Annotated in this window: 92 protein-coding genes and 4 pseudogenes (2 of these 96 cut by a window edge); 43 read left to right on the forward strand and 53 right to left on the reverse strand. The window is 67.6% G+C overall.

Annotation, left to right across the window (positions count from 1 at the left end; all coding sequences use genetic code 11):
- The 5 genes from ACZYVJ_RS03235 to ACZYVJ_RS03255 form a co-directional block, all read right to left on the reverse strand.
- A protein-coding gene (locus tag ACZYVJ_RS03235; RefSeq protein WP_463829703.1) for an AAA family ATPase crosses the window boundary here: on the reverse strand, positions 1-535 show its 5' portion. Its footprint begins 44 nt before the window's first position; only the first 535 of its 579 coding nucleotides appear in the window; its start codon is at positions 533-535; its stop codon lies beyond the left edge, outside the window.
- A gap of 30 nt (positions 536-565) precedes the next feature.
- Positions 566-955 carry a TA system antitoxin ParD family protein gene (locus tag ACZYVJ_RS03240; RefSeq protein WP_463829704.1) on the reverse strand — a complete coding sequence of 130 codons (390 nt, stop codon included), beginning with the start codon at positions 953-955 and terminating at the stop codon, positions 566-568.
- A 67-nt stretch (positions 956-1,022) separates the two neighbouring features.
- Positions 1,023-1,517: a gluconokinase gene (locus tag ACZYVJ_RS03245; RefSeq protein ID WP_463829705.1), complete on the reverse strand. Its 495-nt coding sequence runs from the start codon at positions 1,515-1,517 to the stop codon at positions 1,023-1,025.
- Positions 1,518-3,530: a DUF7064 domain-containing protein gene (locus ACZYVJ_RS03250; RefSeq protein ID WP_463829706.1), complete on the reverse strand. Its 2,013-nt coding sequence runs from the start codon at positions 3,528-3,530 to the stop codon at positions 1,518-1,520.
- A gap of 18 nt (positions 3,531-3,548) precedes the next feature.
- Positions 3,549-5,066, reverse strand: a complete 1,518-nt coding sequence (locus tag ACZYVJ_RS03255; protein WP_463829707.1) for a carboxylesterase/lipase family protein — start codon at positions 5,064-5,066, stop codon at positions 3,549-3,551.
- Between the two features lie 78 nt (positions 5,067-5,144).
- Between ACZYVJ_RS03255 and ACZYVJ_RS03260 the strand changes: the two genes are divergently transcribed.
- Complete coding sequence (locus tag ACZYVJ_RS03260) at positions 5,145-5,819, forward strand: hypothetical protein (RefSeq protein WP_463829708.1); 675 nt, start codon at positions 5,145-5,147, stop codon at positions 5,817-5,819.
- Here ACZYVJ_RS03260 and ACZYVJ_RS03265 read toward each other — a convergent pair.
- Together ACZYVJ_RS03265 and ACZYVJ_RS03270 are read right to left on the reverse strand one after the other, a co-directional pair.
- Positions 5,809-6,777, reverse strand: coding sequence for an SDR family NAD(P)-dependent oxidoreductase (locus ACZYVJ_RS03265; RefSeq protein ID WP_463829709.1), 969 nt, complete (start codon positions 6,775-6,777; stop codon positions 5,809-5,811). The genes ACZYVJ_RS03260 and ACZYVJ_RS03265 overlap by 11 nt on opposite strands.
- Positions 6,774-8,006 carry a cytochrome P450 gene (locus tag ACZYVJ_RS03270; protein WP_463829710.1) on the reverse strand — a complete coding sequence of 411 codons (1,233 nt, stop codon included), beginning with the start codon at positions 8,004-8,006 and terminating at the stop codon, positions 6,774-6,776. Before ACZYVJ_RS03270 ends, ACZYVJ_RS03265 begins: the two co-directional genes overlap by 4 nt.
- Positions 8,007-8,098: 92 nt before the next feature.
- Here ACZYVJ_RS03270 and ACZYVJ_RS03275 point away from each other — a divergent pair, with 92 nt between their 5' ends.
- The gene (locus tag ACZYVJ_RS03275; protein ID WP_463829711.1) at positions 8,099-8,728 is read left to right on the forward strand and encodes a TetR/AcrR family transcriptional regulator; all 630 of its coding nucleotides are present in this window, start codon (positions 8,099-8,101) and stop codon (positions 8,726-8,728) included.
- A gap of 12 nt (positions 8,729-8,740) precedes the next feature.
- On the opposite strand, the gene ACZYVJ_RS03280 is transcribed toward ACZYVJ_RS03275, so the two are convergent.
- From ACZYVJ_RS03280 to ACZYVJ_RS03295, 4 genes are all read right to left on the reverse strand, one after another.
- The gene (locus ACZYVJ_RS03280) at positions 8,741-9,367 is read right to left on the reverse strand and encodes a hypothetical protein (RefSeq protein WP_463829712.1); all 627 of its coding nucleotides are present in this window, start codon (positions 9,365-9,367) and stop codon (positions 8,741-8,743) included.
- 208 nt (positions 9,368-9,575) lie between these two features.
- Entirely contained in the window at positions 9,576-10,394 is an 819-nt protein-coding gene (locus tag ACZYVJ_RS03285) for a mycofactocin-coupled SDR family oxidoreductase (protein WP_463829713.1), read from the reverse strand.
- A gap of 13 nt (positions 10,395-10,407) precedes the next feature.
- Positions 10,408-11,490, reverse strand: a complete 1,083-nt coding sequence (locus ACZYVJ_RS03290; RefSeq protein ID WP_463829715.1) for an NAD(P)H-dependent amine dehydrogenase family protein — start codon at positions 11,488-11,490, stop codon at positions 10,408-10,410.
- A 64-nt stretch (positions 11,491-11,554) separates the two neighbouring features.
- A complete protein-coding gene (locus tag ACZYVJ_RS03295) occupies positions 11,555-12,343 on the reverse strand; it encodes an SDR family NAD(P)-dependent oxidoreductase (RefSeq protein ID WP_463829716.1) in 789 nt (262 codons plus the stop codon).
- 203 nt (positions 12,344-12,546) lie between these two features.
- Here ACZYVJ_RS03295 and ACZYVJ_RS03300 point away from each other — a divergent pair, with 203 nt between their 5' ends.
- Complete coding sequence (locus ACZYVJ_RS03300; RefSeq protein WP_463829717.1) at positions 12,547-13,146, forward strand: TetR family transcriptional regulator; 600 nt, start codon at positions 12,547-12,549, stop codon at positions 13,144-13,146.
- 20 nt (positions 13,147-13,166) lie between these two features.
- Here the strand turns inward: ACZYVJ_RS03300 and ACZYVJ_RS03305 are convergent, their stop codons facing one another.
- Positions 13,167-14,267, reverse strand: a complete 1,101-nt coding sequence (locus tag ACZYVJ_RS03305) for an NAD(P)H-dependent amine dehydrogenase family protein (RefSeq protein ID WP_463829718.1) — start codon at positions 14,265-14,267, stop codon at positions 13,167-13,169.
- Between the two features lie 326 nt (positions 14,268-14,593).
- On the opposite strand from ACZYVJ_RS03305, the gene ACZYVJ_RS03310 reads away from it, so the two are divergent.
- From ACZYVJ_RS03310 to ACZYVJ_RS03360, 11 genes are all read left to right on the forward strand, one after another.
- Entirely contained in the window at positions 14,594-15,241 is a 648-nt protein-coding gene (locus ACZYVJ_RS03310; protein WP_463832813.1) for a hypothetical protein, read from the forward strand.
- A gap of 188 nt (positions 15,242-15,429) precedes the next feature.
- Complete coding sequence (locus ACZYVJ_RS03315) at positions 15,430-16,959, forward strand: nitric oxide reductase activation protein NorD (RefSeq protein WP_463829719.1); 1,530 nt, start codon at positions 15,430-15,432, stop codon at positions 16,957-16,959.
- Entirely contained in the window at positions 16,956-17,759 is an 804-nt protein-coding gene (locus ACZYVJ_RS03320; protein WP_463829720.1) for an AAA family ATPase, read from the forward strand. The genes ACZYVJ_RS03315 and ACZYVJ_RS03320 overlap by 4 nt, the downstream gene beginning before the upstream one ends.
- 16 nt (positions 17,760-17,775) lie before the next feature.
- On the forward strand, positions 17,776-17,904 hold the full coding sequence (locus tag ACZYVJ_RS03325; RefSeq protein ID WP_011724800.1) for a hypothetical protein: 129 nt from the start codon (positions 17,776-17,778) through the stop codon (positions 17,902-17,904).
- Between the two features lie 89 nt (positions 17,905-17,993).
- Positions 17,994-18,599: a hypothetical protein gene (locus ACZYVJ_RS03330; protein ID WP_282574983.1), complete on the forward strand. Its 606-nt coding sequence runs from the start codon at positions 17,994-17,996 to the stop codon at positions 18,597-18,599.
- A gap of 14 nt (positions 18,600-18,613) precedes the next feature.
- On the forward strand, positions 18,614-19,054 hold the full coding sequence (locus ACZYVJ_RS03335) for a hypothetical protein (RefSeq protein ID WP_463829721.1): 441 nt from the start codon (positions 18,614-18,616) through the stop codon (positions 19,052-19,054).
- A 13-nt stretch (positions 19,055-19,067) separates the two neighbouring features.
- Positions 19,068-20,120, forward strand: a complete 1,053-nt coding sequence (locus ACZYVJ_RS03340) for an NAD(P)H-dependent amine dehydrogenase family protein (RefSeq protein WP_463829722.1) — start codon at positions 19,068-19,070, stop codon at positions 20,118-20,120.
- A 15-nt stretch (positions 20,121-20,135) separates the two neighbouring features.
- Entirely contained in the window at positions 20,136-21,368 is a 1,233-nt protein-coding gene (locus ACZYVJ_RS03345) for a cytochrome P450 (protein WP_463829723.1), read from the forward strand.
- Between the two features lie 50 nt (positions 21,369-21,418).
- Complete coding sequence (locus ACZYVJ_RS03350) at positions 21,419-21,841, forward strand: hypothetical protein (RefSeq protein WP_463829724.1); 423 nt, start codon at positions 21,419-21,421, stop codon at positions 21,839-21,841.
- A gap of 58 nt (positions 21,842-21,899) precedes the next feature.
- Positions 21,900-22,850 (forward strand): SDR family NAD(P)-dependent oxidoreductase, encoded by a 951-nt coding sequence (locus tag ACZYVJ_RS03355; RefSeq protein WP_463829726.1) that lies wholly within the window; start codon positions 21,900-21,902, stop codon positions 22,848-22,850.
- Between the two features lie 30 nt (positions 22,851-22,880).
- On the forward strand, positions 22,881-24,107 hold the full coding sequence (locus ACZYVJ_RS03360; RefSeq protein WP_463829727.1) for a cytochrome P450: 1,227 nt from the start codon (positions 22,881-22,883) through the stop codon (positions 24,105-24,107).
- A 165-nt stretch (positions 24,108-24,272) separates the two neighbouring features.
- Here the strand turns inward: ACZYVJ_RS03360 and ACZYVJ_RS03365 are convergent, their stop codons facing one another.
- The 3 genes from ACZYVJ_RS03365 to ACZYVJ_RS03375 form a co-directional block, all read right to left on the reverse strand.
- Entirely contained in the window at positions 24,273-26,879 is a 2,607-nt protein-coding gene (locus ACZYVJ_RS03365) for a sugar epimerase family protein (RefSeq protein ID WP_463829728.1), read from the reverse strand.
- Between the two features lie 7 nt (positions 26,880-26,886).
- Positions 26,887-39,423 (reverse strand): type I polyketide synthase, encoded by a 12,537-nt coding sequence (locus tag ACZYVJ_RS03370; RefSeq protein WP_463829729.1) that lies wholly within the window; start codon positions 39,421-39,423, stop codon positions 26,887-26,889.
- 422 nt (positions 39,424-39,845) lie between these two features.
- Positions 39,846-40,196 (reverse strand): hypothetical protein, encoded by a 351-nt coding sequence (locus ACZYVJ_RS03375; protein ID WP_463829730.1) that lies wholly within the window; start codon positions 40,194-40,196, stop codon positions 39,846-39,848.
- Positions 40,197-40,374: 178 nt separating this feature from the next.
- Between ACZYVJ_RS03375 and ACZYVJ_RS03380 the strand changes: the two genes are divergently transcribed.
- Complete coding sequence (locus tag ACZYVJ_RS03380) at positions 40,375-40,710, forward strand: RNA polymerase-binding protein RbpA (RefSeq protein WP_007770897.1); 336 nt, start codon at positions 40,375-40,377, stop codon at positions 40,708-40,710.
- A 25-nt stretch (positions 40,711-40,735) separates the two neighbouring features.
- On the opposite strand, the pseudogene lnt reads toward ACZYVJ_RS03380, so the two are convergent.
- The 3 genes and pseudogenes from lnt to ACZYVJ_RS03395 all read right to left on the reverse strand — a co-directional run bounded on the left by lnt (position 40,736) and on the right by ACZYVJ_RS03395 (position 45,878).
- Positions 40,736-43,319: pseudogene (gene lnt, locus ACZYVJ_RS03385) on the reverse strand (apolipoprotein N-acyltransferase).
- A 328-nt stretch (positions 43,320-43,647) separates the two neighbouring features.
- Entirely contained in the window at positions 43,648-45,237 is a 1,590-nt protein-coding gene (locus ACZYVJ_RS03390; RefSeq protein ID WP_463832814.1) for an amidohydrolase, read from the reverse strand.
- A 95-nt stretch (positions 45,238-45,332) separates the two neighbouring features.
- Positions 45,333-45,878, reverse strand: a complete 546-nt coding sequence (locus tag ACZYVJ_RS03395) for an FxsA family protein (RefSeq protein ID WP_463832815.1) — start codon at positions 45,876-45,878, stop codon at positions 45,333-45,335.
- Between the two features lie 73 nt (positions 45,879-45,951).
- Here ACZYVJ_RS03395 and ACZYVJ_RS03400 point away from each other — a divergent pair, with 73 nt between their 5' ends.
- Positions 45,952-46,659, forward strand: coding sequence for a dienelactone hydrolase family protein (locus tag ACZYVJ_RS03400; protein ID WP_463829731.1), 708 nt, complete (start codon positions 45,952-45,954; stop codon positions 46,657-46,659).
- A 4-nt stretch (positions 46,660-46,663) separates the two neighbouring features.
- Here ACZYVJ_RS03400 and ACZYVJ_RS03405 read toward each other — a convergent pair whose 3' ends face one another.
- Both ACZYVJ_RS03405 and ACZYVJ_RS03410 read right to left on the reverse strand, forming a co-directional pair.
- A complete protein-coding gene (locus tag ACZYVJ_RS03405; protein WP_463829732.1) occupies positions 46,664-47,527 on the reverse strand; it encodes a type 1 glutamine amidotransferase domain-containing protein in 864 nt (287 codons plus the stop codon).
- 13 nt (positions 47,528-47,540) lie between these two features.
- Positions 47,541-47,930 carry a PPOX class F420-dependent oxidoreductase gene (locus tag ACZYVJ_RS03410; RefSeq protein ID WP_463829733.1) on the reverse strand — a complete coding sequence of 130 codons (390 nt, stop codon included), beginning with the start codon at positions 47,928-47,930 and terminating at the stop codon, positions 47,541-47,543.
- Positions 47,931-48,056: 126 nt separating this feature from the next.
- Between ACZYVJ_RS03410 and ACZYVJ_RS03415 the strand changes: the two genes are divergently transcribed.
- From ACZYVJ_RS03415 to ACZYVJ_RS03430, 4 genes are read left to right on the forward strand one after another with little or no spacing between them, the layout of a single operon-like run.
- Positions 48,057-49,295 (forward strand): DUF1214 domain-containing protein, encoded by a 1,239-nt coding sequence (locus ACZYVJ_RS03415; RefSeq protein WP_463829734.1) that lies wholly within the window; start codon positions 48,057-48,059, stop codon positions 49,293-49,295.
- Positions 49,292-50,437 carry a sulfotransferase family protein gene (locus tag ACZYVJ_RS03420; protein ID WP_463829735.1) on the forward strand — a complete coding sequence of 382 codons (1,146 nt, stop codon included), beginning with the start codon at positions 49,292-49,294 and terminating at the stop codon, positions 50,435-50,437. The genes ACZYVJ_RS03415 and ACZYVJ_RS03420 overlap by 4 nt, the downstream gene beginning before the upstream one ends.
- 4 nt (positions 50,438-50,441) lie before the next feature.
- Positions 50,442-51,074 (forward strand): TetR/AcrR family transcriptional regulator, encoded by a 633-nt coding sequence (locus tag ACZYVJ_RS03425; RefSeq protein ID WP_463829736.1) that lies wholly within the window; start codon positions 50,442-50,444, stop codon positions 51,072-51,074.
- 2 nt (positions 51,075-51,076) lie between these two features.
- Positions 51,077-51,880: an SDR family NAD(P)-dependent oxidoreductase gene (locus tag ACZYVJ_RS03430; RefSeq protein WP_463829737.1), complete on the forward strand. Its 804-nt coding sequence runs from the start codon at positions 51,077-51,079 to the stop codon at positions 51,878-51,880.
- A 7-nt stretch (positions 51,881-51,887) separates the two neighbouring features.
- On the opposite strand, the gene cobN is transcribed toward ACZYVJ_RS03430, so the two are convergent.
- From cobN to ACZYVJ_RS03460, 6 genes are read right to left on the reverse strand one after another with little or no spacing between them, the layout of a single operon-like run.
- Complete coding sequence (cobN, locus tag ACZYVJ_RS03435; protein WP_463829738.1) at positions 51,888-55,487, reverse strand: cobaltochelatase subunit CobN; 3,600 nt, start codon at positions 55,485-55,487, stop codon at positions 51,888-51,890.
- A 47-nt stretch (positions 55,488-55,534) separates the two neighbouring features.
- Positions 55,535-56,209: an alpha/beta hydrolase gene (locus ACZYVJ_RS03440; RefSeq protein ID WP_463829739.1), complete on the reverse strand. Its 675-nt coding sequence runs from the start codon at positions 56,207-56,209 to the stop codon at positions 55,535-55,537.
- Between the two features lie 41 nt (positions 56,210-56,250).
- Positions 56,251-57,342: an LLM class flavin-dependent oxidoreductase gene (locus tag ACZYVJ_RS03445; RefSeq protein ID WP_463829740.1), complete on the reverse strand. Its 1,092-nt coding sequence runs from the start codon at positions 57,340-57,342 to the stop codon at positions 56,251-56,253.
- A gap of 10 nt (positions 57,343-57,352) precedes the next feature.
- Positions 57,353-58,363, reverse strand: coding sequence for an ABC transporter substrate-binding protein (locus ACZYVJ_RS03450; RefSeq protein WP_463829741.1), 1,011 nt, complete (start codon positions 58,361-58,363; stop codon positions 57,353-57,355).
- Positions 58,360-59,115, reverse strand: coding sequence for an ABC transporter ATP-binding protein (locus ACZYVJ_RS03455; protein WP_463829742.1), 756 nt, complete (start codon positions 59,113-59,115; stop codon positions 58,360-58,362). Before ACZYVJ_RS03455 ends, ACZYVJ_RS03450 begins: the two co-directional genes overlap by 4 nt.
- Before the next feature lie 11 nt (positions 59,116-59,126).
- Positions 59,127-59,954, reverse strand: a complete 828-nt coding sequence (locus ACZYVJ_RS03460; protein WP_463829743.1) for an ABC transporter permease — start codon at positions 59,952-59,954, stop codon at positions 59,127-59,129.
- 100 nt (positions 59,955-60,054) lie between these two features.
- Here ACZYVJ_RS03460 and cobG point away from each other — a divergent pair, with 100 nt between their 5' ends.
- From cobG to ACZYVJ_RS03475, 3 genes are read left to right on the forward strand one after another with little or no spacing between them, the layout of a single operon-like run.
- Positions 60,055-61,149, forward strand: a complete 1,095-nt coding sequence (cobG, locus tag ACZYVJ_RS03465; protein ID WP_463829744.1) for a precorrin-3B synthase — start codon at positions 60,055-60,057, stop codon at positions 61,147-61,149.
- A 45-nt stretch (positions 61,150-61,194) separates the two neighbouring features.
- A complete protein-coding gene (locus ACZYVJ_RS03470) occupies positions 61,195-61,821 on the forward strand; it encodes a precorrin-8X methylmutase (RefSeq protein WP_463829745.1) in 627 nt (208 codons plus the stop codon).
- Entirely contained in the window at positions 61,818-63,320 is a 1,503-nt protein-coding gene (locus ACZYVJ_RS03475) for a precorrin-2 C(20)-methyltransferase (protein ID WP_463829746.1), read from the forward strand. The genes ACZYVJ_RS03470 and ACZYVJ_RS03475 overlap by 4 nt, the downstream gene beginning before the upstream one ends.
- Here the strand turns inward: ACZYVJ_RS03475 and ACZYVJ_RS03480 are convergent.
- Positions 63,317-64,966 carry a PPE domain-containing protein gene (locus ACZYVJ_RS03480; protein WP_463829747.1) on the reverse strand — a complete coding sequence of 550 codons (1,650 nt, stop codon included), beginning with the start codon at positions 64,964-64,966 and terminating at the stop codon, positions 63,317-63,319. The genes ACZYVJ_RS03475 and ACZYVJ_RS03480 overlap by 4 nt on opposite strands.
- 176 nt (positions 64,967-65,142) lie before the next feature.
- On the opposite strand from ACZYVJ_RS03480, the pseudogene ACZYVJ_RS03485 reads away from it, so the two are divergent.
- Both ACZYVJ_RS03485 and sigC read left to right on the forward strand, forming a co-directional pair.
- Positions 65,143-65,835: pseudogene (locus tag ACZYVJ_RS03485) on the forward strand (DUF2275 domain-containing protein); the annotation flags it as partial.
- 114 nt (positions 65,836-65,949) lie between these two features.
- Positions 65,950-66,504 carry an RNA polymerase sigma factor SigC gene (sigC, locus tag ACZYVJ_RS03490; protein ID WP_463832816.1) on the forward strand — a complete coding sequence of 185 codons (555 nt, stop codon included), beginning with the start codon at positions 65,950-65,952 and terminating at the stop codon, positions 66,502-66,504.
- On the opposite strand, the gene ACZYVJ_RS03495 is transcribed toward sigC, so the two are convergent.
- The 4 genes from ACZYVJ_RS03495 to ACZYVJ_RS03510 are packed head-to-tail and all read right to left on the reverse strand — an operon-like array spanning position 66,493 to position 69,885.
- A complete protein-coding gene (locus tag ACZYVJ_RS03495; protein ID WP_463829748.1) occupies positions 66,493-67,221 on the reverse strand; it encodes a cobalt-precorrin-6A reductase in 729 nt (242 codons plus the stop codon). The genes sigC and ACZYVJ_RS03495 overlap by 12 nt on opposite strands.
- The gene (cobM, locus tag ACZYVJ_RS03500; RefSeq protein ID WP_463829749.1) at positions 67,221-67,976 is read right to left on the reverse strand and encodes a precorrin-4 C(11)-methyltransferase; all 756 of its coding nucleotides are present in this window, start codon (positions 67,974-67,976) and stop codon (positions 67,221-67,223) included. The genes ACZYVJ_RS03495 and cobM overlap by 1 nt, the downstream gene beginning before the upstream one ends.
- Positions 67,973-69,139, reverse strand: a complete 1,167-nt coding sequence (gene cbiE / locus ACZYVJ_RS03505) for a precorrin-6y C5,15-methyltransferase (decarboxylating) subunit CbiE (protein ID WP_463829750.1) — start codon at positions 69,137-69,139, stop codon at positions 67,973-67,975. The genes cobM and cbiE overlap by 4 nt, the downstream gene beginning before the upstream one ends.
- Positions 69,136-69,885 (reverse strand): SDR family NAD(P)-dependent oxidoreductase, encoded by a 750-nt coding sequence (locus ACZYVJ_RS03510; protein ID WP_463829751.1) that lies wholly within the window; start codon positions 69,883-69,885, stop codon positions 69,136-69,138. The genes cbiE and ACZYVJ_RS03510 overlap by 4 nt, the downstream gene beginning before the upstream one ends.
- Positions 69,886-69,914: 29 nt before the next feature.
- On the opposite strand from ACZYVJ_RS03510, the gene ACZYVJ_RS03515 reads away from it, so the two are divergent.
- A complete protein-coding gene (locus tag ACZYVJ_RS03515; protein ID WP_463829752.1) occupies positions 69,915-70,331 on the forward strand; it encodes a F420-dependent biliverdin reductase in 417 nt (138 codons plus the stop codon).
- Positions 70,332-70,637: 306 nt separating this feature from the next.
- Here ACZYVJ_RS03515 and ACZYVJ_RS03520 read toward each other — a convergent pair whose 3' ends face one another.
- The 3 genes from ACZYVJ_RS03520 to ACZYVJ_RS03530 all read right to left on the reverse strand — a co-directional run bounded on the left by ACZYVJ_RS03520 (position 70,638) and on the right by ACZYVJ_RS03530 (position 77,121).
- Positions 70,638-73,592 carry an ADP-ribosyltransferase gene (locus ACZYVJ_RS03520; protein ID WP_463829753.1) on the reverse strand — a complete coding sequence of 985 codons (2,955 nt, stop codon included), beginning with the start codon at positions 73,590-73,592 and terminating at the stop codon, positions 70,638-70,640.
- Positions 73,593-73,681: 89 nt separating this feature from the next.
- A complete protein-coding gene (locus tag ACZYVJ_RS03525) occupies positions 73,682-75,958 on the reverse strand; it encodes an alpha/beta hydrolase-fold protein (RefSeq protein WP_463829754.1) in 2,277 nt (758 codons plus the stop codon).
- 35 nt (positions 75,959-75,993) lie between these two features.
- Positions 75,994-77,121 (reverse strand): M24 family metallopeptidase, encoded by a 1,128-nt coding sequence (locus ACZYVJ_RS03530; protein ID WP_463829755.1) that lies wholly within the window; start codon positions 77,119-77,121, stop codon positions 75,994-75,996.
- 60 nt (positions 77,122-77,181) lie between these two features.
- On the opposite strand from ACZYVJ_RS03530, the gene ACZYVJ_RS03535 reads away from it, so the two are divergent.
- Complete coding sequence (locus tag ACZYVJ_RS03535) at positions 77,182-78,147, forward strand: 5'-3' exonuclease (RefSeq protein ID WP_463829756.1); 966 nt, start codon at positions 77,182-77,184, stop codon at positions 78,145-78,147.
- Between the two features lie 12 nt (positions 78,148-78,159).
- Here the strand turns inward: ACZYVJ_RS03535 and ACZYVJ_RS03540 are convergent, their stop codons facing one another.
- From ACZYVJ_RS03540 to dop, 11 genes are all read right to left on the reverse strand, one after another.
- Positions 78,160-78,915: a DUF4333 domain-containing protein gene (locus ACZYVJ_RS03540; protein ID WP_463829757.1), complete on the reverse strand. Its 756-nt coding sequence runs from the start codon at positions 78,913-78,915 to the stop codon at positions 78,160-78,162.
- 65 nt (positions 78,916-78,980) lie between these two features.
- Entirely contained in the window at positions 78,981-81,749 is a 2,769-nt protein-coding gene (locus ACZYVJ_RS03545; RefSeq protein ID WP_463832817.1) for a DEAD/DEAH box helicase, read from the reverse strand.
- Between the two features lie 19 nt (positions 81,750-81,768).
- Positions 81,769-82,725 carry a twin-arginine translocase subunit TatC gene (tatC, locus tag ACZYVJ_RS03550; RefSeq protein WP_463829758.1) on the reverse strand — a complete coding sequence of 319 codons (957 nt, stop codon included), beginning with the start codon at positions 82,723-82,725 and terminating at the stop codon, positions 81,769-81,771.
- Between the two features lie 44 nt (positions 82,726-82,769).
- Positions 82,770-83,048, reverse strand: coding sequence for a Sec-independent protein translocase subunit TatA (gene tatA / locus ACZYVJ_RS03555; protein WP_463829759.1), 279 nt, complete (start codon positions 83,046-83,048; stop codon positions 82,770-82,772).
- Positions 83,049-83,144: 96 nt separating this feature from the next.
- On the reverse strand, positions 83,145-84,116 hold the full coding sequence (locus ACZYVJ_RS03560; RefSeq protein ID WP_463829760.1) for a helix-turn-helix transcriptional regulator: 972 nt from the start codon (positions 84,114-84,116) through the stop codon (positions 83,145-83,147).
- Entirely contained in the window at positions 84,113-85,150 is a 1,038-nt protein-coding gene (locus ACZYVJ_RS03565; RefSeq protein WP_463829761.1) for a helix-turn-helix transcriptional regulator, read from the reverse strand. Before ACZYVJ_RS03565 ends, ACZYVJ_RS03560 begins: the two co-directional genes overlap by 4 nt.
- 117 nt (positions 85,151-85,267) lie before the next feature.
- Positions 85,268-86,626, reverse strand: coding sequence for a Pup--protein ligase (pafA, locus tag ACZYVJ_RS03570; RefSeq protein ID WP_463829762.1), 1,359 nt, complete (start codon positions 86,624-86,626; stop codon positions 85,268-85,270).
- 210 nt (positions 86,627-86,836) lie between these two features.
- Entirely contained in the window at positions 86,837-87,607 is a 771-nt protein-coding gene (prcA, locus tag ACZYVJ_RS03575; protein WP_463829764.1) for a proteasome subunit alpha, read from the reverse strand.
- Positions 87,604-88,491 (reverse strand): proteasome subunit beta, encoded by an 888-nt coding sequence (gene prcB, locus ACZYVJ_RS03580; RefSeq protein WP_463829765.1) that lies wholly within the window; start codon positions 88,489-88,491, stop codon positions 87,604-87,606. The genes prcA and prcB overlap by 4 nt, the downstream gene beginning before the upstream one ends.
- A complete protein-coding gene (locus ACZYVJ_RS03585) occupies positions 88,488-88,682 on the reverse strand; it encodes a ubiquitin-like protein Pup (protein WP_044488417.1) in 195 nt (64 codons plus the stop codon). The genes prcB and ACZYVJ_RS03585 overlap by 4 nt, the downstream gene beginning before the upstream one ends.
- 119 nt (positions 88,683-88,801) lie before the next feature.
- Positions 88,802-90,310: a pup deamidase/depupylase gene (gene dop / locus ACZYVJ_RS03590; RefSeq protein ID WP_463829766.1), complete on the reverse strand. Its 1,509-nt coding sequence runs from the start codon at positions 90,308-90,310 to the stop codon at positions 88,802-88,804.
- A 151-nt stretch (positions 90,311-90,461) separates the two neighbouring features.
- Between dop and ACZYVJ_RS03595 the strand changes: the two genes are divergently transcribed.
- Positions 90,462-91,643 (forward strand): hypothetical protein, encoded by a 1,182-nt coding sequence (locus ACZYVJ_RS03595; protein ID WP_463829767.1) that lies wholly within the window; start codon positions 90,462-90,464, stop codon positions 91,641-91,643.
- 9 nt (positions 91,644-91,652) lie between these two features.
- Positions 91,653-92,295: pseudogene (locus tag ACZYVJ_RS03600) on the forward strand (hypothetical protein).
- 22 nt (positions 92,296-92,317) lie between these two features.
- Here ACZYVJ_RS03600 and arc read toward each other — a convergent pair.
- The gene (gene arc / locus ACZYVJ_RS03605) at positions 92,318-94,147 is read right to left on the reverse strand and encodes a proteasome ATPase (protein WP_463829768.1); all 1,830 of its coding nucleotides are present in this window, start codon (positions 94,145-94,147) and stop codon (positions 92,318-92,320) included.
- 300 nt (positions 94,148-94,447) lie between these two features.
- Here arc and lppK point away from each other — a divergent pair.
- Together lppK and ACZYVJ_RS03615 are read left to right on the forward strand one after the other, a co-directional pair.
- Positions 94,448-95,050: pseudogene (lppK, locus tag ACZYVJ_RS03610) on the forward strand (lipoprotein LppK); the annotation flags it as partial.
- A gap of 173 nt (positions 95,051-95,223) precedes the next feature.
- Entirely contained in the window at positions 95,224-95,523 is a 300-nt protein-coding gene (locus ACZYVJ_RS03615; protein ID WP_463829769.1) for a DUF503 domain-containing protein, read from the forward strand.
- A 19-nt stretch (positions 95,524-95,542) separates the two neighbouring features.
- On the opposite strand, the gene trmI is transcribed toward ACZYVJ_RS03615, so the two are convergent.
- Entirely contained in the window at positions 95,543-96,388 is an 846-nt protein-coding gene (gene trmI / locus ACZYVJ_RS03620) for a tRNA (adenine(58)-N(1))-methyltransferase TrmI (RefSeq protein WP_463829771.1), read from the reverse strand.
- A 74-nt stretch (positions 96,389-96,462) separates the two neighbouring features.
- Between trmI and ACZYVJ_RS03625 the strand changes: the two genes are divergently transcribed.
- The gene (locus tag ACZYVJ_RS03625; RefSeq protein WP_463829773.1) at positions 96,463-97,359 is read left to right on the forward strand and encodes a RecB family exonuclease; all 897 of its coding nucleotides are present in this window, start codon (positions 96,463-96,465) and stop codon (positions 97,357-97,359) included.
- 65 nt (positions 97,360-97,424) lie between these two features.
- Here the strand turns inward: ACZYVJ_RS03625 and ACZYVJ_RS03630 are convergent, their stop codons facing one another.
- The 5 genes from ACZYVJ_RS03630 to ACZYVJ_RS03650 form a co-directional block, all read right to left on the reverse strand.
- Positions 97,425-98,795 (reverse strand): FAD-containing oxidoreductase, encoded by a 1,371-nt coding sequence (locus ACZYVJ_RS03630; RefSeq protein ID WP_463829774.1) that lies wholly within the window; start codon positions 98,793-98,795, stop codon positions 97,425-97,427.
- On the reverse strand, positions 98,792-99,304 hold the full coding sequence (locus ACZYVJ_RS03635; protein ID WP_463829775.1) for a DUF4126 domain-containing protein: 513 nt from the start codon (positions 99,302-99,304) through the stop codon (positions 98,792-98,794). The genes ACZYVJ_RS03630 and ACZYVJ_RS03635 overlap by 4 nt, the downstream gene beginning before the upstream one ends.
- A gap of 119 nt (positions 99,305-99,423) precedes the next feature.
- A complete protein-coding gene (gene hisG / locus ACZYVJ_RS03640; RefSeq protein ID WP_463829776.1) occupies positions 99,424-100,278 on the reverse strand; it encodes an ATP phosphoribosyltransferase in 855 nt (284 codons plus the stop codon).
- 2 nt (positions 100,279-100,280) lie between these two features.
- The gene (locus tag ACZYVJ_RS03645; RefSeq protein WP_463829778.1) at positions 100,281-100,562 is read right to left on the reverse strand and encodes a phosphoribosyl-ATP diphosphatase; all 282 of its coding nucleotides are present in this window, start codon (positions 100,560-100,562) and stop codon (positions 100,281-100,283) included.
- A 26-nt stretch (positions 100,563-100,588) separates the two neighbouring features.
- Positions 100,589-101,221, reverse strand: coding sequence for a TetR family transcriptional regulator (locus ACZYVJ_RS03650; protein WP_463829779.1), 633 nt, complete (start codon positions 101,219-101,221; stop codon positions 100,589-100,591).
- A 304-nt stretch (positions 101,222-101,525) separates the two neighbouring features.
- Here ACZYVJ_RS03650 and ACZYVJ_RS03655 point away from each other — a divergent pair, with 304 nt between their 5' ends.
- The 11 genes from ACZYVJ_RS03655 to malQ all read left to right on the forward strand — a co-directional run bounded on the left by ACZYVJ_RS03655 (position 101,526) and on the right by malQ (position 114,160).
- Positions 101,526-102,368 (forward strand): MlaE family ABC transporter permease, encoded by an 843-nt coding sequence (locus ACZYVJ_RS03655; protein WP_064885360.1) that lies wholly within the window; start codon positions 101,526-101,528, stop codon positions 102,366-102,368.
- A 1-nt stretch (position 102,369) separates the two neighbouring features.
- The gene (locus ACZYVJ_RS03660; RefSeq protein WP_463829780.1) at positions 102,370-103,233 is read left to right on the forward strand and encodes an ABC transporter permease; all 864 of its coding nucleotides are present in this window, start codon (positions 102,370-102,372) and stop codon (positions 103,231-103,233) included.
- Between the two features lie 11 nt (positions 103,234-103,244).
- Complete coding sequence (locus tag ACZYVJ_RS03665) at positions 103,245-104,801, forward strand: MlaD family protein (RefSeq protein ID WP_463829781.1); 1,557 nt, start codon at positions 103,245-103,247, stop codon at positions 104,799-104,801.
- Positions 104,798-105,853 carry an MlaD family protein gene (locus tag ACZYVJ_RS03670; protein WP_463829782.1) on the forward strand — a complete coding sequence of 352 codons (1,056 nt, stop codon included), beginning with the start codon at positions 104,798-104,800 and terminating at the stop codon, positions 105,851-105,853. The genes ACZYVJ_RS03665 and ACZYVJ_RS03670 overlap by 4 nt, the downstream gene beginning before the upstream one ends.
- Positions 105,846-106,901 (forward strand): MCE family protein, encoded by a 1,056-nt coding sequence (locus ACZYVJ_RS03675; RefSeq protein ID WP_463829783.1) that lies wholly within the window; start codon positions 105,846-105,848, stop codon positions 106,899-106,901. Before ACZYVJ_RS03670 ends, ACZYVJ_RS03675 begins: the two co-directional genes overlap by 8 nt.
- Positions 106,892-108,013: an MCE family protein gene (locus ACZYVJ_RS03680; RefSeq protein WP_463832818.1), complete on the forward strand. Its 1,122-nt coding sequence runs from the start codon at positions 106,892-106,894 to the stop codon at positions 108,011-108,013. Before ACZYVJ_RS03675 ends, ACZYVJ_RS03680 begins: the two co-directional genes overlap by 10 nt.
- Complete coding sequence (locus ACZYVJ_RS03685) at positions 108,010-109,245, forward strand: MlaD family protein (RefSeq protein WP_463829784.1); 1,236 nt, start codon at positions 108,010-108,012, stop codon at positions 109,243-109,245. Before ACZYVJ_RS03680 ends, ACZYVJ_RS03685 begins: the two co-directional genes overlap by 4 nt.
- The gene (locus ACZYVJ_RS03690; RefSeq protein ID WP_463829785.1) at positions 109,242-110,501 is read left to right on the forward strand and encodes an MlaD family protein; all 1,260 of its coding nucleotides are present in this window, start codon (positions 109,242-109,244) and stop codon (positions 110,499-110,501) included. The genes ACZYVJ_RS03685 and ACZYVJ_RS03690 overlap by 4 nt, the downstream gene beginning before the upstream one ends.
- Positions 110,502-110,527: 26 nt before the next feature.
- Complete coding sequence (locus ACZYVJ_RS03695) at positions 110,528-111,271, forward strand: tetratricopeptide repeat protein (protein WP_463829786.1); 744 nt, start codon at positions 110,528-110,530, stop codon at positions 111,269-111,271.
- A gap of 18 nt (positions 111,272-111,289) precedes the next feature.
- Entirely contained in the window at positions 111,290-112,057 is a 768-nt protein-coding gene (locus ACZYVJ_RS03700) for a mannan-binding family protein (RefSeq protein WP_463829787.1), read from the forward strand.
- 114 nt (positions 112,058-112,171) lie between these two features.
- Positions 112,172-114,160, forward strand: a complete 1,989-nt coding sequence (gene malQ, locus ACZYVJ_RS03705; RefSeq protein ID WP_463829788.1) for a 4-alpha-glucanotransferase — start codon at positions 112,172-112,174, stop codon at positions 114,158-114,160.
- Position 114,161: 1 nt separating this feature from the next.
- Here the strand turns inward: malQ and metH are convergent, their stop codons facing one another.
- A protein-coding gene (gene metH / locus ACZYVJ_RS03710; RefSeq protein WP_463829789.1) for a methionine synthase crosses the window boundary here: on the reverse strand, positions 114,162-115,343 show its final stretch. It continues 2,592 nt past the right edge of the window; 1,182 of the gene's 3,774 nt are visible here — the last part of the coding sequence; its start codon lies off the right edge, out of view; its stop codon occupies positions 114,162-114,164.

The raw sequence follows: 115,343 nt of genomic DNA on the forward strand, positions 1-115,343 counted from the left end.
GCCACTCGGGTGCGCCGATCGTCAGGCCGCCGCTGAGTCGCGCGACGATGCGCGGGCCGCGCAGCCGGCTGTTGTCGTACACCGTCGCGATGTCGGACAAGGCGATCGCCTCGGCGACCGGCGTCCACAACCGGCGGTGGCGCTGCCGGATCTTGGCTTCCGGCACGTCGTGACCGCCGGCCCGCACGCGGTGTCGGACGCGTTCCACCGCAAGGTCTTCCGGGATGAGCAGCACATGCAGCACGACGGTGAAGGCCGCGCGGCGCGCGGTGTGGATGAGGTCCAGCTTGGAGGGATGGGAGAACACCGTCTCGGCGATGAAGGATCGACCCAGTTCGATCAGCTTGGCGCGGGTGTCGGCGGCGATGCGCGCGGCGTCGTAGGAGTGCGAGGCCGGATCCTCCGGCCAGCGTTGCCTCGCGATCTCGTCGGCGTTGACCACGAGGCTTCCCGGCAACAGCGGCGCCAGGGTGAACGCGATGAACGTGGACTTGCCGGCACCGTTCGGCCCGACCACCAGGTCAAGTCGATCCATCGGGCCGCCGAACCACCGACGATCGCGGGGTCAGCGCCGGCCCGCGAGCACCACCGCGGCGCCGTCGGGGCGATGCTCGACGATCTCGCCGTCGTCGTTGAGGGCCACCGTGGTGACCCCCTGCCCGGCCAGTGTCGCCCCGTAGTTGCTGCGCGCCAGGCTTTCTTCGATGGCCGCGGAGATCTCGGCGTTGAACACCACGCCCTCCTCGACGGTGAGCTCGCTGGTTGCGAGCTGGCCGGCGAGGGCGGCTTCGACCCGTCGCCGCGAGGCGGTGTGCTGGCTGGACACCGCGCGCCCGACCCGCGCCCAGTGGTCGAGTTGCTGCTTGGCCGAGCGGCTCTGCCGGGCACCCTCAGCCGCCGCGCTGTCCATCAGGTCGGATGCGACCCGCGTGACACGATCGAGAGCCTCGGCCATGGCTTCCTCCAATGCAGCACTCCGTTACAAGCTGTAGCATAATGCTACACGGTCGGACGCGCCCCGGCTACCTGCGAGCCTGCACGACGGCATCCACGATCGCGTCGACGCCGGGACCCACGTCGAGGGTCATGCCGGCCTCGTCGGGACCGAGGGGCTCCAGCGTGTCCAGTTGCGAGCGCAGCAACGCAGCCGGCATGAAGTGATCCGTCCGGGTCGCCAGCCTGCCGCCGATCAGCTCCGCCGAGCCCGACAGGTGCAGGAACTCCACGCCGGGGCAGTGCGCGCGCAGCTGGTCGCGATATTTCCGCTTCAGCGCCGAACAACTCACGACGGCGCCGTCGCGGTGGGCCGCCAACCAGCCGCCTACCCGCTCCAACCAGGGATAGCGGTCGTCGTCGTCGAGCGGTTCCCCGGCGGCCATCTTGGCGATGTTGGCCGCCGGGTGCAGGGTGTCGGCGTCGACGAATGGGACCTGCCAGCGCTGCGCGAGCGCCGCCCCCACCGTCGACTTGCCCGATCCGGAGACGCCCATCACCACGACGGGGGCCGATCCGCTCACCTACGTGTGGTCGCCGAGGTTGCGGTTCCATTCCAGCCAACCCACGCCGCTGCGCCCGTCGGCCGTGCTGATCGTGGCCCAGACGCGGGGGAACTGGCTGACCCGCCCGTCCGTCGCGACGAGCCGGACCGGCGCCTGACCGCGCACGTTCACGTCCGCGGTGATCTCCGCCGGCATGAGCCGCAAGGTTGCGTCGAGCGGTAACCCGTTGTCCGCGAACGATTCTCGCGAGTCGACCGCCTGCAGCTCGGTCACCTTGCCGTCGGCGCCCTGTTCGTAGCCGATGCTGAACGCGGGGGCCCCTGGAATCCGGATGTTCACGCCGTGCAGGTGGGTCCCGTCGTCGAGGTGCAGCGCGCTCCAGATCCAGTCCATGCCCCACCAATCGCGCACGCCCCACGAGTGATCACGCTGCCCGGGAACGGATTCCAGACGGTAGCCGGTGTCGTCGATCGTGACGTTGCCCGAGACGGTGCACGGAATTTCATAGCGCGTCGTCAGCCCATACTTGTAGGGCGTGCCGTCGGTGGCCCACACCAGGTTCAGGGTGATCCCGACCGGGGTTCCGGGCTCCCCGCGCAACAACGCGGACGGATCGGCGTAGGCCTGGCCCCGCGCCCGCACGTCGACGCGGTAGCTCTGCAGCGGCACCTCGGCGGAATGGCCGAGCTCGAAGTCATCGGTACGCACCGCCCACGGGTCCGACGGCAGCGGCACCTGCGCGTCGACGGCGACGGTCGGCATATCGGGGCCGCACAACAGCACGTGCACCCAGGCGGTCTGCTCGTTGGCCACCCGGCCCAGGCGGAACCAGCCGCCCAATCCCTGTGCCGCGTCGGCGAAGTCGGCATACCAGCTCTCGCTCCACAGCGGCTCGGCGGTGGGTTCATGGGCGAGTTCGTCCTCGGCCGAGGGCCGCAACGGCTCGGGTGCGACCGCTTCGGGCAGCGTCGACAGCGCGTCGGTGTCGAGCACGTGGTCGCAGTGCCGTCGCAGCATCGTCATGAACATCCGGTCGCCGCGGTCGGTGCGCTCGACCAGCATGGACGAGACGATCGCCATCATCACCCCGAAGAAGCTCTGCCGGCGCACGCCGGCAGCGACGTCGGCCAGGGTGAGTGGCGCCTGCGGGCCCAGCGCCTCGTGGTAGGCGCGCAGCAGCGCGTCGTAGTGCTGCCGACGGTCCTCGGTGGGCAATGCGCAACCGAGGAAGTAGGCCAGGTCGGTCAGGGCCGGACCCCAGGACACGGTCTGCCAATCGACCACGGTCAGCGCGCGATCGGCGCCGTCGGTGCCGAACAACATGTTGTCCAGGCGATAGTCGCCATGCACCAGTCCCTGGAGGCGGCCGCGCTCGGACGTCTCCCCCTCCTGGGCCAGGTAGCCGTCGAAGGCGGCCACCAAGCGCTCGCACACCACGCGGTGCTCCGGCGCGATCTGGTCGCCGTAGCGGTCGACGAAACCCGCGTACAGCGGGGTGATCATGGCCTGGTTCAGTGGAGGCTCGCGGTTGAGCCACGGTGCCTCGGCCAGCGAGGAGTCGCCGAGCAGCGGCCCATGCAGCCGCCCCAGTTCGACGGCGCCGAGGCGGGCCTGTTCGACTGTGGCGCCCGCGATTTCATCGCCGACGACGGCCGGCCCGGCATCGCCCAACAAGAGGTCGAACACGCCCGTCGAGGTGTCGACCGCCGCGTGGTAGCAGGGCGCGATGGGCCCGCCCAGCCGCGGCGCGATGTCACCGTAGAAGCGCACCTCGCGCTCGTAGAGCCCCAGCGCCAGCCCGGTCTGCCGGCTGACCGGGTCGGTCGCCGCGACCTTCAGCACCACCGAGTCGGGTCCGTCCGAGGGCCCCTCGGCATAGCTGAGCCGGACGCGGTAGCACTCGCTCATCTGGCCGGTACCGATGCGTTCCACCGAGAAGTCGGCGATGGGTCCGGTGCCGATGACCGCGGCCAGCCAGGAGGCGGTGAGGTCACTCGGTCGTTCGATGACTTGCTCGGTCTCGGCATGCATGAGGGTTAGCGTGCCAGGTCAACGCGCCAGTGAGAAGCCGTCCCATGCCATTCGGCGATGCGGATGCGGATCGAACTCGACGCGGGACTTGCGGTCGAAGACCATCACGGCCCGGTCGTCGGCGGTGTAGAGGGGCCAGTCGTCCCCCGGCACACCGGTGCGGCTGAAGGCCCGCCAGCGCCGCTGCACCTGATTGCTCACCCGCAACGCGGCCCGCCGGTCCGCCGCCGCAGTCAACAACGCGCCGAATCTGGTGCGGTAGACGTCGAAGACTGCGAGCAACTCCGTGGCATGGGTGGCCCCGAAACCGGACCAGCGCAGTGTGCGCGGGGCGTAGTCGTAGCGGTAGAGGTACGTCGGGGCGTGCGCGCTGTGGGCCTCCGCGATCTGCCAGGCCGCCGACGCGAACGCGAAGTCGCCGCCGAGCTGGATGCACGCCGCCCGCTCGGGATAGTCGGGATATGCGGCGGTAATGCGTTCGCGGACAGCGGGATCCGCCTCGGCGAGCAGCTCTTCGACCATCGTCTCATTGGTCGGCAACATCGCCAGGAACCTGGTGAACAACCGCCCTTCTTCGGCGTTCGTGCCCACGATCAGCGGGACCCGGTGGGCTTGGCCGCGCCGCATCGCCTCGACCGGATCCAGCGGCAGGATGTCGTCACCGAAGACGGGGCCGATCGGGAAGGCACCCAGCCGCTGCCGCATGCCCTCGTCGATCAATCGGTGCTGGGTTTTCACCAGTTGGGCGGCGGACACCTGCATCAGCGCGTTGGCGGCGTCCTGCCTGCGCACCCCGAGCAGGTTGGCGAAGCGGTTCGCGAACTCTGCGGCAACCTCTTTCGACCGCACCAGTCCCGAGGCCGGACTTTCCGAGATCGCCCGCGCGAAAAGGCCTTTGGCGGCGGGCACCGCCAGCAGAGAGGCGGTGATGCAGGCGCCGGCGCTCTCGCCGAAGATGGTGACGTTGTTCCGGTCACCACCGAATCCCGCGATGTTGTCGCGAATCCACTGCAGCGCCAGCACCAGGTCGCGTAGGTACAGGTTGCTGTCGATGGTGATCTGCGGCGTCGACAGGGACGAGAAGTCAACGCACCCCAGCGCGCCGAGCCGGTAGTTCACCGAGACGTACACGCATCCCCGGCGTGCCAGGGCAGCGCCGTCGTACAGCGGCGTCGCCGAGCTGCCCAGGAAGTAGCCGCCGCCGTGGATGAACACCATGACGGGCAATGGTCCCTCGGCCGCGTTCTCGGGCGCCACGACGTTGAGGGTGAGACAGTCCTCGCTCATCGGCTGGTAGCGGCCTCCCAAACCCGACATGCCGAGCAGGGTGTAGCGGCGCTGCTGGGGCGCGCAGTTGCCGAAGCCATGGCAGTGCCGGACACCCGACCACGGCTGGGCCGGCTGCGGCGCCCGGAAGCGCAGGTTTCCCACCGGTGGACGGGCATACGGGATCGACCGCCACCGAGTGACCCCGTCGCGGGTGAAGCCTTCGACGGTGCCGATGGCCGTGCGTGCGCGGACAGTGCGCTGATGCATATCCCGACGGTAACCGACATGACGGTCGTAACGCGCGCGCAGAGCCTTATTGCCCGGCGCGGCGGTTAGCCTGACTGAATGCGGATAGCTGCGATGATCGCCGCGTCTTTACTGGTCGCCGGGTGCTCACACACCACGGGCGGCCATTCGGAGCCGACCGGAAGCACCACCCAGGCGTCGACCGGCGCCGGGGCGCCGGGTAGCAATTCATCGGGACCGGCCACCGCGCCGGCCGCGGGAGCGGCAATCTCTGACGTCATCGCGTGGATCGAGGCCGGTCACCCCGCCGATCCGGGCCGCTTCCACACGGCCACGCGCGACGGGGCGGCCACGCCGCTGGGTGACGACATCGCACTGACAGTGATGGGGGGCAAGGTCTCCTGCATGACCGACGCCAAGCACACCGGCGGCGCGCTGGCCTGCCTGGTGAGTCTGACCAACCCGCCGCCGGCGCCCGCGACGGCCTATGGCCAGTGGCAAGGCGGCTGGATCGGTTTCGACGGGGTGAACCTGCAGGTGGGCTCGGCCCGGGCCGATCCCGGGCCGTTCATCAACGGCAACGGACCGGAACTGGCGAACGGGGATGCGCTGTCGTTCGGTGACTACCGGTGCCGCGCCGACCAGTCCGGCCTGTACTGCGTGAACTACGCGCACCAGTCGGCGGCCAGATTCAGCCCCGCCGGTATCGAGCCGTTCGGTTGCTTGAAGCCCGCGCCGCCGCCGGACGGTGTCGGCGCGGCGTTCAGCTGCTGAGGCTGCCCATGATGGTGGCGAAGAGCTCGCTCATTTCGTCACCGGGCCCGACCGGCACGGTGTAACCGGCTTCGTCGCGAATCTCGTCCAGGTGGTCCCGCACATCCTCGATGGATAGCTCTGAACTGTAGTAGCCCTTGGTCCGCCCGATGAAGAATCGCGAAACATGGCCGGCGCCAACGGTATAGATCTCGCCGGAAACCGGACAGGCGCGGTGGCTCAGGAAGGCCGCCACCGGTGCCACCAGGGCCGGGTCCAGCTTCTGCAGGTATTGGCCCACCAGCTCGTCCAGTACCGCCTGGGCAGCCGCATCGCCCGGTGGGACCGCGCCGTCGATCGAGTGGGTGAGCATCCGGGTATAGGCGATCGGGGCGATGGCGTTGACCTTGATGTCGTGGTGAGCGCCTTCGGCGGCCAGCACCCGGGTGAGCCCGATCAGCCCGGTCTTGGCCGAGCCGTAGTTACTCATACCGGTGGCGCCCAGGATCCCTGCCGCCGAACAGGTATTGAGGATGCGGCCATACTCTTGCTCGCGCATCACCTTCCAGGCCGGCCTGGTGACGTAGAACGCGCCTTTGAGATGCACGTCCAGCAGTGGCTCGAACCGCTCGGCGGTCATGTCTTCGAACGGCGCGTCCCCGACGATGCCGGCGTTGTTGATCACGATGTCGACCCGGCCCCACGCGTTCAGAGCGGCGTCGATGATCGATTGTCCGCCTTCGGGATTGGTCACACTATGGCTGTCGGCGACGGCGTCACCGCCGAGGTCGCGGATCTCGGTCGCCGCGGCATCGGCGGCCCGGGTGTCGGTGCCGGCTCCGGTCACCGAGCCGCCCACATCGTTGACCACGACGCGCGCACCACGGGAGGCCAGCAGGAGCGCGTATCGCTTACCCAAACCGCCACCGGCGCCGGTGATGACGGCGACCTGGTCGTCAAACCTCAGCTCGTCGCTCACCAGCTCACCGGAAGTTCTTTCATGCCATAGATATTGGCGTCTTTGAAGCTCAGCCGCTCCGGGGGCACCGCCAGTCTGAGCCCCGGTAGGCGGCGCGCCAGGGTGGCGAATGCGACCTGCATTTCGACGCGGGCCAGGTTCGCGCCGATGCATTGATGCACGCCGTAGCCGAAGCCCAAGTGCCCGCGGGTGTTTCGGTCGACGTCCAGGGATTCGGGATTGTCGACGAACTCGGCGTCCCAGTTCCCGGCGAGCAGGCTCATCATGACGTACTCCCCCGCGCGAATCAGCTGACCACCGATCATCAGGTCTTCGGTCGCGATGCGGTCGACCTGACTGTGCACGATGCTGAGGTAGCGCATGAGTTCTTCGACGATGTTGGCGATGAAGGCCGGATCGTCGGTTTGCCCGAGTCGCTCGAACACGTCGGGATGTTCCAGCAGCGCAACCGTTCCCAGCGAGATCATGTTGGCGGTCGTCTCGTGGCCGGCCTGCATCATGATGACAGCATTCATGGCCGTGGTGGCATGGTCGAGTTGGCCCGTCGCCACGTATTCGGTGACCAGCCGGCTGATCAAGTCGTCGCCGGGTTCGCGCGCTTTGCGCTCTACCAGTTCCTGGATGTAGGCGTACATGGCCCCGAACGCCTGTCCCTTCTCCGCGTCGGTGGATTTCTGGTCGAGCCCCTTGGTGGTGTTGAACTGGAACAGTTCGAGGTCGTCGGGGGGCACGCCCAGCAACAGCGCGATCACCATTGACGGGACCGGCAGGGCGAATTCACGCACCAGATCGGCCGGCGCACTGTTGTCGATCATCTGGCCGAGGTAATGGTCGACCATGTCCTGAATGTGCGGTCGCATCGATTCGCAACGCCGGAAGGTGAAGTTGCTCGTCATCATGCGGCGCAACCGATGATGCTCGGGATCGTCGGTCCGCGCGAACATCACCGGCACCTTGTTGTCGGCGTCGGTCGGCAGGATCGAGTCCGGAATCGTCTTCGCGGACAAGCGCGGGTCGACCAGCGCCGCCCTGATGTCCTGGTAGCGGCTGACCACCCAGACCGGGTTGCCCTGGAACATCGCCTTTCGCAGCCCGGGTTGCTCCCGCCAGTCCCCGAATTCGGTTGGGGGCGCGAGCGGGCAGCGTGCGGGCCGCGGTAGGGGCAGCACCGGCAGACCGGCGTCGGAGCGGGAGTCGGCGGTTCCGAACGATTTGGAAGCTGTTGACATAACCCACGTTTCCGATTAAGTGTCAGATGTCTGCCAGTTGTAGATCGTAGAGCTAGGCTAGTTGGCAGTCAACCGTCAGTTAGGCTGTCACGATGACCGCGGTTGAAGACCGGCCGTTGCGGGCCGACGCGGCGCGCAACGTCGAGCGCATTCTGCGCGCGGCGCGCGAGGTTTATGGCGAGGTGGGGCCCGACGCCCCTGTGGAGGCTGTCGCGCGCCGCGCGGGCGTCGGTGAGCGAACCCTCTATCGCAGGTTTCCGGCAAAGGCAGACCTGGTCCGCGCCGCCCTGGATCAAAGCATTGCCGAGGACCTCACGCCGGTGATCGACCAGGCGCGCCGCGCCGATGATCCGCTGCGCGGTCTGACCCAACTCATCGAAGCCGCGATCTCGCTGGGCGCCCGCGAACACCATCTGCTGACCGCCGCGCGCCGGGCCGGGTCGCTCACGTCCGACATCTCGACTTCACTCAACGCCGCGCTCGGCGAGCTTGCCCGCGCAGGCCAGCGAGCCGGTCGCATCCGCACCGACCTGGTCGCCGACGACCTGCCCCGTCTGGTCGCGATGCTCTTCGGCGTGCTGTCGACCATGGACGCGGACAGCGACGGCTGGCGGCGCTATGTCGCCCTCGTCGTCGATGCGATATCGGTTGACGATCGGGAGCCGTTGCCTCCGGCAACGGCGCTGCGTTATGAGGTGCAGCCGGACAGCTGGCCGCTGTGAACGAGCGGCTGCTCAGCTGGCCGGCAAGCCGGCTTTAACGGCCGCGTCTTGCTTGCGGGCGAGATCGAGCATGACGTCGGCCGGCGTGGGATTGCCGATCACACAGTCGGACTCCAGGTCGACCATGGCCCTGCCCTCGACGAACACCGCCTCGGAGATCTCCATCGGGTTGGCGGGGTCGGTTCCCTGGCCGATCACCAGGAACCCGTTGGTGCCGACGTCGATGGGCTGCTGCTGACCGTTGACCTTCTTGCCGACGACGTCGCGCATGTTCGCCGCGGTCTGGGTGGCCGTAGCGGTATCGGGAAAGACCGCGATCGTGTCGACGATGGTGCGCTTGCCGTCGGGGTTCTTGAAAACCTGTCCCACGCCGGTGATGCCGCTGGGATTCTGGCTCGGCGGCCCGTCAACGGTGGCGTTGGGGCCGACGTCGCTGGGCTTGATCAGCAGATTGCTGTAGTCCGCCGGCGCTCCCGGGGCCGCGCTGGTCGGGGCGCCCGATGAGGCGGCCGCGCTGGATGTCGAGGCCGAACCCGATGACGCCGTGGGGCTCTTGTCCCCGCCGCAGCCCACCACCGCCGCGCCGATGAGCACCGCGGTAGCCGTCAAGCCGAGCGCGGATGTCCGCACCGTATTCATAGGGTTCTCCTTCTGAAGTCAGCGCTTGCATCCCCTGCGACACCCATCCACGGCGCGTACACGCAATCTTTTGGGCCGCCGAGCACATCTCCGCTTGGCACGTCCACCCGGTGGCCTCAGCGCGATCCTAGTGGGCTCGGACGTCTGCCGGAAGCGCGCGACGTCGTCCCCGACGGCCGGTTCGAGCGCATGAATATCGCTCGAACTTCTAGTTGATGGTCACCCCTGCGTCGACTTTGAACTGGAGTCCGGTCACATATCTAGCCTCGTCGGATAAGAGATACAGCACCGCGTGGCTGACGTCGGCTGGCTCAACGGCCGGGGTGGGCATCGCATTGATGAAGATGGGGACTAGGTCGGGCCGTTCGTCGGAGAAGACGGTCCCGATCGATGGCGGGATCATACCGGTCGGGCAACCGGTGGGATGTACAGAATTGACGCGGACATTCTGGGCCGCCAATTCGTTGGCCAGCGCCAACGTAAGACCGACGACGCCGTGCTTTGCGGCCGTATAGGGAAGCTGCAGGGGAAAGCCCTTGAGGGCGCCGGCGGAACTGATGTTCACCAGACTGCCGCCCCCTTGGTCGAGCAGGTGCGGAATCGCGGCGGCGCAGGTGTTCCACACGCCGATCAGATTCACGTCGATGACCGTGCGCCAGTCATCGAGAGTCGTTGTGTTCCAAGGCCCGACCGTCAGCACCCCGGCGTTGGCCACCGCGCCGTCGAGGCCACCTAGCTCTTCGACGCCATCATCGACCGCCTTGCGCAGCTCGGCGTCGTTGCGAACGTCGACGACACGACTCACGCAACGACGGCCGGCCTCCGCGACCAGCCGTACCGTCTCATCGAGGTCGTCCTGGGACGCTAGCGGATATTCAATCTCCGGCAAGGACTGACAAATGTCGACCAGAATGAGGTCGGCGCCTTCTTCGGCAAGCCGCAGGGCATGGCTGCGTCCCATGCCCCGGCCTGCGCCCGTGATCAAAATGCGTTTACCGGCAACGCGTCCCGAGGGAGATGTTGTCATGCGTCCGTTTTACCTACCGCTCGCTCCACATCAGGCCGCGCATGGTCGCCGAGAGCGGGATGTCCTCGACACCGATGAGCCCCTGGGACGCGCGGCAGACCCAGTCGATCGCATTGACGACCCTGCCGGCCGTCGAAATGCAGCCGGCATCAGTGGAATCGAAGAGAGGATGGGAGACGTGGGTGTTGATTTCGACCCGCGGTTCGCCCTCCACGACCACACGATGCACACCGGTATGGCCCTGGGGTGGGAACTCCCAGTCGGGTGCCGCAGCCTGGGTGAGCCTGGTGACGTGCTCGAGGGTGATCACCGGCTTGCCGTCGCGCACGCCCTCGGTGGCGAACCGCACCGCGGCCATCTGTCCCGGCTGGACCGTCATCATCGTGCATTCGATTCGTTCCGGGGTATACCAAGGTTCGCAGCGCTGGCGCACGTCGTCGAGCTTGATGTCCAGGTGCTCTGCCAGGCTGCGGACCTGACCGCCCCACATCGCCACGATCACCCCGGGCAGAAACATCATCGGTGAGTCGTCGTCCTCGGTTGTCCCGAACCCCATTGCGGCGCCGGTGAATTCGGCATCGTCGTAATTTCCGTAGTCGAAGATCTCCTGCACGGTGATCGAATCCACCCGGGTGGTCAGGCTCGCCGCCGAGTGCACCAGCGTGTCGCCGGAGAAGCCGGGGTCGATGCCATTGACGTAGAGCGAGGCGTTGCCGGCCGCGCAGGCACGCTCCAAGGGCTCCCGCAGCCAATCGTCGGCGTGGCGTGGCGTGACCAGCCAAACCATCGACGTACCGACGACATTGATGCCGGCCGCCAGAAACTTCGTCATCTGTTCGATGGCTTCCATCGGGCGAGTTTCGCCCTGCGACGTATAGACCACGCAGTCAGCGCCGAGCGCCACCAGGGCGTCGATGTCGTCGGTGGCGACGATGCCGGTGGGTTCGTCCAGTCCGCACAGCTGCGCGGCGTCCTTGCCAATCTTCTCGGCGCTGGCGGCGTGCACCCCGACCAGTTCGAGGTCCGGTCTACCGATGATCGCCCGCAACGAATGGCGGCCCACATTGCCGGTGGAGAATTGAATGACTCTGCGCACGCTTACCTTCGTCCTTCCCCCGGTGGGTGATGCACCATCATGACGCGTTGCATCGCGCTCCAGGTCAGTAATCGGGGATTGGCAGCGGCGAATTGTTGCCGTCGATGCCGCCGTCGACGTGGAAGGTCGCGTTGGTCGCGTAGCAATCGCGCGTGGACAGGTACACCGCGAGCCGTCCGAGATCCTCGACATCGCCCAACCGGTGCAACGGCGTGGCCTCCTGCATCTTCTCCAGCGACCCGGGCATCAGGTCCAGGCTGCCCTTGAGGCCGTCGGTGGCGAATGACCCCAGGGCGATGGCATTGACGCGAATCTTCGGGGCCAGTTCCTGCGCCATGGCGCGGGTGAGCGCTTCGAGGCCGCCCTTCGCGACGCAATAGGCGGTGAGCGCCCGGATGCCGAACCGCGCCGAGCCCGACGAGATATTGATGATGGAACCGTGTCCGGCGCTGAGCATGTGGGGCGCCACGAGCTGGCTCATGATGAAGGCTGAGGTCACACACCAGTCGAAGGTGTGCCGGAAGTCCTCGTCGGTGATGTCCAGGAACCGGGCGTAGGTCGACCCGCCGACGTTGTTGACCAGAATATCGATGCGGCCGAGGCGCTCCATCGCCGTGTTCACGACACGTTCGCCGTCCGGACGGCTCATCGCGTCCGCCACGAGCGCCAGGCCCTTGCCGCCCGCGGCCTCGATACCTTCAATCGTGCCAACGATATCCGCCTCGGTACGTGCGGTCCCGACCACCGTGGCACCCGCCTCCGCCAACACCCGGGCGATGCCCGCCCCGACGCCCTTGCCGGCGCCCGTGACGATCGCGACCTGCCCATCAAGCTGGAATTGCTCCATCGCCATGCCGGGCTCCTTCGATCGGTGTGCGTCGTTCAATCTACGAATCATGCTGACTAAAGTCAACGACTTTGCTCTGTCGACATCCGCGGCGATCCGCGTGCTCCGACAATGATGAAGTTGTGCAAGCCTTTTTGGCCGCGACACGGCATAATGGTCTGGTTAGCCTCGCGACTCTTACATGAGTCGGGTCAACCGTAAGGACAGAAATGGCTGTGACGGACCGGGTGTCTGCGCGCGAGGCCAAGCGCTTGCAGACGCGGGAGCGACTGATGGGCGCCGCAATCGCGGAGTTCGCCCGCGCCGGGATGGCCGACGCCGACGTCAGCGCCATCGTGGCCGCGGCGGGAGTCGCCCACGGCACCTTCTTCTTTCACTTCCCCACCAAGGAACACGTGCTCCTGGAGCTCGAGCGCCGCGAGGAGGACCGGATAGCCAAGCAGTTCGCGCAGTTCCTGAAGTCCAAGCACGATCTTGCTTCGGCATTGAACGAGGCGGTCCGGCTGGTGGTCGGATTGGAACGCCGATTGGGTGATCGGCTCTTCAATGACTTTCTCGCGCTGCACTTCTCCCAGACCCGCCCCCAAACCGAAGACGGCAGGGATCACCCGTTGATCGTCTTGGTCGCCCAGCAAATCGAGCAGGCGCACGAATGCGGTGAGACGGATCCGCACGTCAATCCCATGAACAGTGCGGTGTTCTTCTTGCTGGGTCTCTACGCCCTGTTGATCACCACTAGCCACTGGCCGACCGGACACACCCTGCTCGAAGACTACGTCGCAAGGACATTGCGCAGCCTAGCGCCCTGATACCGCAAGGCCTTTCGCGGCTAACGCACCACGCCGAGCAACGGCACCAGCCCGAGCTCCTTGTGGGTCAAGAACCCCGGCGCGGCATCGCAGACAGCGGGAACGGTGTTGGCCGGGCCCATCGCGGTCCAGGTGTAACCCGGCTTGGGGTAGTTGCCCTGTGGATCGGCAGGCGCCTGCAGGATCAGCTCGGTGGGCTCGTCGCCCTGGATCACGATGCGGTAGTGATAGTGGCCGCCCCAATCCGGCTGCGGCTCAATGGCATCGTATTCGTCCATCGTATACATCTCGTGGAAGGTGATGAGCGGCTTGCCGTCGACCCACGTCGTCCACTTGTGATGCTGCGAGGCTACGGTGCCCTTCTTGATCGTGCCCTTGAAGCCCGGCATGTCGCGGGACGGCCCGCCCTCGTATGGGATGTCGCGAATCGCCGTTCCCAGTTCGACGTCCGTCGTGTATTTGTCGACCGTCTTACCTAAGCCGTCGACAACCATGGCCATCGATTGCGCGAACAGCGGCCAGGCATTGCCCAGCAGATTCGGTCCGGCTCTGAACTCTTCGGGGGTGTCCCCCATCCCCATCTCGTGCAGGTACTTCAACGTGTCCTTGCCGAAATTCACCACTTCGTAGATGTGGATCGAGTCGATTCGGCTGACGATGCGGGCGAGCGTCAGGACGAGCAGGTCCCCGGCGAAACCCGGGTTGACGCCGCCGGCATGAAACGATGTGCCACCCTCCTGGCACGCCGCATCGATCTTGTCGATGTCGGCCTGGCTGTGCTCGGTGCGAAACCACCACGCGCCGCCCGAGGCGACGACGTTCTTGCCCGAGCGCAGCAGGCGGCAGACCTCGTCGGGATCCGACCACAACGGCGCGTAGAACACGCAATCGGCGTCGAGCGCTTCGATTTCCGCCTTGTCGGTGGTGGCGAGCACCCCGATCGGCGCAACACCGACCAGCTCCCCGGCGTCCTTGCCCACTTTCTCCGGGCGGTTGCAGAGCACCCCGACCACTTCGTAGGCGGGGTTGTGCGCGAAATGGCGGAGTGCGATCGTCCCGACATTGCCTACGCCCCACTGGATGACGCGATATTTCTTCCCGGCCGGCGAATCGAGCGTCATTGCTACTCCTTTGGATGGCCCGAGGGGCTGAGCGCTCGCTGAGCGTAGGCGTCCCCTGACGGTGTGTCAACGGTCCGGTGCTGACTTCCGTCAGTCGAATCCACGTTCAGTCATGTCCTGCGGACGTTACTCTGCGCCAATTCAGCGTTTGCATTGCGTAGTAGCACGACAAATTACCCCGATCAGCACATCTTTTGCTGACTACAGTCAGCCTGTTATAGTGCAGACGCCGATCCAATCAGCGTCGATGGCGGGGAGGGTTTGTGAGCCTGACGAAGCTAGGATCAGACGGCGCCGCGCAGGCGACCCTGACCATCGACGAGCACATGGAACGCTCGCAGCTCGCGCAGCGCCAGGCCGACAAGTGGCTCATCTCCGGCAGCCTCCTGATCGGCACCGCGGCCCTCGGCGTCTTCGGCTTGCCGCTATTCCTCTGGGGGGTGCGGTTACTGCGCCGCGCGCAGCGCGATGGCCTCTCGGTGCGGCCGATGCTGGTCACGCTGCTCGGTTACCTCGTCATCATCGACGCCGCGATCAACACCGTCGGATGGGCGCTCGACCTGGTGGCAAACCACACGATCCTGGCCCGCGTGCTGCTCAACGGCTGGGGCAACATGTTCGACGCCGGCTACTTCTGGCACTACAACGAGTTGTGGGTCGGCGGCGCGGCGGGCCCCGGCGAAAAGGCCTTGGAAGTCGGCCTGATCCTGACCGTCTTCACCATGCGCATCGCCGCCGCCATCGGCTTCCTGCAGATGAAGCGCTGGGGCCATCAGTGGATGGTCGTCACCTGCTGGATGGGCGTGGTCATCTGGACCACCTACGTCTTCAACATGACGATGTTCGCCGACGTGCGCTTCGCCGGAGTGGTGCTGCCGGTCGTCGGCTGGTGGCTCTACGACATCTTCTACATCACCCCGTTCCTGGCCATCCCCTACCTGCACACCGTCAACCGCGAACTCTTCTCCGACTGAAATGCACTCTCTGAAATCCACTACGCCACCGAGGAAGTCACATCATGGGCTATCTATGGGAGATCCTTCGCTACGTCGCCGCATGGGGCGGCACCGGACTGATCATCTGGTTCTGGTACTGGCTGTTCTCCAACATCGGCACCTTCTGAACCGCGGCCTCGGTAGTCGGAACGTACGGAACTTTGCCGATGGTTGATCAGTCCGCGGGTCATGCGATGGCGCTGGAACGGGGTTGCTCCGTGACGGCGGTCGCGTTCAGCGACCAACGTCGCGAAGGAGTCCGCCTGGTCACCGGCGACCGGCGGGGCTTCGGCGTGAACGCAGCGCTCACGTTCGTTCATGTCCCCTACCCCACGCCGCCCGATTGGACACGCCGAACCCTGACATGCGGTGTGGCGCTGCAGTGTTCGCCGTCGAAAGAACGCGTCACCGAGTATCGCCTCAGCGAGCTTTCCGCCCGCGAGCTACGTGCGCTCACGCTCGTCGAGGCGGGCGTCGCCATCGGCTGGATCGCGTCGCGGTGGCCCGGCCTGCTCCCCGAGGTCCGCCGAGTGCTGCCCGACGTCCACGTCGAAGACGGCGACATGCCTGCCGTTCAGATGCTCGACCGGGCAATCGCATTGGCGACCACGCGCCAGGAATTGACCCTTCATCCGCTGCTGGGCTCGTTGCCGCTGGCATACACCGCGGCGCATGGCTTGACCGACAAGCTGCGGCGCAGCTTTGGCAGGATGCCCTGGACCACAACACAGAAGCGCCTACCGCGACCGTACTCGGTTCCGGTCGGCGGCGACGGCGGTGTCCGCAACCCCAACCTGCCGCCGCCGAGCAGGCCACAGGACAACGATCTCGACGTCACACCGCACCATCGGCCCGGGATCCCCTATCCCGAATGGAACATGTGGACACAGCGATTCATGCAAGACCACGTCGCCGTCGTCGAGGACGCCGACGGCCGGCACTTGCGCCGTCCGGTTCCGGTGGCCGTCGACGTGCGCAAGTGGTTCGAAGAACACACCCACCGCGCGATGTCGAACCGCCTCGAAGACGGCTCCGACCTTGATGTCGACCAATACGTCAACCACTACATCGATCTGGCGACCGGCGAGGCCAAGGAACCGAAGGTGTTTCGCGACCTGCTGCCCAGCAGCCGCGATGTCACCACGGCGCTGCTGCTCGACGGCAGTTCGTCGCTGGGGGTGCATGGCGGGCGCGTCTTCCAACTGGAATTGTCCTGTGCCGATGCACTTTCGCGGGCCATGACGCTGGCGCGCGAACGGCACGGTGTCTTCGTCTTCACCGGCAACACCCGCCATCGAGTCGAAGTACGCTGCCTGAAGGATTTCGAAGACCGCCGGTTCGTACCGCCGAGCGGGCTGGGCCTGTCCACCCGGGGATACACCAGACTCGGCGCGCCGCTTCGCCATTTGACCAGCCGACTGCTGGCGCAGGCCTCCGAGCGCCGCCTGCTGATCGTCATCGGCGACGGACTGATCTCCGACGAGGGATACGAGGGCCGCTATGCCTGGGCCGACGCCGCGCACGCGGTCGAGGAGGCCAACGAGGCCGGGGTGTCGATCTACTACGTGGGCGTGGGACCCACCCGCGTCGACCCCCTGCCCGAGGTGTTCGGGCCCCGCCGTTCTCAACGCATCCGACGCATAGAGGAGCTTCCGCGAGTGCTGGCTCATGTCCATCGTGAATTGGTCGCCGCATGACCACCGACACGTATTTCGCCAACGGCAACGAGGTTCAGCTGTTCGAGCAGGCCTTCCACCGGCGCATCCCGGTGATGCTCACCGGTCCGACCGGATGCGGCAAGACCCGCTTCGTCGAACACATGGGCTCATTGCTGCAGCGGCCCGTGGTCACCATCAGTTGTCACGACGACCTCACCAGCTCCGACCTCGTCGGCCGCTTCATGGTGACCGGCGGCGACGTGGTGTGGACCGACGGTCCGCTGACCCGGGCCGTAAAAGCCGGTGCGATCTGCTATCTCGACGAAGTCGTCGAGGCCCGCCACGACTCACTAGCAATCCTGCATTCGCTCACTGATCACCGGCGCGCGCTCTACCTGGACCGGGCGGGCGAGGTGGTGCAAGCACCCGAGGAGTTCATGCTGGTGTGTTCGTACAACCCGGCCTATCGCAGCTCGCTCAAGGAGCTCAAACCGTCGTTCCGCCAACGCTTCGCCACGCTGGCGATGCACTATTTGCCGCCGGACCGCGAGGCGGAGGTGATCGTCGCCGAATCGGGGATCCCGCTGGCCACGGCCCGACGGCTGGTCGCGTGCGCGGTCGCGATCCGCACCGCCGACCAAGCCTTCCACTTCGAGCCACCGTCGACCCGAGTCCTCGTCACGGCCGCTCAGTTGATCGCCGCCGGCGCAACCGAATTGGACGCGGCCGACGCATGCATACTCGCGCCGCTGAGCACCGACGGTGCGGTCACCGATGGCCTCCGCGAAGTCGCGGCCGCCAGCCTGGCCCCCTCAAATACCGCGAGCAATTCGCCTTAGAAAGGAGAAATCGGCAATGGACCGACAGGAGCAGAAGCGTAAGAGGGCGCTCATCGTCTTCCAGATCTTTATCTACGGCTACCTACTGGCGATGTTCGGCGTCCAGCTGTACATGTCGTTCGCACGGGGCTGGTGGGATCTGTGAGTCTCCTTCCCGCGCAAACGGATAACACGGCCGGCCTCGAGGATCACCACGACGAATCCCGTCAGGCTCAGCGCAGGGCCGACAGGTGGATGATCGTCGGCGCCGGCTTGATGGGCATGTGGGCGCCGGGCCTGATCGGCTTTCCCATATTCATGCGCGGGGTGTGGCTGCAGCGCCAGGCCCTGCGCGCCGGACTGTCCGTCCGGCCCATGATTGTCACCCTGATCGGCTATCTGGTGCTGATCGACGGAATGCTCAACAGCCTGGGCTGGGCCCTGGACCTGGTGGCCAACCACACGCTGATCAATCGCGTGCTGATGGTCGGTTGGGGCAACATGTTCGACGCCGGTTATTTCTGGCACTACAACGAACTTTGGGTCGGGGGCGCGGCCGGTCCGGGCGAGAAGGCCTACGTGGCCGGACTGATCCTCACGGTCTTCTCCATGCGGGTGGCCGCGGCGATCGGCTTCCTGCAGATGAAGCGGTGGGGTCATCAGTGGATGGTCGTCACGTGCTGGATGGGCGTGGTGATCTGGTCGGCCTACGTGTTCAACATGACCATGTTTGCCGACGTGCGGTACGCCGGTGTCGTCTTCCCGGTCATCGGCTGGTGGCTCTACGACATCTTCTACATCACTCCATTTCTCGCCATCCCCTATCTGCACACCGTCAATCGCGAAATCTTCTCCGACTAGCAGGGAGCCGTGCCATGACCAGCCCTTCCGTACCGTCAACCACCGAAGACAACGACCCGAGCGCCGACCTCGAGCCGGGGACGACGCCGTACTACGCGCGGATGCACAAATGGATCAAACGGGCCGTGTTGGTGTGCCTGGTGGCCCTGGTGATCGAGGGCGCCTTCACGTTGCCGTTCATGGCCGTCTACTACGGGTACCCGACGCTGAGCCTCACCCAGATTTGTAGCGAGCTACTCAAGATCCGATACTCCAACGACACGCTGGAGTGCAAATACCCTTACCCACCCTTCGGCCCGCCCGAGGGTGCCGAGGGCAAGGCCACCGCTCAGGACGTGTGGGGCATCCAGCCGATACCGAAGTATCACAGGCTGGGGTTCCGCGAACTCGTCAAGATCCACAACGACAGGCTGGCCCGCCAAGCGGCCCAACAACAGGCGGCGTCGCACCCATGAGAGGGCCGGCCCGTTGACCTACCGGGTCGTTCAGTGGACGACGGGTAACGTCGGCAAGAGTTCGGTCCGGGCGATTGCCGCGAACCCGACGCTGGAACTTGTCGGATGTTATGCCTGGTCGCCCGAGAAGGTCGGGCGCGATGTTGGCGAGTTGTGTGGGATTAAGCCGCTAAACGTGATGGCCACCAACGATATTGATGCCTTGATCGCGCTCAAGCCGGACTGCGTGGTCTACAACCCGCAGTTCCCCGACGTCGACGAGCTGGTCCGTATCCTCGGTGCGGGCATCAACGTGGTGGGTACCTCCGGCTTCGTCACCGGCCACTTCCTCGGTGCGGGCCGCGATCGCATCGCCGATGCCTGTGAACAGGGCGGATCGACCATCTTCGGCAGTGGTATCAACCCTGGCTTCATCCAACTGTTTGCGATCGTGTCGGCGGGGCTGTCGGACCGGGTCGACAAGGTGTCCATGCTGGAATCCGCTGATACGACTATCTACAACTCCCCGGAAACCGAAATTCCGATGGGCTTCGGGTATCCCATCAATCAGGCGAATCTTCCGGCCATCACCGAGCAGGGTTCAGGAGTCTTCCGGGATGCCGTGTTGCTGCTCGCCGATGCCCTGGGCGCGGAGCTCGACGACGTGCGTTGCGAAGTCCAGTACGCGCAGACCACCAAGGATCTCCATCTCGCCGGCGACTGGACGATCGCGAAAGGCTGCGTCGCCGGCGTGGACGTCCGATGGAAAGGAATTTTTGCTGGTCGGGAGATCATCGAGATCCGAGGGCGATGGCGTAAAGGCCAGACGCTGGAGCCGGATTGGCCGCTGGACATGGGCTACACCATCGAGGTTCAAGGACAGCCGACGATCAAGACCACACTGAGTTTCCTTCCGCCGCCGGACTTTGCGGGCGAGACGCTGGACGACTACATCATGTTGGGCCTCACTATCACCGCGATGCCGGCAATCACGGCGATCCCCGCCGTCGTCGCCGCACCCCCCGGCATCGCAACCTACAACGATCTGCCACTGCTGCTTCCGCGCGGAGTACTGGCACGTAGCTGAGAGGACGAGCGATTGATGACCGCCGCAACCGGTGCCCCCAGTGTTTTCGAGGCGGGACTCCCGACACTGGAATATGACATCACCGAATCGCCGCACGCGGTCTGCGCCCGCATCCGGCTAGCGCAGCAGCACGGGCCGATCGCCATCGGCCCGTTCGGCCCCGAAGTGCTTTCTTACGACTTCGCCCGCAGCATTTTGCGCGACACCCGATTTGTGATTCCCCCGGGCCTGCATCTATCCGCGCAAGGCATCACGTCAGGTCCGCTGTGGGACAGGGTCGTTGGCAGTATCATCTGTGCGGAAGGCGTCGAGCACCATCGGCTGCGGAGTTTGGTATCGAGGGCATTCACGCCGCGAGCCACCGCGCGTCTGCACGACACGATCGGCCAAGTGGTCAACGAACTCATCGATGGCGTAGCCGACGCAGGCTACTGCGACATCGTCACTGATATCGCCCGCCACTATCCGATCCCGATCATCTGCGCGCTGCTCGGTGCGCCACGTGGAAGCTGGGCACACTTTTCACAATGGGCCGAAGCCATCTTCAAAATGGTCAACTTTTCGATCAATCTCGCCGACGAGATGCCAACGATCCTTCGCGGTTGGGCCGATCTCGACGGCTACGTCGATGAAATGATTGCCGAACGTCGACACAGGCTGACCGATGACCTGCTCTCTGATCTGATCCGCGCCGAGGACGACGGCGACCGCCTCAATGCCGACGAACTTCGGATGACGGTGGCCGGATTGTTGCTTGCCGGAACGGACACCACGCGCAATCAACTGGCCGCTTCTTTGCAGGTGCTCCTCGATCACCCGGAGCAGTGGGCGATGCTGCGTGAGCACCCCGAACTCGCCATGCCTGCAGTCGAGGAGAGCATGCGCCACTCGCCGGCAGTGTGCAACACGGTCCGCACCGTGAACGAAGACGTCGAGTTGCACGGATACACATTTCCCACCGGGACCTACATCTTCGTGAATTCGTTCGCGGCCAACCGTGATCCCGACATCTATCCGGATCCCGACCGTTTCGACATCACCCGCAAAGGGGCGCCCGCGGTGCTGACATTCGGTGGCGGCGTGCACTATTGCCTAGGTGCGAACCTCGCCAGGCTGGAGCTGGCCGAAGGACTCAGGATCCTGGCGCAGCGGCTACCTTACGCCCGCCGAGTAGGACCGGCACCGTGGAAGCCGATGCTTGGCATGAGCGGACCGATCAGTCTTCCCATAGAGTTCGGCCGCCGATGACGGACGTCCAGCTCCCCGACCCTTCTCCCGATCCGGCCCGGAGGTCGCTGATGAACGATTCACCGTCACGGTTGCACCATGTCGTCTTTGCGGTAGCACGCGAGCGACATGAAGCCGTGGGACAGCTGTTTACGGAGCTGGGCTTCAGCTTCGACGAGATCAGTTTGGACGAACTCGGGCTCCGGGTGCTGCTGGACTGGAATCGAGGCATCGAGCTGATCAGTCCCAACCCGGGATCCACTGCTGAGGTGGCTGCATCGGTGAGCGAATTCCTGTCCAGGCACGGTGACGGTGGCGTCTTCACGGTGGTGGTGCAGGTTCCCGGAGCGTCAGGGGCAGAGGACATCGCCAAGCGTTACGGCTCGATCACCCGCTTCCGGCAGGGCTTCGAGGGCGAGGGCAACTACCTCGAGGAAATCGACTTATCGGTACTCGGCTTGCCCCTGACCTTTTTGTCGACCAACCTGCCGTAAGACGCCACCACAACGTGGGCGCCAATCCCGCACTCGGACAGAGCGTTTAAGGAGTTTCATGAGCGAACTTCGGTTTGACGGCCGGGTTGCCATCGTCACCGGGGCCGGCGGCCAGCACCCGAGTCTCGGCCACTCCCACGCAACTCTACTCGCTGAGCGGGGAGCCAAAGTGGTGGTCAATGACCTTGGCGTGGGCCCAGACGGGCGCGGAGTCATGCGGGCGAGCGCGGAGCAGGTCGTCGAAGAGATTCGCGCCACCGGCGGCGCGGCGGTTGCCGATCAGCACAACGTCGCCGAGGAAAAAGGCGCCCTCGCAGTCGTAGCGACGGCCTTGGACACGTGGGGGCGAGTCGACATCGTGGTCAACAATGCCGGGGTCTGCTTTATGGCGCATTTCGATGAAATTTCGAGTACCGACATACGCAACATCATCGACGTGCACCTGATGGGGACCGTATGGATGTGCCGAGCGGCGTGGCCGCACATGTGTGAGGCAGGGTATGGCCGGATTGTCAACACCACGTCAGGTGCGATGTTCGGGATCGAGAACCTTTCCATCTACGGTGCGGCCAAGAGCGGCATCTTTGGATTGACCAGAGGACTGGCCGTCGAGGGCGCGGGACCCGGAATCAAAGTCAACGCGTTGGGACCGGCCGCCAATACCACCGCCATTCGTCATTTCAACGAGCCTTCGCCTTTCACGTCATTGATGGAAACGTATTTCCCCACCACCCTGGTATCTCCGGCCGTCGCTTACCTGGCTCACGAGGACTGTGCGCTCTCGGGGGCCAATCTCGAAGCGGGCGCCGGCAACGTCGGCCTACGTGTCTTCGGCCAGACGGCGGGATACACCGACACCGATCTCACAGTCGAGAAAGTGCGAGACAACCTCTCGACAATCGTCGACAAGCGTACGGCGACAATGATCCCCGACCCCGGTGAGGTACCCGCCGGGCCCACCGGCGCGGCCCAGATCGGCGTCGTTCTGAAGCCCTATCAACCTATTTGAGCCAACCGACACTGCAGCCAGGGAGACATCATGACCGTCGGTACAGTAAAACCCAGTGTCTTTGACGCCGCTCTACCGACATTGGATTACGACGTCACGGACACACCTCAGGAGATCTATCCACAGTTTCGGGCCGCTCAGCAAGTGGCACCAATCGCGTTGGGTCCCGTCGGGCCTGAGACGCTCTCCTACGAACTTGCTCGAACCGTACTCGGAGACCCACGATTTGGGATTCCTCCGGGCATCCATCTCACTGCGCACGGCGTCACGTCAGGTGAGCTGTGGGACCGCGTTGTCCGCAGCATCCTCTGCATGGAAGGCGCCGAACATCGGCGATTGCGCAGCTTGGTGTCCAAGGCCTTTACGCCACGGGCAACCGCGCGCATGGATGAGACGATCCACGCCGTCATCAACGAACTCGTCGATACCGTTGTCGCAAAAGGGAGTTGCGAATTCGTCGAGGAGATCGCGCGGCCCTACCCAATCCCAGTCATCTGTGCCCTGCTGGGTGCGCCACGGCAAGACTGGCAGCTTTTCTCGAAATGGGCAGAGGACATATTCAAGATAGTCAGCTTCGACTGCAATCTTGCCGAGGAGGAGCCCAAGGTTCTCAAGGCCTGGGACGCTTTCGACGAATACATCGACGGAATGATCGCCGATCGGCGCAAGGCGCTGGCACACGACCTCCTCTCCGAACTGATCCGGGCGGAAGATCAAGGTGACCGGCTCGACGCCGGTGAAGTCCGGATGCTGGCGTTCAGCATCCTGGTAGCCGGAACCGATACCACACGAACGCAATTAGCAGCCTCGATGCAAGTTCTGTGTGAGCATCCAGAACAGTGGGCGCTGCTTCGCGACAACCCCGAGCTCGGAATGAAAGCAGTCGAAGAAACCATGCGTCACTCCCCGTCGATGTGCAGCACCCTTCGCAGTGCGACCGACGACGTCACGATCGGCGACTACACATTCCCCTCCGGCACATTCATCATCGTGAACACCTATGCCGCCAATCGCGATCCGGCCATCTACGACGACCCCACGCGTTTCGATATCACTCGCAACGATCCGCCGCCCATCCTCACCTTCGGCGGCGGAGCTCACTACTGCCTTGGCGCAAACCTTGCCAGGCGGGAACTCTCTGAAGCGCTCAAGATTCTTGCCCACCGCCTGCCTCATCCGCGGTGTACCGAAAACCCCCCGTGGAGACCACTTCTTGGTATGAGCGGCCCCACGCGACTCCCGCTGGAGTTCGACTGAGCGATCCAGCCCCAGGCAATCGACATCACAGACTCGATCGCGAAACGCAACGAATGCGAGGTGACGAGCACCAGGTAGATTGCGCGCCTGAGCCCATGGCCAAGGTGCAGTGGTAAATCGGATCGGAGACAGGCCTGCCCGTATCGGCCACTAGCGCAGCAGAATTCAGGTGGCGGGAAGCGCTGGGTCTTCGGCGGCCAGTTCGAGCACGTGAATCTCGCCCGTCGTGCCATCGACCTCGACGAGGGCGCCCGACGGCAGTGCCCGGGTAGCGCCCTGGACGTCCACCACACAGGGGAAGCCGAATTCGCGGGCCACCACCGCGGCGTGCGACATCGGGCCGCCGAGTTCGGTCACGACGGCGGCGGCGTAGCAGAACGCCGCGGTATAGCCGACGTCGGTGACCTCCGCGACGAGGATCTCGCCGGGTTGCAGGTCGTCGATCGTCTCGGGCCGCACGATCCGCACCCGGCCGCGCACCCGCCCCCCACACACTCCGACACCACGCATGGTGTCCCCGCTGGCCAGCGCGTGCGACGAGGTCGCGGTTGGCTGCCAGCTTCCACTGAAGACCGTCGGCGGCGCCACCGCGACCAGCCGGCGTTGTTCGGCCCGGCGCCGTGCCACCAGCGCGCCCACATCTGCCGGCAGGGCGTCGAGTTCGTCGACGAGCAGATAGAAGACGTCATCGGCGGTGCCGAAGATCCCGGTCTCGACCGACCTACGCCCATATTCGCGCAGCAGCGTGCGTAGCACCCAGTTCGCCCGCACCACCTTGTCGCGGCGGACTTCACGATCACGCAGTTGCTGGGTGGCCAGGGCCGCAACAGGCTTGGCGTGCAACGGGATCCGGGGGCGCTCCGGCTGCGGCGCGGGCGGCGCGCTCATCGCTCTGGTGACCATCCGGACCAGTAGCTCGGGATCGTCGGCGTAGCTGGTCGACAGCATCTCGAGCTCGGCCGGGCCGCGGTGTCCGATGAGCGCCAGCTCGTCCAGCAGGGCGGCGTGGAATTGCGGTGCCTCGACGGCAAGCTTGTCCAGCCGGTCCCCCGGTTCGGCCAGCAGCGCCGTTACTTTCGGATCGCGCTGCGCGGCGACCACCAACCGCTGCATCGCCTCGACCGAACGCGCGCTGACCAATTCCGGTCCACCGGGCGCGGCGATGTCTCGCCCGCACAAGCCGCGCAGCAGCACATTAAACGCCGCGCACAGCAGGAACGAGCCCGCCGCCAGCACCCAGCCGTGCACCACCTGGTCACGCGCCATCGAGATCAGGCTCAGCAGCCGGCGATCGTCGAGCCCGGCGAGGTCACCGCCGGACAAGCGTTCCAGGCGATCGACGTCGGCAACGAACTCGCGGGTGTCCAGGGGCGCGCCGGCGGACAAGCCGATCAAGTTGACGCCGAACACCCCGATGTTGCGAATGGTCCGCAGTTGCCTGCGAATACGGCTGGTGTCGGAGTGCGGACGTTCCTCACCGAAGATCGGCAGGGAGGCCATGCTCGGACCGAAGAACCCGCTGTTGCTCACCACCGTCGTGGGCTTGACGAAGGGCACCGTCTCGGCCATGAAATGTGCGGTCGTGATCGCGCCGTACAGCCGGTGGGCGAACACCGCGACCATGCGCATCGCGATTTCGCGCTGGATCGTCCCGCCCGGTCGCAACCGCTCGGCGACACACACGGCGCTGGCCCGCAGTCCGCGAACCGTCGCCGACGCCGACGCCGGCGAAAACGGGCCAGGCAGCGCCTCAGACAGATTCGTGGCCAGGAAGGTGGGAAAACGCGGGTCGATCGGTGTGTCGAATTCCCCGTTATCCCCCGCTGCGCCTGCCCAAATGGGTTTGACGCCGTCGCTGCTCGGCGCGTCGACCGAAGGTAGGTCCTGAATGTTGGCCAGCCGCCACGGCAGCGATACCACCCGATTGCCCACGGTAACCCGACCGCGCACCGCCAGCGCGAAATCCTGGACACATTCGCCGGATTCCCACGCCGGCTGAAACGCCCATTCCTCTGCCAACCGCGAGGTGTCCATCAGCCCAACCCCCCGCACCAGTCGCAGCTCCGCCGGCTCGGGGCCCAGGCGCACGATCGGGCGGCGCAGCGCCGCGGCGATTTGCCGGAAGGTCAGTTCGCCCGAAGCGGCGAGATTCACCGGGCCACCGGCGATTTCGTCCTCCACGATGGCGCGGTTGAGTAGCCGAAGCGCGTCGTCGAGGTGGACGACCTGCATGCGCCGATCTCCCGAGCGGTCTGGGAATGCCGGTAATGCCAGCAGGCGGCGCACCCAGTTATCGACGCTTCGCCCCAGGATCAGCGCGGAGCGGATCGCGACCCATTCCGCGCCCGATTCCGCAAGCATCTGTTCGACGCGGGCTTTGAACCGGCCTTCGGCACTGGCCGGGGTCGTGACCTCGTGTTCGGCCTTGGGCGCGGCTGTCCCGCCGTACACATGGGCCGACGACGCGAAAACGATTCGCCTGGAACCGGTCTCGGACATCGCGTCCAGCACGTTGCGGGTGCCGCCGATGTTGACCTGGTCGTCGTACCCGGAACCCTTTGCCCATGCGCAGTGCGCGACGACGTCCGCGCCGGCCAGGGCGCGTCGGACAGCCTCGGCGTCGCGGATGTCGGCTGCAACGAAATACGCTGCGCTCGGCCAGCTTTCGGGCCGATGGCGGGCGATCCCCGCGACGTCGTGGCCCTGGCTGAGTAGCCGCGTGGCGAGGCCGCGGCCGAGCACGCCGCTGGCACCGGTGACCGCGATTCTCACGTCGTGCCTACTCGTCGTCGTCGTCGTCGCGCAATGCCGCGTTGACCAGAGCGTCGAGGTCCATGTCAGCGATGTCTTCTTCGGTGGTCAAAGCGGAGGCCTGCGCGGCGCCCTCGGCCTCGCTTGCCAACGCGAGCAGCAGCTCCAACACGCCGGCCTGGCGAAGGCGCTTGACCGGAATCGACCCCACGACACGCTGGATCTCGGCTTCGCCCGGTGCGGCGGCCACCGCGGGCTGGTCCGACGAGCCGACCAATTCTCGATACATGTAGCCGGCCAGCGCGGCGGAGTTCGGGTAGTCGAAGATGAGCGTCGGCGACAGCGCCAGTCCGGTAGCGGCTTTGAGCCGGTTGCGCATCTCGACGGCGGTCAGCGAATCGAAGCCGAGTTCCTGGAACGCCCGGTCCGGGTGGATCGCCTCCGGGCTGGCACTGCCCAGCACCGTGGCGATGTTGGCGCGCACCAAGTCCAGCAGGATGGCCTGTTGCTCGTCCTCGGGTAACCCTTCGAGGCGTTGCAGCAGAGCGGATTTCGACTTGGCTGCGGCCAACGAGTCGTCGACCTGGCGACGCGTCGGCGCGTTGATCAGATCCACGAACATCGGCGGCAGCGTGCCCCCGTCGAACTTGACCCGCAACGCCGCGAGGTCGATGTGGGCGGGCAGCATGAATGGCTCGTCGACGATCAACGCGGTGTCCATCAGATCCAGCGCTTGGTCCGAGGACATGGCGATGATCCCGTCCCGGCCGAACCGGGCGCGGTCGGCGGCGCCCAACCCACCGGTCATGGCGCTGGCCTGATCCCACAGACCCCAGCCCAGTGAGATCGCGGGCAGCCCGTGCGCCCGGCGATGCGCGGCCAACCCGTCCAGGAACGAGTTGCCGGCCGCGTAGTTGGCCTGACCCGACGCACCCGCGAGCCCGGCGATCGACGAGAACATCACGAACGCCGACACGTCCAGCTCGCGGGTCAATTCGTGCAGGTTCCACGCCGCATCGACCTTGGACCGCAACACGGATTCGATCCGGTCGGGCGTCAGCGACGTCACCACCGCGTCGTGCAGGACCCCGGCGGCATGGATCACCCCGGTCAGCGGATGCTGCATCGGGATTTCGGCGATCACCTTGGCCAGGGCCTCGCGATCGGCGGCATCGCAGGCCACCGCCTCCACGTGCGCACCGGTCGCGCTGAGTTCGGCGACCAGCTCGGCGGCACCCGGTGCGTCCAGGCCGCGGCGGCTGACCAACACCAGATTCCGTGCGCTGTGGCGGGATACGACGTGACGCGCGACCGCCGAACCGGCCATGCCGGTGGCGCCGGTGATCAACACCGTGCCGGCCGTCCAGGCATCGGGCATGGTCATCACGACCTTGCCGACGTGGCGGGCCTGGCTCAGATATCGCAGCGCGGCGGGGGCGCGCCGCACGTCGAACCTGGTGACCGGCAACGGCCGCAGCACGTCTTCGCCGAACATGGCGGCAAGCCCGTCGAGCATCTGCGCGATCCGATCCGGTCCGGCTTCGAACAGGTCGAAGGCGCGATAGCGCACGCCGGCGTGGTCCCGGGCCACGACCTCGGGGTCGCGGATATCGGTCTTGCCCATCTCCAGGAAGACCCCGCCGGGGGCCATCAGGCGCAGGGAAGCATCGACGAAATCACCGGACAGCGAGTCGAGGACGATATCCATCCCAGCCATGCCGGTGACCGTCCGGAACTTGTCCTCGAACTCGAGACTGCGCGAGTCGGCGATGTGATCGTCGTCAAAGCCCATGTCCCGCAGGGTGTCCCACTTACCGCGGCTGGCGGTCGCGAACACTTCCAGACCGATGTGTCGGGCCAGCTGAACCGCGGCCATCCCGACCCCACCGGCCGCGGCGTGCACCAGCACCCGCTGACCGGGCTTGGCGCCGGCCAGGTCCACCAGCGCGTAGTTCGCCGTGGCGAACACCACCGACGCCGTCGCGGCGGCGGTGTGTGACCATCCGTCCGGCACCTTGACGAGCAGGCGCTGGTCGGTCTTGGCAATGGTTCCGGTGCCGTCCGGGAACAGCCCCATCACGCGGTCGCCGACCGCGAAACGCCCGTCCGGCGAGACGGTTTCGATCACCACCCCGGACGCCTCGATGCCCATGATCGCCTCGGGGTCGGGATAGAGCCCCAACGCGATCATGACGTCACGGAAGTTGGCCGCGATGGCCGACAGCGCAACCCGGACCTGACCGGGCCCCAACGGCGCGTCGGCGTCGGGAATGCGCTCTATCCGCAGATTCTCGATGGTGCCGTAGCTGCTCATGCCGAGTCGCCACGGTCCGTCGTCGGGGGGCAGCAACAGACCGCCGACGGCGCGGCTGCCGAGCACCCGCGCGGTGTAGACCGTCCCCTTGCGCAGTATCGCCTGCGGCTCGCTGAGCGCCAGGATCGCTGCGATCGCGTCGGAATCCAGGGGCGCATCCGTGTCGACGAGCACGATTCGGCCGGGGTGCTCGGTCTGCGCCGACCGCACCAACCCCCAGACCGCCGCACCGGCCAGATCGGTCACGTCCTCGCCCGGCAGCGTCATCGCGCCCCGCGTCGCTACCACCAGGGTTCCGGCGCCGTCGCGGGACAACCACGACTGCAGCACGGGCAGCACCGCTCGCGTCGCCGCGTACACCTCGGTGATCACATCGCCGGAGACCGGCTGCGATTCGAACAGCACCGCCGATCGCTCGGCCTCGGCATTGTCCAATTCCGGTGCACCCCAGGCGGACAGCGATACCGGTTGCACCGCCGCTGACGGCTGCGCGGACCAGACGAGCTCGAAGAGCCGGTCCGGTCCCGAATTCGAGACGGCGGCCAGCAGTTGCTTGTCGGTGACCGGGCGGGCGACCATCGATGCCACCGAGAGCACCGGCAGCCCCAGCCCGTCGGCCAACTCGATCGACACGGTGGAGGGGCTGACCGGCACGATCCGTGCGCGCACGGCCCCCGCCCCCGCGGCGTGCAACGACACCTGTTGCCAGGAGAATGGGACCAGCATCGAGCCTTTGGGCAGTTCGTCGCTGTCGGACGCCAACATCACCGCGTGCAATGCCGCGTCGAGCATCGCCGGGTGGACGCCGAACCCGGCGGGCGAAACCCCGGCATCGGTGGGAAGCGATACCTCGGCGAAGACTTCGTCACCGCGGCGCCACATCGACGTCAGGCCGCGGAAGGCCGGCCCGTACGCGTAGCCACGCTCGGCCAGTTGCTCGTACCCGTCGCCGACATCCACCGGGACCGCACCCACCGGCGGCCACGCCGACAGGTCTGCGCTCGGCTGCACCGACCCCGCCCGCAGCACGCCTTCGGCATGCAGCGACCAGCCCGAGCCCGCTTGGGCCCGGGAAAACACCGACACCGCACGGGCACCCGAATCATCAGGGCCGCCGACCACGACCTGAACGGCGACCGACCCACCGGCCGGCAAGACCAGCGGGGCCGCCAGATTCAGCTCGTCGACCACTCCGCAGCCCACCTCGTCGCCGGCGCGGATCGCCAGCTCGACAAAGCCCGCGCCCGGGAACAGCACCACTCCGCCGACCGCGTGGTCGGCCAACCAGCCCTGCGTGCCGGACGACAGCCGGCCGGTCAGCACCACTCCGCCCGAGGGCGGCAGTTCCACTACCGCGCCCAACAGCGCGTGCTCACTGGCGGCCAGGCCCAGGCCTGCGGCGTCGGCCGGGGCGCCGTCGGCGGCAAGCCAAAAGCGCCGCCGGTCAAAGGCATACGTGGGCAGCTCGACGAGATTGGCGTCGCCCAGGGCGCCGCGCCAGTCCACATCCATCCCGGCGACGTATCCCTGTGCGACGGCGTCAACCAGGGCGACGGGTTCCGGGCGGTCCTTGCGCAGCGCGGACATGGTGGTCACCGAGGCTGCCATCGGGTCGGAAGCCAGTGTCTCCTCGATCGATGCCGTCAGCCCGCTGCCCGGCCCGACTTCGAGGAATCGGGTTGCGCCGGCCGAGTGGACGAAACGCACGCTGTCGGCGAATCGCACCGCCTCGCGCACGTGTCGCTTCCAGTACGCCGCCGACGCGAAGTCGTCACCGGCCAGCTGTCCGGTCACGTTGGACACGATCGGAATGCTGGGCTTGCCGAGGGCCAGTCCCGCCGCGACGGTTCCGAATTCGTCGATCATCGGGTCCATCAGCGGCGAGTGGAAGGCGTGCGACACGGCGAGCCGGTGCACACGGTGGCCGTCGGTGCGGAGGCGGTCCGCGAGGGCGATCACCGCGTCTTCGGCGCCCGAAATCACCACCGAGGTGGGTCCGTTGACCGCGGCGATGCCCACGCCGGCTTGATCGGAGGACGTCAGCAGCGGCCGCACCTCGTCCTCGGTGGCCTGCACCGCGACCATCGCGCCGCCCTCAGGCAGCGCCTGCATGAATCGGCCGCGGGCCGCCACCAGCACGGCGGCGTTCTCCAGGGACAGCACGCCGGCGACGTGCGCGGCCGTCAGCTCCCCGATCGAGTGGCCCATGACGAAGTCGGGCCGCACACCCCAGGATTCGAGCAGCCGGAACAACGCGACTTCCACCGCGAACAGCGCGGGTTGTGCGAATTCGGTGCTGTTCAACAGGCTTTCGTCGTGCCCCCAGATCACCTCGCGCAGCGGGCGAAGCAGGTGCCGATCCAGTTCGGCCACGACGGTGTTGAACGCCTCGGCGAAGACCGGATAGCCGGCGTGCAATCCCATTCCCATGCCCAGTATCTGGGAGCCCTGGCCCGGGAATACGAAGACCGTCTTGCCACCGGTCGCCGTGCCGCGAATGACCGAACCGGCCAGGTCGTCGCCGGCGAGCTCGTCCAGTCCCGCCAGCAGCCGGTCGCGGTCGCTGCCGACGATGACGGCCCGGTGCTCGAAGGCCGACCGGCCCGCCAGCGACCATCCCACATCGGCGATGTCCAACTTCGGGTGGGCGCGCAGGTGGGCCGCCAGCCGCGCGGCCTGAGAGTTCAACGCCGACAGCGATTTCGCCGAGACCGGCCACGGAACCACCGGCGCCTTCGGACCGTCTACGGCGCGCGCCGGCTCGGCAGGCACCGCCTCGACGATGACGTGCGCGTTGGTGCCGCTGATGCCGAAGGACGACACACCCGCCCGGCGCGGACGGTTGCCGGGCCACGCCCGCGCCTCGGTCAGCAACGACACCGAACCGGTCGACCAGTCCACGTGTGGGCTGGGTTCGTCGACATGCAATGTCGCGGGCAACATCTCGTGGCGCATCGCCAGGACCATCTTGATCACGCCGGCCACCCCCGCGGCGGCCTGCGTGTGACCCATGTTCGACTTGATCGACCCCAACCAGAGCGGTTCGTCGCGGTCCTGGCCGTAGGTCGCCAGCAGGGCCTGCGCCTCGATCGGGTCACCCAATGTGGTTCCGGTGCCGTGCCCTTCGACGACGTCGACCTCCGCCGGCGTCAATCCGGCGCTGGCCAACGCGGCCCGCACCACTCGCTGCTGCGAGGGGCCGTTGGGCGCGGTCAGCCCGTTGGAGGCGCCGTCCTGATTGATCGCCGAGCCGCGCACCATGGCCAGCACCGGATGTCCGAGACGCTGGGCGTCGGACAGGCGCTCCACCACGAGCATGCCGCCGCCCTCGGAGAATCCGGTGCCGTCGGCCGCGCCGGCGTAGGCCTTACACCGGCCGTCCTCGGACAACCCGCGCATGCGGCTGAATTCGACGAAGATGTCCGGGGTGGCGTTGACGGTGACGCCGCCGGCCAGGGCCAGGTCGCACTCGCCCGAGCGCAGCGACTGCGCGGCCATGTGCAACGCCACCAGTGACGACGAGCATGCTGTGTCCACCGACACCGCGGGGCCTTCCAGGCCCAGCACGTAGGACACCCGGCCCGACGCCACGCTCGAGGACTGGCCGGTCAGCCGGAAGCCCTCCGCGGTCGGGGCGGCGCCCATGCCGTAGCCCTGCGTGTACACCCCGGCGAACATTCCGGTGGCGCTGCCGCGCAGCTTGCCGGGCTCGATTCCCGCTCGCTCCAACGCTTCCCAGGACAGCTCGAGGAACATGCGCTGCTGCGGGTCCATGGACAGCGCCTCGCTGGGGGCGATGCCGAAGAAGGCCGGGTCGAAGTCCGCGACCCCGTCGACGAAGCCGCCGGTGCGGGTGTAGCAGGTGCCCGGAACATCGGGGTCCGGGTTGTACACGCCGGCCAGGTCCCAGCCGCGATCGGTCGGGAATTCAGACAGCACGTCGCGGCCCTCGGTCAGCATGTCCCACAGGTCGTCCGGGGAATTCACGCCACCCGGATAGCGGCACGCCATGCCCACTATGACGATCGGATCGTCGTCGGTGGCGCGCGCGACCGGGGCATGCTTGATCTCTTGCGGGACCCCGGCGAGTTGGGTGCGGATATAGCCGGCCAGGCCGTTGGGCGTCGGGTAATCGAAGATCAGGGTGGGCGAAAGCGCCAGTCCGGTAGCGGTTTTGAGTCGGTTGCGCATTTCGACCGCGGTCAGCGAGTCGAATCCCAACTCCTGGAACGCCTTGTCGGGGTCGATCGCCTCGGCGGTGGTGTTGCCCAGCACCGTCGCGATGTGCGAGCGCACCAGATCGAGTAGAACGGCGTGCTGCTCGGCCTCGGACAGCCCGTCCAGGCGATGCGCAAGCGCCGATTTCGATTTCGCGGCGGCCAGCGAGTCGTCGACCCGGCGGCGCGTCGGGGCATTGACCAGATCGGTGAACATCGGCGGCACGGCGACCGCGTGGGCCCGCAGCGCGCCGAGATCGATGCGGGCTGGCGCCAGGAACGGCTCGTCGAGGATCAATGCGGTGTCGAAGAGTTCCATGGCCTCGTCGGAGGACAGCGCCAAGATCCCGTCGCGACCCAACCGGGCGAGGTCGGCGGCGTCCAGTCCGCCGGTCATGGCGCTGGCCTGATCCCACAGGCCCCAGGCCAGCGATATCGCCGGTAACCCGTGCGCCCGTCGGTGCGCGGCCAACCCGTCCAGGAACGAGTTGGCCGCCCCGTAGTTGCCCTGGCCCGACGAGCCGACCAGTCCGGCCATCGACGAAAACATCACGAAGGCGGACAGATTCAGGTCGCGGGTCAACTCGTGCAGATTCCAGGCCGCGTCGACCTTGGCCCGCAACACTGCGTCGACACGGTCGGGGGTCAGCGACGTGACTATCGCGTCGTCCAGCACGCCGGTCGCGTGGATCACGCCCGACAGCGGCCGCTGCGCCGAAATGTCGTCGATAACCTGCGCCAGCGCCCCCCGGTCGGCCGCGTCGCACGCGACAACCCGCGCCCGGGCACCCGCGGTGTGCAGTTCGGCGATCAACTCGGCTGCCCCGGGCGCGTCCGGACCGCGCCGGCTCAGCAGCACCAAGTCCTCGACGCCGTGGTGTGCCACCAGGTGGCGGGCCAACGTCGAGCCCGCCATGCCGGTTCCGCCGGTGATGAGCACGGTGCCGGCACCAAGCCCGGCGCCTGGCCCAGAAGGCAAAGTCATGACGACCTTGCCGATGTGGCGGGCCTGGCTCAAGTATCGCAGCGCCGTGCGGGCGCGTCGCACGTCAAAGGTCGTGACCGGCAACGGCTCCAGCACTCCGGCGTCGAACAGCCCGGCAAGCTCCTGCATCCACTGATGCATCCGGGGACGGCCGGGCTCGAACAGGTCGAAGGCGCGGTAGCGGACACCCGGGTACTCCTGGGCGACCTTGCCCGGGTCGCGGATGTCCGTCTTGCCCATCTCCAGGAACACCCCGCCGGGTGCGACGAGCCGCAGTGAGGCATCGACGAATTCGCCGGCCAGCGAGTCCAGCACCACGTCCATGCCGCGGCCGCCGGTGACCGCCCGGAACTTCTCCTCGAACTCCAGGCTGCGCGAATCCGAGATGTGATCGTCGTCAAAGCCCATGGCCCGCAACGTGTCCCACTTGCCACGACTGGCGGTCGCGAACACCTCCAGACCCAGATGCCTGCCCAGCTGAACCGCGGCCATCCCGACACCGCCGGCCGCCGCGTGCACCAGTACCCGCTGCCCCGGCTTGACGTCGGCCAGGTGGATGAACGCCATGTAGGCGGTGGTGAACACCGCCGAGATACCGGCGGCCTCGGCGTAGGACCAGTGGGCGGGCTTGTGCTGCAGCAGGCGCACGTCGCCGGGCACCAGGGTGCCGCTGCCGTCGGGGAAGAAGCCGTACACCGAATCGCCGACCGCAAAATCGGTGACCCCTGGCCCGACTTCGACCACCACGCCGGCGCCTTCGCCACCGAGCAGGGCGTCGTGGGTGAACATGCCCAGCGTGATCATGATGTCGCGGAAGTTGGTGGCGATGGCGCGCAGGGCCACCCGAACCTGGCCGGGCTCCAGCGCGGCGCCGGCGTTGGGAACCGGCTCCAATTGCAGGTTTTCGAACGTCCCCGCGCTGCTGATCCCGAGCCGCCAGGGTCCGTCCGCGGGAGGCGTCATGATCCCGTCGACCGCGCGGCTGCCGTGCACCCGCGCGATGTAGGCCGTGCCGTCGCGCAGCAACACCGCGGGCTCACCAACCGCCAGGACGGTCGCTATCGCGCTATCGTCAAGCGCCGCATCGGAATCCACCAGCACGATCCGGCCGGGATGCTCGGTCTGCGCCGACCGCACCAACCCCCATACCGCCGCACCGGCCAGATCGGGGACGTCCTCCCCCGCCAATGCCATCGCACCCCGGGTCGCGACGATCAATACCCCGGCGTCGCGATCGGTCAGCCACGACTGCACGGCGGCCAGCGCCCGATGCGTGCGCTCATACGATTCCGAGACCGGATCTTCGCCGGCCGCAACGGATTCGAACACCTCGTGTGCGGGCGGCTCGGCGCCGGCGGCCGACTTCACGGCGGGCGACCACGCCAGCTCGAACAACCGGTCCGGACCGGAGGCCGACACCGCCGCGCGCAGCTGCCGCTCGCTCACCGGGCGCGCGACCATCGCCCGCACAGACAGCACCGGCAATCCGAGCCCATCGGCCAGCTCGATCGAGACCGCCCTGGAGGCGGTAGACGCGGCCTCCGATGCCGGCGCGATGCGTGCACGTACCGCGGACGCGCCCGCGGCATGCAACGACACGCCCTGCCACGAGAACGGCAGCACCACTTCGTCGGTCTGACCGGTGATGTGGTGACTGACGACCAAGGCGTGCATCGCCGCATCAAGCAGCGCCGGGTGGACGCCGAAACCGTTGACGCCGCCGGCGGCGTCGGGCAGCCGCACCTCGGCGAACACCTCGTCGTCGCGCACCCACGTCGCGGTCAGGCCCTGGAATGCCGGGCCGTACCCGTAGCCACGCGCGGCCAACTGCTCGTAGCCGTCGGCCGCGTCCACCTTGACGGCGCCCGCCGGTGGCCATGCCGACAGATCCGCGCCCGGCTCGACGGCGCCGGTGCTCAGCGTTCCTTCGGCGTGGCACACCCAGCCGGAGCCGGTGTCGGGGCGGGAGAAGATCGACACCTCGCGCCGGCCGGATTCTTCGGCCGGGCCGACCACCACCTGCACGGCAACCGATGCCGCGCCGGAATCCTTGGCCGGCAACATCAACGGCGCCTGCAGTGTCAGCTCGTCGACCGTCGAGCAACCGACCTCGTCGCCGGCGCGAATCGCCAACTCCACGAAGCCGGACCCAGGGAACACGACCGTGCCGGACACGGCATGATCGGCCAGCCAGCCCTGCAGGCTCGGCGACAGGCGGCCCGTCAGCACCACCCCGCCCGAGGCGGGCAGCTCGACGACCGCGCTCAGCAGCGGGTGCTCGCTGTTGCCGAGGCCCAGGCCCGAGGCGTCGGCCACGATGCCCTCCCCGGACAGCCAAAACCGGCGCCGGTCGAAGGCGTACGTCGGCAGCTCGACGAAGCCGGCGCCGTCCAGCGCGCCGCGCCAGCTCAGGCTCACTCCCGCGACGAACGCGGTGGCGGCCGAGGTCAGGAACCTGTCGAGACCGCCGTCGGCGCGGCCCAGGGTGGGGATGACCGTGACTTCAGCGGCCTCGGCGCCACTGCTGACATGGTCGTTGGCGGTGTCCTCGATGCCCGCGACCAGCGCCGGATGCGGGCTGGATTCGATGAACGTCCGGTATCCGTGCTCGGAGGCGCTGCGCACCGCCTGGTCGAACTGCACGGTCTGCCGGATGTTGCGATACCAGTAGTCGGCGTCCAATCCGGCTGTGTCCAAACGGTTTCCGGTCACCGTGGAGAAGAATGCGATGCGTGAGGAGCGCGGTTCGATGCCGGAAAGCACCTCCGCGAGGTCGGCGCGGATCGCCTCGACCTCAACAGAGTGCGAGGCATAATCCACGTCGATCCGCCGGGTCCGCAGCTCGAGGTCCGCGCAGAAGCCGACGAGCTCGTCGAGCGCGGCCCCCTCACCCGACACCACGACGGCCGACCGGCCGTTGACCGCGGCGATGCTGACTCGATTGCCATAGGGCGCCAACAACTCCCGGGCCCGCTCGGTGCTGCATGCGATGGACAGCATCCCGCCGGGGCCGGCCAGTGCCGTCAGCAGCTTGCTGCGCAACGTGACCACTCGGGCCGCGTCCTGCAGCGACAGCGCCCCGGCGACGTAGGCGGCGGCGATCTCGCCCTGCGAATGCCCGATCACCGCGTCCGGGTTCACCCCGACCGATTTCCACAGTTCGGCCAGCGACACCATCACCGCGAAGAGCACCGGCTGCACGACGTCGACGCGGTCCAGTCCCGGAGCGTCGGGCGCGCCGCACAGCACGCCGGTCAGCGACCAGTCGACGAATTCTCCGAAGGCCTCTTCGCATTCCCGGATCTGTTGGGCGAATACCGGTGCGGTATCCAGCAATTCGAGTGCCATGCCCGGCCATTGGGAGCCCTGGCCGGGGAAGACGAACACGGTCTTGCCCGCCGGCGTCGCGGTGCCCCGAATGACCGATCCGGTGGGGTCATCGTCGGCCAGTTCGTCGAGCCCGGCCAGCAGCCGGTCGCGGTCACCGCCGACAACGACCGCGCGGTGCTCGAACGTGGCGCGGCCCGCCAATGACCAGCCGATGTCGGCGATGTCCAGGTCACTGTGCGCGCGCACGTATTCGGCCAGCCGCGCCGCCTGCGCCGCCAACGCCGACGGCGATTTCGCCGACACCGCCCACGGGACCACCGGCCGCACCGGTCCGGCCTCCCGTGCCGGCGCCGCCGGCACAGCCTCGACGATGACGTGCGCGTTCGTGCCGCTGATGCCGAACGACGACACGCCCGCGCGGCGCGGCCGCTCGGCGTTCCACGGTTGCGCCTCGGTCAGCAGCGACACCGAGCCCGCCGACCAGTCCACGTGCGGACTCGGCGCGTCCACGTGCAGCGTCGCCGGCAGCGTCTCGTGACGCATCGCCTGCACCATCTTGATGACGCCGGCCACGCCGGCCGCGGCCTGCGTGTGGCCCATGTTCGACTTGATCGAGCCCAACCACAGCGGCTCGCTGCGGTCCTGGCCGTAGGTGGCCAGCAGCGCCTGCGCTTCGATGGGGTCACCCAGGGTGGTTCCGGTGCCGTGGCCCTCGACGACGTCGACGTCGGCCGTGGACAACCCGGCATTGGCCAGCGCCGCACGCACCACCCGCTGCTGCGAAGGACCGTTGGGCGCGGTCAGCCCGTTGGAGGCGCCGTCCTGATTGACCGCCGAGCCGCGGACCACGGCCAGCACCGGGTGCCCCAGCCGCTGCGCATCCGACAGGCGTTCCACGACCAGGATGGCCCCACCCTCGGACCAGCCCACGCCGTCGGCCGCGCCCGCGTAGGCCTTGCAACGTCCGTCCGGCGCCAACCCGCGGTGCCGGCTGAACTCCACGAAGACCGTCGGCGTCGCGTTGACCGTCGCGCCGCCGGCCAGGGCCAGGTCGCACTCCCCGGTGCGCAGCGACTGCACGGCCATGTGCAAGGCCACCAGCGACGACGAACACGCCGTATCCACCGACACCGCGGGGCCCTCGAGGCCCAGCACGTAGGACACCCGCCCCGAGGCCACGCTCGAGGTCATGCCGGTCAGCCGGTAACCCTCGATCTCCTCGGCGAGCATGCCGTAGCCCTGAACGATCAGACCGGCGAACACGCCGGTGGCGCTGCCGCGCAACCCGCTGGGGTCAATTCCCGCCCGCTCCAACGCTTCCCACGACAGTTCGAGCAGCATCCGATGCTGGGGATCCATCGCGAGCGCCTCGCTCGGCGCGATGCCGAAGAAGGCCGGATCGAAGTCCGCGACGCCGTCGACGAAGCCACCGGTGTTCACGTAGCACTTGTGCCGCGCGTCGGGGTCGGGGTCGTAGAGGCTCGCGACGTCCCAGCCACGGTCGGCGGGAAACTCCGAGATGACGTCGCGGCCGTCGGCGACCATTTGCCAGAGGGCCTCCGGGCTGTCGACGCCACCCGGGAAGCGGCACGACATACCGACGATCGCGATCGGCTCGTTGGACCGTTCCAGCAGCGCCCGGTTGGTGCGCTTCAGGCGCTCAACCTGGACCAGCGCTTTGCGCAGCGCTTCGGTCGCATGCTGGAGTTGATCAACCATCACAAACCTCGCCTAACCCTCACCTAACGACGTTCGGCCGTCTTTCACCGCCGGATGCGATTCTCGCCGAGTGACGGACTTTGCTGCACGAGGCGACGCCGTTTCCCGTTCGACCAGCGTCGTGCCGCTCTCCGACCCAAGAATATTGCTGGTGAGTATGGCCAACTCCGACTGGATTTCAAAACGTCCGCTGCTCCCGGCTGCTACGGGAGAACCGGCATGGACCGCTGCGCAGCGCCGCGCAAAGAAGATGTGAGGCCGGATGCCCGGTGTGCCCTCTGGACAGCGGTGCGCTGTAGACATGGCCCGACGTCCATGGCGCGACTGTACCCGGCTGACCATAGCCGGTGGTCAGGCGCATGCCGCGGGGGTTCGGTGCAGCGCCGCGTCCCGCCCGGTGCGGTGCGGTGGGGACGACGCGGTCACACACCCGCTCGGCGCCAGCCGTCGGCGGCCCTGGCGGCTTGGATCAGCGCGTCGCATAACTGGCGCAGCTCGGTGGCTCCGGCGCCTTCGTCGACCGCCGTGGCGACGTCCTCGGCCGCACACCGCACCTGGTAGACGCGGTCCGACAGGTCGGCCGCTTCGTCGGCCGACAGCACCACCGCGTCCTCGGGTACCGCCGCCGCGCCGTTCCGGTTCAGCGAGGCCCGTTGCTCGTACGCGCGCTGGCGGCACGACTGCCGGCAGTACTGGCGCCGACGGCCCATTCCCGCATCGGTAACGTCTCGACCGCACCAGCGACAGGGTTGCGGGCGGGTACGGCGGCTCACGCCTGCCGACTTTAGTCGGGTTTTTCCGGCGATCCCGGTATCATTGAGGGTCGCGTCGCGTATGCCGGTCCGGGCCGGGAACTGCGCAGATCGCCGCAGCGTTTGCTAGATGAAGAGTTTGCACTGGATGCAGTAAGGGAGCCCGAGAGCTCCGAGAAGACCTGAAGGAGTAGCAGCCATGGCTGATCGCGTACTGAGAGGCAGTCGCCTCGGGGCCGTGAGCTACGAGACTGACCGCAACCACGACCTTGCGCCGCGTCAGCTCGCGAAGTACCGGACCGAGAACGGCGAGGAGTTCGAGGTTCCCTTCGCCGACGACGCCGAGATCCCCGGCACCTGGCTGTGCCGCAACGGCCTGGAAGGCACCCTGATCGAGGGCGACCTGCCCGAGCCGAAGAAGGTGAAGCCGCCGCGGACGCACTGGGACATGCTGCTGGAGCGTCGCTCGGTCGAGGAGCTCGAAGAGTTGCTCAAGGAGCGCCTCGAGATCATCAAGACCCGCCGCCGGGGCTGACCCACGCGGTAGGCCTTAGCCCTGGTCAGGTGCGGTTGTCGGCCCTGGTGGCCCGGGCACCCGACCGCCGGCCCTGAACGCCCCAGCGGGTGACTTTGACCAGCGCTTCGCGGATGTTGGATCCGCTCATCTTGGACACTCCGAGTTCGCGCTCGGTGAACGTGATCGGCACCTCGGCGATGGTGAACCCGTTACAGATCGTGCGCCAGGTCAGATCGATCTGGAAGCAGTAGCCCTTGGAGTCGACGCCGTCGAGTTCGATCGCTTCGAGCACCTCGCGGCGGTAGGCGCGGTAGCCGGCGGTGATGTCGTGCACGCCGATGCCGAGCGCCAGCCGGGCGTAGGTGTTCGCCGTCCAGGACAGCGCCCAGCGCCGCCACGGCCAGTTGCGCACCGTCCCGCCCTCGACGTAGCGCGACCCGATCGCCAGGTCGGCGCCGGCGTCGACGGCGTCCAGCAGGCGGTGCAGCTGCTCGGGCGCGTGGCTGCCGTCGGCGTCCATTTCTACCAGGACCGAGTAGTCACGGCTCAACCCCCACGCGAAACCCGCCAGGTACGCAGCGCCCAGGCCGTCCTTGGCGGTGCGGTGCATGACGTGCGTGCGGCCGGCGTCGGCCGCGGCCAGCTCGTCGGCGAGCTGGCCGGTGCCGTCGGGGCTGCTGTCGTCCACCACGAGCAGATGCACGTGCGGGCACGCCTCTTTGAGCCGCCGGTGGATGACCGGAAGGTTCTCCAGCTCGTTGTAGGTGGGGATGATCACCAAGACGCGCTGGCTGGGACGATTGCCTGGGACTTGGGGCGCCGGCTGGCCGGTGGTCATGTAGCTCCTCTGTGTCGCCCGAAATCGATGCAGTGTCGGCCGTCCTGGTCGGACGGAGGGTGGTCAGTCGCCGTCGTCTGCCGGCGTACGGTCCCGGGAGTCGGGCGCAGTGTCGTCAGTCGTGCTCGCCGGGCGGGGGTCTGCCCGGGGTTGCACCGGCCCCTTCCGACTGGCGTGTGGACCGCAGACGTACCGAACGCGGGAACCATCTATTGTGCCGTATCCCGACCAGAATCACCGCTCCGGCCGCCAGGACCATGACCCACTGCACAAGCTGCCCCCACTGCGTCGCCGGTGTCAGCCTGGTCTTGAGCCGCAACTGCATGTCCAGATAGGCGGGCTGGAAGAAGTCGGTCCGGGCCAACTCGCCGCCGTCGGGGGCCACCACGGCGCTGATCCCTGTGGTGCCGGCGACCACCACGTACCGGTCGTGCTCGACGGCCCGGACCTTGGCGAACGCCAGCTGCTGCTCACTCATCCTCTTGTTGAAGGTGGCGTTGTTGGCCGGCACGGCCAGCAGCTGGGCACCGCCGAGCACCGCCTGTCGCGGCACCCGGTCGAAGATCACTTCCCAGCAGGTGGCGACGCCGAGCGGCACCCCCGCGATGTGCACCACCCCTGAGCCCTGGCGGGGCACGAAGCTTCCGGCGCGGCCCGCGTAGCCGGACAGATGCTTGAACAGCCACGGCATCGGCAGATACTCGCCGAACGGCTGCACGATTTCCTTGTCGTGGCGGTCGGCCGGACCGGTGGCCGGATTCCACACGATCATGGTGTTGGTGTAGTTCGGATCCTGCGGCGAGCGTCCCGGCACCTCGAGCACGCTGCCGATCAGGATCGGGGCGCCGATCGCCGCCGCGGCCTGCGAGATCTCCAGGGCGGCGTCGTGGTTGATCAGCGGGTCGATGTCCGACGAGTCTTCCGGCCAGATCACGAACTGCGGTTGCGGGGCTGCCCCGGAGCGCACGTCCTCGGCCAGCCGCAGAGTTTCCTGGACGTGGTTGTCCAGCACCGCGCGCCGCTGTTCGTTGAACTCGAAGCCCAGCCGCGGCACGTTGCCCTGGACGGCCGCGACGGTGACCGCCGGCTCGCCGCCCGACCCGGCACCGGCGTGGCGCACCTGCGGCCAGACGATGAGCGACGCGAACAGCACCAGGCAGATGCAGACGCCGGGCAGCACCACCGCGGGCGGCGCCTGGTCGGGGTGCGCGGCATCCGCGGCGCCGCTGTCGCCGGCCGCCGGGTGACCCGAGTGCCACCACTTCACGATCTCCAGCGCGATGGCCGTCGCGCTGAACGCCACCAGCATGATCGCCATGGACAGCAGCGCCACGCCGCCGAGCTGGACCAGCGGCAGGAACGGACCGTGCGTCTGACCGAATGCCACCGAACCCCAGGGGAAGCCGCCGAACGGGAGGATCGACTTGAGCCACTCCTGGGCCGCCCAGATCAGCGCGAACCAGATGGGCCAGCCGGGCAGCCGGCGCACGGTGACGGCGCACAGGCCGAAGAGGGCGGGAAACAGCGCGCAGACGGTCGCCAGCGCGATCCACGGGATGGGACCGACCAGTAGCCCGACCCACGGCAGCAGCGGCAGGTAGAACGCCAGCCCGAACAGGAACGCGTAACCCATGCCGCCCGCAGGCGTGGTCGCGGGGTGCGTCAACACCCACGCCAGCAACGCCGCGGCCACCACGGCACCCCACCACCAATTGAGCGACGGGAAACTGGCGCACAGCAGCAGGCCGCCCATCACGACGCAGCTCAGCCGGGTCAGGCGGGGCAGCATCGCGGCCTGGGCGGCGGGCAGCCGCGCGATCACCGCGGCCACCAGTCCGGTTACCGCGCCGCGCGCCGCGGTCCCCAGCCGACCACCCGGACTCGCGCCGCCCGGCGCGTGCCCCCCGGTCGATCCCGGTTCCGCGACGTCCTCGTCTCGGCCGGGTTCGACGTCGCGCTCATCGCCCTGGGCTTCGGGCTCGACACGGACGTCGCCGGGCTGGTCGTCGCGATCCGACTCGGCCTCATCGCTGATGGGGTCGGTGTCAGGCCGCTGCGACAGGTCCTCGTCGGCCGCATCGGTTCGGTCCGCGGGCTCGTCGTCGCCCCGCCGGTCCCTAGCCATGGATGACAGCGCCCCGATGCACCGTGCGCCGGCACCGCGGTAGGGCGTCGTCGCGACCCAATCGGGGCAGCGCCGGCACGCGCGACCGCGGGTCCGTCGACCAGCGCTGGACGGTGTCGGCCGGGGCGTGCAGCTCGAGATCCCTGGCGTCCCAGACGACGTAGGAGGCCGGCGCTCCCGGCACCAGCGTGCCCGTCTTGCCGTCGCGGACACCGGCGGCCCGCCAGCCGCCGCGGGTGGCGGCAGCAAACGCGGCCCGCGCCGAGACCCCGCTGCCGGGGGTGTGGTGGTTGACCGCCGCCCGCACGCTCACCCACGGGTCGAAGCCCGTGACCGGAGCGTCGGAACCGAGCGCGAGGGGCACGCCTTGGGATGCTAACAGCGCAAAGGGGTTAAGCCGACTGCCTCGCTGGGCACCGAGCCGTCGCGCGTACATGCCGTCGGCGCCGCCCCAGAGCGCATCGAAATTCGGCTGCACGCTGGCGATGACGCCCCACTGACCCAGTTTGGCGGCCTGATCGGCGCTGATCATCTCGACGTGCTCGAGACGGTGCCCGCAGCGGGCGACGGCGACCAGCCCGAGGTCGGCGACGACGCGCTCGAATGCATCCACCACCGTGGTGACCGCGGCGTCCCCGATGACGTGGAATCCGGCGGTGACCTCGGCCTGGGTACACGCTCGCAGGTGCGCCTCGACGGCATCGGAATCCAGGTAGCAGGTTCCAGTGCGCTCCGAGGCGTCCGTGTAGGGCTCGTGCAGCCACGCGGTGCGCGACCCCAGGGCTCCGTCGACGAACAGGTCACCGGCCAGCCCGTGAGCTCCGGTCGCCGCAATCAGCTCGCGCGCCCGGGCGGGGCTGCTCACCGCTTCACCCCAATAGCCGATCACCTCGACGCCATGATCGAGGACCCGCAACTGCAGCCAGTCGTCGATCCCGCCGATCTCGGGTCCGGCGCATTCGTGCACCGCGACGATGCCGGCCGCCGCGGCCGCCCGCAGCGCTGCCGCGCGGGCTTCGGCGAGCTGTTCGGCAGTCAGTAGGCCCCGGGCGATGGCCCGCACCAGATGGTGGGCGTCGCCGACCAGCGGCCCCTCGGCGCTGAAGCCCGCCGCCGCCGGGAGCTCGGTGACCAGCCGTCGCAGGCCCGTCGACGCCAGCGCGGAGTGCACGTCCACCCGGGCCAGGTAGGCCGGCCGGTCGCCGATGACGGCGTCCAGGTCGGCGATGCTGGGCGGTGAGTTCTCGGGCCACGTGCTTTCGTCCCAGCCGTGGCCCCACACCGGCCGGCCGGGGTGCGCGGCGGCGTACTCGGCGACCAACTGCAGGCACTGGGCGCGCGAGGCCGCCGGGCGCAGATCCAGCCCGCTGAGCGTCAGCCCGGTGGCGGTGAGATGGATGTGGCTGTCCACGAACCCCGGCGCCACGAAGCCGCCGCGGAGATCGTCGAGTTCGGCGCCGGGAAACATGCGGCGGCCGACCTCGTCGCTGCCCAGCCACGCCACGACGCCGTCGCGGACGGCCATGGCGGTCGCGTCGGGTTGGGCCGGGCTGTGCACCCGGCCGTTGACCAGCAGGGTCACCGGTGCGGGGCTATCGGTCACGAACGGTCACAGGCCAAAACTACGTGCACCTGTTCGGATGCCGAGCAACGGTCGGAGGGCAGCCCCGCGCCGCGTCAGCGTCCGTCGAATCGTTGTGGCCGCGCCGGCGCCTCCACGTCGCGGACATCGATGACCTCGCCGTCGATGTAATCGCCGCGGCCATGCCCGGTATCCGAGCCGGCATCCGAGTAGTAGCCGCTCGGATACGACGCGGGGTGAGGCTCCGCGCGGAAGGCGCTCACGTAACTGAGTCCCGGCATCTGGCGCTGCAGCTTGCGCACCGCCATGGCCGTCAATCCGGGGCCGACGGCCGACCGCACCGGCGGGATCAGCAGCAACAAGCCCAGCGCCGTGCTGACCAGGCCGGGAACGAGGACGAGGAGCGCGGCCAGGCTGACCAGCGCACCATCGCCCGCGGCGCGTTGGTCGGTCAGGCCCGAGCGCAGTTGCCCGATGCGGCGGCGCAGGTGCGACCCGGCCACCGGGGCCACGATGCCCCAGCCGAGCAAGAAGGTCCCCACCAGCGCCAGCAGGGTCCAGCCCCACCCGATCGTCGACACCAGCGCGAAGATCACCGCGAGTTCGACGACGGCGTAGATCAGCAACAGCCGCGACACCATGCCAGACCAACGTGTGCGGACCACGGACAAGTTCCCGTGGTGCTCGCCAGTGTGGTTGCAGTTAGATGACGCTATGACGACGATTCAGATCGATACCCCGGACGGACCGATCGATGCGTTACTGAGCACGCCTTCGGGGCAGGGGCCGTGGCCGGGTGTGGTGGTGATCCACGACGCGATCGGCTACGGCCGGGACAAGCAATCGATCAACGACCGCATCGCCGCGGCGGGCTATCTGGCGCTCACCCCGAACCTGTATTCCCGCGGCGGCCGCATCCGCTGCATCTCCCGCGTCATGAAGGAGCTGCAGACCCAGCGCGGCCGCGCCCTCGATGACATCCTGGCCGCGCGCGACCACCTGAAGGCCATGCCGGAATGTTCCGGCCGGGTCGGCATCGCGGGTTTCTGCATGGGCGGCCAGTTCGCTCTTGTCATGTCGCCCAAGGGTTTCGGTGCGTCCGCTCCGTTCTATGGCACTCCCCTGCCCCGCAACCTGGACAAGACGCTGGACGGCGCGTGCCCGGTCGTGGCCAGCTTCGGCGGCCGTGACCCGCTGGGCCGCGGTGCGCCCGAGAAGCTGAACAAGACCGTCGCCGCCAAGAACATCACCGCCGATGTGAAGACCTATCCGGGCGTCGGGCACAGCTTCGCCAACGAGTTACCCGCCCAACCCCTGCTTCGCATCACGGGATTCGGCTACGACCACGAGGCCACCGAGGACGCGTGGCGGCGGGTGTTCGCGTTCTTCGGCGAGCATCTGGGCACGGGCGCCGCGACGTAGCCGCTCAGCGGGCCGCGTTCAGCTTCTGCGCCAACACCGTTGCGAACGTGTGGGTATCGCCGGGCCAGCGGGCCGACACATAGCCGCCGTCATCGACGACGAATGCGGGCCGCGAGTCGGTCGCCGTATCGCGTGCCATGCCCGAGGTTTTCCGCCGCCACTGCGGTGATCCGCGGGCGACGTCACGGAAGTCGGTCGGATCTGCAAGCGCGCGTGTGACTTCCGACTGCACCGACATGTACCCGCCGGGCTGGCCCGGCTCCTCGGTATAGGTCCGGTAATAGTCGCGATCCCAGTACCGGGTCAATCGGGTGAGGCGCCAGGCCGACCGCTCCATCGCCCACGTCAACGCGGTCGTCTTGCGTCCGTACAGGACCGAACGGCCGGTGTTGGGATCGACACTGCGCGCGGCGAGCAGCACCCCGTGACAGATGGCGGCCACCACCAGCCCGCGGGCGAAGGCTTCCACGACCAGCCGGTGCAGGATGTCGCTGTCGATGTAGCTGCACATCCCTCGCGCGCGGTGACCACCCGGCAACAGCAGCGCGTCAACGCCGTCCAGGGTTGCCCCCGCCCAGCTGCCCGGATTCTGAAACTCATTGGAATGCAGCATGTCCCGATAGGATTTGCGTCCGTCCTTGTTGGCGCGCAGCGTCAACCCGATCAGCGGAATGGCGCCCAACAGTGGCAGCGCGGACCAGATATCCAGTCCACGGCCCGTCACCATGATGTCGTCGGCCACCCCGGGAGTGCCGGTTTCGGTCGCGAACACCACCCGATGGCCGCTTCCGGTCAACACCTTCCAGCTGACCGCGACCTCGGTCGGGTCGAAGTCGCGGTCCGGGATCGGGATGAGGACGGTGGCCACGGAGCCCTGGTGTTCAGGCCACTTTGAGCTCGAGGCCGACGTTGTTGGCCATGCCGCCGCGCAGCTTGCTGAAGAAGTTGAACACCTTGCCTACGATGCCGTAACGCTTGCCGATCGCGTCGTAGACGGCGGCCGTCTGCGACTTGTCCAGGATGGCCGCGGTCCCCTCGACGGCGTCGCTGGTGGGGCGGCCGTTCATGGTGCAGGTGGCCAGCGTGACCCGCGGGGTGTTGCGGATTCGCTTGACCTTCCAGGACTTTTCCTGGGTGATGACCAGGAGTCGATCCCCGCGCTGCTTGTCCAGGGCGGCCCAGATCGGCGTCGGCTTTGGCTTGCCGTCCTTGGTGAACGTGGTCAGCAGGATGTACTGCGTCTTGGCAAGGTCGGCGAAGGTCGGCGTCACCAGAACAACGTACCGCCGCGAGGCCGGGCGTTGACATTCTCAGCGCGCGGCTGCCATAGTCGTGACAGCTTAAATGAAAACGCAATTTTCAATTAAGAACGCAGACCACCGACCGAGGCGGCAATCATGGGCGATCCGAACAAGCCGCCGGCGTGGTTGCCGTTCACGATCGCCGAGGCGGCCTTGGAATCGTCGGGCGAGGCGAGCAGTCCGGATCTGTTTGCGGCGTGGTCACAACTGTTGAGCCGGCTCAACGAAGCCGCGCGGACCGTCGAATCCGAGCCGGCAAGCCGCAACCGGACCGACGTCGCCGCCGGAATCCGGCACCTGCTGGTACTGCTCACCGCGGGAATCGACGAGGCGCTGCGGTTCGATCCGGATCCGGCACTGCGCGTCCAACGCACCAGCACCGATGACATCGTGACCTGGGGAATGGAATGCCCGGACTGCCTCTACACCCGCGCCGCGCTGCGCGGCGGGGAGAGTTATCGGCTGTTCGGTAACCGCGGCACCGCCCGCTACGTCGGGCTCCAGACGATGAACGGCATCACCGCCACCGCCAACGAGTTGGTCGACGAGCTCGAAACGGATCCCGACGGGAACTTCGAGGTGGTGCTGTCAGCCTCGAAACAGCCCGGGCTAGAAGGTAATTGGATGCGCATCGACGGTGAACATCCCACGTTGACGGTGCGGCACTTCTTCTACGACTGGGACACCGAGGTGGCGTCGTCGCTGCGCATCGAGCGACTCGGTGGCCCGATCCGGGCGACAGCCCGTCCGGTCGACCCGTACTCGGCGGTGACAAGGCAACTGACCGCCCTCGGCGTCTTCGTCGTGGACAACCTGGCGTTCTTTTTGCAGTTCGGGTCCGCCGCACCCCCCAACGGCTTCCTGCCCCCGATAGATCGCACCGACATGGGGGCCGCCGCGGAGAACCGGCCGGTGATCGGCCGGTGGGAACTGCTCCCGGGCGAGGCCCTCATCGTCGAAGTGGAGCCCCCACATGGCATCTATTGGAGCTTCTCGATCGGCAACCCGTGGTGGGAGACGATCCATTACGGGCGCCACCAGTCCAGCCTGAACGCCCATCAGGCCGCAATGGATTCCGATGGATTGGTCCGCGTGGTGCTGTGCGATCGTGACCCCGGGATCGCCAACTGGCTCGACACCGCCGGCCATAGCAACGGCCCGATAATCCTGCGCTGTGTGCGGACCGAAACGGCACCCACACCGACGACGCGAGTGGTGCCGTTCGACGATATCCACGCAGAGTTGCCGTCGGACACTTTACAAGTCACCCCCGAAGAGCGCGCATCAGTCCTCGCGGCGCGGCGCCGCGCGGTGCACGAAAGGTTCGGACGGTGACCTTCGATGCTGACGAGTTGGAGGACGGCGCTCGAACCGCAACCGGTCTCGATGATTTCGGATCGCCCTACTACCGCGAGGGACTCGAACGGATCGTCGACGCGCTGAACAGCGAGGCGGACCTCAACGACATCGGACGGGTCATCCAGCACGCCACCATCAGCAACGCCCTGATCCAACGCCTCAAGATCGAGGACGCCTACCGGCAGCATCCCGAGATCGACGACCAGGCGGTAAGCGGCCCCGTCTTCGTCATCGGCTTGCCCCGCACCGGAACCACCGCGCTGAGCCAGCTGGTGGCCGCCGATCCGCAATTCCGATCGCTGCGGATGTGGGAATCGCAGGCTCCTACCCCGCCGCCGGAGAGCGCCACGGAACACAGCGACCCGCGGATCGCGCAGGCCGAGGCCGGCCTGAAGATGCTCGACGACATGTTCCCGCTGATGAAAACCCTGTACAACTCCGAGGCCACAGCGCCGACCGAATGCCAGGACCTGATGGGAATGAGCTTCCGCACCTTCCACTTTGACGGCGCCGTGCGCGCACCCGGGTATCTCGCGTGGTTGATGAGCTGCGACATGCGCGAGACCTACGTCTTTCATCGGCGAGTGCTCCGCCTGTTGCAATGGCACTGTCCGCCGGTGCTCTGGCACCTCAAGACACCCGTGCACATGTTCGCCCTCGACGCGCTCGTCGAGGCATATCCCGAAGCCAAATTCCTGTGGAGTCATCGTGATCCGGCCAAAGTCATGGGTTCGGTCTGCAGCCTGATCCGGTATGTGCGCAGCTGGAGCAGTGATCGCGAGGACGCCGCCGAACTCGGCGCCGAGCAAGTCGACAGCTGGGTCGAAGGTGTCCGGCGGGCGATGGATTTCCGCAGCCGGATGGGCGACGACCGATTCGCCGACGTCTCGTTCGCGGACCTTCAGACGGATCCGGTTGGCACCCTGCAAACCAGCTACGACGCCCTGGGCTTGACGTTCACCGATGCCACCCTCGCCTCGGTCAAGCGTTGGGCCACGGACCACCGGCCGGGCTCCCGCGGCGCGCATGACTATGACCTGGCCGACTACGGCCTGACACCCGAAGGCGTTCGCGAGCGGTTTGCGGACTATCTCGCCGCCTACGACGCGACCGCCTGAATCCGTGAGCACTCCCCGCACCCGGCGACGCGAAAAACTCGGCCCCGACGCAGCGGTGCGCCGCGAGATCCTGGCCGCCGCTTCAACCGTTCTGCGGGAGCAGGGAATTGGGAAGCTCAGCATCGGCGCGGTGCTCGACCGGGCCGCGCTGGGCACCCGGGCGTTCTATCGGCACTTCGAATCCAAGGACGGTCTGCTGGCCGCGCTGTTTCTCGACATGGCGCGCGCGGAGGAACGGCGGCTGAGACGCCGGATGGCACCTGCCGCCACGGAGGTCGACGCGGTCTCGGCGTGGATCGATGGACGACTCGACTTGGCGTTCGATGACAGCATCAAATCCGACTTGCGTCGTCTGTCGATGGAAGCTCAGTCGCAGTCCTCCGCACTTGTTCAGCCCGCGTACGCGGAGATGCTCAAGCCGCTGATCGAGGCGCTGCAGCGCGGTCTGCGCAGCGGCGTGTTCCACCACGTCGACCCGACGACGGACGCCCAGTTCATTCACGGGGTGGTCTGGGCGGGCATCAACCAACACTGGGCGACAGGCGATTTCGACCGCGGCGTCCTCCGCGAACGAATGCTGCAGTTCTGCCTGCGTGGGCTGGGCGTGCGGGTCGCAGAACCGATCAAGGGAGACTAGCGATGGACCTGGGCTTTGCGGGATCGACAGCCGTGGTCACCGGCGGCAGTAAGGGCATGGGTCTGGCCATCGCCGAAACCCTTGCGGCCGAAGGAGCCAGCGTGGCGGTGATGGCCAGAGGCCACCAGGCGCTCGACGCTGCCGTCTCGTCGCTGCGGCGCGCGGGCGCTCCCGATGCCGTGGGCATAAGCGTGGATATGACCGACGCCGAGTCCATCTCCGCCGGCTTCGCCGCCGTCGCGCAACGTTGGGGGCAACTCAACAGCCTGGTCCACACGATCGGACCCGGCGACGGCTATTTCGAGCAGATGGACGACGCACAGTGGGACGAGGCGTTCACCCTCGGCACGATGTCGGCCGTCCGATCGATCCGCGCCGCCTTGCCGCTGCTCCGCTCCGCGGACTGGGCCCGCGTCGTGACGTTGTCCGCGCATTCGATTCAGCGCCAGAACCCCCGGATCATCGCCTACACGGCATCGAAATCGGCCTTGGCGAGTGTCACCAAGAATTTGTCGAAAAGCCTTGCCACGGACGGCATTCTGGTCAACTGCGTGTGCCCGGGAACCATCGTCACCGCGAGCTTCACCGAAGCGCTCAAGGACATCCTCGCCGCCGATGGCCTCGACGCCACCAACCCGGTCGACGTCATGACCTGGATCGACAACAACTTTCACCAGCCCTGTGACCTCGGCCGCGCCGGGCTGCCCGAAGAGGTCGCCTCCCTGACCGCCTATCTGGCGTCGCGACGCAACGGCTATGTCACCGGCGCGACGGTCAACGTGGATGGCGGGTCTGACTTTATCTAGGGGCCCGTCAGCCCTCCAGATCGCCCTCGGTTTCCAGCAGCGCCTGCCGCAGCCCGTCCAGGGTTTCCGGTTGCGGCGCCTCCCACATGCCGCGCCCGGCGGCCTCCAGCAGCCGTTCGGCCATGCCGTGCAGGGCCCAGGGATTGGATTCCGACATGAACTTGCGGTTCTCCGGGTCCAGCACGTAGCGCTCGGTGAGCTGTTCGTACATCCAGTCGGCCATCACCCCGGCCGTCGCGTCGTAGCCGAACAGGTAGTCCACCGTCGCCGCCATCTCGAACGCGCCCTTGTATCCGTGCCGGCGCATCGCCGACATCCAGCGCGGATTGACGACGCGCGCCCGGAATACGCGGGTGGTCTCCTCCGACAGGGTGCGGGTGCGGATCGCGTCGGGGCGGGTGTTGTCGCCGATGTACGCGGCGGGCGCCTGCCCGGTCAACGCGCGCACCGTGGCCACCATGCCGCCGTGGTACTGGAAATAGTCGTCGGAGTCGGCGATGTCGTGTTCGCGGGTGTCGGTGTTCTTCGCGGCCACCGCGATGCGCCGGTACTGCCGGTTCATATCGTCGACGGCCTCGCGACCATCGAGGTCGCGGCCGTAGGCGAAGCCGCCCCACGCCGTGTACACGGCGGCCAGGTCGGCGTCGTCACGCCAGTTGCGGCTGTCGATCAGCTGCAGCAATCCCGCGCCGTAGGTGCCCGGCTTGGATCCGAAAATCCTTGTGGTGGATCGGCGCTGATCGCCGTGCTGAGCCAGGTCGGCCTGGGCGTGCGCCCGCACGTAATTGTCCTCGGCGGGTTCGTCGAGCTCGGCGACCAGCCGCACCGCGTCGTCGAGCATCGTCACGACGTGCGGGAAGGCATCCCGGAAGAAACCGGAGATGCGTACCGTCACGTCGATGCGCGGGCGACTCAGCTCGGCCAGCGGAATCGCCGCCAGGTCGACGACGCGCCGCGACGCGTCATCCCACACCGGGCGAACACCGAGTAGGGCAAGGACTTCGGCGATGTCGTCGCCGGCGGTGCGCATGGCCGAGGTGCCCCACACCGACAGCCCGACCGATTGCGGCCACTGCCCGTGGTCTTCGCGGTAGCGGGTGAGCAACGAATCCGCCAGCGCCACACCGGCTTCCCAGGCCAGCCGAGACGGTACCGCCTTGGGGTCGACGGAATAGAAGTTGCGGCCGGTGGGCAGCACGTTGACCAGGCCGCGCAGCGGGGATCCGGACGGGCCGGCCGGGATGAACCGGCCGTCCAGGGCGCGCAGCACCTGCTCGATTTCGGCGGCGGTCCCGGCGAGCCTCGGCACCACTTCGGTGGCCGCGAATCGCAGCACCGCGGCGACCTCGGCGTTCTCGGCGATCCGTTCGGCCGCATCGGCATCCCAGCCGGTCGCCTGCAAGGCACCGACGAGCTGGCGGGCCACGGCCTCGGTGCGATCGACCGCGGTCCGCTCGTCGGTACCGTCCTCGGCCAAACCGAGGGCCTGTCGCAATCCGGGCAGGGTGTGCTCGCCGCCGAACAGTTGGCGGGCGCGCAGGATCGCCAGCACCAGATCCAGTTCGGCTTCCCCCGTTGGCTTTTGCCCCAGGATGTGCAGGCCGTCGCGGATCTGGACATCCTTGATCTCGCACAGCCAGCCGTCGACGTGCAGCAGCATGTCGTCGAACGAGTCTTCCTCGGGACGTTCGGTCAGGCCCAGATCGTGATCCATCTTCGCGGCCCGCATCAGCGTCCAGATCTGCTGGCGGATGGCGGGCAGCTTGCCGGGATCCAGCGCCGCGACGTTGGCGTGCTCGTCGAGCAGCTGCTCCAAACGCGCGATGTCACCGTAGGATTCGGCGCGCGCCATCGGCGGGATCAGATGGTCGACCAGAACGGCGTGCGCGCGTCGTTTGGCCTGGGTGCCCTCGCCGGGGTCGTTGACCAGGAACGGGTAGATCATCGGCAGGTCGCCCAAGGCGGCGTCGGGGCCACAGGCCGCCGACATGCCCAGCGTCTTGCCGGGCAGCCATTCCAGGTTGCCGTGCTTGCCCAGATGCACCACCGCGTGCGACCCGAAGCCGACGTCCAGCCAGTGATAAGCGGCCAGGTAGTGGTGGCTGGGCGGCAGGTCCGGGTCGTGGTAGATGGCGACCGGGTTTTCCCCGAAGCCGCGGGGCGGCTGCACCATCAACACCAGGTTGTCCGATTGCATTGCGGCGATCACGATTTCGCCGTCGGGATCGTTGCTGCGGTCCACAAAAAAGTTTCCCGGTGCGGGGCCCCAGTGCTTGGTGACGGCGTCGGTGAATGCGGTGGGCAGCGTCGCGAACCATTCGCGGTAATCCTTGGCGGACACCCGGATCGGATTGCCGGCCAGCTGGCCTTCGGTGAGCCAGTCGGGGTCCTGTCCGCCCCGCTCGATCAGCGCGTGGATCAGAGCGTCGCCGTCGTTGGCCTGCACACCCGGCAGCTCGCCCACCCGGTAGCCGTGCTCGCGCATCGCCTGCAGCAGTGCGATGGCGCTTGCCGGCGTGTCCAACCCGACCGCGTTGCCGATGCGGGCGTGCTTGGTCGGATACGCCGAGAACACCAGGGCCACCCGCTTGTCCGCCGGGGCGACATGGCGCAGCTGCGCGTGGCGCAGCGCCAGGCCCGCGACCCGAGCGCAGCGTTCCTCGTCGGCGACATAGGAGATCAGGCCGTCGTCGTCAATCTCCTTGAAGGAGAACGGCACCGTGATGATGCGGCCGTCGAACTCGGGCACCGCCACCTGACTGGCCACGTCGAGCGGGCTCAGGCCGTCGTCGTTCGCGCGCCATTGGGCGCGCGGGCTGGTCAGGCACAGTCCCTGCAGGATCGGGATATCAAGGGCGGCAAGGTGTTCGACGTTCCAACTGTCATCGGGACCACCGGCTGCAGCCTCCGCAGGTCTCAGTCCCCCGGCCGCCAAAACGGTGACCACCATGGCGTCGGCGTCGCCCAGCCGTTGCAGCAGTTCGGGCTCGGCGGTGCGCAGCGACGCACAGTAGACCGGCATCGCCCTCGCGCCGGTGTCTTCGATGGCCTGGCACAGCGCCTCGACATAGCCGGTGTTGCCGGCCAGGTGCTGCGCGCGGTAGTACAGCACGGCGATCGTCGGGCCGTCGGCATCAACGGCGTTCGGCCGCGGCAGTTCCCCCCACGTCGGGGTCACGACCGGCGGGGTGAATCCAAACCCGGTCATCAACACGGTGTCCGAGAGGAAGGCGTGCAGCTGGCGCAGGTTGTCCACGCCGCCGTGGGCCAAGTAGATGTGCGTTTGCACCGCGATGCCGGCCGCCAGCGTGGACAGACCGGTCAACTCGGCGTCGGCGGCCTGCTCGCCGCTGACCAGCACCGTCGGCACCCCACTGGCGATCACCGTGTCGATGCCGCTTTGCCACGCCCGATAGCCGCCGAGGATCCGCACCACCACGATGGCGGCGCCGGTCAGCAGGTCGGGCAGTCCCCCGCAAGCGGGAGGTGCCCCCACGTCCTCCGACAGCCGCGACGGGTTGGCCCACCGATAGTTCTTCCCGCTGGAACGGGCGCTGATCAGGTCCGTATCGGATGTCGACAGCAGCAGGATGGTCGGCTCAGCCACCCGTCATTCGTACCGCAACGAGGCGCGCCGGCGCCTACTGGGACCGGTCAACCGCCCAGCATCGCCGCGATCCGGTCGGCCACCTGTTGCGCCATGATTCGAGCCGGGCCGTCCTTCGCCGGTTCGTAGCGGTCCGCGAGCACGTCGTAGTCGGCGCCGGCGATCGACCCGTGATCGGCCGCCAGTTCCACCACCTCCACCGGCCAGCCGACACGTTCGAGGCAGGCGGCGAAATCCCTGCTGGTGCTCACCGGCACCACGTCATCGTCGAGACCGTGCAGCAACGAGAACGGCGAACCGACAATAGCGGCGCTCAGCCCGTCGGTCAGCGGCGCACCGGAGATCGGATCGGGAACCATGAAGGCTCCGGCGAGGCACACGGTGTGCGCCGGAGCGAAGCCGAATTGCGCAGCGTGCAGCGACACGCCCGCCGCGGCGGCACCGCCCATCGACCACCCGACGAGCAGGATGCGCCCGGCATCGGTGGCGAGGTTGCAGGTGAACTCCAGCGACCGCAGTAGATCTGCGCGTCCGCCGTCATCGGCCTGGGAGTTCCAGTCCGGTGCCACCACCACCGCGGCGCGCCCGGCCAGCATGCCGGCCAATGGGCCGACGGCGGCCCGGGCGTCGGTCTGCGCGCCATGCCACAGCAAGATCGTGGATGGCGCCGGCTCGCCGAAGACATCGGCCCACCGGCCCGGGGCATACTCCACCGTCCTCACGGGCACGAGGATGCCCGCACTGACGCGTGTTCAATCCTCGATCAGGCAACGCCCTTGTTGCGCAGGATCGGCAGCACGCCCTCGGCGAACCAGTAGGCCTCTTCCAGATGCGGATAGCCCGACAGGATGAATTCGTCGAAGCCCAACGCGTGGTATTCGGCGATGAGGTTCGCGACCTCCTGGTGGCTGCCCACCAACGCGGTGCCGGCGCCGCCGCGCACCAGCCCCACCCCGGCCCACAGATTCGGGTAAATCTCCAGCTTGTCGAGACGGCCGCCGTGCAGCGCGGTCATGCGACGCTGCCCTTCGGACTCTGAACGTGCATGCTGCTCAGTGGCGTTCGCGATCTGCTCGGGGCTCAGTTCACTGACCAGTTCTTCGGCCACGGCCCATGCCGCCGCGGAGGTGTCGCGGCTGATGGTGTGCAACCGGATCCCGAATCGCACGTCGCGGCCACGCTCTTGGGCCAGTGCCCGAACCTTGGTGATCTTCTCCGCCGCGGCCTGCGGCGGCTCACCCCAGGTGAGGTACACGTCCACGTATTCGGCCGCGATCGCCAGTGCCGGCGCTGAGGATCCGCCGAAATAAATCTGCGGCAACGGATCCGGCGGCTCGGACACCCGTGCGTCTTCGACGTGGTAGTACTTGCCCTCGAAGTCGACGGATTCCCGACGCCACACGGAACTGACGATGTGCAGGAATTCGCCGGTGCGCGCGTAGCGCTCGTCGTGGCCGAGCCAGTCACCGAAGCGGCGCTGCTCGCGGTCGTCGCTACCGCTGACGACGTTGAGCAGCACCCGGCCGTCCGAGAACCGCTGCAGCGTCGCGGTCTGTTGCGCGGCCAGCGTCGGCGGCACCAGGCCCGGCCGGAACGCGACCAGGAACTTCAACCGTTCGGTCTCGGCCAGCAGCGCCGACGCCGTCAACCACGCGTCCTCACACCAGGTCCCGGTGGGAGTCAGCACGCCCTCGTAGCCGAGCCGGTCCGCGGCGCGCGCCACCTCGGCCAGATAGCGACGCGTCGGCTTGCGATGACTCGCCGGAACCACGTGGTGCGACGACGCATGCGACCCACCTACGATGGATCGGCTGTCGCCGGTGGTCGGCAGGAACCAGAAAAACTTTGCCGCCATAACTCCTCAATCAGCTGGCGAGGCCTTGTCGCAACGCCTCGTTGAATCGACGGTCGACCCAGTTGGCAAACCGGGGCGACGATGCGAGCTGGCCCGCGGCCGCGAACAAGTCGGCCAGCTTCTGTTCCGACGCGACCACGTCGTCACCGAGTTCGGTCGGTAGCCGCAGGCTGCGCGTCGCCGCGACCGCCGCCACTTGAGGATCCAATCCTACTGCGGCGGAATAGTCTTGGGCCCACTCTTGGGGATGAGCCCTGGCCCACTGCACGGCCTTCTCGAAACGCACCAGCAGGTCGGACAGCGCGGTGTTGCGTTTCGGGTCCTCCAGCGCCTGGTCGGATGCCACGCCCACCCAGTCGCCATTCGTGACGCCCTGCGCCTCGGCGATGCTGCGCACCGCGATCTGCTGCTCGGCCTGGGCGGTATACGGATCCCAGATGGCCCAGGCGTCGGCCTGGCGCTGGCTGAACGCCGACAGCGCGTCGGCGGGCTGCAGGAACACGAACTTCACCTCGGCGGGTTTGAGCCCGGCCTTGTCCAGCTGGGCCAGCAGGTTGGCGTGCGACGAGCTGCCCTTGGCGACGGCGATCGCCTTGCCACGCAGGTCGGAGACCGCCGTGATGGGCGAATCAGCATGCACCAGAACGCGATTGCCCGCGCCGCCGCCACCGTATGCGGAGACCGCCTTGATCTTCGCATTGCTGGCGGCCCCGAAGATCGGCGGCGTGTTACCGGTGATCGCGAAGTCGATCTTGCCCGCGGTGGCCGCCTCGACCTGTGGCGGGCCGGAAGTGAACGTCGAGAACGCGACGCGGTAGGGCAGGTTGTCCAGCTGTCCGGCGGCGCGCAGCAGCGCTTCGGTACCACCCTTCTGATCCCCCACTTGCAGGGTGAGACCGGACAGGTCCGACAGAGGCACCGCGGCCGGCGGCGGTTTGGGCCCCAAATTCGTTGTGCGCGAGACACATCCGGCCGACAGGAATACGAGCGTCGCGGCCAGCGCGACGAAACCGCGCGTCAAAGTCGCACGCCAAGACGATTCAGCAGCTCCGCGCGATGCCGCTCGGTGTGCGCACCGGGATCACCGGGTGCGCGGCGCGGCTCGTCGATGGTCAGCGCGTGCACGACGCGGCCTTCGTCGAGCACCAGCACACGATCGGCGAGCGCCACCGCTTCGTCGACATCATGGGTGATCAGCAATACCCCGAACCCGTGCCGGCGCCACAGATCCAGCAGCAGGGTGTGCATGGTCAGCCGGGTCAGCGCGTCCAGCGCACCGAACGGCTCGTCGAGCAACAACAGTTGCGGCTCGGCTGCCAGCGCGCGCGCCAGCGAAACACGTTGCGCCTGACCGCCGGACAGCGTCAGCGGCCATGCCCCGGCGTGGTCGGCCAGCCCCACATCGGCCAGCGCCCGGTCGGCGCGATCCCGGACCTGCGCCCGCGGGAGACGGCCGCGGATGAGGCCGTAACCGACGTTGGTCCGCACATCGCGCCACGGGAACAGGCGCGGCTCCTGAAATGCCAGCGCCGGCGCACCGGCCACCACGCGCTGCCCGCTGTGGTCATCCGACAGTCCGGCGAGCACCCGCAGCACCGTCGATTTGCCCGAGCCGCTGCGCCCGACCAGCGCGACGATCTCGCCGCGTTGCACCCGCACCGAAACGTCGTTGAGCACCTGCCGGTTTCCGTACCACTTGTCGACGTGGCGCAGCTCGCCGGCGATGTCCGTCCGCCCACGGGTGGCGGCGGCCGATTCCGCGATGAGTGTCAAGCCTGGACCTTTCAGTGTCGGTACCGCAGCGTGCGGCGTTCGATGAGCCGGACGAGCGCGTCGGTGACGATGCCCAACAGCGCGTAGATGGTCAGCCCGAAGATGATGATGTCGATTCGCAGAAAATCCCGGGCGTTGTTGATCAGGAAGCCAATTCCCCTGTCGGCGTTAATCTGTTCGGCGACGATCAAGGTCAGCCACGCGATGGCCAGCGATTGCCGGAAGCCGACGAGCACCTGTGGCGCCGTGCTGGGCACGATGATGCGGGTGAACCGCTGGAAAAACGAAAAGCCCAGCACCTGAGCGGTTTCCAGCATCTTGGGCTCGACCTGCCGGATCGCCGAAAAAGTGTTGAGGTAGAGCGGGAAGACCACCCCAAGGGCGACGAGCAGCACCTTGGGCAGCTCGCCGATTCCGAACCAGAGGATGAACAGCGGGATCAGTCCCAGGTGCGGCAGGGCCCGGATCATCTGCATCGGCGGGTCCACGGTCGATTCGACCCAGCGGGACAGGCCGACCGCCGCGCCCGCCACGATCCCGATGATCCCGCCCAGCAGCAGCCCCTCCACAACGCGGACGGTGGAGATGTGCAGCGCGGCGGCGAGCTGCCCGTTGCGGGTCAACTCGACTCCGGCCTCGAGGATCAGGGAGGGCGCGGGAAGCACGTCGGCGGGAATCAGGCCGAGCGCGCTGCCCAGCTGCCACAGCGCCAGCAGCGCCAGCGGCGACACGACGCGCACGACCTCCCATTTGCGGCGCGCCCATAGTCCGCTCTTCCCGCCGGCTGGGGCGCCACCCGGCTTGCTCGGCGCAGCGTCGAGCGCGGTGGCAATGCTCACTGTGCCGACGCTATGGCGCGGCCGGGGCCGGGGTAAGGGTTTACGTCTGGCTGAAGGCAATCCCGGTCGTCGTCTCCAACGGGGGCCGTACCGTGGACGGGTGGCCAGGACGCGCGACACCGACGCATGCCCGGGTGCGCTGCAGGTGCACCAGGCGGCCGACGGCGCATTGGCCCGGATCCGGCTACCCGGCGGCATGATCACGGCCGCCCAGCTGGCCGCGTTGGCCGCCGTCAGTGACCGGTCGGGTTCGGGAACGCTCGAGCTGACCGCCCGGGGCAACGTGCAATTGCGCGGGCTGACCGACGTGACTGCGGTTGGCGAGGCGATCGCGGCCGCGGGCCTGTTGCCGTCGACCACGCACGAGCGGGTCCGCAACATCGTCGCCTCACCGCTGTCGGGGCGCTCGGGAGGACACCTCGACGTCCGGCGCTGGGTCGGCGAGCTCGATGCCGGGCTCTGCGCCGAGCCCAGGCTCGCCGAGCTGGGCGGCCGGTTCTGGTTCAGCCTGGACGACGGGCGCGGCGACGTCTCGGGGTTGCGCGCCGACGTCGGGGTGCATGCGTTCTCCGACGGCTGTGCGCTGTTGCTTGCCGGACGCGACACCGGCGTCCGGCTGGCCGCCGACGAGGTGGTCGAGACGCTGATCACTCTCGCGATGCGATTCGTCGACATCCGCGGAACGGCTTGGCGCGTCCAGGAATTGGACGACATGCGGCGGCTGCTACCCGGCATCGAACAGCGTCCCGCATCATTTCCGGCCGTCACCAAGGCTCCGGTGGGCTGGATCAACCAGGACGACGGACGGGTGACGCTGGGGGCCGCGGTGCCGCTGGGTGTGCTGCAGGCACGTGTCGCGGAGTACCTGGCCGCGATCGAGGCGCCGCTGGTGATCACGCCGTGGCGCTCGGTGCTGGTGTGCGATCTCAGTGAAGAGGTGGCCGACACCGCGCTGCGGGTGCTGGCGCCTCTGGGCCTGGTGTTCGACGAGAACTCCCCGTGGCTGACCGTCAGCGCCTGCACCGGCAGCCCCGGCTGCGCCCGCTCGGCCGCCGACGTGCGGGCCGACGCCGCGCGATCGCTGGATGCCGACGCGCCGGCGCACCGGCACTTCGTCGGCTGCGACCGGGCGTGCGGCAGTCCCCTGGCCGGTGAGGTGCTGCTGGCTACACCGGACGGATACCGGCGGCTGTAGCCGGGCGCGGCGGTTCGCGGCGTGGACGAGCCTTAAAGTGGGCGGGTGCTCGACTACATCCGCGACGCGGCGGAGATCTATCGCCAGTCGTTCGCGACGATCCGCGCCGAAGCCGACCTGGCGCGATTCCCCGCCGACGTGGCACAGGTGGTCGTCCGGTTGATCCACACCTGCGGCCAGGTCGACGTCGCCGAGCACGTCGCGTTCACCGACGACGTCGTGACGCGCGGGCGCGCCGCACTGCGCACGGGTGCTCCGGTGCTGTGCGATTCGTCCATGGTGGCCGCCGGAATAACCAGTGCACGCCTGCCCGCCGGCAACCAGGTGGTGTCGCTGGTGGCCGACCCGCGCACCCCCCAGCTGGCCGCACGCCGGGGCGTTACCCGCTCGGCGGCGGGGGTGGAGCTGGTGGCCGACGAGCTGGCCGGCGCCGTGCTGGCCATTGGCAACGCTCCCACCGCGTTGTTCCGGCTGCTTGAACTGATCGACGAGGGCGCGCCGGCACCGGCCGCGGTGCTGGGCGGTCCGGTGGGATTCGTCGGGTCGGCGCAGTCCAAGCAGGAGCTCATCGACCGACCACGCGGAATGTCGTATCTGGTGGTGCAGGGCCGCCGCGGCGGCAGCGCGATGGCCGCCGCGGCCGTCAACGCGATCGCGAGCGACCGCGAATGACCGCACAGGGCACCGCGCGAAGCGCCCAAAGGGGAACGCTGTGGGGCGTCGGGTTGGGGCCCGGTGACCCGGAATTGGTGACCGTCAAAGCCGCCCGGGTGATCGGCGAGGCCGACGTGGTGGCCTATCACAGCGCCCGGCATGGCCGCAGCATCGCCCGCGGCATCGCCGAACCCTATCTGCGGCCCGGTCAGATCGAAGAGCACCTGGTCTACCCCGTCACCACTGAGGTGACCGACCATCCCGGCGGCTATGCCGGGGCGATCGAGGACTTCTACGTCGAGGCGACCGAGCGCATCGCGGCGCACCTCGACGCCGGTCGCGATGTCGCCCTGCTGGCCGAGGGTGATCCGCTGTTCTACAGCTCCTACATGCACCTGCACACCCGGCTCACGGAGCGGTTCGATGCGGTTATCGTGCCCGGCGTGACGTCGGTGAGCGCCGCCTCGGCGGCGATCGCGACACCGTTGGTGGCCGGCGACGAGGTGCTGTCGGTGCTGCCGGGCACCTTGCCGGTCGAAGAGCTGACCCGTCGGCTCGCCGACGCCGACGCCGCCGTCGTGCTCAAGCTTGGACGCTCATATCATGCTGTGCGGGAAGCTTTTTCGGCTTCAGGTCAGCTCGACGACGCGTTCTACGTGGAGCGGGCCAGCACCGCCGCGCAACGCATACTGCCCGCCGCCGACGTCGATGAGGCCGGCGTTCCGTACTTCTCGCTGGCCATCCTGCCGGGTGGGCAGCGTGGCCGGCGCCAGCCCGCGGCCGGCAGCGTCACGGTGGTGGGACTGGGTCCCGGTGACATGGACTGGATGACGCCGCAGACCCGGCGCGAGCTGGCCGCCGCGACCGACCTGATCGGTTACGGCGGCTACCTGGACCGCGTGCCGGCTCGCGACGGCCAGCAGCGTCACCCCAGCGACAACCGCGATGAGCCCGAGCGGGCCCGGCTGGCGTGCGCGCTGGCCGAGCAGGGCCGCGCTGTGGCGGTGGTCTCGTCGGGTGACCCGGGTGTGTTCGCGATGGCGACCGCGGTGCTGGAAGAGGCCAAAGAATGGCCGGGGGTGCAGGTCCGGGTGCTTCCGGCGATGACCGCTGCCCAGGCGGTGGCCAGCCGGGTCGGCGCCCCGTTGGGGCACGACTATGCGGTGATCTCGCTGTCTGACCGCCTCAAGCCGTGGGAGGTGATCTCCGCGCGGCTGCAGGCCGCCGCGGCAGCCGACTTGGTGCTGGCGATCTACAACCCGGCCTCCAAGACGCGAACCTGGCAGGTCGGCGCGATGCGCGACATCTTGCTGGCCCACCGCGAACCCGGCACCCCGGTGGTGATCGGCCGCAACGTCTCCGGCCCCGACGAAGACGTCCGCGTCGTCGGGCTGGCCGATCTCAATCCCGGCGAAATCGACATGCGCTGCCTGCTGATCGTCGGGTCGTCGCAAACCCAGTGGTACTCACACGATTCCACCGACCGGGTCTTCACACCGCGGCGCTACCAGGCCTAGTCGCGATCCCAGGTGCTCGGCATCATCGGCAGGGTGGGGCCGTCGCTCAACCCGTCACGGGTCAGCGTCACCAACCCGGCGGCTTGCGCGGCATCGGATTTGGCTGCGGCACCGGCGAATCCGAGCGGTCCGGCACTGTCCTCGGAAGGGCTTGCGGCGTAAGCGTCTTCGGCGTCGCCGGTTGGACTCGAATCTTCGTCCAGGTCCATGAACTCGTAGCGGTACGCGCGCTCGGTCGCGGTGCCGCCGCGGCGCCGGCGAGCGCGGGCCTTCTTCTTGGCCGCGGCGGCCGCGGCCGCGGCGGCGGGTGCGTCGACGTCGTCGGACGCCGGTTCCTCCGACTTGCGACGTGACCGGCTGCTCGCGCTGCCGCGCGCCGACAGACCCGAAAGCCCGACCGCATAGAGGGCGTTGGACACGTTCGCTCCGATGCCGTCGGTCGCCGTTGGACCGAAGCCGACACCGGGTCCCCCACCGACCGGTCCGCCGCCGGCCGAGCCGGCGACCGTCGTCGCGGGGGCGGTGGTCGGTGTCGGCGCGTGGCTCACGCTGACGGGCGCGCTGGCGATCGTCGGCGCCGGGGCGACCACCGGTGCGGGCGCTGCGGCGACGGCCGGCAACGGCGCCGGCGTCGAGAGCGGGACCGCGACGCTGATCGCGGTGACCGCGGCCGCCGCCCCACCCGCCGCTGCCGCGCCGATGGCAGCGACGACGACCGGTGCGAGCACCACCGCCATCTGGATCGCGAGCTGGATGAACGGCCAGAAGATCATCAGGGTGTGGAAGATGGCCCAGCCCAGCGCGCTCGACAGGGCCGGCGACAGTCCCAGCTGCCCGAAGAACGAGGCGAGACTGTTGACCCACGGCACCGGCGGAAACGGCCACCCACCGGGGTTGAGGTCTTTGGACACCGGCCATGCGAAGTTCTGGGTGTACTGCTGCAGCCACTGGGTGAGCTGGTCCTGCCACGACGGATAGGTCTGCGTCGTTGCCTGCTGCTGGGCACTCGAGGTATCCGCATTGTTGAGGTTCGAACCGGAAGCCGCCGCCGGGGCCGCCGCGGCCGCCTGTACCGCCGCGACGCCGGCGGTGGCCGCCTCAGCACCCGGCACGACGATCGTCGGCGCCGGTGTCGTCGCCGGGACTGCCGCCAGGGCGGATGCACTGACGGCCTGGTAGGTGGTCATCGTCGTGGCGGCCTGTACCCACATGCGCGCGTAGTCGGCCTCGTTGACGGCGATGGGAATGGTGTTGATCCCGAAGAAGTTCGTGGCGACCAGCGTCCCGTGCACCGCGTGATTGGCCGCGAGTTCGCCAAGCGTCGGCATCGCGGTCAGGGCCGCGGTGTAGGCGGTGGCCGCTGTCTCGTGCAGGCTCGCCGCCGCCGTGCTCTTGGCCGCGCTCTCCAGCAGCCAGGCCTGGTAAGGGGCGTGCGCGGCCGCGTACTGATCCGCGCTGGGTCCTTCCCACGAACCCGCCTGCACGGCGCCCAACACTGCGCTGAGCTCGGCTGCCGCGGTCGCGTACTCGGTGCTCAGCGACGACCATGCCGATGCGGCGGCCAGCAGCGGCGCGGGTCCGGGCCCGCTGCTGAGCAACGTCGAGTGCACTTCGGGGGGAAACGCGATCCAGATCGGGGCGGTCATCGTCGGGGGCCTTCAGGCAAGAGCACGAATACCTCTTCGGTGAACTTGTGGATGGGCTGGGCGATGCGTTCGATCAGAGGTCGGTTGTCGGCGCGAATAAGTTCCCCGCGATTTTGTTGCGGCGCCAAATTCCGCGAGTCTTTGCGTGCGGCCGGGCCATGCGCAACGATGCAGGGATGCGGTGTGAGATTGCGCGCGAAGCGCTGTCGGCTCGACTGGACGGCGAGCGTCCCCAGGTGCTCGCGCAGCAAGTCGACGCCCACCTCGAATCCTGCCGCAGCTGCCGCTCCTGGCTGATCGGCGCGGCGGTGCAGACGCGACGGCTGGCGTCGGTGACTCCCGGTGACGGACCCGATCTGGTCGAGAAGATCATGGCCAGCATCGGCGAGCAGCCCACCGGACACCAGGCCCGGATGCGCTGGTTGCGGTCGCACTACCGCCGGTGGGGCCTGATCGCCGTCGGCCTGTTCCAGGTGGCGATCGCCGCCGCCCAAATCAGCGGCATCGATTTCGGCATGGTGTCGGCTCACATGCACGGCGCGATGTCCGGCGAACACCTGATGCACGAGTCGACGGCCTGGCTGCTGGCGCTGGGCCTGGCCATGATCGCCGCCGGCGTCTGGCCCGCATCAGCGTCGGGGGTCGCCGCGATCACCGGTGTCTATTCCGTTGCGCTGCTGGGTTATGTGATCGTCGACGCCTTCGACGGCGAAGTCACCGCGACCCGCATCGCCAGCCATATGCCCCTGTTGTTGGGCCTGGCGTTCGCATTGCTGGTGGCGCGGGAACGGGTGGGCTCGCACCGACGGCGCGGTTCCGATGCCTCGGACGACGCCGACTTCCCCGCCTGGGCGGCGGACTCACCCAGTGGTCGGCGGCGCGGCCACCTGCGGCCCATCAATCGCGCCGCCATCGACCCGACCACATCCTCTACGACGAGCCGTCGTAGAATCGGAAAACTCGCACAACAAAGGTGGTTGGGCATGACCGCGCCGAGCGACGACGAGGCCGTAACCGAGCTCGCGTTGTCAGCCGCACGCGGCAACTCGCGAGCGCTCGAGTCGTTCATCAAGGCCACCCAGCAAGACGTGTGGCGGTTCGTCGCCTATCTGTCGGATACGGGCAACGCCGACGACCTGACCCAAGAAACCTTCCTGCGCGCCATCGGCGCCATCGAGCGATTCTCCGGGCGCTCGAGCGCGCGGACCTGGCTGCTGTCGATCGCGCGCCGCGTCGTGGCCGACCACATCCGCCACCTGCAATCGCGGCCCCGCGCCGCCCTGGGCGCCGATCCCGAACACGTGGTGCGCGGGGACCGGCACGCCCGCGGATTCGAGGACCTGGTCGAGGTGACGACGATGATCGCCAACCTCAATGCCGAACAGCGCGAAGCGCTTTTGCTCACCCAGCTGCTCGGCCTGCCCTACGCGGATGCCGCCGCGGTCTGCGGCTGCCCGGTGGGCACCATCCGCTCCCGCGTTGCGCGCGCCCGCGACGCGCTGCTGGCCGATGGCGAGCGCGGCCACCTAACCGGCTAGCGCGCCAACCCATTCGGCGGCCTCGGCCACCGTGCCGACGGTCAACACCCCGGCCGGTAGCGGCGGCCGCGCCACCATCACCACCGGAACGTCCAGCGCCGCCGCGGCATCCAGCTTCGCGCGGGTCATGTCCCCGCCGCTGTTCTTGGTGACCAGGGCATCGATGCGGTGATCGCACAGCAGCGCCAACTCTGCGTCGTAGCCGTACGGTCCGCGAGACAGCAGCACGCGGTGATGACGCGGCAGCGCGGACGCGTCGGGGTCGGTGACCGCCCGGATCAGGAACCACGCGTCGCTGCCGGCGAAGGCCCGCACCCCCGAGCGCCCGGTGGTGAGAAATATCCGCGAATAGCCTTGCCGTGCAACGGTTTCAGCGGCACCGGTGTCCGAGTCGACGACGACGGCGGCGCCCGGATCCCAGGCCGGGCGGACCAGGATGAGGTGAGGGATCCGCGATTCAGTGCACGCCGCGGCGGCGTGCGCCGTCATGGTCGCCGCGAACGGGTGGGTCGCGTCGACGACGGCGTCGATGTTTTCGTCGCGCAGCCAGCGCCGTAACCCGTCGACTCCGCCGAAGCCGCCGATGCGCACCGGGCCGACCGGCAGGGCCGGATCCGGAACGCGCCCGGCCAGGGAGCTGACGACATCGACACGCGGGTGCAGGGCTTTCGCCAGTGCGCGGGCCTCCCCGGTGCCGCCGAGCAGCAGGACGCGCATCAATGCCTGCTCCCCCGGGCGCGACCGGTCGAGTACAGGTAGCTGTCGGCGAAGCCGCCGGCGGTCAGCGCGTCGCCGATGATGATCACGGCGGTCTTGGTGATGCCGGCCCGATGCATCTGCGCGGCGATGTCGGCCAGGGTGCCGCGCAGCACCGCCTCTTGCGGCCAGCTCGCGAAAGCCACGACGGCTGCCGGCGTTTCGGGTTGATAGCCGCCTTCGAGAAGCTGCGGGACGATGGAGTCGATCTGGGCGGCGGCCAGATGCAGGATGAGCGTCCCGCCGGATTGGGCCAGGGTCTTCAGGTCCTCGCCGGGCGGCATGGCCGTCGACAGGGTCGCCACCCGGCTCAACGTCACGGTCTGCGCCACCCCCGGAACGGTGAGTTCGCGCTTGAGGGCGGCGGCCGCGGCGGCGAAAGCCGGCACGCCCGGCACGATTTCGTAGTCGATGCCGAGCGAGTCGAGCCGCCTGCATTGCTCGGCCAGCGCGCTGTAGAGCGACGGATCACCGGAATGCAGGCGCGCCACGTCCAGGCCGACGGCGTGCGCCTCGCTCAGCTCGCTGATGATCTGCTCCAGCGTAAGCGGGCCGGTGTCAACCACTTTCGCGTCCGGCGGGCACCACGCCAGTAGGTCGTCGGGCATGATGGAGCCGGCATACAGGCACACCCGGCAGGTTTGCAGGAGCCGCTGGCCGCGCACGGTGATGAGGTCGGCCGCTCCCGGCCCCGCGCCGATGAAATACACCGTCACTTGGTCACCACCCACTGGGTGACGGGATACTGCGGTCGCCAGCCGGTGAAGGCGCCAAGCGGCTCGCCGTGATAGTGCTGGAAGCGTCGCAGCTGACCACCCAGGCGCTGATGTGCTTGTGTCAGAACGGCTTCAGACTCGGTGGTGACCACGTTGGCGACGAGTCGCCCGCCGCCGGGCAGGTGGGCCCAGCACGCGTCGAACAGGCCGGGTCCGGTCAGCCCGCCGCCGATGAAGATCGCCGACGGCGGCTCGGCGCCGTCGAACGCACCGGGGGCGTCGCCGCGCACATCGATGCTGACCCCGAAGGCGGCGGCATTGACCTCGAGGTTGCGCCGGCGTTTGTCGTTGCTCTCGAATGCCACTGCGCTGCAACCCCGTCCGCTCAGGCACCATTCGACGCTGATGCTGCCCGAGCCCGCGCCGACGTCCCACAATCGCTCCCCCGGGCGCGCCGCCAGGGCGGCCAGCGTCACCGCGCGGATGCCTTGTTTGGTGATCTGCCCGTCGTGGGCGAAGGCGTCGTCGGGCAGGGGTGACACGCGTTCGTCGGGCAGGTAGCGCACGGCAATCACGTTGAGGTCGTCGAGATCTCGGTGGTCGGCCCAGTCGCGGGCGGTGCCGTCGCGGCGGTGCTCGTCCGGTGCGCCGAGTCGTTCGAGAACGGTGAACTCCGAATCGCCGCGGCCATGCGCGGTGAGCAGTGCGGCGAGCTGCGTTGGCGTGGACTTGCTTTGCGCCAGCACGATCGCCTGCCCGCCGCGACGCACCGCGGTGTGCGGGGGTGCGGTTACCAGACTGATCACCTCGGTGTCGTGGACATTCCAGCCCATCCGTGCGCACGCCAGCGTCACCGACGACACGTGCGGCAGGACCCTGACGTTGTCGCGGCCGTGCAGCCGGACCAGGGTGCCCCCGATGCCGTGCAGCAGCGGATCGCCGCTGGCCACCACGTGCACATCGCCCGTGTGCTCGTCGAGCAACGTTTGCAGCGCAGGCAACATCGGCGACGGCCACTGCCGCCGGGGCGCGCGAACCGTGTCGTCGAGCAGGTCGAGTTGCCGCTGGGAGCCGTAAATGACTGCGGCCCTGTGGAGTTCGGCGCGCGACGCCTCGCCGAGCCCGGCCATCCCGTCGGCGCCGATTCCGATCACGATGATCATCGCGGCATCCTGCGCCAGACGAACTGCGGCAGCAGTCGCATCACCGCCGCCGCGGGGCCCAGCGCCCACGGGATCCACACGGTGCGGCGGCCCTTCGCGAGCGCACGCGCGGTCGCGCCGGCCACCTGCGCGGGCGTGCTGGACAACGGCGCGGGCGTGATGCCTTCCGTCATGCGCCCGATGACGAATCCCGGCCGGGCGATGAGCAGCCGGACGCCGGTGCCGTGCAGCGCGTCGGCCAGGCCGCTGGCGAAGCCGTCCAGGCCGGCCTTGGCCGAGCCGTAGACGTAGTTGGCGCGGCGCACGCGCGCGCCGGCGATCGAGGAGAACACCACCAGGCGGCCCGTGCCGGCCTTGCGCATGGCCGTGGCCAGATGGGTGAGCAGGCTGACCTGCGCGACGTAGTCGGTGTGGACGACGGCGACCGCGTGCGCGGCGTCGGTTTCGGCGCGCGCCTGGTCGCCCAGGATGCCGAACGCCAGCACCGCGGTGCCGATCCGACCGTGGTCGGCGACGATCGAGGCGACCAGCGGGCCGTGCGACGCCAGGTCGTCGGCGTCGAATTCCCTCGTGTCGACCGCCGTGGCACCGGCGGCTTTGAGCGCGCTGACCTGCTCAGCGAGCTGATCGGCGTTGCGGGCGGCCAGCACGACCGTCGTGCCGGGCGCGAGGAGTCGCGCCAGCTCGATCCCGATCTCGCTGCGGCCGCCCAGGATAAGTACTGGACCTGCGCCCGTGTCGTCCACGGCTGCGATTATCACCTGCGCTAGCGTGAGTGTTGATGGCGAATACCACTACCCGGCTCACCGACGACGCGTTGGCGTTTCTGTCGGAACGCCATCTGGCCATGCTGACCACGCTGCGAGCCGACAATTCACCGCACGTGGTGGCGGTCGGTTTCACCTTCGACCCCAAGACGCACATCGCCCGGGTCATCACCACCGGGGGTTCGCAGAAGGCGGTCAACGCCGATCGCGGCGGACTGGCCGTGCTCAGCCAGGTCGACGGCGCGCGGTGGCTGTCGCTGGAGGGCCGGTCCAGGGTCAACAACGACGTCGACGCGGTGCGCGACGCCGAGCTGCGGTACGCCCAGCGCTATCGCACGCCGCGACCCAACCCGCGACGCGTGGTCATCGAGGTTCAGATCGAGCGGGTGCTGGGGTCGTCGGATCTTCTGGACCGGGGCGAGTAGCTAAGCCGGGTTAGTCTGCAAGACCGGAACTCTGGACCCCAAATTTTCATCAATCAGCGGTCTTTCCTCCGGGGGTCATACTCGGTACCCGAAATATCGTCCCAGAATTTTGGCGAAATCTCTGTCGGTCGGTCTTCCTCGGCAACAGCATCTACCCTCTCCTGAAACTCATCGAGGAGTTGCCGCGCACGCGCAAGCTTTTCCGGACTGGGCGGAGGAACGCCTGCCTCCTCTCTGGTTAAGAAGATCTTTCCCGCAATCTCCCTCACTGTTTAAACCTCCTTGGAGCGTGGATTACATTATTCACTAGTTTTCAACCATGTCGATAATTGTTCGACCGGTTCGCGGATCAATTGTCTTTCGTAGGACTAGAAATCTCGTATTCGCGGGGAACAGGATCTCTAGCTCTGCGGGATACATTGAAAATGCAGAAACATCGCGGCCGGTAAAAGACACGATTCGAAACTCAACGTTTCCAGCGAACGCGGACGACTGCGCGACGACCGGATCTCTTGTTGTGCTGAGGAAAGCTTTTTCTACGATATATTCGCCCGGCCGATACTGGGCAAGCACCTCAGGCGGCAGGTTCGTACCACGCACGACGGAACCCTCGAACGCCGGAAGTTTGCTTAATGCAGCTTTTAATGCTTCGACTCGAGCAGCTTGAGACGCGTCCAAAGCTTCGCTCCTTAACGCCCCGTTTAGGTCTGTATAACCCATGCCAGTGTAGTCAGCGAGTGCCTTCAAATGTTCTGGGCTCAACGGGTCTTCGGGGTTCAGGGGATGTTCGCCGTTGTCGGGACCGTCATCTTGGCCGTTCCTGTCACCGGGTTTGGCGGGTGCATCGGCGTCGGGCGGCACTTTCGGCTCCAGCGGGCCGCCCTCTCCGGGCTTTGGGGAGCCATTTGGCGGTGACTTCGGCCAACCGCCAGAAGGGCCACCGTCACCGGGCAGCTGAGGGTTACGACCGAGCGCCGGCGCCGGCACTTCGGTCGGGCGACCGCTCAGCGGTGGCGAATGGGGCCCCGGTTTGGCCGCCGGGCCAGGTTGCAACGAGCGCGGAGCGGCGGGCGCCGGCTCGACGGGTAGCCCACCATGCGGTGTTGTTGTACGACCAGGAGCATATTCGGCCGAATGCGGAATCGCCGACGGAGCTCTTTCTCCTGCCGCGGCGGCTAAGGGCGGGAGGGGTGCACCCGCAGCGGGGACTCCAGCTGGCTCGTGTGGGCCGTTCCCCGGCACCTCCCTTGGCTCCCGCGTTTCCCTTTCGGGCGTCGGCTCGCGTGGGCCACCCGGTGACACCGGCTCATGCGGACCGTCCTGAGCGGGACTCGCCGGTTCGTGCGGACCCTCCGCCGGTACCGATGCAGGCTCACGCAGGACCTCCGCAGGCAGTGACGTCGGCTCATGTGGAGCAGCGGCCGGGATGCCCGACGGCGCCAGTGGCGGCGCGGATGCCGGATCATGTCGGCCGCCAAGAACTTTCGGTGCCGAAGGCACCGAATCGGGTTCGTGCGGACCACCGTTAGGAACACCCGGCGACGCAGGTGGTCCGTCCGCCCGGCGCGGCACCGGATCATGCGGGGCGCCAGGAACCGACGTCGGCGCGGGCGCCGGTTCATGCGGACCGTCGGTGGGTTCGAGCCTCGGGGCCTCAGGGGGTGTTGGGCCCGGCGCGGGCACCGATGCCTGGGGAGCGCCATCGGCCGGACGAGGTGCCGATTCAACCGGTGCCTCCGGCAACTTTCCTGACGGCAAGCCCACGGGGGTGCCACTGGGCGGAGCAGCATCGTCTTTCGGCAGATCTTGACCGAGACTCTCAAGGCCTTTGGTCAGATCGCTGCCGGTTTTGGCGATGCCAGGCAGCGCACCATCGGCGCCTTCCGCCTCGGCGGCCGCTCCTTTGGCACCCTGAAGTACCTCTTCGCCCTCCGTGAGTTCACCGGTCGCCTCAGCGCCGCCCGCTGCCTCCGCAGCTTTCCCGCCAGCCTTCGCCTCCCCACCGCCGCCGGCCATGGTTGCAAGATCGAAGCCGATCTCGCCGAGCCCCACCGCGGGCCGGTCTGAGGTCAAATCGTCCCAGTGGGTAAGGCCCTTCACGAGGCCGAGATCGGTTTTCGCGGCGCCGCCTGGGTCGAATAGCGCATACGCCGGGATGGATTGGAGCGCAGTCTTATCCAGTGCGGCCCAACTGACCGTGGCCCATTTCGGATCGAAGGCAAAGCGACTCGGATCAAGTTGACCTTCGAGTTCCACAGCTCCAACCGCGCCTTTGAAGACGCCTTCTCCGAAATCTGCCCATGCATCGAAGTAGCCCGCCGCAACACTCCCGACGTCCTCGCCGAAGAATTCGACCAACTGGCCTTCCATCAAGTTCTTCCCCTGAACCACCAGACGATCGATGATCTGCATTCCGGTTTTCAGAACTTGTTCGCGTGCACGGGCTTCACGCTTCATGTTGTGCAGTACGCCGTTGATGTCTTTGGCAATCTTTTCGAGCTCATCGAGCGCATCGCCTTCGAAGATCAATATCGCGTCGTGGACCAGATCGGTCAGAGACCCCAACCGTTTCAACAGATCCCGAATCTTGTTCTGGGCGTCGTCCACCTCGTCCGCGAACTTGTCCAGGGCATCGGCCAGCTTGTCGCATTGCGCGCCCAATCTGCCCATCGTGGCGGCGAGTGAGGCCAGATTGTGCTGGACCAACGCGCCTTCCGGTATCCGCTGCCCAGCGATCGCCGACTTCTGGCCGTTGAGCGCGGCTTGCGCCCCGCTGAGCGACGCGCCAAGCCCGCGCCAACAACCCGCGGCCGCGTGCATTCCTACCGCGTTGCCATTCGGCCACACGTCGTCAAGCAGCGATTCCACGACCCCCCACAACAGTGGTCGGGCCACGCCCGGACCCATGACGCCCGGCGCATTAGGAGGCGCGACTTTCGCGGGTTGCCCGGGCGACGGCAGTACATGGCCACCGCCACCTACTTTCGAGGCTGCCTCTGCCCGTGAGTAGTTCAACGCCGAAAGCTGAATTTTGGCCCCGAGTTTCCGGCAAGCATTGATCCCGGCAGCTACCCCGGTCAACAATGACCGAGCCGCGTTCTGATAGTTCAGCGCAAACACCATTCCAGCGGAATCCTGGCCGCTGTTGATCCCGAATCCGGCCGACAATGGGCCCCGGGCTGTGGCAATACCGTCGCCAACAACGCTCACACCGGTGCCGGCGACAAACATCGCCTCCGGATCGACAGCCAAGGGAGCCACGTGCGGAATTTTCGCTCAGGGCCGCCCGTCGCCGCTATTCACCCAATGATCGCTTCGCCAAGCTAGCCACGATGACCGAGCGCCACAACTCACCGATCAACAGTCACTCCGGCCGTCAACGTGATGCGGTGTCGCCCGGGCGACACCGTGACGGTCGGCCCGGTCGGTTCCCCATCGAGCTGCACATCAACCGCCGCAGGCAAGCCACCGAGCGTGATCTTGGTGGCGACATCGGTGGACACCGAGATGGTCGACTTCGGCAAGGCGGCCAGCCCGGCACGCGCGACATCGACCCTCAGACCGCCAACCCCCTTGAGGCGCAGCGTCAGATACGGCAGCGGATCGACGGGGCGTCCCACTTGCCAGTCCAGCTCGCTGTACAGCCCGGGCGTCGGCTCAAAGCCTGGAATGAGGCCGCGATGGTGCCGGATGGTGTGCGTGGGGTCCGGCCGCGCGTACGAGCGCGCGTCGACCTCCGCGACGCACCCGCGCCGCGCGGTCACCTCGGGATCGGCGGCCAGCTCCGACAACCACCACACCTGGTGCGGCCCGATACCCAGATCGTCGCGCACCAGCTGCGGATACCAGGCGAACGTGATGTGTCCCGGATCCCCTTGGCGCAGAGCGGTTCCCATGTGGGAGATCGGATCCTCGAACTTGTCCTGAAACACCCAGGCGATGTGATCCTCGAGCGGGTAAACGCTGAACCGGTGCCGGTAACCCAGCCGGTCCAGCTCCAGCACCTGCTCGGCGGCCGAGGCGAACGGCACCAGTTCGTCAAGCAGCCCATGGGCGATGACGTAGGGCAGCCACCGGGCGTTCACCAGCAGCTTCCAGGTATCGCCTTCACGGGCACACGGCGAGTCCAGGTCGAGGTCGGCGGGAATGTCGACGTGGGGCAGCAGCCGCACACCGCACGTCGGCGGCCCGGCCAGCACCACCGCCTGCGAGAACACCTGCGGGTAGCTCAACCCCAGCTTGTATGTCGCATACCCGCCCATCGAATAGCCGGAGATCACAGTGCGATTCGGATCGGTGCCCAGTTGTTCGGCCACCCGCGCCCATACTTCCCAGACGTCGAGTTCGCCGGTGTCGAAGTACCAGGTGGACGGCCCCCGGGCCAACGGCGTGACCACCACCGAGTCGCGGCCCTCGCAGACTTCGTGCAGCAGCCGCGGGTCGATCGCGGCGAACTGGCTCTGCCCGAGCGACAGCGAGTGCAGCAGCAAGGTCAGCGGCAGCGCGCGGCCCGGCGCATAGCTTGACGGCAGGCAGATCGAATACGGCTGCACCCGGCCGAGGAACTGCGGCTTGGTGCTCAGGATGTCGTTGGCTGCCCAACCCTGTTCCAGGCCCTGGCCGAGTTCCATCGACGACACGTACCACCGGGTGGACGGGCCGGTGATCACCGGTTCGGGAGCCGTTTCGCCGGCCGCCAGCCGAGCCCACGACACCGTCAGCGCGAACTCTGAGACGTCGCCATGTGTCAGGGCGGCGGCCTGGGCGGCGTCCGACCAGAAGTTCAGGTGCGGCGGCTCCTGCTCGTTGGTGCGGAATGCCACGTTGTAGACGTTGGGTTGCCCGGGCAGCGCACCGTGCAGGGCGGACACGTCGGCAAACCCGTCTCCTGCCGCGTTGGCCAGTCCCGCGACCAGGCGGACCGTCCAGCTTCCCGTGGGTTCCGCCAGCGACCGCGGGACCTGCGCCACGAAAGACCGCGACTGCATGTCGACGCTGTGCTCGACGGGCGTCTTGACCTGAGTGGCCAGGTCGATCAGCGCGGCGCCGCTTCCCGAGACCAGCAGGGCCGCATCGATGCCCTTAGAGCGCACGCCGGCTCCGGCGGGCCAGTCCTCGCCTGCGGTTCGGGCGGGGTCGGTGTCGAAGGTGAACAGCGCAACGGGAATTGAGGCGTCCAGCAGGGTGTTCCAGTCGATCCGCCACCAGGTGTGGGTGTCGGTGAGCCCGATGGCGACGCGGAAGATGTCGGCGCCGTTGCCGGCCGCCGGGCCGTCGGGATAGACGTAGGTTCCGCGTGGCGGCGCCTGAATCTTCAGGTCGCCGATCGGGATGCCGGTCGCGCCATGATCGTCGTAGAGGAAGTCGGTCCAGAACAGGGCACCGCCGGCCAGCCGGCCGGCGCCGCAGGTGCGCGGGAACTCCTCACCGAACGGCCATCCCGCGGGCGTGGGGAGCTTGGGTTCGGGGCGCCGCGCGGCCGGCGGCACACCCTCGGGCATCCCGTCGACCACGATGAGCTCGGCGGGCGGTGCCGGTGCGGGTGCGGGTGCTTTGGGATGCAAGATCGCGTCGGCAACATGGCGCGCGATGCGAATCGGAAGCAGCGGGAGATCCAGAATTGACATCACGCCCAACCTACGCGTGCCCAGTGACGCGTCGGTCAGGCCACCGGAACCACGACCAGTTCATGTGGGCGGTTGTTGACGGCCAGGGCGCCGTCGGGCGTGACGACGACGATGTCCTCGATGCGCGCACCCCACCGGCCCGGGAAATAGATGCCCGGCTCGATCGAAAACGCCATGCCCTCGGCTAGGGGCAGATCGTTTCCGGCCACGATGTAGGGCTCTTCATGCACCGACAGGCCGATCCCATGCCCGGTCCGGTGCACGAAATACTCGGCGAGCCCTTCGGCGGCCAGCACGTCGCGGGCGGCGGCGTCGACCTGCTCGGCCGTCACCCCGGGGCGCACCGCCTCATACGCTGCGCGCTGTGCGCGTTGCAGCACCGAATACTGTTCAGCGACTTGGGGATTCGGCTCACCGATGCTGTAAGTGCGCGTCGAATCGGAGTTATAGCCGGGTTCATAGGAGCCGCCGATATCGACGACGACGATGTCACCGACCTGTAGTTCGCGGTCCGAGTATCCGTGGTGCGGGTCGGCACCATGCGGCCCGGACCCGACGATGATGAACGCGACCTCGGAATGTCCTTCGGCCACAATGGCTTCCGCGATGTCGGCGGCAACGTCGGCCTCGGTGCGGCCCGGCGCCAGGAACTCCGGCACCCGGGCGTGCACCCGGTCGATGGCGGCCCCGGCTTTGCGTAGCGCGTCGACTTCGCATTCCTCCTTGACCATTCGCAGCGTGCGCAACACATCGGTGGCCAGGACAGGCAGCACGCGGAGCACTCCGGCCAGCGGCAGCAGGTGCAACGCCGGCATGGCATCGGTGACGGCGGTCGCGGCGGGGGCACCGCCCAGCGCGGCGCCCACCAGATCGTACGGATTGTCACCGTCGACCCAATCCCGCACCGCCAGTCCGAGTTCGGCGATGGCCGACCCCTTGAGCGAGGCCAGCTCGAGGCGCGGCACCACCACCGTCGGATCACCCGAGGCCGGCAACACCAGCGCGGTGAACCGTTCCAGCGTCTGTGCACGCGACCCGACGAGGTAGCGCAGGTCATACCCCGGTGTGATCACCAGCCCGGCCAGGCCTGCGTCGGCGGCCGCCGCGGCGGCCGCGGGCAGCCGGCGTTCATACACTGCTGCGTCGAAGCGGTGAGACTCCATGGCAGCCAGGCTAATGCTCGATCGCACGTCTCCTCGCGGCGGCGTGAGACCATAACCGGCATGCCAGCACCCCGTTCGCCGCTCGTGCTGCTCGACGGCGCCAGCATGTGGTTTCGCTCGTACTTCGGGGTGCCGTCCTCGATCACCGCGCCCGATGGCCGGCCCGTCAACGCCGTTCGGGGATTCATCGATTCCGTCGCGGTGGTGATCACCCAGCAGCGGCCCAGCCGGCTGGCCGTCTGCCTGGACCTCGACTGGCGGCCGCAGTTCCGGGTGGACCTCGTCCCGTCCTACAAGGCCCACCGGGTGGCCGAGGAAGAGCCGCGGAACGAGCCGGACATCGAGGAAGTCCCGGACGACCTGACGCCCCAGATCGACATGATCGCCGAACTCCTCGACGCGTTCGGGATTCCGACGGCCGGGGCGGAGGGTTTCGAGGCCGACGACGTGCTCGGCACCCTGGCGGCGCAGGAACGCAAGGATCCGGTGGTGGTGGTCAGCGGTGACCGCGACCTGCTGCAGGTGGTGTCGGACGATCCCGTCCCGGTCCGGGTTCTCTACCTCGGCCGCGGGCTGAGCAAAGCCACGCTGTTCGGGCCCGACGAGGTGGCCGAACACTATGGCGTGCCGGTGGATAGGGCCGGCCCCGCCTACGCCGAGCTCGCCCTGCTGCGCGGCGATCCGTCCGACGGCCTGCCCGGGGTCCCGGGCGTCGGCGAGAAGACCGCGGCCGCTCTGCTGGCCCAGCACGGCTCGCTGGAGCGGATCCTGGCCGCCGCCCACGACCCGAAGTCGAAGATGGCCAAGGGCGTACGCGCGAAACTGCTGGCCGCGCTGGATTACATCGAGGCGGCCGGGAAGGTGGTTCGGGTGGCCACCGACGCCCCGGTCACCTTCTCGACACCCGACGACGAACTACCGCTGGTCGCCGCCGATCCGCAACGTACCGCCGAACTGGCGACGGAACTGGGCGTCGGCTCGTCGATCGCCCGCCTGCAGAAGGCCCTGGACGCGCTGCCGAACTGACGTGGCCGACGGCTACTGCGGCCGGCCGACCTCGTAGGTGCCCTTGTTGTCCTGGAAGGTCACCGTCACATGCTTGGGCGCGCCGTCGATGCTGACGTCGCAGTCGAACGTCGCGCCCTTCTTGACGGTGGGGTTCTGGCCGTGGTTGCACTTGACGTTCTGGACGTTCTTCGCGCCGTAGCCGTTGGTTTCGTCGCTGAGCACCTGCTGGACCCCGGACTGCGCCTTGTTGACGTCCAGCTTGGTGGTGACGAAGAACCCGGGCTGCCAGAAGCCGAGCACCAGCACGACCGCGATGAGCAGAAAGGCGATCGCGCCGCCCACGCCGGCGATCAGCCCGACCGGTCGCTTCTTGCCGGGCTGCTCGTAGTCGGGGTACTGCTGCGGGTACTGGCCCGGCTGGCCGTACTGGCCGGGCTGCGGGTACTGGCCGGGCTGGCCATATTGGCCGGGCTGCGGGTACTGGCCGTACTGGCCCGGCTGCGCGTACTGCCCGGGCTGGGCGTATTGGCCGGGCTGTCCGTACTGACCGGGCTGCGCGTAGCCCGGCTGCTGCTGGGGGTACTGCTGCGGGTACGCCTGTTCGGCCGGCTGTTGGTACTGGGGGTAGTCGGCGGGGGGCGTGTAGGCCGGGGCCTGCCACGACGTCTTCTGGTTCGACTGCTCGTTCCAGGTGGGTGCGACCTGAGTCGGCTCCGACGAGTGATCGCTACCTTGACCCTGACCAGGAGGTTGCCACTGCTGGTCCGATCCCTGCGGTCCGCTCATCTTTCTCCCTCAGCCCTTGTGTCTTGGCATGAACTATCGGCGCTTAACGGTAGCTCCGGCCTAGCCTACCCGGCGTCAACTGCGACGACGCCGCGCCGAATGTCATTGATGGCCCGCTTGGCGGTGGCCCGTAACTCGGCGTCCGGAGCGGCGTTGCGGACCTGATCCAGTAGGTCGAGCGCCTGGCGGCACCAGCGCACGAAGTCCCCCGCGAGCAGGGGTGATCCGGTGCCGGCGGGGTCGGCGGCCGCCAGCGCCGCGGCCAGATCTCCGGTCCTGGCCCAGCGGTATATGACGTTGACGAAGCCGTCGTCGGGTTCGCGGCTCGGGGCGATGTGGTGCGTTTGCTCATCGGCGCGCAGCGCCATCGACAGCCGCGACGTCTGCTGCAACGCCTGCCGCACTTGCTGGGTGGGCGCGTCGGCCGCGAAGCCCGCCCCGGGCCCCTCCCCACCCCGGGTTTCGTACAGCACCGTCGAGACCACCGCCGCCAGCTCGGCAGGCTTCAGTCCCGACCACGCGCCGGTGCGCAGGCATTCGGCGACCAGCAGGTCGCTTTCGCTGTAGATGCGTGCCAGCAACCGGCCGTCGTCGGTGACGCGCGGGTCGCCGTCGCGCCCTTCGATGAAACCGCGCTCGGTGAGCAGCCCGACGATCCGGTCGAAGGTCCGGGCCAGCGAATTGGTGGCCGCCGCAACCTTTCTCTCCAATTGGGCGTTGTCGCGTTCGATCCGCAGATAGCGCTCGGCCTGCCGCACCTGTGCCTCCAGGCCGGGCGTGTTGTGCGAGGGGTGCCGGCGCAGTTGTTCGCGCAACGCCGCCAACTCGGGATCGTGGAATTCGCCGTCGGAGTCCCCGCGCCCGCCGCGGTGCCGGGCCGGGACGGTCAGCCCGGCGGCGGCCGATCGCAGCGCCGACGCCAGATCGCGCCGGACCCGCGGCTGACGGTGTTCGACCCGCTTGGCCAGTGACATCGAGCCGACGGGTGCGGACGCGCCCGAGTAGTCGGCCGCCGAAATCCTTCCCGCCCAGCGGTTTTCGGTGAGCACTAGCGGCCGCGGGTCGGAGCTGTCGCGGGCGGATTCCAGCACCACGGCCAGGCCACCGCGCCGGCCGTGGGTGATGTTGATGATGTCACCGCGGCGCAGCGCGGCCAGCGCATCGCTCGCGGCCTGCCGTCGCTGCAGCCGGGACGCGCGCGACTGCGCGCGCTCCATCTCGCTGATGCGTGCCCGCATGCGCGCATATTCGAGGATCGGCGCCTTCGGTCCGCCGAGTTCACCGGCGATCTCGTCGAGCATCGCGGTGCCGCGCTCGATGCCGCGGACCAGCCCGACCACGGAGCGGTCGGCCTGATACTGCGCGAATGACTGCTCCAGCAACCGATGGGCCTGCTCGGGGCCCATCTGCTGGACCAGGTTGATCGTCATGTTGTACGACGGGGCGAACGAGCTGCGCAGCGGGAAGGTGCGGGTGGAGGCCAGTCCGGCCACCGCGGATGGCTCGGTGGTCTCCTCGGTCGGATTCCACAGCACCACCGCGTGGCCCTCGACGTCGATGCCGCGCCGCCCGGCGCGGCCGGTGAGCTGCGTGTACTCCCCCGGTGTCAGCGCCACGTGCTGCTCGCCGTTGAACTTCACCAGCCGCTCGAGCACCACCGTGCGGGCGGGCATGTTGATGCCGAGCGCCAACGTCTCGGTGGCGAACACGGCCCTGACCAGCCCGGCGGTGAACAGCTCCTCAACCGTATGGCGGAAGACGGGCAGCATCCCGGCGTGGTGGGCCGCCAAACCGCGTAGTAGTCCCTCGCGCCACTCGTAGTAGCCGAGCACGCCGAGGTCGGCGTCGGCGAGATCGCCGCACCGGTGCTCGATCACCTCGGCGATCTGTGCGCGCTCCTCCTGGGTGGTCAGCTGCAGGGGCGAGCGCAGGCACTGCTGGACGGCGGCGTCGCAGCCGGCCCGGGAGAACACGAACGTGATCGCCGGCAGCAGCCCCTCGGAGTCCAGGCTGGCGATCACGTCCGGCCGCGACGGCGTCCGGTAGAAGCGCGGACGCGACGGCCGCCCGGTGCTTCCCCTTCCCGCCTGGCGCCGGGGTTGCCAGTCCGTCATGCGGTCCGCCTCGCGGCGATGCGAAATGTGACGCACCAGTTCGGGATTGACGCGCGGCTGACGATCCGCGGCCGGTTTCTCGTTGTCGTAATCGAAAAGATCCAGCAGACGCTTGCCCACCAACACGTGTTGCCACAGCGGCACGGGCCGGTGCTCGTCGACCACCACCGTCGTGTCGCCGCGCACGGTCTGGATCCAGCCACCGAATTCCTCGGCATTGCTGACCGTCGCCGAGAGGCTGACCACCCGCACCTCGTCGGGCAGGTGCAGGATCACCTCCTCCCACACCGGTCCCCGCATGCGGTCGGCGAGGAAATGCACTTCGTCCATCACCACATATGAAAGCCCATGTAGCGCAGGCGAATCCGCGTAGAGCATGTTGCGCAGCACTTCGGTGGTCATGACCACCACGGGCGCATCGGCGTTCACCGACATGTCGCCGGTGAGCAGGCCGATGCGATCACGGCCGTAGCGCGCCGTGAGGTCGGTGTGCTTTTGGTTGCTCAGCGCTTTCAGCGGCGTGGTGTAGAAGCACTTGCCGCCGGACGCCAGCGCGAGGTGCACGGCGAATTCGCCGACCACCGTCTTGCCGGCGCCCGTGGGCGCGCAGACCAGCACGCCGTGGCCTCGTTCGAGCGCCGCGCATGCCCGGCGCTGAAAACCGTCGAGCGCGAAGGGCAATTCGGCGGTGAACCGGGTGAGCTCCACCAGCTCCGCCACGTCAGGGGGCGGCGACGGGTCAGGTGACATCGTCGTGTTGCCCGGCGGTGAACGACGGCTCCGGTATCGCGGTGGGCGGTTCGATGACCGATGCTTCGTCGTCGGGAATCACGGCCTGGGCTTCACGTTTGGCCTTCCGTCTGTCGTGCAGCCGGGAGATCTGGATGGCGAACTCCAAGAGGACGGACAGCGCCAATCCGAGCGCGGTCATCGAAAACGGGTCGGATCCGGGGGTGAAGACCGCCGCGAACGCGAACATCGCGAAGATCAGCCCGCGCCGCCACGCCTTGAGCCGCTCGTAGGGCAGCACGCCGATGGTGTTGAGCATGACGATGAGCAGCGGGAATTCGAAGCTGACGCCGAAAACCACCAGCAGGTTGATCAGAAAGCCGAAATACCGGTCGCCCGACAGCGCGGTCACCTGGACGTCGCTACCGACGGTCAGCAGAAAGCCCAGCGCCTTGGCGAGTACGAAGTAGGCCAGCACCGCGCCGACGACGAACAGCACCACGGCGGGGATGACGAACGCGACCGCGAAGCGGCGTTCCTTCTGGTACAGACCGGGCGTGATGAACGCCCAGAGCTGGTAGAACCACACCGGGCAGGCCAGCACCACCCCCGCCGTCAGTCCGACCTTGAGCCGCAGCATGAACTGGTCGAACGGCGCCGTGGCCAGCAGCCGACATTGGCCACCGGGGCTGATCTCCGCGCGCGCCGACCGCGGCAGCGAACAGTAGGGATGCCGCAACCACTCGCCGAGGCTTTCCAGCCCGAAGATCGAATGCGAGTACCAGACGAACCCGAAGATCGTGGTCACCAGGATGGCGGCCAGGGAGATCAGCAGCCGGGTGCGCAGCTCGGTCAGATGGTCGACCAGCGACATGGTCGCATCCGGGTTGGTTCGGCTGCGCCGGTTACGAGGGTTGAGGCGCCTCAGCAGGCCGGAAGTGCGCGCTGAAACCTTGAAGACTCTCACGATGCTCGGTCAGTGGCGCTCGGGCAGCGCGACGATGATGGCGGCTACGCCGGACGTGCTTCGCTGTGCCCCTGCTCGCTGGGCGCCGGCGCGTCGACCCGCTGCGACTGCACGGGGGTGGGGTTCGCCGCGGAGGCCTCGCTCTGGGTCCCCAGGGCCGACGTCTCCGCTTTGTTCTCCGTCTGCATTTCGCGGAGCTCGGACTTGAAGATCCGCATCGACTTACCCAACGAACGCGCCGCATCGGGGAGCTTCTTGGCACCGAACAGCAAGATCACCACGACCGCGAGGATCGCCCAGTGCCACGGACTAAGACTGCCCACTTTGATTACCTCCAGACGTTGACCTGATGCTACCGCAGTAGCGCCATGTGGCGGCGGGCCCGCGCCGCGCAGCGGTGGACCATGTCGCCCGGGCTTTTATGAGCTCAGGGCTTCGTAGGACGTCACGGCGGCCGCGGCGGCGTCCCGCACCCGCTGCGCCAGGGACGCGGGCTGCAGCACCTGCACGTCGGACCCGAAGCCCAGTACCAGCCGCGTCATCCAATCCTCGGAGGCGTAGGTCATCACCGCCTCGCAGGATCCGTCCGGCAATTCGCGCACTTCGCGCATCGGGTAGTACTCGAACATCCAGGACGCCGCGGGTGCCACCCGCAGAGTGGCCGCCGGCAGCGACGGGTCGCCGTCGAAGAGCGAGGTGTCCGGCGGGGCGTGCAGCGCGGGTTCGGGCGGCGTGGCCGGCTCGTCGAGCTCGCTGGCGTCCACGATCCGGTCGAAACGGAACAACCGAACGCCCTCGGCCTCGCGTGACCAGGCCTCCAAGTAGCTCTGGCCGCCGATCAGCAGCACCCGGATGGGGTCGACGACCCGGCTGGTCAGGGTGTCGTGGGAGGCGGAGTAGTAGTCGATGGCCAGCGCGTGCCTGGACTGGACGGCCGCGCGCACCGCGGCGGCGGCGCGGTTCTCCACCGGCGCGGGCTCGTCGACGGCCGACGACGCATGGGAGGCGTCGTGCCCGACGGCTCCCGCGGCGCCCTCGATCTTGGCGATGGCACTGCGCGCGGCGTCGGGGTCGACGACGCCCGGAATGTCGACCAGCGCCCGCAGCGCCACCAGCAGTCCGGTGGCCTCCGGCGAGGTGAGCTTCAGCGGCCGGTCGATCCCCGCGGAGAACGTCACCTCGATGGTGTCCCCGGAGAACTCGAAATCGATGAGGTCACCAGGGAGGTAGCCGGGCAGCCCGCACATCCACAGCTGGTTGAGGTCGTCTTCCAGCTGCTTGGCCGACACCCCCAGATCGGCGGCCGCCTTGGCCCGGGTGACCCGCGGATTGGCCTGGAAATACGGCACCATGTTCAGCAGCCGGATCAGCCGCGTGGAGATCGGCGTCATGCGGACACTCCCCCGCGGCTGGGCGGTTGCCCCGCGCCAACGACGTCCGCGCCCGCGTGCGCGCGCAGCCGGGCCAGCACGTCGTCGCGCAGCGTCTGCGGGTCGAGTACCAGGGCGTCGGCACCGTAGCCGGCGATGTCGCGGGCCAGCTGGTCGGCGGAGGAGATGTCGAGCTCGATCACCTCGCCGCCGCGACCGCCGATCTGGCGCGCGTCGACGGGCTTGCCGGCGCGCCGCAGCGCGGTGGCCCGCCCGTCGGCCACCCATACCCGGGCCTGTCCGACGGTCGGCGCCGACACGTCGGTTACGGTCTGGGCCACGATCTTGCGCAGGTCGACGTCCTTCGGCACGGTGACGGCGCCCGTCGGGCCGATCGGCGTCACGTCCGGACCGATCCGGGAGAGCCGGAAGGTGCGGGTCGCGTCGCGGTCGCGGTCGTGGCCCACCAGGTACCAGCGGCCCTTCTCGGTGACCACTCCCCAGGGCTCGACGGTGCGGGTGGCGTATGGCTCGGCCCGGGACGGCCGATGCGGAAACTGCACGGCCTGGCGGGAATCGATGGCGGACAACAGAACTCCGAGTACTTCTTCCGAGCCACGCAGGCCTGGCACCCCGGCCGGCGACGCGATGGCGACCGGCGCGTCCGGATCGACGTCGACGCCGGCCGCGCGCAGTTTGAGCAGCGCGCCCTGGGTCGCGGTGATGAGTTCGGGCGACTCCCACAGCTGGGTCGCCACGGCGACCGCGGCCGCCTCGTCGGCGGTCAGGTCGACCGGCGCGAGCGAGTAGGCGTCGCGGTTGATCCGGTAGCCCTCGGTGGGGTCCCAGGCCGACGCCCGGCCGACCTCGAGCGGGATGCCGAGGTCACGCAGCTCGTTCTTGTCCCGCTCGAACATGCGCGAGAACGCCTCGGCGCTGGCGCTGTCCGAGTAACCCGCCACGCTCGACCTGATCTTCTCCGCCGAGATGTAGCCGCGGGTGGACAGCAGGGCGATGACCAGATTGACCAGCCGCTCGACTTTTGACGTCGCCATTGGCTCCAGATTATTCGATGGTGCTCGTCTGGCGCTTCCGCGGCCGCTCGCGTCGCGGTATTCGCCGCTTCTTCTGTGCGGGTGGTGCTGAGGGACGGATGCCGGACCGACGCGCGGCTACATGCTCGCGATCAGGCGCTTGACCCGCTCGTCGACCGCCCGGAAGGGGTCCTTGCACAGCACGGTGCGCTGAGCCTGGTCGTTGAGCTTGAGGTGCACCCAGTCGACGGTGAAGTCCCGGCCGGCGGCCTGGGCCGCGCTGATGAACTCGCCGCGCAGCCGCGCCCGGGTGGTCTGCGGCGGGTTGTCGACGGCCTCGGCGATCTCCTCGTCGGTGGTGACGCGCGCGGCCAGCCCCTTGCGCTGCAGCAGATCGAAGACACCGCGCCCGCGTTTGATGTCGTGGTAGGCCAGGTCCAGCTGGGCGATCTTCGGATCGGACAGCTCCATGTTGTAGCGGTCCTGGTAGCGCTGGAAGAGCTTGCGCTTGATCACCCAGTCGATCTCGGTGTCGACTTTGGCGAAGTCCTGGCTCTCGACCGCGTCGAGCTGGCGGCCCCACAGGTCGACGATCTGCTCGATCTGCGCGTTGGGCTCCCGGGTCTGCAGGTGCTCGACGGCCCGGCTGTAGTACTCGCGCTGGATGTCCAGCGCGCTGGCCTGACGTCCGCCCGCCAGCCGCACGGGACGACGGCCGGTGACGTCGTGACTGACCTCACGGATGGCGCGGATGGGGTTGTCCAGCGAGAAGTCCCGGAACGGGACGCCGGCTTCGATCATCTCCAGCACCAGCGCGGCCGTGCCGACCTTGAGCATGGTGGTGGTCTCACACATGTTGGAGTCGCCGACGATCACGTGCAGGCGCCGGTACTTCTCGGCGTCGGCATGCGGCTCGTCGCGGGTGTTGATGATCGGCCGGCTGCGGGTGGTGGCCGAGGAGACGCCCTCCCAAATGTGCTCGGCGCGTTGCGAAAGGCAGAACGTCGCGGCCTTGGGGGTCTGCAGCACCTTGCCCGCACCGCAGATCAGCTGGCGGGTGACCAGGAACGGCAGCAGCACGTCGGAGATCCGGGAGAACTCACCGGCCCGCACGATCAAGTAGTTCTCGTGGCACCCGTAGGAGTTGCCCGCCGAGTCGGTGTTGTTCTTGAACAGGTAGATGTCACCGCCGATGCCCTCGTCGGCGAGCCGCTGCTCGGCGTCGACGAGCAGATCCTCCAGCACCCATTCCCCGGCGCGGTCGTGGGTGACCAGCTGTATCAGGCTGTCGCACTCGGCGGTGGCGTACTCGGGGTGGCTACCCACGTCGAGATACAAGCGGGCGCCGTTACGCAGAAAGACGTTGGAGCTGCGGCCCCAGGACACAACGCGGCGGAACAGGTAGCGGGCGACCTCATCCGGGCTGAGCCGGCGGTGGCCATGGAACGTGCACGTCACGCCGAACTCGGTCTCGATGCCCATGATTCGCCGCTGCACGTAATCGAGGGTACTTGCTGTCCGACCGCGACGGTGAGCAAGCCGCGCGTATCAGTTAGACGAAGTTATCCGTCGCCCCCCGGGTGGCCAGGCGGAGCGTGGTGAACCACCCGTGCGCCCGCTCCGGCGTCCGGCTCCGCGTTTGCTCACCGGCACCTTGCGCACCACCAGACCCATCAGCACCCGCGAATGTGTGTTGCTGTCAGGGGTCTAGTCCGAGGACTCGCCGTCGGACTCCGACGGTTCTCCGTCGCCTCCCGAGCCGTTGGCATCGAGCTCACGCAGCAAATTCTCCAGGGTGGCGCGATTGATCCGCCGGAACGCCCGCCGCGGCCGATTGACGTCCAAGATGGCGACTTCCAGGCTGCCGACGTCCAGGGCGGACTGGTCGCCATTGGAGGCCTCGCTGCCGGCCCGCAGGGCTTTGACGGCGATGCGCGTGGCCTCACGCAGATCGGCGTTCTCCGCATACGACTCCTTGAGCGCCGTGGCGATCGGCTCGGTGGTGCCACCCATCACCACGAAATGCGGCTCGTCGGCGATCGATCCGTCATAGGTAATCCGGTACAGCTCAGGCGGTTTGCTCTCGCCGTAGTGCGCGACCTCGGCCACACACAACTCCACCTCGTAGGGCTTGGCCTGCTCGGTGAAGATGGAGCCCAGCGTCTGCGCGTAGACATAGGCCAGCTGGCGGCCCGTGACGTCGCGACGGTCGTAGGCGTAGCCGCGGGTGTCGGCGAACTGGATCCCGCCGCGGCGCAGATTGTCGAATTCGTTGAACTTACCCGCGGCCGCAAAACCGACGCGATCATAGAGTTCGCTGATCTTCTGCAACGACCGTGACGGGTTCTCCGCGACGAAGAGCACACCACCGGCGTAGACGAGCGCGACCACGCTCTTGCCCCGAGCGATGCCCTTACGCGCGAGCTCGCTGCGCTCACGCATCGCCTGCTCAGGCGAGATGAAATACGGGAAGCTCACTTCTCACCACCGTCGGGGCCGAAAGTGTCAGCACGCGAACGACTTTGGATCACTTCGCGGGCCAATTCGGCGATGCGGCGCTCCGGCACGTCGAGCGCGCCCTCGGCACCGATGGTGACCGCCGTGGGGTAGATCCCGCGCACCAGATCCGGTCCGCCGGTGGCGGAATCGTCATCGGCCGCGTCGTAGAGCGCCTCGACGGCGACCCGGACCGCGGAGTCGGCGTCGGTCACCTGCGAGTACAACTTCTTCATCGACGACTTGGCGAAAATCGAGCCCGACCCCACCGACTGGTAGCCCTCCTCTTCCAGGTTCCAGCCGCCGGCGGCGTCGAAAGAAACGATGCGGCCGGCGCCTTCGGGATCGGCCGCGTCGATGTCGTAGCCCACCAGCAACGGCAACGCGATCAGACCCTGCATCGCGGCCGCCAGGTTTCCGCGCACCATGATCGCCAGCCGGTTCACCTTGCCGGCGAACGTGAGCGGCACGCCTTCGAGCTTTTCGTAATGCTCGAGTTCCACCGCATAAAGGCGGGCGAACTCGACGGCGATGGCGGCGGTGCCGGCGATGCCGGTCGCGGTGTAGTCGTCGGTGATGTACACCTTCTTGACGTCACGCCCGGCGATCATGTTGCCCTGCGTCGAACGCCGGTCGCCGGCGAGCACGACGCCACCGGGGTATTTCAGCGCGACGATGGTGGTGCCGTGCGGCAGCTGCCCCGTCGCGGCATCCGATTGCGCGCCGGACAGGCTCGCCGGCAGCAATTCGGGCGCCTGGCGTCGCAGCAGATCAGCAAACGACGAGAGGTCTATAGCAGGGTCTCGTGAGAGTGCGCCGGGAAGTGCGGAATTGGTGGACAGGCGATTAGAGAAAGGCCAGGTCACTGTCCGCCCTTTTGGACATACGCGCGAACGAAGTCCTCAGCATTCTCCTCGAGGACGTCGTCGATCTCGTCGAGCAGATCGTCGGTGTCCTCGGCTAGCTTCTCTCGGCGCTCCTGGCCCGCGGCGGTGCTGCTGGCGATGTCGTCTTCGTCGTCGCCACCACCGCCACGCTTGGTCTGCTCCTGAGCCATCGCCGCCTCCTGCGTTGTGTGGGCCCTATTGAATGGCTTATTCACCGATCAAGCCACACTGCCCGTTGGTCTTTCCTAGCCTACCGGTCAACCCCGACGTTCCCGCGTTGAACCGGTACCTAGCTGGTGAGTTGTTCCACCAGTTCGGCGGCGCTGTTCACCGAGTCCAGCAGTGCCCCGACGTGCGCCTTGCTGCCGCGCAGCGGCTCCAGCGTCGGAATGCGGACCAGGGAGTCACCGCCGAGATCGAAAATCACCGAGTCCCAGCTGGCCGCGGCGATGTCGGCGCCGAACCTGCGCAGGCATTCACCGCGGAAGTAGGCACGGGTGTCCGTCGGCGGCTTGTCCACGGCTTCGAGCACCTGGTGTTCGGTCACCAGGCGCTTCATCGAGCCGCGCGCGACCAGCCGGTTGTATAGGCCCTTGTCCAGCCGGACATCGGAATATTGCAGGTCCACCAAATGCAGCCTCGGCGCCGACCAGCTCAGGTTTTCGCGCTGCCGGAACCCTTCGAGCAGGCGCAGCTTGGCGGGCCAGTCCAGGACTTCCGCGCACTCCATCGGATCGCGCTCGAGCTGGTCGAGCACGTGCGCCCAGGTTTCGACGATGTCGGACGCGCGCGGGTCGGGGTCGCGGCCGTCGACCAGCTTGGCCACCCGATCGAGGTAAACCCGTTGCAGCGCAAGCCCGGTCAGCTCGCGACCGTCGGCCAGGGCCACCGCGGTGCGCAGCGACGGATCGCGGCTGATCGCGTGGACCGCATGCACCGGCCGTGCCAGCGCCAGGTCACTCAGGTCGATGCCATGCGCCGGGCCCTCTTCGATCAGGTCGAGCACCAGCGCGGTGGTGCCCAACTTCAGATACGTCGAGGTCTCGGCGAGGTTGGCGTCCCCGATGATGACGTGCAGCCGCCGATACCGGTCGGCGTCGGCGTGCGGTTCGTCTCGGGTGTTGATGATGCCGCGTTTGAGCGTGGTCTCGAGGCCGACCTCGACCTCGATGTAGTCCGAGCGCTGGGACAGCTGAAACCCGGGCTCGTCGCCGGAGGGCCCGATGCCGACCCGTCCGGAACCGGTGACCACCTGCCGGGAGACCAGAAACGGGGTCAGCCCGGCGATGATCGCCGAAAACGGGGTCTGGCGCGACATCAGATAGTTCTCGTGCGACCCGTAGGAGGCGCCCTTGCCGTCGACGTTGTTCTTGTAGAGCTGCAACTTCGCGGCCCCGGGCACGCTGGCGACGTGGCGGGCGGCGGCCTCCATCACGCGCTCGCCGGCCTTGTCCCAGATCACCGCGTCAAGCGGGTCGGTGCACTCGGGTGCGGAGTATTCGGGGTGCGCGTGGTCGACGTACAGTCGCGCGCCGTTGGTCAAGATCATGTTGGCCGCGCCGACCTCGTCGGCATCGACCACCGGGGGTGGGCCGGCCGAGCGGCTCAGGTCGAAGCCGCGGGCATCCCGCAACGGCGATTCCACCTCGTAGTCCCAGCGGGTGCGCTTGGCGCGCTGAATGCCCGCAGCGGCCGCATAAGCCAAAACCGCCTGCGTCGACGTGAGGATCGGGTTGGCCGTCGGGTCCGATGGCGATGAAATGCCGTATTCGACCTCCGTCCCGATGATTCGTTGCATGACCTAAGCGTAGGCCGGGTGACGAAGGGGCCCGCGCGGCGGGGCGCGGAGGCACCGTTCAGCGGGCCCGCCGACGTCCGCAAATTGCCAGTCCGGCAACCCTTCCGATAAGGGCACCACCGGCGACGTGCCGCCCGTAGGGTGAGCCGGCATGGAGCTACTTCGCGGCCGCGCTCCGAGCCGTCGGGCCGGGCCGAGCGCCGCGGCCGAAAGCTGGTTTTTGGAGCGCGGTTTGCCGTCCGTACTCACCCGGCGGGCGCGATGGCGGCGGCTCTGGACGCGGTCGGCGCCGATGCTTGCCGCGTACGCGGCGCTGCAGGCCTGCATCCTGGCGGTCTATCTGATCACCGGCGGCCACGACGTCGAGATCAGCGGCGAACCGACAACCTCCGAACTGGCCGTGCTGGTTCTGCTCGCGCTGGCGCTGCCGTTGATGGCGGTGATCGGCTGGCTGGTCTCTCGATCGCGAAGTCGCAAGGCGCGCACCGCGATAGCGACGACGTCAGTGCTGGCCGTGGCGTGCGTGGGGGTCGCCGTCCGCGACGTCGTACAGGAGGCCATCGTCGTTGCCGCCGTGCTGATCCTGACCGGCAGCGGCATCGGATCGGTCCTCGGTTGGGCGGTACGGATGATGCTGTCGCACCTTGCGACCGTGGGCGCCTTGGCCGTTCGGGCATTACCGGTCGTGCTGCTGACCGCGTTGGTGTTCTTCAACACCTATGTCTGGCTGATGGCGGCGACCATCAGCGGCAACCGGCTGGCGCTGGCCATGGCGTTCCTGGTAACCATCGCCGTGGCGTTCGTCAGCTCGGCGACGCGAGAGCGCGTCAGGCCGATGCTGCAATCGGCGACGGAGCCGCGCGACGAACCCGAAAAACTCGCGGGCACACCGTTCGCCACGCTGCCCACCGCCGCCGACGGCGCAGCACTGAAGAAGTCGGAGCGCCTCAACGTCGTTTTCGTTCTGGCCGTCTCCCAGCTGGCGCAGATCATGGTGGTAGCGGTGGTGACGACCGCGATCTACTTGGTTCTGGGCCTCATCGTGCTCAGCCCCGAACTGCTCAACGAGTGGACCCACACCTACAAGAGCAGCGCGACGGTGCTCGGATTCACGCTGCCGGTGCCCGACTCGCTGATCCACATGACACTGTTCCTCGGCGCGCTGACGTTCATGTACATCAGCGCCCGCGCGGCCGGCGACGCGGAGTACCGGTCCACGTTCCTCGACCCGCTGATCGACGACCTTGACACGACTTTGGCGGCGCGCAATCGCTACCACGGCGCCGCCGGGGTCGCCGCCCGCCGTGTTGACGGCGCCGATACCAGTGACTAATTTCACCCTGTGTCCGCCCCCGAATCCGACCGCACCGTCGGTAAGCACGCACTCGACCTGTCCGGGAAGCGCTACGGCGAGGTACTCCTCGTAACTCCGGGCGAGGCGGGTCCGCAGGCAACGGTGTACAACAGCTTTCCGCTGAACGACTGTCCCCAAGCTGTGGTCGGCGCTGGACGCGCACGCCATCGCCACCGAACACGGGGCGGCCGCAGCCCTGCTCAACGGTCCCCGGTATTGGCTGATGAACGCCATCGAAAAACCGGCCCGGGGGCCGCAGATCACGAAATCGTTCGGCGGGATCGAAATGATCCAGCAGGCCACCGTGCTGCTGTCGTCGATGAACCCGGCGCCGTACATCCCCAACACGGTCAGCCGCCACACGGTGTTCGTCTTCAACGCCGGCCAAGAGGTGTACGAGCTCATCGATCCCCAGAGCCAGCACTGGATCATGCAGACCTGGAGCCAGGCCGCCGACGCCACCCTGTCGCGCGCGGACCTACCGGGCCTTGCCGATCGGCTCGACCTGCCGGCGGGGTGGGCCTACCAACCGCGCACGCTGGCCGACGAATTACGCGTGGACACAACGCAGCGGCCGGCCCAGGTGCTGCAGGACAATCTGACCAACAGCTATTCGCTGGTGACCGACTGACCGCCGCCGGCGGGGCCGAGCCCTACAGATACTGGCCCAGGTTGGATTCGGTGTCGATGGCCCGCGATGCGCTCGAGCTCTTGCCCGTGACCAGGGTGCGGATGTAGACGATCCGCTCGCCCTTCTTGCCCGAAATCCGCGCCCAGTCATCGGGGTTGGTGGTGTTGGGCAGGTCCTCGTTCTCGGCGAACTCGTCGACGATCGAGTCCAGCAGGTGCTGGATACGCAGACCGGGCTGACCGGTCTCCAGCACGGACTTGATCGCGTTCTTCTTCGCGCGGTCGACGACGTTCTGGATCATCGCCCCGGAGTTGAAGTCCTTGAAGTACATGACTTCCTTGTCACCATTGGCGTAGGTGACCTCCAGGAACCGGTTGTCGTCGATCTCCGCGTACATGCGCTCGACGACCTTTTCGATCATCGCCTTGATGCATGCCGAGCGGTCGCCCTCGAACTCGGCGAGGTCGTCGGCATGCAGCGGCAGCGACTCGATCAGGTACTTCGAGAAGATGTCTTGCGCCGCCTCGGCATCCGGCCGCTCGATCTTGATCTTCACGTCGAGGCGTCCGGGCCGCAGGATGGCGGGGTCGATCATGTCCTCACGGTTGGAGGCGCCGATCACGATGACGTTCTCGAGTCCCTCCACGCCGTCGATCTCACTGAGCAACTGCGGAACCACGGTCGTCTCGACGTCCGAGGACACCCCGGTGCCGCGGGTGCGGAAGATCGAGTCCATCTCGTCGAAGAACACGATCACCGGTGTGCCTTCCGACGCCTTCTCACGGGCGCGCTGGAAGATCAGCCGGATGTGCCGCTCGGTCTCACCCACGAATTTGTTGAGGAGTTCGGGACCCTTGATGTTCAGGAAGTAAGACTTGGCTTCGCGGGCGTCGTCGCCGCGCACCTCGGCCATCTTCTTGGCCAAAGAGTTGGCCACGGCCTTCGCGATCAGCGTCTTACCGCAACCGGGGGGACCGTAGAGCAGCACACCTTTCGGTGGGCGCAATGCGTACTCGCGGTACAGCTCCTTGTGCAGGAATGGCAGCTCCACCGCGTCGCGGATCTGTTCGATCTGGCGAGTCAGGCCACCGATGTCCAGGTAGCTGACATCGGGCACCTCTTCGAGCACCAGGTCCTCGACCTCGGCCTTGGGGATGCGCTCGAAGGCGTAGCCGGCTTTGGTGTCGACCAACAACGAGTCGCCGGGCCGCAGCTTGCGCGGCCGGGTGTCGTCGTTGAGGGCGTCGGGGTGGCCGTCCGGCAGGTTCTCGGCGACCAGCGGCTCGGCCAGCCACACGATGCGTTCCTCGTCGGCGTGCCCGACGACCAGGGCCCGGTGACCGTCGCCCAAGAGCTCGCGCAACGTGGATATCTCGCCGACCGATTCGTACGTGCCGGCCTCGACGACGGTGAGGGCCTCGTTGAGACGGACCGTCTGACCCTTGCGCAGCAACGGGACTTCGATGTTGGGCGAGCAGGTCAGCCGCATCTTGCGACCGGAGGTGAACACGTCGACGGTGTCGTCCTCGTGGGTGGCGAGCAGGACGCCGTAACCGCTCGGCGGCTGCCCGAGCCGATCGACTTCCTCACGCAGCGCCAGCAGTTGCTGGCGGGCCTCTTTGAGGGTCTCCATCAACTTCGAGTTCCGCGATGCAAGGGAGTCGATGCGCGCTTCCAGCTGATGCACATCGCGCGCGGAGCGGGCGCCACCATGCGAGCCGGCTGCGTGATCAAGTTGCTCGCGCAACAGCGCCGCCTCGCGGCGTAATTGCTCCAACTCGGCCTCGTCGCCGCTGGACATGTTTGATTCGTGGGGGTTTCCGAAAGCTTCAGAACGCTCTGAGCTACCCATGTTGCGCTCCTTTCCCACACCGAATTGGCGCGGCGGATACTTCAAAGCTACCGGCGATTGCCGATTGATGTGCGTAGTCAAATACCCACGAAAAGTTAAGATTTTCGTCACGCTGGTAATCTCGGCCACTAATCGTGATGATCGTAAGGGCCTTGGGAGGTGCCAGAGTGACCGGAAAAAGCCTCGCCACAGGCTCGACCCGCGTCGCCGGTGTGACTTCAGTTGCACCCATCGGCCCGACCTTAGCGACACCGTTCCTTCGCGAAGCGGCCAGAGCCGCCTAGCCGGCCGACCGACTGGATGCACCGGCCACTGTTAGTAGCGCTCAGCGCCGCCACCGCCGCGGCGGCAGTTGGGCTCGCGGCGTGTTCCTCGCCGCACCCGAAGACTGATTCGTCGGCCACCTCTTCGCTGCCGCCGGCCTCGTCGAGCCAGGTTGCTGCGCCGGTCACGAGTCCCTTGCCGCCACCCGAAGCGCTCACCGACGTACTCGCCCGACTCGCCGACCCGAACGTTCCGGGCGCCAGCAAGGTGAATCTGGTGGAAGGCGCGACGCCGGAGAGCGCGGCCACGCTGGACAAGTTCACCAATGCCTTGCGCGACAACGGCTACCTGCCCATGACCTTCAACGCGAACGACATCGCGTGGTCGGACAAGAACCCGTCGAACGTGAAGACCACCATCGCGGTGCACACCGCCCAGGCCAACAACGCCAACTTCACCTTCCCGATGGAGTTCGCCCCCTTCCAGGGCGGTTGGCAGCTGTCGCGGCACACCGCCGAAATGCTGCTAGCCCTGGGGAAGTCGCCGACGGCTCCGACTTCGGGGGCTCCCGCGCCTCCCCCGGGCCCGCCACCCGCGCCGCCCCCACCCGAGCCCAGCCCGGCACCAGCGCCGTCGCCCGCACCGCCGCCACCACCACCACCGGCGCCACCGCCGCCACCACCACCGGCGGCCCCGGAACCTGCCGCACCGCCCGCACCGCCGCCACCTCCCGCGCCGGCCCCGGAACCTGCTCCGCCCCCCGCTCCGGAGCCCGCCCCCGAGCAGCAAAACCCGCCGGGTTGACCCGCGGCATGTGGATCGGCTGGCTCGAGTTCGACGTGTTGCTCGGCGATGTGCGGTCACTCAAACAGAAGCGGTCGGTCATTCGTCCCGTCATCGCCGAGTTGCAGCGCAAGTTCAGCGTGTCGGCGGCCGAGACAGGTTCGCATGAGCTGTATCGGCGGGCCGGCATCGGGGTCGCCACGGTGTCCGGCGACCGCGGTCATGCCGTCGAAGTCCTGGACGCGGCCGAGCGGCTGGTGGCCGCGCATCCCGAGTTCGAGCTGCTGTCGGTGCGGCGCTCCCTGGTGCGCAGTGAGGATCTCGCCTAGCCGGCGCTTGCGATCGCCGCTAGCCGTCGCGGCCTGCGCGCTTGCGGCCCAACGGCACGGGCGCGACGACGCCGGGCGCGAGCCGTCGCGTGAAGATCAAGAAGGCGGTGTGCCCGCGCATCGAATGCTGCGGCCGGACCGCAAGACCGACGACGTTCCAGCCGCGCTGCAATGTCTCCCAGGACCGCGGTTCGGTCCAGCACTGCTGGGCCCGCAGGGCCTCGACCGCGCGCGACAGTTGGGTGACGGTGGCTACGTAGATGATCAGCACGCCGCCGGGGATCAGCAGTCGCGCGACCGACTCCAGCACCTCCCACGGCGCGAGCATGTCGAGCACGGCGCGGTCGAAGGATCCGTCCGGCAACTCGGAGTCGGCGACGTCGCCGATGATCAGTTGCCAGTTGTCGGGTGCCTGACCGCCGTGAAACACCGACACGTTGCGTTCTGCGTGCTCGGCGTGGTCGGCGCGCTGCTCATAGGAGGTCACCCGGCCTTCGGGCCCGACCGCGCGCAGCAGCGAACAGGTGAGTGCGCCGGAGCCCGCGCCGGCCTCGAGCACCCGTGCGCCCGGGAAGATGTCACCCTCGTGCACGATCTGGGCGGCGTCCTTCGGGTAGATCACCTGGGGCCCGCGCGGCATCGACATGACGTAGTCGATCAGCAGGGGCCGCATTAACAGGTACACGGCGTTGTTGCTGGACTTGATCACGCTGCCCTGCTCGAGCCCGATCAGCGCGTCGTGCGGAATCGCCCCGCGGTGCGTGTGAAATTCGGCGCCCGCGGTGAGCACCACCGTGTAATGCCGACCCTTGGCATCGGTGAGCTGGACGCGCTCGCCCTCGGTGAACGGGCCGGTTACGGACACGCGGTCTAGCGTGCCAGCCGACTCGCCGCCCCAGGTGTTTGGGGGTTGTCGGCGCCCAGTCCTAGGCTGCCGACATGATCGTCCAGCCGGAGGCGCCCCAGTCGGCGGAGCGCCCGGTGGGGCAGGTTTACCGCCCGGCCCTGTCGCCGTCGCGCGCCGCGGACTTCAAGCAATGCCCGCTGCTGTACCGGTTCCGCGCCATCGACCGGTTACCCGAGGCGCCGTCGGCCGCGCAGCTGCGCGGATCGCTGGTCCACGCCGCCCTGCAGCAGCTCTACGGCCTGCCGGCCGAGCAGCGCGTCCCTGATACGGCCATGTCGCTGGTAGAGCCCGCGTGGGACCAGATGATCGCCGAGACATCCGAGATGACCGCCGACATGGATCCGGCGCAGCGCACGCAGCTGCTGGCCGAGGCGCAGGCGTTGCTCGCCGGGTATTACCGGCTCGAGGACCCCACCCGGTTCAACCCGGAGTGTTGCGAACAGCGGGTGGAGGTCGAGCTCGCCGACGGCACCCTGCTGCGCGGCTTCATCGACCGGATCGACGTGGCGGCCACCGGCGAGCTTCGGGTGGTCGACTACAAGACCGGCAAGGCGCCGCCGGAGGCGCGAGCCCTGGCCGAGTTCAAGGCCATGTTCCAGATGAAGTTCTACGCGGTGGCACTGTTGCGTTCGCGCGGTGTGCAGCCCACCCGGCTGCGGCTCATCTATCTGGCCGACGGCCAGGTGCTGGACTACACGCCCGATCGCGACGAGCTGTTGCGGTTCGAGAAGACACTGATGGCGATCTGGCGCGCCATCCAATCCGCCGGGCAGACGGGCGATTTCCGTCCCACCCAGTCGCGGCTGTGCGACTGGTGCCCCCACCAGCGGCATTGCCCGCTGTTCGGGGGAACCCCGCCGCCCTACCCGGGGTGGCCGGAATCCTTGGCGAAACAGGCCGATTCGCATCCGACCGAACCGGCGGCCTAGCACTTCATCGCCACTTCAATGGCGGCGACCCGCTGCGCCCGGCTCCGCCGCGCTTGCGATCGCCACTAGTCGAGCGGCGAAAGCTCCTGCAGCATCGTGGGAATCAGCTCGCTGACCGTGGGATGGATGTGCATGGTCCGCGACAGCGTGGTGTAGGGCGTCTTGGCCGACATGACGTCCAGGATGCCGTGGATGGCCTCGTCACCGCCGACCCCGAGGATGGCGGCCCCCAGAATCTCTTGGGTCTCGGCGTCCACCACGACCTTCATGAAGCCTTGCGTCTCACCCTTTTCCACCGCCCGGCCGACTCGGGTCATCGGCCGCTTACCGACCAAGGCCTTGCGTCCCGACGAGCGGACCTGATCGACGGTCATGCCGGCGCGCCCCAACGGTGGATCGATGTAGAGCGCATAGGTGGTGATGCGGTCGCTCACCCGGCGGGGGTCGCCGTCCAGCAGATTGGCGGCGACGATTTCGAAATCGTTGTAGGAGGTGTGGGTGAATGCGCCCCTGCCGTTGCAGTCGCCCATCGCCCAGATGTGCTCGACGCTGGTCCTGAGCTCGTCGTCGACCGTGATGTAACCGCGGGCGTCGGTCTGCACCCCGGCCGCTTCCAGGCCCAGGTCGTCGGTGTTGGGTCGCCGGCCCACCGCCAGCAGCAGATGACTCCCGTGGACGGGCGCGGCGCCCTCGCGAGGGGCCAGTTCGAACCCGTTGCCGGCCTTGGTTATTCGTATATCGTCGGCACCGACGATGATGTCGATGCCTTCGGCCCGCAGGATTTCTTCGACGGTGGACGAGACGTCCTCGTCTTCGCGCAATGCCAGCCGCGGGCCCCGTTCCACGACGGTCACCCGGGCTCCGAACCGCCGGTACATCTGCGCGAATTCCAGCGCGATATAGCTGCCGCCAACGATGACGAGATGCGTTGGCACCGTGTCGAGTTCGAGAACCGACACGTTGGTGAGGAAGTCGACATCGGACAGGCCCGGGATATCGGGCACCGCCGCTCGGCCGCCGACGTTGAGGAAGATGCGATCGGCGTGCAGCACATCGTCGCCGACTCGCAGCGTGTGCGGATCCTGGAAGACCGCGTGCCCGCGAAAAACAGTGCAGCCCTTCATGCCCTCGAGCCAATCCTCGACGCCCTTGCGGTTGCCCAGCATGATCTCGTCTTTACGCGCCTTGACCTTGGCCATGTCCACGCTGACCGTCCCGGTCCCGACGCCGTATTCCGCGCCGCGGCGCGCCAGGCGGGCGGCGTGCGCGGAGGCCACCATCGTCTTGGTCGGGATGCAGCCGGTGTTGACGCAGGTGCCGCCCATCAGCTTGCGCTCGATCACGGCGACGCGCTGCCCGGCTGCGGTCAGCCGGCCTGCCAGCGGCGGGCCGGCCTGCCCGGCCCCGACGATGATCGCATCGAAATGTTCTGTCACTTAACCGCCGTCAGCAGGAACTCGGTCAACACGTGACCCGTCGCCGCAAGGATGGCGAACCCGCCCACGATCGCGACGGCGTCCTCGAGCAGCGCGATGGGCAGGTCCTTGCCACCGGTCGCGGCGACCAGCCGTCTGCGTGCGTGGTAACCGCCGAGGGTGCCCAGCACCGCACCGATGACGCCGGCGCCCAGCGCGGTGAACGTCCAATGCGGCCAAGCGCCAAGGGCCGCGCCCGCGAGCCCGCCCATGACGATCCGGGCCGCGAAGATCGGCGGAGCGGTACGGGCCGGCGTCTTGGGCAGCTTGTCGTTGACCAGTTCGCCCACGGCGAGAACGGTGAAGATGATCACCGTGATGATGCTGGCCATCCAGCCCGCCCAGGTTCCGTGCAGATCGATCCAGCCGATGAAGGCGGCCCACGCCACCACGGCGGGCGCGGTCAGCGACCGCAGCCCGGCCACCACACCAATCAGCAGAGCCAGCAAGACAAGAAGTGCGTGTGTCACGGAAGACCCTCCTGGGAGACGAACGCCGGCGACCAATGCGGGGACGGCCCACACGCCAACCCGGGCAGTCCCCCGAGGCGGACGCTAACACAGCCGCGGGTTCTGCACCGCGTGCGCGATCAGAACCGGCAAAACCTGATGTCGGACGCCAGGATCGCCTTGGCGCCGATGGCGGCCAATTCGTCCATGATCTCGTTGACGCCGCGACGCGGCACCAGCGCGCGGATGGCCACCCAGTCCGGATCGGCCAGGGGCGCGATGGTGGGCGACTCCAGCCCCGGCGTGATCGCCGTGGCCTTCTCCTGCACCGAGCGGGGGCAGTCGTAGTCGAGCATCAGATATTGCTGCCCGAACACCACGCCCTGGATCCGCGCCACCAGTTGATCGCGCGCCGCCTGCGTCCCGGACTTGCTGCTGTGGTCGCTCTCGATCAGCACCGCTTCCGAATCGCACAGCGGTTCGCCGAAGGCGATGAGGTTGTGCAGGCTCAGGGTGCGCCCGGAACCCACCACGTCGGCGATGGCGTCGGCCACGCCAAGCTGTACCGAGATCTCCACCGCACCGTCGAGCCTGATGACCGTTGCCTCGATACCACGCCCGGACAAGTCTTTTCGGACCAGATTGGGATAGGCGGTCGCGATCCGTTTTCCGGCCAGATCCGCGATCTTCCAGTCGCGCCCGGCCGGTCCGGCGTAGCGGAAACTCGACGAGCCGAATCCCAGCGCCAGCCGTTCCCGCACCGGTGCGTCTGAATCGCCCACCAGGTCCCGGCCGGTGATGCCGAAATCCAGTTCTCCCGAACCCACGTAGATGGCAATGTCTTTGGGCCGCAGAAAGAAGAACTCGACCTGGTTGACCGGGTCGATGACGGTCAGGTCCTTGGAATCGGTGCGGCGCCGGTAGCCCGCCTCGGCGAGGATCTCGCTGGCCGGCTCGCTCAGCGTGCCCTTGTTGGGAACCGCAACCCGCAGCATGGTCACAGCTTCCGATACACGTCGTCGAGGGTCAGTCCGCGCGCCACCATCAACACCTGCGTCCAGTAGAGCAACTGGCTGATCTCCCCGGCCAGCGCGTCGTCGGATTCGTGTTCGGCGGCCAGCCAGACTTCGCCGGCTTCCTCGAGGATCTTCTTACCCAGTCCGTGGACGCCGCCCTCCAGCGCGGCGACCGTCGCGCTGCCGGCTGGCCGGGTACGGGCACGCTCGCCCAGTTCGGCGAACAGATCCTCGAAGGTCTTCACGGCCAGCGATTGTTTCACGCGGCGGCGAGCAAAGTCACGGCGGTTTAGCCGCGGCCGGGCTGTGAGGCGGTTCGCCCGTCGAATCCGGCGAGCGTGATGCGCAGCGCTTCCTCCAACAGCACGTGAAACGGTGGGCTGTCGGAGATGTCCGAGGTCAGCCATCCGTCGAGGACGAATTGAACGGTGGCGAAACTGGTGTGGACCAACAAGCGGGGCCGAATATCCACCGCCGCATCGACATTCATCCGGCGGGCGACCTGTTCGATCAGCCTGCCGTGATCCGTCTGGCTGACCAACATGGATTTGGTCAACAACTGGGGCGCGGTCACGACGGCATCACGCCACATATCGAGGTTGCCGATCGCGCTGACATCCCTGGCGTGCGTGACAAAGAGCTGAATCAGCGCCTCGACCGGCGACTCATGTTGCGGCCTCGCGCTATAGGCGCCCACGATCTCGGTGGCCGCCTCCCGGACGGGATCGATCAGCAGTCCCTCCTTGGTGGGGGCGTACCGGAAATACGTGCTGATGGAGACGCCGGCGGCCGCGGCGATGTCCTCGGTGGTCACCGCCTCGAAGCCGCGTTCGGCGAACAGCCGGTGTGCGGTCCGCTGAATCTGGGAAAGCAGCTCAGCACGCCGTCGGTCCCGCAACGAGCCGGTGTTTGCTGAGGGCATGCCATCACCTTCGTCAATCCGACATTAGAACCCCACGGTGCCGTCCAGCGACGAACTCAGATGAGTGACTCTACACTATTGAAAGTCGCTATCAAGTAGGCTAATGTGATGCCGCACACACCGATGAGCTGCGGAGTCCCGGGGCTTGTTGACGCTATTTTAATAAGGATAGGGTCAAACGCCTGCCCGATGTCCTCCGCTCGGCACTCACTATTAGGGGTGGGAAGAGGGCCGATGAAAGCGGTAGCTGGTACGCGATGACCTGTGCCATGAGTTTGCTGCACGGACCGCAGGTCACGCCGCTGTGACGACGACACAGCTTGATGGCGTCACCGCGATCCGGAACTGGTCCGTCGGGTACGTCAAACGTCACCCGGTCGCCTCGCTGACGACGGTTGGTGAACAGTTCGTCCTGGGTGTGCGAACCGCTCAATATTTCTTCTACGACCTGGTGACCGGCCGATTCCAGTGGCAGGAGTTCGTCCGGCAGGGCGCATTCATGGCCGGCACCGCCGTGTTACCGACGATCTTGGTGTCGCTGCCGATCAGCGTTACGTTGTCCATCCAGTTCGCGTTGCTGGCCGGCCAGGTCGGCGCCACGTCGCTGGCCGGGGCGGCCAGCGGGCTCGCGGTGATCCGGCAGGGGGCGTCGCTGGTGGCGGCGGTCCTCATGGCATCGGCGGTTGGGTCGGCGATCACCGCCGACCTGGGCTCGCGAACGATGCGCGAAGAGACCGACGCGATGGAGGTGATGGGCGTCTCGGTGATCCGCCGCCTGGTCGTCCCCCGCTTCGCCGCCGCGGTGATGATAGGCGTGGCCCTCACCGGCGTCGTGTGCTTCGCCGGGTTCTTCGCGAGCTACATGTTCAACGTGTATTTCCAGAACGGCGCGCCGGGCAGCTTCGTGTCAACGTTCGCGTCGTTCGCGACAACCGGCGACATGATCCTGGCGCTGATCAAGGCGATCGTATTCGGCGCCATCGTGGCCATCGTGTCGAGCCAGAAAGGCTTGTCCACCAAGGGCGGACCGACCGGCGTCGCAAACTCCGTGAATGCCGCTGTGGTCGAGGCGATCCTGCTGTTGATGATCGTCAACGTCGCCATCAGCCAGCTCTACATCATGTTGTCGCCCAGGACGGGGCTATGACGTGACGGCGTCGGCTTATCGGCCTTTCGCACCGATTTCGGTGCCGCTCGTCCGGCTCTACCACCGGGGCAGAGCCCCGATCATCCGGCTGGGCCATCTGCTCGTCTTCTTCGTCCGGGCGCTGGTCGCCGTGCCACTCGCCTTGCGCCAGTACAGCGCCGAGTTCCTACGGCTGTTGTCGAACATCACGTGGGGCAACGGCTCGATCGTGGTGGGCGGGGGCACCGCCGGTGTGGCCGTCGTGCTCGGCATGACGGTCGGAGCCCTCGTCGGCATCGAGGGTTACAACTTCCTCGACCTGCTGGGCCTGGGCCCCGCCACCGGGTTCGTGTCGTCGTTGGTGAACACCCGCGAGCTGGCTCCCCTGATGGCGTCGCTCGCGTTCGCCATGCAGGGCGGCTGCCGCTTCACCGCCCAGCTGGGATCCATGCGCATCGCCGAAGAGATCGACGCGATGGAATCGATTGCCATCCGCCCGATCCCGTACTTGGTGACCACCCGGCTGATCGCGTCGGTGGTGGCGATCGTCCCGCTGTATGCCGCGTGCCTGGCGATCGGATACCTGAGCACGCAGGTCGTGGTCGGCATCGGTAGTGGTGGCTCGACCGGCTCCTACCTGCATTACTTCACGCTGATGCTGGCCGGTCAGGACATCGTTTATTCGTTGTTCAAGGCCGTCATCTTCGTGTGGATCGCGTCCACGATCCAGTGCTACTACGGGTATTACGCGAGCGGCGGCCCCGAGGGCGTCGGGGTCGCCGCCGGGCACGGCATGCGGGCCAGCATCACCGTGGTGATCATCGTGAACATGCTGCTCACCATGGCGCTGTGGGGGGTCGACTCCGGCGCAAGGTTCGGCGGGTAGGTCGGTGGAACATGCCCAACTCCTTTGAGCTGGACGGCCGCGGCCCGTCCGACCGCCAGCTGTTCGGCATCGGCCTCGCGGTGGTGGTGGTCAGCGCCCTGGTCACGACCGCGATGGTGGTCAAATCCACGGGCAGACTGAACGATTACGTGCGGGTGGTAGCCGACCTGGTGAATGTGGGCGACGGCCTTCCGCAGAAGTCCGACGTCAAATATCACGGCGTACTCGTCGGCATGGTCAACGGCGTCGTGCCCGCGGCGCACGGCAAGCCCAACTATGTTCACATCGACCTCAAAGAGGACTACGCCAAGTCGATTCCGGCCAACGTGACCGCGCGCGTGGTGCCCAGTAACGTGTTCGCCGTCTCGTCGGTCCAATTGGTAGGCAACGGCCCCGGTGTGAAAATCCGCAACGGTGCCCACATCCTGGAGGACAAGCGGCTGCCGACCGTCCTGTTCCAGACAACCGTCAGCAAGCTGCGTGATCTGCTCGCGGCGGCGGGGCGCGGGCGCGACGACAGGTCGGTGGGGATCCTGGCCGCGCTGGGTGCGGCTACCGACCACCGCCGCGTGAGCCTGTTGAACGCCGGCGCGCAACTGAACCGCATTCTCGATCAACTCAATTCGATCGTCAGCACCGATGCCGGCCCCTCGACGGTGTCGGCACTACTGGACGCGACGACCGGGCTCGCCCAGACCGCGCCCGAGCTTCTCGATGCCTTGCATCAGGCTGTCGAGCCGATGCGGACATTCGCCGAGACCCGCGGGCAGTTGGCCTCGCTGCTGTCGGGCGCGGACTACACCGTCGGCACGACGCGCCAATCCTTCGACAACCACATCGACCAACTGATCAAGATCACCACCGATTTCACGCCGGTGCTCGGGGTCCTGGCGCAGAAGTCGAACAACTTCGTGCCCGCCGTCGCCAAGCTGGACAACCTGGCCAACCAGTTCATGGAACAGGTGTGGAACCCCCGGACCAACCTCGGCAACATGCGCGCGATGCTCACCTTCACGCCCAGTTCCACCTACACACGCGCCGACTGCCCGCACTACGGCGAGCTCAAAGGGCCCAGTTGCTTTACCGCACCGCTGATTCCGGTGCGGCCCGATCTGCCCGAGGTGCTGCTGCCGCAGAACTATCAGCCACCCAAGGATCTGGCACCGCCGCCCGGCACGGTGATCGGCCCGGACGGAAACCTCGTCGCGGTGGGCCCGCCGCTGATCAACCCCACTCCCAACCTGACCGATCCCAATCCCCCACTGGCCCCGGGGATTACGCCGTCGCCGCCGGTGCCCGGCAGCGCGAATCCCGACAACCCCTCGCCTGGGGCGCCGGCGACGCCGCAACAGCACGAGCCGTGGGTCGCGCCGGTGGCACCCAAGGCGCCGTGGATTCCGCAGGCCGCTTTCGGCGGCAACGTGGGACCCGTTGGGAGCCAGTATGAGAGAAACATGCTGGGCGTGATCACCGGTGCGCCCGCGACCGACGCCACCGATCTGCTGCTGGGACCGGTGGCCCGCGGCACCACGGTGTCACTGGCTCATCCACCCGGGGAGGCCAAATGAGATTTCGCGGCCCACTCATCGCGCTGACCCTGTTCATGATCGTCTCGTTGACGCTGACCTGGATGGTGTACGTGAGTCTGCGGCGGGACGTGGCCGGTGACACCGCCAGGTACTCGGCGGTGTTCACCGACGTGTACGGACTTCGCGAGGGCGACGACGTCCGCATGGCCGGGGTGCGCGTGGGCCGGGTCGAAAAGGTGGAACTGGACGGGAAACTGGCGAAAGTCTCGTTCGTGGTGCAATCCGAGCAGCGGCTGTTCGGAAACACCCTTGCATCGGTGACCTACCAGAACATCGTCGGGCAGCGTTACCTTGGGCTGTCTCTGGGCAAGGAAGGCAGTTCGCAGCTGCTTGCGCCGGGCAGCACCATTCCGCTGGAACGCACCGAACCCTCGTTCGACGTGACCACGCTGCTCAACGGCTACGAACCGCTGTTCAGCCTGCTGAACCCGCACGACGCCGACAACCTCACCAAGGGCATCATCGCCTCGCTGCAGGGCGACACGTCGTCGCTCACCACACTGGTCGGCCAAACCTCAACGCTCACAGAGACGTTCGCGGGCCGCGACCAGGCGCTCGGCAGCGTGATCACCAACCTCGACAAGGTGGTCGGCAACCTCGCCCAGCAGAACGACAATCTCGACGAGGTCATCACGCAGGCCCGCAGCGTCGTCGGTGAGCTCGACCGGCGCCGCCAGGACCTGGTCGCCTCGGTCGGTTCGCTGGCCAGGGTGACCAACCGGCTGTCGGCCTCGGCGACCGACGTGTACCCGGCACTGCGCGAATTCATCGATCGCCGGCCCGGAGTCACCAAGCACATCATGGACGTCGAGCCGCAGGTGGCATTCTTCGGCGACAACATCCCGCTGCTGCTGAAAGGCCTTACCCGGGTGGGCAATCAGGGCGCCTATGGCAACGCCTACGTGTGCGACGTGAACTTCATGGGGTTCTTCCCAGGGCTCAACGACGTGGTGCCGATTATCATCAACGCCGCCACGCCGGGCAACCGGGCCTGGCACACCCCGCGCTGCAGGAGCACGGTCGATGGCTGACGCATCGGTACGGCAGCGGCTTTCGCGAACCACAAGGCGACCGCTGGAAAGCTACAACAAGACCTGGCTCGGCTTCATCGCCGTCGCGGTGGTCGCGGTGGTGATCGGCGTCATGCTGCTGGTGCATGCGATCGGCGCCGGCTATCGGCATTACACCGCGGAGTTCTTGCAGGCGGCCTCGCTGCGGGCCGGCAACCCGATCGTGGTCGCGGGCATCCCGGTGGGCAACGTCACCAGCATGAAACTCGTCGGCGACCATGTCGAGGCCGGCTTGAAGGTCCGTGACGACATCAAGCTGGGCAAGGACTCCCGGGCGCAGATCAGGGTCACCACCATCCTGGGTTCGCGTTACCTCGCGCTGGACCCCAACGGGCCGGCGCGTCTGCCCAACAACACCTTCGACCTGGCGCACACCGAGGTGCCCTACGACCTGCAGGCCGCGTTGCAGGACGCCACCACGACTTTCGAGCAGGTCGACTCCGACAGGTTCGCGCAGTCGCTGGCGGTGCTGGGCAAGCAGCTCGAGGGCCTGCCCGCCGTTGTGCCGCAGGCGATCACGAACATCAACACGTTGTCGTCGATCATCGCGGTGCGGCGCGACCAGCTGGGACAGCTGCTCCGCAGCACCGAGCAGGTGACGAACACGCTGCGGCGCCAGCAGGCCGGCATCGGGGCTCTGGTCGACCAGGGACAAGACCTGCTCGGTCAATTCGTCGCGCGGCGCGCCGTTTTCCACGCGATGATGCAGTCGCTGTCCAGTCTTGTCGACACCATGAGCCAGGTGGTGGTCAACGACCGCTCGGGCCTGGACGCGCTGATCAAAGACATGCGCGACTTCACCAGCCTGATGTCCCAACACGACGACCTGCTGCACAGCATGTTGCAGACCAGCCCGATCTTCTTCCGCGAGGCCGCCAATCTCACCGGTGACGGCAACGCGATCAACTTCAACGCCCCCAACGTCCCGCTGATCGACTCGTGGATGTGTGCAATCAGCGGCCGCGCCAAGCAGTTCGGCATGATTCAGTACTTCAAGGACTGCAAGTGAAGGGGCTCGGCGCCAGGGCACTGGCCATCGTCGCCGCGGTCGCGGTCGTCGCCGCGGCGATCGGAATCGGTTGGTGGTCCTTGAGTTCCGACGAGGGCACGATCACGGTTACCGCCCAATTCGACAGCGCCTCGGGCCTCTACGAGGGCAACGAGGTCGCGGTGCTGGGAATGCCGGTGGGCAAGATCACCAAGATCAACGCCAAGGGCGGCTACGTCGAGGTCGAGTTCACCATCGACCGCAACGTCAAAGTGCCCGCTACCGCACAGGCCGTCACGGTGTCAACCTCCATCCTCACCGATCGGCAGATCGAGCTCACGCCGCCTTATCACGGCGGACCGACCCTGGAGAACCACGACACCATCGGCTTGCCGCGGACCAAGACGCCCGTCGAATTCAGCAGCGTCCTCAACGTTTTGGACAAGGTGACCAAGTCGTTGGAGGGTGACGCACACGGCGGCGGACCGATCGCCGACGTGCTGGGCGGTGGCACCGAGGTGGTCAACGGGAACGGCGAAAAGATCAAGGCGGCGCTCGGCGAGCTGTCCACGGCGCTGCGGCTGTCCAGCGACGGCGGCGCGACCACCCGCGAGCAGATCACCACGATCGTCAAGAACGTCAGCACGCTGTTCGACGCGGTGGCCGCCAACGACACGAAACTGCGCGAATTCGCCTCCACCATCCACCAAGTCAGCCAGATCATGGCCGACGAGGACCTCGGCAGCGGCAGCACCGGACACAAACTCGACCAGTTGATTCAGCGGGCCGGTGACCTGCTCGACGAAAACCGGGACAATGCCAAACAGGTCGTCCTGCACGGCAATGGCACGCTGAAGACGGTGACCGACCAGCGACGCGACCTGGCCGAGCTGCTGGATCTGGCTCCCCTGGTGGCCGACAACGCCTACAACATGATCGACCGGGCGAACGGCAGCGTGCGGGCCCGCTTCCTCACGGATCGGTTGCTCTTCGACAGCCAATACACCAAAGAGATCTGCAACCTGATGGGCCTTCGGCAATTGGGCTGCAGCACCGGCACCATCCAGGACTTCGGTCCCGATTTCGGGTTGACCTATGTGCTCGACGGCATGGCCGCCATGGGACAGAAATGATGACCACGGGAATGCGGGGCATGCTGACGGTGGTGGCCGCGGCGATGGTCACCGCGGGATGCGCCACGAACGGCCTTGCCAGCCTTCCCCTTCCGGCGCCGGGGCTGGGCTCGGGCGGGTACTCGCTCAACGCGGTGTTCTCCAACGCGCTCAACCTGCCGATGAACGCCAAGGTCAAGCTCGCCGGCGCCGACGTCGGGCAGCTCGAATCGATGGTTGCGCGCAACTACACCGCGGTCACCCGGCTGCGCATCCGCGACGGCGTGCTGCTGCCGCGGGGCAGCACCGCCGAATTGCGTACCGCGACACCGCTGGGCGACGTGTTCGTCGCGCTGAAGCCGCCCGACGATCCCGCGGACACGGCGCTGCTGCGTGACGGCGACACCATCGGCCTGGATTCGACGGCGGCCGCTGCGACCGTCGAGTCGGTGCTGAGCTCGGCGGCGATTCTGGTGAACGGGGGGGCGGTCCGCAATTTCACCAACATCATCAACGGGTTCGGTAAGGCGACCGGCGATCAGGGCCAAGCCTTCGGAGACATGATCCGCAAGTCCAACCAACTGCTCGGGACACTGGACGCCCGGTCCGACCAGATCGCGCACGCGTTGACCCAATTGTCGCGCCTGGCCGACCAACTCGACACCAAGAACCAGACCATCGGCGACCTGATGGCGGCCGCCAGCCCCGCCACTTCGGCCCTGGCCGACAACACCAGTCAGCTCTCCAACCTGGCCGTACAGGTGGGTGACACCTCACGGTTGCTCGCCAGGTTCCCGACCATCGGCGGGACCGACACCAGCGGCCGCAGCATGGTCCGCGACCTGAACACGATCGCCGGGGCCGCCAACGACGTTGCCATGAGCCCCGATACCAGCTGGCTGTCGATCAACCGGCTGATCCCCGCGCTGGTCAAATCGACTGCCGGGAACTCGATTTCGGTGAACGTGGGCGTGGATAAGATCATGCTCGGGTCGCTCCCCGACATCGGGTTCCCCGGTGACATCGGCCTGCACGGACCGCACCACTACAACGTGAACCTGCTCGTCGGCACCCTGAAGTACACGCTGTGGCGGCTGCAGGAACGTATCGTCGGGCGCGGGCCGAACTCGCCACAGGTTCCGGTCATCCCGGACCCGAACATCCCGGGCCAGATCGACGTCGCCCCGGGGCCCCCGCCGGCACCGGCACTGCCAGCACCCGCGGCGCCGCCACCGCCAGGACCGCAACCATGATGCGCGCCGTCGCCAACCTCGCCAATGTCGTTGTCCGCGCGGTGCGCACCGGTCACCGGCAACAGGTGTGGCTGTCGGTGGCCGGCCTGGCGCTCATCCTGGTCGTGGCGCCCGCCTATCTGCTCATCGGCGCGTTGCGGGTGAAGCCGTTCGCCTCGTCCTATCGGGTCACCGTGCAGTTGGCGGAATCCGGTGGCCTGCTGCCTAATCAGGACGTCGCGCTGCGCGGGGTGCGCATCGGTCGCGTCGAGTCGTTGCAGATCACCGACAACGGGGTGAACGCCGTCGCCAGCATCACGTCGAAGGTGAGGATCCCGGCGAACAGCGTCGTGCATGTGTCGGCGCTTTCGCCGGCCGGTGAGCAGTACATCAACTTCGAAGCCGCGTCCGATGCCGGCCCGTATCTGCATGACGGCAGCCTCATCGCGCTGGACCACACCACCGTCCCAGTCAGCTTGGCGCAGTTGCTCGGTGACGCCGACGGGCTGCTGGCCCAGGTGGACCCGCACAAGGTCGAGTTGATCAAGAAGGAATTGAGTCTGAGCAAGGAAGGTCCGGCGAAGCTGACCGCCATCGTCGACGGCGGAACATTCCTGCTTTCGACGCTCGATTCGGTGCTGCCCCAGACCACCAGCATCATCAAGACCAGCCGCGTCGTGCTCACCCTGGCCGGCGACAAGAACAGCGGATTGGGCGCCACCGCAACCGAACTCAACCAGACACTGACCGGCGTGGCCAGGATGCAGGCCGGCTACCGCCGGTTGACTCAACAGACGCCGCGCACCCTTTCGGCCGTCGACAATCTGTTCGCGGACAATTCCGACACCATGGTGGCGCTGCTGGGCAGCATGGCCACCATGTCGCAGTTGTTCTATCTGCGGGTCCCGGCGCTCAACGCGCTGTTCCCCGACTACCGCGGATCGGTATTGGACGCGGTGACGAGCACATTCCACGACGGCGGAGTCTGGGCGACGGCCGACCTCTACCCCCGCTATGTGTGCGACTACGGAACACCGTCGCACGCGCCGTCCGCGGCCGACTACTACGAGCCCTTCATGTACACCTACTGCCGCGACGACGACCCGGCAGTCTCGATCCGCGGCGCCAAGAACGCGCCCCGCCCGGGCGGCGACGACACCGCCGGCCCGCCGATGGGGGCCAACCTGGGCCAACGAACCGATCCGACCCCCAAGGGCCGCTTCACCATTCCCACCCCATACGGCGGCCCGCAGCTGCCGATCGAACCGCCGCACTGAGCATTGAAACCATCGACCTTTAGGAGATGATCGTGGTCGTGACGACCAATAAGAACCCGAAATCCGTTACGGAAGCCGACGCCGAAACCGACGTGGAATCGGGTGCCGAAACACCGGAAGTCGCAGGCGAAGACGCCGAGGAGACGCGCGCCGACGAATCCGCGGACGCGTCAGAGGGTTCGACCGACGCCGCGGATACCGACGAGGGCGACGAGAAGGGCGACGACGAAGACGAAGGTGGCGACGGCCTGCTCAAACGCAAGCGTCCGGACTCCGAGCGCGCCAAGCGGCCCTGGCGCCGGTACCTGCGCCGCGCCGCGCTGCCAGTGTTACTCATTGTCGCGCTTGGCATTTCGGGGTTCCTCGGGTGGCGACAGTGGCAGGACCATCAGCTGAAGGTGGCGGGCGAACAGGCCCAACAGGCGGCCATCGCCTACGCGCAGGTGCTCACGAGCATCGACTCGAACAAGGTCGACGAGAACTTCAGGCAGGTCCTCGACGGGGCGACCGGCGAATTCAAGGACATGTACACCCAGTCCAGCGTCAAGCTCCGGCAGCTGCTGATCGACAACAAGGCGACCGCGCACGGGGTGGTGGTCGACTCGGCCATTCAGTCCGAATCCACCGACAGGGTCGTCGTGCTGCTCTTCATCGACCAGACCGTCACCAACACGGCCGCACCCGACCCCCGCATCGACCGCAGCAGGATCAAGATGACCATGGAGAAGGTCGACGGTCGCTGGCGGGCGAGCAAAGTCCAACTCCTCTGAGCCGAGCGGAGCCTTTCCATGCTCAAGAGACTGTCCGCGGCGCTCGTATTTGCAGCGGCCGCAACGATTCCCAGCACCGCCACCACGCATGCGTCGGCGCCGTCATTCTGCGGCCAGCTAGGCGGTGACTGGGATGGCCAGTACTGCCACACCACGGTGATGTCGGAACGCAACGCCGTGCGCGACATCAAGGTCGCGGTGCCCGACGACCTCGTCGACAATCCGACCACCGGCCCGGTGATCCGGGACTACCTGCACACGCTGGTCAACAACTGGCGAAACGCCAACGGCAGCATGGCCGCCGACAGCTACGGCGAGGAGAATTTCGAGGTCTTCCGGCACGGCAACCTGCTCAGCGCGGTGTTCCACGAGGACTATCACGCCGACGGACCCAAGCCCGACAACGCCTATCGGACGTTCACGTTCGACATGGCAGCAGGCAGACGGGTGCAGCTCGCCGATCTCACGACGTCGAACCCACTGACCGCGATCCCGCCGCTGGCTGCGCCGTTCATCGACGCGGCGCTCAATCAGGCTCCACCACCGCATGATCCGGGCACATATCCGTTCATCCTCGACCGCTGGGCCCCCGACAAGGTCTACTCGGGCGCTTACAAGGCGTGGGCGCTGACGCCCGACGAGTTGATCATCTACATGCCTGACTATCCGGTCGGCCACGACGAGCCGATCAACTTCTCCCCTGGCCTGCCGCAGTGGTACATGGACGGCGGCACGGTTCAGGCACACATCCCGCTATCGGCGCTGGGTTCGGTGCTGCGGGTCTGAGCGGGGTGAGCGCCCGTGTAAGTCGGCCCAGGACGGGTACTTTCCCGAAGTGCGCCCGCAGATTCGCAGCAACTTACTGATCCGTTCCGCCGTGCCCCAATCGCAAACCACCTGATGGCCACACCCAAATCGGTGCCCGAGGACCTGCGACAGCTCGCCGAGGCCCACGGGGTGGCTACCTCCTACCGAAACGAACGACGAGAACCGGTCGAGGTAGATGCGGACGTGGTGGTCCGGGTGCTCGCATTGCTGGAGGTTGATGCCGCCAGCGACGCCGACCGGCGTCGTGAATTGGCAAAGCTAGCCGAGCGCAAGCGCGCGGGGGCCCTGGCGCCGACCGTCGCCGTACGGTTGGACGGTCGGCCACGAACCCTTCCCGGAGCGGTCGCGTTGGTCGGCGAGGACGGCGACCAGACCGACGTGCGCGACGAGCTGCCCGGTGATTTATCGCCGGGCTGGTACCGCCTGCACACCCGCGAGGGACAGCAAGTCACCGTGGTAGCGGCCCCGCCGCAGGTGCCCCAGACAGCTGCCACCTGGGGTTGGATGCTGCAGCTATATGCGCTGCGCTCGGACCGCTCGTGGGGTATCGGCGATCTGGGCGACCTGCGAGACTTCATCGACTGGACTGCGGCGGCACACCGGGCGGGCGCGGTGTTGCTCAACCCGCTGAACGCACCAGGCCCCACACATCCGGTTCAACCATCCCCCTACACCCCGTCCAGTCGACGATTCGCCAACCCGTTAGCGCTACGCATCGAAGACCTGGACGCTTACCGTCGGGCCGACGCGGAGACCCGCGCCGAAGTCGACGCCCTGCGTGTCTCGTCCGGCACCGAGCGAATCGACCACGACCTCGTCTGGGCGGCCAAACGCTCTGCCTTGGAAGCGCTTTGGCGCGCGGAGGACCGACCTAACCCGCTGGACGACTCACCGTCGTCCAGGGCGCTGCACGACTGGGCCACCTACTGCGCGCTGGCCGAGCGGCACGGCGGCCGCTGGCCGCGATGGCCCAAATCTTTGCGTCGCGTCGACGGACCGGGCGTCACCGCCGCTCGACGGGAACTGGCACCGAGGGTCGCCTTCCACGCCTGGGTGCAGCAACGCTGCGCTGAACAGCTCGGCGAAGTCCGCAGCGCCGCGCGAAGAGCCGGTATGGCGTTGGGCGTGTTGCACGACCTGCCGGTCGGCGTCGACTCCGACGGCGCCGACGCGTGGGCCCTGGCCGACATGCTGGCCACCGGAGTTCACGTCGGTGCTCCCCCAGACAATTTCACCCCGCGCGGCCAGGACTGGGGGCTACCGCCCTGGCGACCGGACCAGCTCGCCGCCACCGGGTACGGCGCGCTACGAGACATGCTGCGCGCCATACTCGTTCACGCGGACGGCCTACGGATCGACCACGTCGCGGGCCTATGGCGGCTGTGGTGGATACCGCCGGGCGAGTCTGCCGACCGCGGCACCTACGTCCACTACGACGCCGACACCATGCTTGCCGTGCTGGCGCTGGAAGCCCAGCGTGCCGGCGCGATTGTAGTCGGCGAGGACTTGGGCACTGTCGAGCCAGAGGTCACGGAAGCATTGGGCAACAACGGAATGCTGGGCTGCGCGGTGTCCTGGTTCACCCGCGACGAAGCCGCACCCGAACAACCGTTGCTTGCCTCGTCGAGGTGGCCGTCGCGCGCGGCTGCCAGCCTCTCCACACACGACCTGCCCACTGCGGCCGGCTTTTTACGTGGCGAACACGTGCGGGTCCGCGCTGAGCTCGGCCTGCTCAACGACGTGTCGGCCGAACAGGTCTCAGCCGACAAGGAAAGAGCCGAGTGGCTGGCCTTGCTGCGTTCCGAAGGACTGTTGCCGGCCGATCCGGACGAAAACGACTTCATATTCGCGATGCACCGCTTCTTAGCGGCGACCCCGAGTAAGTTGAAGCTGATCTCGCCCTACGACATCCTCGCCGACCCGCGACAACCGAATCTGCCCGGCACCATAGACGAATATCCGAATTGGCGGCTGCCATTGCCGGCCACGCTGGACCAACTGCGCGCCGACCCACGCGTCGCCGAGATCACCGCCGCGTTCCGGGCGGCTGCGGAGGGCTAGCTCAGTCCTCCGGGTTGTAGCCGAGGTTGGGTGCGAGCCAGCGCTCGGCTTCGGCCAGGGTCCAGCCCTTGCGCTTGGCGTAGTCGGCGACCTGGTCCTGGGCCATCCGACCGACCACGAAGTATTGCGATTGCGGGTGGGAGAAATACCAGCCGCTGACGGCCGCACCGGGCCACATCGCCATAGACTCGGTCAACTCGATGCCGGTCCGCTCCTTGACGTCCATCAACTTCCAGAGCGTCGCCTTCTCGGTGTGCTCCGGGCAGGCCGGGTAGCCGGGGGCAGGGCGGATTCCCCGGTACTTCTCATCGATGAGCGCCTCGTTGTCGAGCTGCTCGTCCGGCTGGAATCCCCAGAACTCCTTGCGGACCCGTTGATGCATCCGTTCGGCGAAAGCCTCTGCCAGCCGGTCGGCGATCGACTCCAGCAGGATCGCGCTGTAGTCGTCGAGGGCCGCCTTGAACTCCGCGATCTTCTCCTGGCTGCCGAGCCCCGCGGTGACGGCGAAGGCGCCGATGTAGTCGGCCAGACCGGTGTCCTTGGGTGCGATGTAGTCGCTCAGCGACCGGTTCGGGATGCCGTCCCGGTGCGCGCCCTGCTGGCGCAGGTTGTGCAACGTCGTCAGCACCTCGGTGCGGGTGTCGTCGGTATAGACCTCGATGTCTTCAACACCCGAGCCGACCGCGTTCGCGGGGAAGAACCCGATCACGCCGTTGGCGGTCAGCCACTTCTCCTTGATCAGGGTGTCGAGCATCTCCTGGGCGTCTTCGTACAGCTTGCGGGCGGCCTCGCCCGAGGCCGGGTTGTTGAGGATGTCGGGGAACCTGCCCTTCATCTCCCAGGCGTTGAAAAACGGCTGCCAGTCGATGAACTCGCGCAACTCGGCGAGGTCGTAGTCCTGAAATTCTCGGACTCCCGTCCCTATGGCCGGCACCGGCGGCGTGTAGCCGTCCCACTCGATCGGAGTCCGGTTGGCGCGCGCCTTCTCCAGCGTCACTGTCGGCCGCTCGTTCTTCTGAGCGTGCCGTTCACGCAGGGACGCGTAGTCCTTCTCGGTGGCTTCCAGCAGCGCCGGACGCTGCTTGTCGTCGAGGAGCGCCGCGGCGACCGGCACCGAACGGGACGCGTCCTTGACCCAGACGACCGGACCCGAACGACGTGGCGATATCTTCACGGCCGTGTG

The organism is Mycobacterium sp. IDUB_3 (genome assembly GCF_055419585.1).

Excerpts from the sequence above, each read along its gene's own strand:
- ACZYVJ_RS03240 (WP_463829704.1), bottom strand. The coding sequence starts at position 955 with ATGGCCGAGGCTCTCGATCGTGTCACGCGGGTCGCATCCGACCTGATG.
- ACZYVJ_RS03250 (WP_463829706.1), bottom strand. The coding sequence starts at position 3,530 with ATGCATGCCGAGACCGAGCAAGTCATCGAACGACCGAGTGACCTCACC.
- ACZYVJ_RS03255 (WP_463829707.1), bottom strand. The coding sequence starts at position 5,066 with ATGCATCAGCGCACTGTCCGCGCACGCACGGCCATCGGCACCGTCGAA.
- ACZYVJ_RS03260 (WP_463829708.1), top strand. The coding sequence starts at position 5,145 with ATGCGGATAGCTGCGATGATCGCCGCGTCTTTACTGGTCGCCGGGTGC.
- ACZYVJ_RS03270 (WP_463829710.1), bottom strand. The coding sequence starts at position 8,006 with ATGTCAACAGCTTCCAAATCGTTCGGAACCGCCGACTCCCGCTCCGAC.
- ACZYVJ_RS03275 (WP_463829711.1), top strand. The coding sequence starts at position 8,099 with ATGACCGCGGTTGAAGACCGGCCGTTGCGGGCCGACGCGGCGCGCAAC.
- ACZYVJ_RS03280 (WP_463829712.1), bottom strand. The coding sequence starts at position 9,367 with ATGAATACGGTGCGGACATCCGCGCTCGGCTTGACGGCTACCGCGGTG.
- ACZYVJ_RS03285 (WP_463829713.1), bottom strand. The coding sequence starts at position 10,394 with ATGACAACATCTCCCTCGGGACGCGTTGCCGGTAAACGCATTTTGATC.
- ACZYVJ_RS03295 (WP_463829716.1), bottom strand. The coding sequence starts at position 12,343 with ATGGCGATGGAGCAATTCCAGCTTGATGGGCAGGTCGCGATCGTCACG.
- ACZYVJ_RS03300 (WP_463829717.1), top strand. The coding sequence starts at position 12,547 with ATGGCTGTGACGGACCGGGTGTCTGCGCGCGAGGCCAAGCGCTTGCAG.
- ACZYVJ_RS03305 (WP_463829718.1), bottom strand. The coding sequence starts at position 14,267 with ATGACGCTCGATTCGCCGGCCGGGAAGAAATATCGCGTCATCCAGTGG.
- ACZYVJ_RS03310 (WP_463832813.1), top strand. The coding sequence starts at position 14,594 with ATGGAACGCTCGCAGCTCGCGCAGCGCCAGGCCGACAAGTGGCTCATC.
- ACZYVJ_RS03315 (WP_463829719.1), top strand. The coding sequence starts at position 15,430 with ATGGTTGATCAGTCCGCGGGTCATGCGATGGCGCTGGAACGGGGTTGC.
- ACZYVJ_RS03320 (WP_463829720.1), top strand. The coding sequence starts at position 16,956 with ATGACCACCGACACGTATTTCGCCAACGGCAACGAGGTTCAGCTGTTC.
- ACZYVJ_RS03325 (WP_011724800.1), top strand. The coding sequence starts at position 17,776 with ATGGACCGACAGGAGCAGAAGCGTAAGAGGGCGCTCATCGTCTTCCAG.
- ACZYVJ_RS03330 (WP_282574983.1), top strand. The coding sequence starts at position 17,994 with ATGATCGTCGGCGCCGGCTTGATGGGCATGTGGGCGCCGGGCCTGATC.
- ACZYVJ_RS03335 (WP_463829721.1), top strand. The coding sequence starts at position 18,614 with ATGACCAGCCCTTCCGTACCGTCAACCACCGAAGACAACGACCCGAGC.
- ACZYVJ_RS03345 (WP_463829723.1), top strand. The coding sequence starts at position 20,136 with ATGACCGCCGCAACCGGTGCCCCCAGTGTTTTCGAGGCGGGACTCCCG.
- ACZYVJ_RS03350 (WP_463829724.1), top strand. The coding sequence starts at position 21,419 with ATGAACGATTCACCGTCACGGTTGCACCATGTCGTCTTTGCGGTAGCA.
- ACZYVJ_RS03355 (WP_463829726.1), top strand. The coding sequence starts at position 21,900 with ATGAGCGAACTTCGGTTTGACGGCCGGGTTGCCATCGTCACCGGGGCC.
- ACZYVJ_RS03360 (WP_463829727.1), top strand. The coding sequence starts at position 22,881 with ATGACCGTCGGTACAGTAAAACCCAGTGTCTTTGACGCCGCTCTACCG.
- ACZYVJ_RS03370 (WP_463829729.1), bottom strand. The coding sequence starts at position 39,423 with ATGGTTGATCAACTCCAGCATGCGACCGAAGCGCTGCGCAAAGCGCTG.
- ACZYVJ_RS03380 (WP_007770897.1), top strand. The coding sequence starts at position 40,375 with ATGGCTGATCGCGTACTGAGAGGCAGTCGCCTCGGGGCCGTGAGCTAC.
- ACZYVJ_RS03395 (WP_463832815.1), bottom strand. The coding sequence starts at position 45,878 with ATGGTGTCGCGGCTGTTGCTGATCTACGCCGTCGTCGAACTCGCGGTG.
- ACZYVJ_RS03400 (WP_463829731.1), top strand. The coding sequence starts at position 45,952 with ATGACGACGATTCAGATCGATACCCCGGACGGACCGATCGATGCGTTA.
- ACZYVJ_RS03415 (WP_463829734.1), top strand. The coding sequence starts at position 48,057 with ATGGGCGATCCGAACAAGCCGCCGGCGTGGTTGCCGTTCACGATCGCC.
- ACZYVJ_RS03430 (WP_463829737.1), top strand. The coding sequence starts at position 51,077 with ATGGACCTGGGCTTTGCGGGATCGACAGCCGTGGTCACCGGCGGCAGT.
- ACZYVJ_RS03445 (WP_463829740.1), bottom strand. The coding sequence starts at position 57,342 with ATGGCGGCAAAGTTTTTCTGGTTCCTGCCGACCACCGGCGACAGCCGA.
- ACZYVJ_RS03475 (WP_463829746.1), top strand. The coding sequence starts at position 61,818 with ATGACCGCACAGGGCACCGCGCGAAGCGCCCAAAGGGGAACGCTGTGG.
- ACZYVJ_RS03480 (WP_463829747.1), bottom strand. The coding sequence starts at position 64,966 with ATGACCGCCCCGATCTGGATCGCGTTTCCCCCCGAAGTGCACTCGACG.
- sigC (WP_463832816.1), top strand. The coding sequence starts at position 65,950 with ATGACCGCGCCGAGCGACGACGAGGCCGTAACCGAGCTCGCGTTGTCA.
- ACZYVJ_RS03495 (WP_463829748.1), bottom strand. The coding sequence starts at position 67,221 with ATGCGCGTCCTGCTGCTCGGCGGCACCGGGGAGGCCCGCGCACTGGCG.
- cbiE (WP_463829750.1), bottom strand. The coding sequence starts at position 69,139 with ATGATCATCGTGATCGGAATCGGCGCCGACGGGATGGCCGGGCTCGGC.
- ACZYVJ_RS03525 (WP_463829754.1), bottom strand. The coding sequence starts at position 75,958 with ATGTCAATTCTGGATCTCCCGCTGCTTCCGATTCGCATCGCGCGCCAT.
- ACZYVJ_RS03530 (WP_463829755.1), bottom strand. The coding sequence starts at position 77,121 with ATGGAGTCTCACCGCTTCGACGCAGCAGTGTATGAACGCCGGCTGCCC.
- ACZYVJ_RS03535 (WP_463829756.1), top strand. The coding sequence starts at position 77,182 with ATGCCAGCACCCCGTTCGCCGCTCGTGCTGCTCGACGGCGCCAGCATG.
- ACZYVJ_RS03540 (WP_463829757.1), bottom strand. The coding sequence starts at position 78,915 with ATGAGCGGACCGCAGGGATCGGACCAGCAGTGGCAACCTCCTGGTCAG.
- ACZYVJ_RS03560 (WP_463829760.1), bottom strand. The coding sequence starts at position 84,116 with ATGACGCCGATCTCCACGCGGCTGATCCGGCTGCTGAACATGGTGCCG.
- ACZYVJ_RS03565 (WP_463829761.1), bottom strand. The coding sequence starts at position 85,150 with ATGGCGACGTCAAAAGTCGAGCGGCTGGTCAATCTGGTCATCGCCCTG.
- ACZYVJ_RS03585 (WP_044488417.1), bottom strand. The coding sequence starts at position 88,682 with ATGGCTCAGGAGCAGACCAAGCGTGGCGGTGGTGGCGACGACGAAGAC.
- dop (WP_463829766.1), bottom strand. The coding sequence starts at position 90,310 with ATGCAACGAATCATCGGGACGGAGGTCGAATACGGCATTTCATCGCCA.
- ACZYVJ_RS03595 (WP_463829767.1), top strand. The coding sequence starts at position 90,462 with ATGGAGCTACTTCGCGGCCGCGCTCCGAGCCGTCGGGCCGGGCCGAGC.
- arc (WP_463829768.1), bottom strand. The coding sequence starts at position 94,147 with ATGGGTAGCTCAGAGCGTTCTGAAGCTTTCGGAAACCCCCACGAATCA.
- ACZYVJ_RS03615 (WP_463829769.1), top strand. The coding sequence starts at position 95,224 with ATGTGGATCGGCTGGCTCGAGTTCGACGTGTTGCTCGGCGATGTGCGG.
- ACZYVJ_RS03625 (WP_463829773.1), top strand. The coding sequence starts at position 96,463 with ATGATCGTCCAGCCGGAGGCGCCCCAGTCGGCGGAGCGCCCGGTGGGG.
- hisG (WP_463829776.1), bottom strand. The coding sequence starts at position 100,278 with ATGCTGCGGGTTGCGGTTCCCAACAAGGGCACGCTGAGCGAGCCGGCC.
- ACZYVJ_RS03650 (WP_463829779.1), bottom strand. The coding sequence starts at position 101,221 with ATGCCCTCAGCAAACACCGGCTCGTTGCGGGACCGACGGCGTGCTGAG.
- ACZYVJ_RS03665 (WP_463829781.1), top strand. The coding sequence starts at position 103,245 with ATGCCCAACTCCTTTGAGCTGGACGGCCGCGGCCCGTCCGACCGCCAG.
- ACZYVJ_RS03670 (WP_463829782.1), top strand. The coding sequence starts at position 104,798 with ATGAGATTTCGCGGCCCACTCATCGCGCTGACCCTGTTCATGATCGTC.
- ACZYVJ_RS03675 (WP_463829783.1), top strand. The coding sequence starts at position 105,846 with ATGGCTGACGCATCGGTACGGCAGCGGCTTTCGCGAACCACAAGGCGA.
- ACZYVJ_RS03685 (WP_463829784.1), top strand. The coding sequence starts at position 108,010 with ATGATGACCACGGGAATGCGGGGCATGCTGACGGTGGTGGCCGCGGCG.
- ACZYVJ_RS03690 (WP_463829785.1), top strand. The coding sequence starts at position 109,242 with ATGATGCGCGCCGTCGCCAACCTCGCCAATGTCGTTGTCCGCGCGGTG.
- ACZYVJ_RS03695 (WP_463829786.1), top strand. The coding sequence starts at position 110,528 with ATGATCGTGGTCGTGACGACCAATAAGAACCCGAAATCCGTTACGGAA.
- ACZYVJ_RS03700 (WP_463829787.1), top strand. The coding sequence starts at position 111,290 with ATGCTCAAGAGACTGTCCGCGGCGCTCGTATTTGCAGCGGCCGCAACG.
- malQ (WP_463829788.1), top strand. The coding sequence starts at position 112,172 with ATGGCCACACCCAAATCGGTGCCCGAGGACCTGCGACAGCTCGCCGAG.